The sequence below is a fragment of the Microbispora siamensis genome (genome assembly GCF_016863095.1).
In the GTDB taxonomy this organism is placed as follows: Bacteria; Actinomycetota; Actinomycetes; order Streptosporangiales; family Streptosporangiaceae; genus Microbispora; species Microbispora siamensis.
This window is the reverse complement of the sequence record NZ_BOOF01000034.1, coordinates 1-113,272: the sequence shown is the minus strand read 5'-3', so window position 1 is coordinate 113,272 and position 113,272 is coordinate 1. Positions and strand designations below refer to the sequence as shown.

The 113,272-nt window shown below is 70.0% G+C and carries 105 protein-coding genes, 1 tRNA gene and 1 pseudogene (1 of these 107 cut by a window edge); 63 read left to right on the top strand and 44 right to left on the bottom strand.

The window, feature by feature from the left end:
- A protein-coding gene (locus tag Msi02_RS28025; RefSeq protein ID WP_204051034.1) for a LamG-like jellyroll fold domain-containing protein crosses the window boundary here: on the top strand, window positions 1-8,384 show its 3' portion. Its footprint begins 2,299 nt before the window's first position; only the last 8,384 of its 10,683 coding nucleotides appear in the window; its start codon lies off the left edge, out of view; the stop codon is at window positions 8,382-8,384.
- Window positions 8,385-9,221: 837 nt separating this feature from the next.
- Here Msi02_RS28025 and Msi02_RS28020 read toward each other — a convergent pair.
- Entirely contained in the window at window positions 9,222-10,805 is a 1,584-nt protein-coding gene (locus tag Msi02_RS28020; RefSeq protein ID WP_204051062.1) for an acyl-CoA synthetase, read from the bottom strand.
- A 124-nt stretch (window positions 10,806-10,929) separates the two neighbouring features.
- On the opposite strand from Msi02_RS28020, the gene Msi02_RS28015 reads away from it, so the two are divergent.
- Window positions 10,930-11,724: an inositol monophosphatase family protein gene (locus Msi02_RS28015; protein ID WP_204051033.1), complete on the top strand. Its 795-nt coding sequence runs from the start codon at window positions 10,930-10,932 to the stop codon at window positions 11,722-11,724.
- A 6-nt stretch (window positions 11,725-11,730) separates the two neighbouring features.
- Here the strand turns inward: Msi02_RS28015 and Msi02_RS28010 are convergent, their stop codons facing one another.
- The 3 genes from Msi02_RS28010 to Msi02_RS28000 form a co-directional block, all read right to left on the bottom strand.
- Complete coding sequence (locus tag Msi02_RS28010; protein WP_204051032.1) at window positions 11,731-13,731, bottom strand: mannosyltransferase YkcB-related protein; 2,001 nt, start codon at window positions 13,729-13,731, stop codon at window positions 11,731-11,733.
- 115 nt (window positions 13,732-13,846) lie between these two features.
- Window positions 13,847-13,990, bottom strand: a complete 144-nt coding sequence (locus Msi02_RS28005) for a hypothetical protein (RefSeq protein WP_204051031.1) — start codon at window positions 13,988-13,990, stop codon at window positions 13,847-13,849.
- Window positions 13,991-14,092: 102 nt separating this feature from the next.
- Window positions 14,093-14,965, bottom strand: coding sequence for a LysR family transcriptional regulator (locus Msi02_RS28000; RefSeq protein ID WP_204051030.1), 873 nt, complete (start codon window positions 14,963-14,965; stop codon window positions 14,093-14,095).
- A gap of 115 nt (window positions 14,966-15,080) precedes the next feature.
- Between Msi02_RS28000 and Msi02_RS27995 the strand changes: the two genes are divergently transcribed.
- Window positions 15,081-15,944 (top strand): aldo/keto reductase, encoded by an 864-nt coding sequence (locus tag Msi02_RS27995; RefSeq protein ID WP_204051029.1) that lies wholly within the window; start codon window positions 15,081-15,083, stop codon window positions 15,942-15,944.
- Between the two features lie 8 nt (window positions 15,945-15,952).
- Here the strand turns inward: Msi02_RS27995 and Msi02_RS27990 are convergent, their stop codons facing one another.
- A complete protein-coding gene (locus Msi02_RS27990) occupies window positions 15,953-16,807 on the bottom strand; it encodes a hypothetical protein (protein WP_204051028.1) in 855 nt (284 codons plus the stop codon).
- Between the two features lie 113 nt (window positions 16,808-16,920).
- Complete coding sequence (locus Msi02_RS27985) at window positions 16,921-17,298, bottom strand: VOC family protein (protein ID WP_143737928.1); 378 nt, start codon at window positions 17,296-17,298, stop codon at window positions 16,921-16,923.
- Window positions 17,299-17,415: 117 nt separating this feature from the next.
- Here Msi02_RS27985 and Msi02_RS27980 point away from each other — a divergent pair, with 117 nt between their 5' ends.
- Window positions 17,416-18,240 carry an SAM-dependent methyltransferase gene (locus Msi02_RS27980; protein WP_204051027.1) on the top strand — a complete coding sequence of 275 codons (825 nt, stop codon included), beginning with the start codon at window positions 17,416-17,418 and terminating at the stop codon, window positions 18,238-18,240.
- A gap of 41 nt (window positions 18,241-18,281) precedes the next feature.
- Here Msi02_RS27980 and Msi02_RS27975 read toward each other — a convergent pair whose 3' ends face one another.
- The 5 genes from Msi02_RS27975 to Msi02_RS27955 all read right to left on the bottom strand — a co-directional run bounded on the left by Msi02_RS27975 (window position 18,282) and on the right by Msi02_RS27955 (window position 23,321).
- Window positions 18,282-18,890 carry a TetR/AcrR family transcriptional regulator gene (locus Msi02_RS27975; RefSeq protein ID WP_204051026.1) on the bottom strand — a complete coding sequence of 203 codons (609 nt, stop codon included), beginning with the start codon at window positions 18,888-18,890 and terminating at the stop codon, window positions 18,282-18,284.
- Window positions 18,891-18,906: 16 nt separating this feature from the next.
- Window positions 18,907-20,523: an MFS transporter gene (locus Msi02_RS27970; protein ID WP_204051025.1), complete on the bottom strand. Its 1,617-nt coding sequence runs from the start codon at window positions 20,521-20,523 to the stop codon at window positions 18,907-18,909.
- Window positions 20,524-20,560: 37 nt separating this feature from the next.
- Window positions 20,561-21,514, bottom strand: coding sequence for a DNA polymerase domain-containing protein (locus Msi02_RS27965; protein WP_204051024.1), 954 nt, complete (start codon window positions 21,512-21,514; stop codon window positions 20,561-20,563).
- A 153-nt stretch (window positions 21,515-21,667) separates the two neighbouring features.
- Window positions 21,668-22,063, bottom strand: coding sequence for a hypothetical protein (locus tag Msi02_RS44330; protein WP_204051023.1), 396 nt, complete (start codon window positions 22,061-22,063; stop codon window positions 21,668-21,670).
- Window positions 22,064-22,136: 73 nt separating this feature from the next.
- The gene (locus Msi02_RS27955) at window positions 22,137-23,321 is read right to left on the bottom strand and encodes an RNA-guided endonuclease InsQ/TnpB family protein (RefSeq protein WP_239108768.1); all 1,185 of its coding nucleotides are present in this window, start codon (window positions 23,319-23,321) and stop codon (window positions 22,137-22,139) included.
- A gap of 158 nt (window positions 23,322-23,479) precedes the next feature.
- Here Msi02_RS27955 and Msi02_RS27950 point away from each other — a divergent pair, with 158 nt between their 5' ends.
- The 6 genes from Msi02_RS27950 (at window position 23,480) to Msi02_RS27925 (ending at window position 28,319) form a co-directional block, all read left to right on the top strand.
- Window positions 23,480-23,851, top strand: a complete 372-nt coding sequence (locus Msi02_RS27950) for an MMPL family transporter (protein ID WP_204051021.1) — start codon at window positions 23,480-23,482, stop codon at window positions 23,849-23,851.
- Window positions 23,852-23,887: 36 nt separating this feature from the next.
- Window positions 23,888-24,700 carry a methyltransferase domain-containing protein gene (locus Msi02_RS27945; RefSeq protein ID WP_204051020.1) on the top strand — a complete coding sequence of 271 codons (813 nt, stop codon included), beginning with the start codon at window positions 23,888-23,890 and terminating at the stop codon, window positions 24,698-24,700.
- 163 nt (window positions 24,701-24,863) lie between these two features.
- A complete protein-coding gene (locus tag Msi02_RS27940; protein WP_204051019.1) occupies window positions 24,864-25,811 on the top strand; it encodes a ribose-phosphate diphosphokinase in 948 nt (315 codons plus the stop codon).
- 38 nt (window positions 25,812-25,849) lie between these two features.
- Complete coding sequence (locus Msi02_RS27935) at window positions 25,850-26,563, top strand: HhH-GDP family DNA glycosylase (RefSeq protein WP_204051018.1); 714 nt, start codon at window positions 25,850-25,852, stop codon at window positions 26,561-26,563.
- Window position 26,564: 1 nt separating this feature from the next.
- Window positions 26,565-27,701 (top strand): CapA family protein, encoded by a 1,137-nt coding sequence (locus tag Msi02_RS27930; RefSeq protein ID WP_204051017.1) that lies wholly within the window; start codon window positions 26,565-26,567, stop codon window positions 27,699-27,701.
- Window positions 27,702-27,713: 12 nt separating this feature from the next.
- Complete coding sequence (locus Msi02_RS27925; protein WP_204051016.1) at window positions 27,714-28,319, top strand: CBS domain-containing protein; 606 nt, start codon at window positions 27,714-27,716, stop codon at window positions 28,317-28,319.
- On the opposite strand, the gene Msi02_RS27920 is transcribed toward Msi02_RS27925, so the two are convergent.
- The gene (locus Msi02_RS27920) at window positions 28,316-28,768 is read right to left on the bottom strand and encodes a MarR family winged helix-turn-helix transcriptional regulator (RefSeq protein WP_079314719.1); all 453 of its coding nucleotides are present in this window, start codon (window positions 28,766-28,768) and stop codon (window positions 28,316-28,318) included. The two genes, Msi02_RS27925 and Msi02_RS27920, sit on opposite strands and share 4 nt — an antisense overlap.
- Before the next feature lie 94 nt (window positions 28,769-28,862).
- Between Msi02_RS27920 and Msi02_RS27915 the strand changes: the two genes are divergently transcribed.
- The 3 genes from Msi02_RS27915 to Msi02_RS27905 are packed head-to-tail and all read left to right on the top strand — an operon-like array spanning window position 28,863 to window position 30,972.
- Window positions 28,863-29,633, top strand: coding sequence for a pirin family protein (locus Msi02_RS27915; protein WP_142648639.1), 771 nt, complete (start codon window positions 28,863-28,865; stop codon window positions 29,631-29,633).
- Window positions 29,634-29,656: 23 nt separating this feature from the next.
- Window positions 29,657-29,995, top strand: a complete 339-nt coding sequence (locus Msi02_RS27910) for a GNAT family N-acetyltransferase (RefSeq protein ID WP_204051015.1) — start codon at window positions 29,657-29,659, stop codon at window positions 29,993-29,995.
- Window positions 29,992-30,972, top strand: a complete 981-nt coding sequence (locus tag Msi02_RS27905) for a pirin family protein (RefSeq protein WP_204051014.1) — start codon at window positions 29,992-29,994, stop codon at window positions 30,970-30,972. Before Msi02_RS27910 ends, Msi02_RS27905 begins: the two co-directional genes overlap by 4 nt.
- Here the strand turns inward: Msi02_RS27905 and Msi02_RS27900 are convergent.
- Entirely contained in the window at window positions 30,965-32,443 is a 1,479-nt protein-coding gene (locus Msi02_RS27900) for an MFS transporter (RefSeq protein ID WP_239108767.1), read from the bottom strand. The genes Msi02_RS27905 and Msi02_RS27900 overlap by 8 nt on opposite strands.
- A gap of 118 nt (window positions 32,444-32,561) precedes the next feature.
- Between Msi02_RS27900 and Msi02_RS27895 the strand changes: the two genes are divergently transcribed.
- Window positions 32,562-33,485: an SDR family oxidoreductase gene (locus Msi02_RS27895; protein WP_204051012.1), complete on the top strand. Its 924-nt coding sequence runs from the start codon at window positions 32,562-32,564 to the stop codon at window positions 33,483-33,485.
- Window position 33,486: 1 nt separating this feature from the next.
- A complete protein-coding gene (locus Msi02_RS27890) occupies window positions 33,487-34,332 on the top strand; it encodes a MaoC/PaaZ C-terminal domain-containing protein (protein WP_204051011.1) in 846 nt (281 codons plus the stop codon).
- A 39-nt stretch (window positions 34,333-34,371) separates the two neighbouring features.
- On the opposite strand, the gene Msi02_RS27885 is transcribed toward Msi02_RS27890, so the two are convergent.
- Complete coding sequence (locus tag Msi02_RS27885) at window positions 34,372-35,046, bottom strand: TetR/AcrR family transcriptional regulator (RefSeq protein WP_204051010.1); 675 nt, start codon at window positions 35,044-35,046, stop codon at window positions 34,372-34,374.
- 141 nt (window positions 35,047-35,187) lie between these two features.
- On the opposite strand from Msi02_RS27885, the gene Msi02_RS27880 reads away from it, so the two are divergent.
- Window positions 35,188-36,357: an acyl-CoA dehydrogenase family protein gene (locus Msi02_RS27880; protein ID WP_079314711.1), complete on the top strand. Its 1,170-nt coding sequence runs from the start codon at window positions 35,188-35,190 to the stop codon at window positions 36,355-36,357.
- The gene (locus Msi02_RS27875; RefSeq protein ID WP_239108766.1) at window positions 36,354-38,486 is read left to right on the top strand and encodes an acetate--CoA ligase family protein; all 2,133 of its coding nucleotides are present in this window, start codon (window positions 36,354-36,356) and stop codon (window positions 38,484-38,486) included. Before Msi02_RS27880 ends, Msi02_RS27875 begins: the two co-directional genes overlap by 4 nt.
- A gap of 73 nt (window positions 38,487-38,559) precedes the next feature.
- On the opposite strand, the gene Msi02_RS27870 is transcribed toward Msi02_RS27875, so the two are convergent.
- Both Msi02_RS27870 and Msi02_RS27865 read right to left on the bottom strand, forming a co-directional pair.
- Window positions 38,560-39,441 (bottom strand): hypothetical protein, encoded by an 882-nt coding sequence (locus Msi02_RS27870; RefSeq protein ID WP_204051009.1) that lies wholly within the window; start codon window positions 39,439-39,441, stop codon window positions 38,560-38,562.
- Window positions 39,438-39,992, bottom strand: coding sequence for a hypothetical protein (locus Msi02_RS27865; protein WP_204051008.1), 555 nt, complete (start codon window positions 39,990-39,992; stop codon window positions 39,438-39,440). The genes Msi02_RS27870 and Msi02_RS27865 overlap by 4 nt, the downstream gene beginning before the upstream one ends.
- Before the next feature lie 137 nt (window positions 39,993-40,129).
- Here Msi02_RS27865 and Msi02_RS27860 point away from each other — a divergent pair, with 137 nt between their 5' ends.
- The 3 genes and pseudogenes from Msi02_RS27860 to Msi02_RS27855 all read left to right on the top strand — a co-directional run bounded on the left by Msi02_RS27860 (window position 40,130) and on the right by Msi02_RS27855 (window position 42,942).
- Window positions 40,130-41,053, top strand: a complete 924-nt coding sequence (locus Msi02_RS27860) for a helix-turn-helix domain-containing protein (RefSeq protein WP_204051007.1) — start codon at window positions 40,130-40,132, stop codon at window positions 41,051-41,053.
- Window positions 41,054-41,171: 118 nt separating this feature from the next.
- Window positions 41,172-41,333 (top strand): annotated as a pseudogene (locus Msi02_RS44325) (transposase); the annotation flags it as partial.
- A gap of 157 nt (window positions 41,334-41,490) precedes the next feature.
- On the top strand, window positions 41,491-42,942 hold the full coding sequence (locus Msi02_RS27855) for an alpha/beta hydrolase family protein (protein WP_204051006.1): 1,452 nt from the start codon (window positions 41,491-41,493) through the stop codon (window positions 42,940-42,942).
- 217 nt (window positions 42,943-43,159) lie between these two features.
- Here Msi02_RS27855 and Msi02_RS27850 read toward each other — a convergent pair whose 3' ends face one another.
- The 3 genes from Msi02_RS27850 to Msi02_RS44045 form a co-directional block, all read right to left on the bottom strand.
- On the bottom strand, window positions 43,160-44,287 hold the full coding sequence (locus Msi02_RS27850; RefSeq protein WP_204051005.1) for a thiolase C-terminal domain-containing protein: 1,128 nt from the start codon (window positions 44,285-44,287) through the stop codon (window positions 43,160-43,162).
- A complete protein-coding gene (locus Msi02_RS27845; protein ID WP_079314701.1) occupies window positions 44,284-44,709 on the bottom strand; it encodes a Zn-ribbon domain-containing OB-fold protein in 426 nt (141 codons plus the stop codon). The genes Msi02_RS27850 and Msi02_RS27845 overlap by 4 nt, the downstream gene beginning before the upstream one ends.
- A 75-nt stretch (window positions 44,710-44,784) precedes the next feature.
- Window positions 44,785-45,297: a VOC family protein gene (locus tag Msi02_RS44045; RefSeq protein WP_204051004.1), complete on the bottom strand. Its 513-nt coding sequence runs from the start codon at window positions 45,295-45,297 to the stop codon at window positions 44,785-44,787.
- A gap of 177 nt (window positions 45,298-45,474) precedes the next feature.
- Here Msi02_RS44045 and Msi02_RS27835 point away from each other — a divergent pair, with 177 nt between their 5' ends.
- Window positions 45,475-46,797: an MFS transporter gene (locus Msi02_RS27835; RefSeq protein ID WP_204051003.1), complete on the top strand. Its 1,323-nt coding sequence runs from the start codon at window positions 45,475-45,477 to the stop codon at window positions 46,795-46,797.
- Window positions 46,798-46,800: 3 nt separating this feature from the next.
- Here the strand turns inward: Msi02_RS27835 and Msi02_RS27830 are convergent, their stop codons facing one another.
- Entirely contained in the window at window positions 46,801-47,436 is a 636-nt protein-coding gene (locus Msi02_RS27830) for a TetR/AcrR family transcriptional regulator (RefSeq protein ID WP_204051002.1), read from the bottom strand.
- A 73-nt stretch (window positions 47,437-47,509) separates the two neighbouring features.
- Between Msi02_RS27830 and Msi02_RS27825 the strand changes: the two genes are divergently transcribed.
- From Msi02_RS27825 to Msi02_RS27790, 8 genes are all read left to right on the top strand, one after another.
- A complete protein-coding gene (locus Msi02_RS27825; RefSeq protein WP_204051001.1) occupies window positions 47,510-48,496 on the top strand; it encodes an ATP-binding cassette domain-containing protein in 987 nt (328 codons plus the stop codon).
- Window positions 48,493-49,347, top strand: a complete 855-nt coding sequence (locus Msi02_RS27820) for an ABC transporter permease (protein WP_204051000.1) — start codon at window positions 48,493-48,495, stop codon at window positions 49,345-49,347. Before Msi02_RS27825 ends, Msi02_RS27820 begins: the two co-directional genes overlap by 4 nt.
- Before the next feature lie 123 nt (window positions 49,348-49,470).
- Window positions 49,471-50,583 carry a polyprenyl synthetase family protein gene (locus tag Msi02_RS27815; RefSeq protein WP_204050999.1) on the top strand — a complete coding sequence of 371 codons (1,113 nt, stop codon included), beginning with the start codon at window positions 49,471-49,473 and terminating at the stop codon, window positions 50,581-50,583.
- 233 nt (window positions 50,584-50,816) lie between these two features.
- Window positions 50,817-52,190, top strand: a complete 1,374-nt coding sequence (locus tag Msi02_RS27810) for a family 2B encapsulin nanocompartment shell protein (RefSeq protein WP_204051060.1) — start codon at window positions 50,817-50,819, stop codon at window positions 52,188-52,190.
- Window positions 52,190-54,493 (top strand): terpene synthase family protein, encoded by a 2,304-nt coding sequence (locus Msi02_RS27805; protein ID WP_239108764.1) that lies wholly within the window; start codon window positions 52,190-52,192, stop codon window positions 54,491-54,493. Before Msi02_RS27810 ends, Msi02_RS27805 begins: the two co-directional genes overlap by 1 nt.
- Window positions 54,490-55,821 (top strand): family 2B encapsulin nanocompartment shell protein, encoded by a 1,332-nt coding sequence (locus Msi02_RS27800; RefSeq protein ID WP_204050998.1) that lies wholly within the window; start codon window positions 54,490-54,492, stop codon window positions 55,819-55,821. Before Msi02_RS27805 ends, Msi02_RS27800 begins: the two co-directional genes overlap by 4 nt.
- A gap of 137 nt (window positions 55,822-55,958) precedes the next feature.
- Window positions 55,959-56,756 (top strand): IclR family transcriptional regulator, encoded by a 798-nt coding sequence (locus tag Msi02_RS27795; RefSeq protein ID WP_204050997.1) that lies wholly within the window; start codon window positions 55,959-55,961, stop codon window positions 56,754-56,756.
- Window positions 56,757-56,884: 128 nt separating this feature from the next.
- Complete coding sequence (locus tag Msi02_RS27790) at window positions 56,885-57,421, top strand: hypothetical protein (protein ID WP_204050996.1); 537 nt, start codon at window positions 56,885-56,887, stop codon at window positions 57,419-57,421.
- 73 nt (window positions 57,422-57,494) lie between these two features.
- On the opposite strand, the gene Msi02_RS27785 is transcribed toward Msi02_RS27790, so the two are convergent.
- A complete protein-coding gene (locus Msi02_RS27785) occupies window positions 57,495-57,692 on the bottom strand; it encodes a hypothetical protein (protein WP_193201734.1) in 198 nt (65 codons plus the stop codon).
- Between the two features lie 263 nt (window positions 57,693-57,955).
- Here Msi02_RS27785 and Msi02_RS27780 point away from each other — a divergent pair, with 263 nt between their 5' ends.
- A complete protein-coding gene (locus Msi02_RS27780; RefSeq protein ID WP_204050995.1) occupies window positions 57,956-58,588 on the top strand; it encodes a LysE family translocator in 633 nt (210 codons plus the stop codon).
- On the opposite strand, the gene Msi02_RS27775 is transcribed toward Msi02_RS27780, so the two are convergent.
- Together Msi02_RS27775 and Msi02_RS27770 are read right to left on the bottom strand one after the other, a co-directional pair.
- The gene (locus tag Msi02_RS27775) at window positions 58,548-59,960 is read right to left on the bottom strand and encodes a condensation domain-containing protein (protein WP_204050994.1); all 1,413 of its coding nucleotides are present in this window, start codon (window positions 59,958-59,960) and stop codon (window positions 58,548-58,550) included. The genes Msi02_RS27780 and Msi02_RS27775 overlap by 41 nt on opposite strands.
- Before the next feature lie 236 nt (window positions 59,961-60,196).
- Window positions 60,197-60,466, bottom strand: coding sequence for a DUF6191 domain-containing protein (locus Msi02_RS27770; protein WP_204050993.1), 270 nt, complete (start codon window positions 60,464-60,466; stop codon window positions 60,197-60,199).
- A gap of 126 nt (window positions 60,467-60,592) precedes the next feature.
- Here Msi02_RS27770 and Msi02_RS27765 point away from each other — a divergent pair, with 126 nt between their 5' ends.
- From Msi02_RS27765 to Msi02_RS27750, 4 genes are all read left to right on the top strand, one after another.
- Window positions 60,593-61,507, top strand: a complete 915-nt coding sequence (locus Msi02_RS27765) for a DNA-3-methyladenine glycosylase family protein (RefSeq protein WP_204050992.1) — start codon at window positions 60,593-60,595, stop codon at window positions 61,505-61,507.
- A 296-nt stretch (window positions 61,508-61,803) separates the two neighbouring features.
- Window positions 61,804-62,343, top strand: a complete 540-nt coding sequence (locus Msi02_RS27760; protein ID WP_204050991.1) for a hypothetical protein — start codon at window positions 61,804-61,806, stop codon at window positions 62,341-62,343.
- A gap of 157 nt (window positions 62,344-62,500) precedes the next feature.
- The gene (locus Msi02_RS27755) at window positions 62,501-62,992 is read left to right on the top strand and encodes a VOC family protein (protein ID WP_079314689.1); all 492 of its coding nucleotides are present in this window, start codon (window positions 62,501-62,503) and stop codon (window positions 62,990-62,992) included.
- 59 nt (window positions 62,993-63,051) lie between these two features.
- Window positions 63,052-63,888 (top strand): MerR family transcriptional regulator, encoded by an 837-nt coding sequence (locus Msi02_RS27750; RefSeq protein WP_239108763.1) that lies wholly within the window; start codon window positions 63,052-63,054, stop codon window positions 63,886-63,888.
- Window positions 63,889-64,143: 255 nt separating this feature from the next.
- On the opposite strand, the gene Msi02_RS27745 is transcribed toward Msi02_RS27750, so the two are convergent.
- The 3 genes from Msi02_RS27745 to Msi02_RS27735 all read right to left on the bottom strand — a co-directional run bounded on the left by Msi02_RS27745 (window position 64,144) and on the right by Msi02_RS27735 (window position 66,651).
- Window positions 64,144-64,458 carry a hypothetical protein gene (locus Msi02_RS27745; RefSeq protein ID WP_204050990.1) on the bottom strand — a complete coding sequence of 105 codons (315 nt, stop codon included), beginning with the start codon at window positions 64,456-64,458 and terminating at the stop codon, window positions 64,144-64,146.
- A 915-nt stretch (window positions 64,459-65,373) separates the two neighbouring features.
- Window positions 65,374-65,769, bottom strand: coding sequence for an SCO4402 family protein (locus tag Msi02_RS27740; RefSeq protein WP_204050989.1), 396 nt, complete (start codon window positions 65,767-65,769; stop codon window positions 65,374-65,376).
- Window positions 65,770-66,090: 321 nt separating this feature from the next.
- Window positions 66,091-66,651, bottom strand: coding sequence for a GNAT family N-acetyltransferase (locus Msi02_RS27735; protein WP_204050988.1), 561 nt, complete (start codon window positions 66,649-66,651; stop codon window positions 66,091-66,093).
- A 960-nt stretch (window positions 66,652-67,611) separates the two neighbouring features.
- Between Msi02_RS27735 and Msi02_RS27730 the strand changes: the two genes are divergently transcribed.
- The gene (locus Msi02_RS27730; RefSeq protein WP_204050987.1) at window positions 67,612-68,124 is read left to right on the top strand and encodes a hypothetical protein; all 513 of its coding nucleotides are present in this window, start codon (window positions 67,612-67,614) and stop codon (window positions 68,122-68,124) included.
- Between the two features lie 388 nt (window positions 68,125-68,512).
- Here the strand turns inward: Msi02_RS27730 and Msi02_RS27725 are convergent, their stop codons facing one another.
- A complete protein-coding gene (locus Msi02_RS27725; protein WP_204050986.1) occupies window positions 68,513-69,511 on the bottom strand; it encodes a hypothetical protein in 999 nt (332 codons plus the stop codon).
- Window positions 69,512-70,340: 829 nt separating this feature from the next.
- On the opposite strand from Msi02_RS27725, the gene Msi02_RS27720 reads away from it, so the two are divergent.
- The 3 genes from Msi02_RS27720 (at window position 70,341) to Msi02_RS27710 (ending at window position 74,689) form a co-directional block, all read left to right on the top strand.
- Window positions 70,341-73,439: an HD domain-containing protein gene (locus Msi02_RS27720; protein ID WP_204050985.1), complete on the top strand. Its 3,099-nt coding sequence runs from the start codon at window positions 70,341-70,343 to the stop codon at window positions 73,437-73,439.
- 23 nt (window positions 73,440-73,462) lie between these two features.
- Window positions 73,463-74,053, top strand: coding sequence for an SLATT domain-containing protein (locus Msi02_RS27715; protein ID WP_204050984.1), 591 nt, complete (start codon window positions 73,463-73,465; stop codon window positions 74,051-74,053).
- Between the two features lie 75 nt (window positions 74,054-74,128).
- Complete coding sequence (locus Msi02_RS27710) at window positions 74,129-74,689, top strand: NUDIX hydrolase (protein ID WP_204050983.1); 561 nt, start codon at window positions 74,129-74,131, stop codon at window positions 74,687-74,689.
- Here the strand turns inward: Msi02_RS27710 and Msi02_RS27705 are convergent.
- Complete coding sequence (locus tag Msi02_RS27705) at window positions 74,670-75,887, bottom strand: NsdA family TPR-like regulatory protein (RefSeq protein WP_204050982.1); 1,218 nt, start codon at window positions 75,885-75,887, stop codon at window positions 74,670-74,672. The two genes, Msi02_RS27710 and Msi02_RS27705, sit on opposite strands and share 20 nt — an antisense overlap.
- Window positions 75,888-76,008: 121 nt before the next feature.
- On the opposite strand from Msi02_RS27705, the gene Msi02_RS27700 reads away from it, so the two are divergent.
- The 10 genes from Msi02_RS27700 to Msi02_RS27655 all read left to right on the top strand — a co-directional run bounded on the left by Msi02_RS27700 (window position 76,009) and on the right by Msi02_RS27655 (window position 83,263).
- On the top strand, window positions 76,009-76,419 hold the full coding sequence (locus Msi02_RS27700) for a hypothetical protein (RefSeq protein ID WP_239108762.1): 411 nt from the start codon (window positions 76,009-76,011) through the stop codon (window positions 76,417-76,419).
- The gene (locus Msi02_RS27695) at window positions 76,416-76,718 is read left to right on the top strand and encodes a hypothetical protein (RefSeq protein ID WP_204050981.1); all 303 of its coding nucleotides are present in this window, start codon (window positions 76,416-76,418) and stop codon (window positions 76,716-76,718) included. Before Msi02_RS27700 ends, Msi02_RS27695 begins: the two co-directional genes overlap by 4 nt.
- Before the next feature lie 91 nt (window positions 76,719-76,809).
- Window positions 76,810-77,526, top strand: coding sequence for a GntR family transcriptional regulator (locus Msi02_RS27690; protein WP_204050980.1), 717 nt, complete (start codon window positions 76,810-76,812; stop codon window positions 77,524-77,526).
- A gap of 124 nt (window positions 77,527-77,650) precedes the next feature.
- Entirely contained in the window at window positions 77,651-78,082 is a 432-nt protein-coding gene (locus tag Msi02_RS27685) for a plasmid replication, integration and excision activator (RefSeq protein WP_204050979.1), read from the top strand.
- Entirely contained in the window at window positions 78,082-78,411 is a 330-nt protein-coding gene (locus Msi02_RS27680) for a 4a-hydroxytetrahydrobiopterin dehydratase family protein (RefSeq protein ID WP_204050978.1), read from the top strand. Before Msi02_RS27685 ends, Msi02_RS27680 begins: the two co-directional genes overlap by 1 nt.
- An 87-nt stretch (window positions 78,412-78,498) precedes the next feature.
- Window positions 78,499-79,938 (top strand): FtsK/SpoIIIE domain-containing protein, encoded by a 1,440-nt coding sequence (locus tag Msi02_RS27675; protein WP_204050977.1) that lies wholly within the window; start codon window positions 78,499-78,501, stop codon window positions 79,936-79,938.
- Window positions 79,925-80,086: a hypothetical protein gene (locus Msi02_RS27670; RefSeq protein WP_204050976.1), complete on the top strand. Its 162-nt coding sequence runs from the start codon at window positions 79,925-79,927 to the stop codon at window positions 80,084-80,086. The genes Msi02_RS27675 and Msi02_RS27670 overlap by 14 nt, the downstream gene beginning before the upstream one ends.
- Window positions 80,087-80,124: 38 nt before the next feature.
- Entirely contained in the window at window positions 80,125-81,699 is a 1,575-nt protein-coding gene (locus Msi02_RS27665; RefSeq protein WP_239108761.1) for a replication initiator, read from the top strand.
- Complete coding sequence (locus Msi02_RS27660) at window positions 81,696-81,884, top strand: helix-turn-helix transcriptional regulator (protein WP_204050974.1); 189 nt, start codon at window positions 81,696-81,698, stop codon at window positions 81,882-81,884. Before Msi02_RS27665 ends, Msi02_RS27660 begins: the two co-directional genes overlap by 4 nt.
- Window positions 81,881-83,263 (top strand): tyrosine-type recombinase/integrase, encoded by a 1,383-nt coding sequence (locus tag Msi02_RS27655; protein WP_204050973.1) that lies wholly within the window; start codon window positions 81,881-81,883, stop codon window positions 83,261-83,263. The genes Msi02_RS27660 and Msi02_RS27655 overlap by 4 nt, the downstream gene beginning before the upstream one ends.
- Before the next feature lie 254 nt (window positions 83,264-83,517).
- Here the strand turns inward: Msi02_RS27655 and Msi02_RS27650 are convergent.
- A tRNA-Arg gene (locus tag Msi02_RS27650) sits at window positions 83,518-83,591 on the bottom strand.
- A 242-nt stretch (window positions 83,592-83,833) separates the two neighbouring features.
- Between Msi02_RS27650 and Msi02_RS27645 the strand changes: the two genes are divergently transcribed.
- The 7 genes from Msi02_RS27645 (at window position 83,834) to Msi02_RS27615 (ending at window position 89,010) form a co-directional block, all read left to right on the top strand.
- On the top strand, window positions 83,834-84,652 hold the full coding sequence (locus Msi02_RS27645; RefSeq protein WP_204050972.1) for a phosphotransferase: 819 nt from the start codon (window positions 83,834-83,836) through the stop codon (window positions 84,650-84,652).
- A gap of 42 nt (window positions 84,653-84,694) precedes the next feature.
- Window positions 84,695-85,639 carry a cobalamin biosynthesis protein gene (locus Msi02_RS27640; protein ID WP_204051057.1) on the top strand — a complete coding sequence of 315 codons (945 nt, stop codon included), beginning with the start codon at window positions 84,695-84,697 and terminating at the stop codon, window positions 85,637-85,639.
- Entirely contained in the window at window positions 85,636-85,782 is a 147-nt protein-coding gene (locus Msi02_RS27635; RefSeq protein ID WP_204050971.1) for a hypothetical protein, read from the top strand. Before Msi02_RS27640 ends, Msi02_RS27635 begins: the two co-directional genes overlap by 4 nt.
- A 10-nt stretch (window positions 85,783-85,792) precedes the next feature.
- Window positions 85,793-86,176, top strand: coding sequence for a thiol-disulfide oxidoreductase DCC family protein (locus tag Msi02_RS27630; protein ID WP_204050970.1), 384 nt, complete (start codon window positions 85,793-85,795; stop codon window positions 86,174-86,176).
- 92 nt (window positions 86,177-86,268) lie between these two features.
- Window positions 86,269-87,177: an ABC transporter ATP-binding protein gene (locus tag Msi02_RS27625; RefSeq protein ID WP_204050969.1), complete on the top strand. Its 909-nt coding sequence runs from the start codon at window positions 86,269-86,271 to the stop codon at window positions 87,175-87,177.
- A complete protein-coding gene (locus tag Msi02_RS27620) occupies window positions 87,158-87,958 on the top strand; it encodes an ABC transporter permease subunit (RefSeq protein WP_204050968.1) in 801 nt (266 codons plus the stop codon). The genes Msi02_RS27625 and Msi02_RS27620 overlap by 20 nt, the downstream gene beginning before the upstream one ends.
- A complete protein-coding gene (locus Msi02_RS27615; protein ID WP_239108760.1) occupies window positions 87,958-89,010 on the top strand; it encodes a PucR family transcriptional regulator in 1,053 nt (350 codons plus the stop codon). Before Msi02_RS27620 ends, Msi02_RS27615 begins: the two co-directional genes overlap by 1 nt.
- A gap of 138 nt (window positions 89,011-89,148) precedes the next feature.
- Here Msi02_RS27615 and Msi02_RS27610 read toward each other — a convergent pair whose 3' ends face one another.
- From Msi02_RS27610 to Msi02_RS27575, 8 genes are all read right to left on the bottom strand, one after another.
- A complete protein-coding gene (locus tag Msi02_RS27610; RefSeq protein ID WP_204050967.1) occupies window positions 89,149-90,111 on the bottom strand; it encodes a quinone oxidoreductase family protein in 963 nt (320 codons plus the stop codon).
- Window positions 90,112-90,196: 85 nt separating this feature from the next.
- A complete protein-coding gene (locus tag Msi02_RS27605) occupies window positions 90,197-91,225 on the bottom strand; it encodes a zinc-binding alcohol dehydrogenase family protein (RefSeq protein WP_204050966.1) in 1,029 nt (342 codons plus the stop codon).
- Window positions 91,226-91,361: 136 nt separating this feature from the next.
- A complete protein-coding gene (locus Msi02_RS27600; RefSeq protein ID WP_239108759.1) occupies window positions 91,362-91,733 on the bottom strand; it encodes a winged helix-turn-helix transcriptional regulator in 372 nt (123 codons plus the stop codon).
- Between the two features lie 24 nt (window positions 91,734-91,757).
- A complete protein-coding gene (locus Msi02_RS27595; protein ID WP_204050965.1) occupies window positions 91,758-92,444 on the bottom strand; it encodes an HAD family hydrolase in 687 nt (228 codons plus the stop codon).
- Window positions 92,434-93,516, bottom strand: coding sequence for an ABC transporter ATP-binding protein (locus Msi02_RS27590; protein WP_204050964.1), 1,083 nt, complete (start codon window positions 93,514-93,516; stop codon window positions 92,434-92,436). Before Msi02_RS27590 ends, Msi02_RS27595 begins: the two co-directional genes overlap by 11 nt.
- Entirely contained in the window at window positions 93,513-94,388 is an 876-nt protein-coding gene (locus Msi02_RS27585) for an ABC transporter permease (protein ID WP_204050963.1), read from the bottom strand. The genes Msi02_RS27590 and Msi02_RS27585 overlap by 4 nt, the downstream gene beginning before the upstream one ends.
- Window positions 94,376-95,212: an ABC transporter permease gene (locus Msi02_RS27580; protein WP_239108758.1), complete on the bottom strand. Its 837-nt coding sequence runs from the start codon at window positions 95,210-95,212 to the stop codon at window positions 94,376-94,378. The genes Msi02_RS27585 and Msi02_RS27580 overlap by 13 nt, the downstream gene beginning before the upstream one ends.
- A gap of 4 nt (window positions 95,213-95,216) precedes the next feature.
- Window positions 95,217-96,368 (bottom strand): ABC transporter substrate-binding protein, encoded by a 1,152-nt coding sequence (locus Msi02_RS27575; RefSeq protein WP_239108757.1) that lies wholly within the window; start codon window positions 96,366-96,368, stop codon window positions 95,217-95,219.
- Window positions 96,369-96,480: 112 nt separating this feature from the next.
- Here Msi02_RS27575 and Msi02_RS27570 point away from each other — a divergent pair, with 112 nt between their 5' ends.
- Window positions 96,481-97,218, top strand: coding sequence for a GntR family transcriptional regulator (locus tag Msi02_RS27570; RefSeq protein ID WP_204050962.1), 738 nt, complete (start codon window positions 96,481-96,483; stop codon window positions 97,216-97,218).
- A gap of 9 nt (window positions 97,219-97,227) precedes the next feature.
- On the opposite strand, the gene Msi02_RS27565 is transcribed toward Msi02_RS27570, so the two are convergent.
- The 5 genes from Msi02_RS27565 to Msi02_RS27545 are packed head-to-tail and all read right to left on the bottom strand — an operon-like array spanning window position 97,228 to window position 101,604.
- Window positions 97,228-98,013: a putative hydro-lyase gene (locus Msi02_RS27565; protein ID WP_204050961.1), complete on the bottom strand. Its 786-nt coding sequence runs from the start codon at window positions 98,011-98,013 to the stop codon at window positions 97,228-97,230.
- Window positions 98,013-98,948 carry a 5-oxoprolinase subunit C family protein gene (locus Msi02_RS27560; RefSeq protein ID WP_204050960.1) on the bottom strand — a complete coding sequence of 312 codons (936 nt, stop codon included), beginning with the start codon at window positions 98,946-98,948 and terminating at the stop codon, window positions 98,013-98,015. Before Msi02_RS27560 ends, Msi02_RS27565 begins: the two co-directional genes overlap by 1 nt.
- Window positions 98,949-98,970: 22 nt before the next feature.
- Complete coding sequence (locus Msi02_RS27555) at window positions 98,971-99,585, bottom strand: 5-oxoprolinase subunit B family protein (RefSeq protein WP_204050959.1); 615 nt, start codon at window positions 99,583-99,585, stop codon at window positions 98,971-98,973.
- Complete coding sequence (locus tag Msi02_RS27550; protein ID WP_079314727.1) at window positions 99,582-100,346, bottom strand: LamB/YcsF family protein; 765 nt, start codon at window positions 100,344-100,346, stop codon at window positions 99,582-99,584. The genes Msi02_RS27555 and Msi02_RS27550 overlap by 4 nt, the downstream gene beginning before the upstream one ends.
- A gap of 16 nt (window positions 100,347-100,362) precedes the next feature.
- Window positions 100,363-101,604, bottom strand: coding sequence for an NRAMP family divalent metal transporter (locus Msi02_RS27545; protein WP_373308317.1), 1,242 nt, complete (start codon window positions 101,602-101,604; stop codon window positions 100,363-100,365).
- 188 nt (window positions 101,605-101,792) lie between these two features.
- On the opposite strand from Msi02_RS27545, the gene Msi02_RS27540 reads away from it, so the two are divergent.
- The gene (locus Msi02_RS27540) at window positions 101,793-102,491 is read left to right on the top strand and encodes a GntR family transcriptional regulator (protein ID WP_204050958.1); all 699 of its coding nucleotides are present in this window, start codon (window positions 101,793-101,795) and stop codon (window positions 102,489-102,491) included.
- A 72-nt stretch (window positions 102,492-102,563) separates the two neighbouring features.
- Here the strand turns inward: Msi02_RS27540 and Msi02_RS27535 are convergent, their stop codons facing one another.
- The gene (locus Msi02_RS27535) at window positions 102,564-103,685 is read right to left on the bottom strand and encodes a glycosyltransferase family 4 protein (RefSeq protein ID WP_204050957.1); all 1,122 of its coding nucleotides are present in this window, start codon (window positions 103,683-103,685) and stop codon (window positions 102,564-102,566) included.
- Window positions 103,686-103,877: 192 nt separating this feature from the next.
- Here Msi02_RS27535 and Msi02_RS27530 point away from each other — a divergent pair, with 192 nt between their 5' ends.
- The 6 genes from Msi02_RS27530 (at window position 103,878) to Msi02_RS27505 (ending at window position 112,985) form a co-directional block, all read left to right on the top strand.
- On the top strand, window positions 103,878-105,107 hold the full coding sequence (locus Msi02_RS27530; protein WP_204050956.1) for a hypothetical protein: 1,230 nt from the start codon (window positions 103,878-103,880) through the stop codon (window positions 105,105-105,107).
- A 161-nt stretch (window positions 105,108-105,268) separates the two neighbouring features.
- Window positions 105,269-105,535, top strand: a complete 267-nt coding sequence (locus Msi02_RS27525; RefSeq protein WP_079314666.1) for a DUF6504 family protein — start codon at window positions 105,269-105,271, stop codon at window positions 105,533-105,535.
- Window positions 105,536-105,614: 79 nt separating this feature from the next.
- The gene (locus Msi02_RS27520) at window positions 105,615-109,160 is read left to right on the top strand and encodes a DNA polymerase III subunit alpha (RefSeq protein WP_204050955.1); all 3,546 of its coding nucleotides are present in this window, start codon (window positions 105,615-105,617) and stop codon (window positions 109,158-109,160) included.
- 952 nt (window positions 109,161-110,112) lie between these two features.
- Window positions 110,113-110,256, top strand: a complete 144-nt coding sequence (locus tag Msi02_RS27515; protein ID WP_204050954.1) for a hypothetical protein — start codon at window positions 110,113-110,115, stop codon at window positions 110,254-110,256.
- A gap of 276 nt (window positions 110,257-110,532) precedes the next feature.
- Complete coding sequence (locus tag Msi02_RS27510; protein WP_204050953.1) at window positions 110,533-112,041, top strand: extracellular solute-binding protein; 1,509 nt, start codon at window positions 110,533-110,535, stop codon at window positions 112,039-112,041.
- Between the two features lie 473 nt (window positions 112,042-112,514).
- On the top strand, window positions 112,515-112,985 hold the full coding sequence (locus Msi02_RS27505) for a hypothetical protein (protein WP_204050952.1): 471 nt from the start codon (window positions 112,515-112,517) through the stop codon (window positions 112,983-112,985).
- A gap of 71 nt (window positions 112,986-113,056) precedes the next feature.
- Here the strand turns inward: Msi02_RS27505 and Msi02_RS27500 are convergent.
- The coding region (locus Msi02_RS27500) for a hypothetical protein (protein ID WP_204050951.1) at window positions 113,057-113,272 on the bottom strand (216 nt) is incomplete at its 5' end.

The window sequence follows — 113,272 nt, the reverse complement described above, 5'->3', positions numbered from 1 at the left end:
GATGGCGTGTTCGCGGTGTGACGACGACGGGGATCAACGGGCCGTGGTCGGAATGGCAGACGGCGAAAATCGACGTCAACAAGCCGGCCGGGACCGGCCTAGGCGTGGTCCCGGGAACCAAGACCGCAGACAACTTCTGGGTTTTGGCCTCGTCGACGCCCTGGCTGTACACGAAGGTGACCACTGAGGGAAACCTGGCCTCCTATCTGGGTGCGGAGGTCGAGCACGATCCGTCGGTGCCGGACCAGGGGAGCGGGCTGATCTGGTCGGGGACCGGCACCAAGTCGTATGCCTCCGGGTCGAACGCCTGGGTGCAGGTGCCCGCCGACAAGCTGTCCGACGGATGGCTGGTGCGGTGGCGGGTCCGGGGCGTGACCACGACCGGCGTCACCGGGCCGTGGTCGGAATGGCAGAGCGCCAGGGTGAGCGTCAACAGACCCGCCGTCGCGGCGGTGGGAATCACCCCCGGAACGGCGGGCGTATGGTCCTGGACCGCTCAGTCGCTCACTCCGTGGCTGTTCGCGAAGGTGACCGACGCCCAGGGACGTAGTTCCTACCTGGGCGTCGAGGTTGAGCACGACCCCGAGGCGACCGACCAGGGATCGGGGCAGATCTGGGCTGGGACCGGCACCACCGCATACCCGTCCGGCTCCAACGCCTGGACGGTCATCCCGGCCGGCAAGCTCACCGACGGCTGGCGGATCCGCTGGCGGGTCCGAGGCGTCACCACGAGCGGAGTGAACGGCCCGTGGTCGGAGTGGCAGAGGGCGACGGTCGCGGGCCTGCCCTTCCAGACCTTCTCTCCTGCGGACAACTCGCAAGTGAGCACGTTGCGTCCGATCTTGTCCGCGCACGCGCAGTCGCCGGTCGAGGCCAAGGTGACCTACTGGTTCCAAATCTGCTCGGGGACCAAGGACCACTGGACGTGGTGTGAGAGCTCGTTTGATTGGAGCAAGAACGGGACGTTCACCGTTCCGAAGGACAAGCTGCAGTGGGGCAAGACCTACTGGTGGTACGCCAAGGCCGCCACGAGCACCGTGACCGTGACCTCCCCGTGGATGAGCTTCACCACCACGCCTGAACAGGGCACCGTCAACTCCCTTCTCGTAACCGGCACCGAGGGCCGGGAGTTCAACTACGTGAACGGTGACTACACCCGGTCGGTCACCGATCTGTCCGTCGCCACTCCTGGTCCGCCCCTGGCCGTCACCCGCTCGTACAACAGCCTTGACCCGCGTTCGGACGGGGCGTTCGGTTCCGGCTGGTCCACACGGTGGGACATGCGGATCCAGGACGAGGGACAGGCGATCAGCTACCCGTCCATGGTCGGTCACTGGCGCTTGGGCGACCTTCTGGGCAGCGTGTTCGCGGCGGACGCGTCCGGCCGGAGGTTCAACGCGGCGCTGTCCGCCGGTACGTCCCCCGTTCAGGGGAAGATCGGCGGTGCCATCGCCAAGTCGGGTGGTGCGGTGGCCACCGCCTCCGGGCCGGTGCTGCGCACCGACGACAGCTACACCGTCGCGTCCTGGCTCAAGCTGGACGACAGGTCGGGTTCCTACCAGGTGGCCCGTCAGAACGGCGACAACGGAGCGCCGTACTACCTGGGTGTCGACCAGGCAACCGGACAGCTCAAGTTCGCCACCTACGCCTCCGACACCGCCGGTTCCACGAGTACCTCCGTGCTGTCGGGAGTGAACGCGCCCGTCGGGCAGTGGTTCCACGTCGCCGGTGTGTACGACAAGGCCGCGGGTTCGATCTCCCTCTATCTCAACGGCGACCTGATGAAGACGGTCACCGGCGTCCCGGCCGGCTGGAACGCGACCGGCACGACGGTGCTCGGCGGCGACGTCAAGGGCGCCATCGACGACCTCCGGATGTTCCAGAAGGCGCTGTCGTCGGCCGAGATCCAAGGGCTGGCCGCCATCAAGACGATCACACCCCCCGCCACGGTGCTGATCACCTACCCCGACGGCACCCAGCAGCGCTTCGCCTCCAAGGGCGACGGCACCTACGCCTCCCCGCCGGGTACTTTCGCCACCCTGGTCAGCCTGGACGACGGCGGCTGGCGGTTGATGGACCGGTCGGCCACCTCCTACTGGTTCGACACCTCCGGACGGCTGACGAAGGTCAGCGACAGGCGGGACCGCACTCAGGACCTGGTGTACGGCACGGACGGCAAGCTGCTGAAGGTCACCGCGACCGGCGGGCGATCGCTCACCTTCGGCTGGACCGGCGCGCACGTGACCAGTGTCGCCACCGATCCGGTGGACGGGACGCCGATCACCTGGACGTACGAGTACGACGGCGACAAGCTGGCCAAGGCATGCCCTCCGGCCTCCGGTGGCGCCTGCACCACCTACACCTACACCGACGCGTCCCACTACCGCAGCGTCGTCCTCGACTCCATGCCCACCGGCTACTGGCGCCTCGGCGGGACCGCGACGGCCTTGCGGAGCAAGGTGCCCAGCTCCGGCGGCCTGGACTTCGGCGCGAGCGACGGCATGCTCAGGGGGACCACAGCCAATGTGACCGTGGGTGTCGCGGGAGCGCTCGCCGGCACGCCGGACACGGCCATGACGTTCGCGGGCACCGCGGGCTCCGCCTACGTCTCGCTGCCTGAGGCGACCGTCAGCGGCCTCGGCGGAAGCCTGTCCGTCGAAGCCTGGTTCAAGACAACCGGCTCCGGCACCATCCTCGGATACCAGAGTTCCTACGAGGACGATCCGGACTCCTACGGTCTGGGCATCTACGTCGGGACGGACGGCAAGCTCCGCGGCCAGTTCTGGAACGGAACGATCGCCCCGATCACCACGCCCGGCAAGGTGAACGACGGAAACTGGCACCATGTGGTGCTGTCCGGCGCGGAGGACATCCAGACCCTCTTCCTGGACGGGCAGCCGGTCGGCGGCCTCGCCGGCAAGATCACACACACCGTCAGTTCCGAGATGTGGGACACCCGCATCGGCGCCGGGTACGGTGGCCCGAGCTGGCCGTTCACCACGGCGTCGTTCACCGCCTTCCCCTTCGCCGGCAGCATCGACGAGGTCGCGGTCTACAACAGACCCCTCGGGCTCGGCACCGTCCGCACCCACTACGCCGCGCGACTGGCCCAGCCGCTGCTGGCGAAGGAAACCCAGCCGTCGGGACGCGTCCACGCGGAGAACACCTACAACGCCGACGGCGGTCGGCTCACCACGCACACCGACGATGACGGCGGCACCTGGAAGCTGTCGGACCTGGTTCACGCCAAGGAATCGACCACCCAGATCTCGGCCACGGCCACCGTGACCGACCCGGACAACGGCAGGCTGACCTACGTCACGAATGCTCTGCGTGGATACCAGGTCGTCTCCGCCACTGATCAGCTCGGCAAGACCACCAGGTACGCCTACGACGTCGGCGGATTCCCCGCGAAGGTCACCGATCCGAACGGCAAGGCGACCGATTTCGTGTACAACGCCCGGGGTAACCCCGTGGCCAGAAAGACGTGCCGCAGCAGCGACGCGTGCTTCACGGAGTACTACTCCTATTACCTGAACGCGGATGACCCCTTTGACCCCCGCAACGACCAACCGATCGCCTACCGCGACGCCAGGTCGGCCGCAGCCACCGACGACACCTACGCCGTGACCACGACGTACAACACTCATGGGGAGCCGACGAGAAAAACTATCCCCGCCACATCGGACTTCCCGCAAGGTCGCTCCCAAATCACCGTTTACACCGACGGCACCGAACCGGCGGTCGGTGGTGGGGCCGCCCCGGCCGGCCTGGTGAAGTCCGCCAAGGACTTCAAGGGCAACGAGACGACGTATGTGTACACCGCCGTCGGCGACCTCGCCCAGGAGACAGGCCCGACTGGGCTGGTGAAGAAGTACGGCTACGACGCGATTGGGCGGGCGATCAGTCAGACGGAAGTGTCGGTGGCGTACCCCGATGGTGTAACGACGACCACCACCTATGACCCGCAGGGCCGACTCGAGACCGTCACAGGGCCGGGAGTCAAGAACGAGGTCACCGGGGTGACCCACACCTTGCGGCGGACCTCCACCTACGATGCCGACGGCAACCCGCTGACCACCACTGTGTCCGATCTGACCGGCGGTGATCTGCAGCGCGGGACCATCTACACCTACGACGACTACGGCCGTGCCGACTCGGTCACTGGCCCGGAGGGTGGAGTCGAGAGGTTCGGCTACGACCACAAGGGACAGAAGGTCAGCTACACCGACCTGCATGGTTCGGTCTACAGCTACTCCTACACTGCGCGCGGGGAGCTCGCCGTCACCATGCTCAAGGGATGGACCGGCAACCCGGTCAGCCCGCAGGCCCCCACCGATGTGGTCATGACGTCGTACGCATACGACCCTGCCGGAAGGCTGGCCTCCGCGACCGACGCGATGGGCCGCACCACCTCGTACACCTACTACGACGACGGACTCGCAGCCCAAACGATCGCCAGCGGGGCTAGGCTGAACGGCTCATCCACAGGTCGTGACGTGGTGCTGGAGGCCAAGCTGTACGACCCTGCCGGGTATGTCATCCGGCAGACTACGAACGGTGGGAATCTGCGCATTGACGCTGGATACGACGCAGCTGGCCGTCTGACTTTCCAAACGACCGATCCTGGTGTGCTGGGAAGGAAAACGTCTTACGGATACGACGCCAACGACAACATCGTCAGCGTCACCAAGACCGCGGCCGGAACCGACCGTATAGAGATCACCGAGTACATCTACAACTCGGATAACCAGCCGATCAGGCAGATTGTGCACAACGACGGCCAGGACCTGGTCACCGCGCTTACCGTCGACGACCGCAAGATGGTCACTGCGATTACGGACCCGCGCGGGAACGTCTCCGGCGCCGACGCTGCGGACCACACCACCAACATTCGTTACGACGCGGTGGGTCAGGCGGTCGAGCTGAAGCTGCCTCAGGTCCAGGTCGAGCGCGGTGGTGGCGCCGTCGCGCCTGCGCGTCCCCTCACACGGCTGGGATACAACACGTATGGTGACCAGACGCACACAGTGGACGCAGAGGGGCGAGCCATCACATCCGTGTTCGACCGGGTGGGACGGATGGTCTCTCAATTCATGCCCGCCTACACCCCGCCGGGAGGCCAGAAAATCACGCCGACCGTGACGGCCTCCTACGATGCTGCGGGGCTGCAGATCAGCTCGACCGACGCGCGTGGCCACACCATGACCGCGCTCTACGACGGCCTGGGCCGCAAGGTGCAGGTCACCGATCCGTCGATTGGCGGGAATACGGCCGGAATCAAAACCTTTGGATACGACCTGCTGGGAGAGGCGCTTTCCCAGACCGACGCGACCGGGGCGCGCTGGGAGGCGACCTACGACGATCTCGGACGTCAGATCACGACGACGACCTTCGAGCGCAAGCCAGCCACGGCCACTTACATCACCCGCATGGAGTACGACGACGCGGGCAACCTGACCAAGGTCACCCGTCCGGGCGGGGACGCCGTGGACCGCGCTTACAACGCGGTTGGCGAGATGACGTCCCACACGGACGCGCTCGGGAACCGCACGACCTTTGGCTACGACCTGTTCGGGCGGGTTGTCAAGACGACCAACCCGCTCGGCGTATCCAGCATGGTCACCTACGACCTCGCTGGTCGGCAGATCGAGACGGCGGATGTGGGCTCGGATGGCGCGGTGCTGCGCACTCAGAAGTTCGGCTACGACGCCGCCGGCAACCAGACCAGCCAGACCACGGCGACGGGGCACACCACCACCCGTGGCTATGACGCGGCCAACCGTCTGATCGAGCAGCACGAGCCGGTCTCCGCCACCGAGACGATCAACACATCATTCGGCTACGACGCGGCAGGCCAGCAGACCCGGTCGTCCGACGGGCGTGGCAACTCCACCTACACCACCTACAACAGCCTTGGACTGGTGGAGTCGGTGATCGAGCCGAGCACCGCCGCCCACCCCAACCTGTCCGACCGAACCTGGACGAACATCTACGACGCGGCGGGCAACCAGGTCACGAGTCTGCTTCCCGGCGGTGTCAAGGTCGAGCGGGCCTTCGACGAGCTCAACCGGCTCGTCAAGCAGAGTGGCAGCGGCGCGGAGGCGGCCACGGAGGACAAGAACTTCACCTACGACCTCGCTGGCCGTCTGACTGGCGCGGACGAATTGGCCTTCTCCCTGAACGACCGCGGCCTATTACTGAAGAGCAGCGGACCCGACGGCGACATCAGCGCGTACGCCTACGACGCCGACAGTCGGCTCGTCCAGCGGGTCGATGCCACCGGAACGGCTTCGTTCGCCTGGGACAACGCCGACCGCCTCACCGGCATGACCGACCCGGTGACGTCCACAGCGATCGAGTACGGGTACGACAAGGCGGCGCGGCTGACCAGCATGGCCTACGGCGCGAACGGCACCCGCCGGAGCTTGTCCTACGACGCGCTCAACCGTCTCATCAGGGATGAGCTCAAGAACAGTCAGGAATCGCCGATCGCGTCGATCGACTACGGCTACGACGCCGAGAACAATGTCATCACCAAGACCACTGCCGGCACTGCCGGCGCGGGCACCAATACCTACACCTACGACTGGAGCAACCGCCTCACCTCGTGGACTGCCCCCGACGGGAAGATCACCGAATACGGCTGGGACGCCGCAGGTAACCGCATCCGTGCGGGCGACAAGACCTACACCTACGACGAGCGGAACCGCCTCATCTCCGGTGACGGTTACACCTACACGTATACGGCACGCGGCACCCTAGCCGAGGCATCCAACGGCAAGGTGGAGATCGCTAAGTTTGACGCCTTCGACCGCCTGATCCAGGACGGCACCGTCACCTACGACTACGACGCCCTCGATCGCATGGCTACCCGCCGGGAAAGTGGGCAGACGATGAAATTCGCCTACGACGGCCAGACGAACAACCTGGTCGCTGTCACGGACGGCGCCAACGTCAAGAAGGCCGCATACGGCCGGGACGCGTTCGGACGTACGATCAGCCTCTCAGACAGCGGCGGCGGGCAGATGGCCTTCAGTGACCTGCACGGTGACCTGATCGCGACCTTCACCGCCGACGGCGTAGGACTTGTCGACTCCATCGCCTACAACCCCTTCGGAGAGGTCATCGCCCAGACCGGAGCCACTCACGGCCTCGGTTACCAGGGCGGCTACACCGATCCAAGTACGAAGAAAATCAACATGGCGGCCCGCTGGTACCAGCCCGCTACCGGAAGCTTCATCTCCCGCGACACTTGGTCTCTCACCGCCGATCCCTCGGTCCAGCTCAACCGCTATACCTACGCCAACGACAACCCTCTGACGAACACCGATCTCGATGGACACAAGGCCAAGGCAGCCACGGCGAGCGGGAGTCTCAAGCAGGTCAAGACGACGAAGACTAAGACGAAGACCGTGACCGTCTACGAGACCTGCAAGGCGCAGAAGAAGAAGAGTAAGGCGTGCACGGAGATTATCGCAGACCACAAGAATTGCGCGAAGGCCTATGCGAAGACCTGCGACGAGGTGGAAGCGGATTATCTGAACTGTCGCAAGTCCATGTCGAAATCTCTGTGCGGCGAGTCGAAGGCTATCTACGGTGACTGCCGCGATGGCTATAGTCGCGATATTTGCCACTCGGCCGGAATTGAGTACAGGGGGTGTCGAGTCGATCATTCACGGCAGATCTGCAGGGAAGCGAACGGCGCATACCTCAGCTGTAGGGTGAAGCCGAGGGATCTCCTCACGTGTTCCGCAGCCAACGAGGAGTACATCGACTGCCGGGAGGGCTACAACAAGAGCATGTGCCGGCAGGCATGGGGCTTCTATCTGACCTGTCGGGATCGCAAGTACGAGGAGAAGGCCTGTTCCAGTGAGGTGGATGCCTTTTTGAACTGCCGTACCGACGGGGGGCACGGCAGGGATGCATGTATTCTCGGCGGAAAGGTGCATCTGCAGTGCATGAAGAACGATAACGCGGAGTCCATCTGCCGTAGGCTGCGAGATAAGACCGTGGAGTGTGTCGAGGATGACGGTCTGAAAAAGTGCACTCCGACGGGCGGAAATCACATGGAGTGTGACAAAAACAAAGTCAAGGCGTGGTGCAATTTCTATCTTGATCAGGGTTCAGCGACAATTTTGAAGCACGTTCTGGGCGGTATCGCTGTCGGACTCGATGCGTGCGCCTTCATCGCCGGCTTGATGGCTGCTCCAACCGGAGGAACGGCGGCGGTCGTGTCGGCGGCGTGCACCGCGGGGGCGACAATCGCAACTTTGGCCGCCTTGTTAGTCGACTTCGCCAACAATGAAGACGGTAAGGGTGTGAAAATAGTCATCGGTGGCACAATCACTGGGAATCTCTATGCATATGTGTGGTCACGATAGGGAGGACTGAACAAAATTGGGTGAGGCTAGAAAGTTCCTGTTTCCAGGACTCCTGCTGCTCCTGGTGGATGCACTGGCGATGCTAGTGGACGTGGATCTCGGTCCCTGGCCGATTGAGTGGGGAATTTTCCTGGCGGCGTTAGTCCTCATCGGACTTGGTCTGATCGTCCTCAGCCGCAGTCAGAATCGTTCATGAGTTGTGCCTGGGCTTAACGTCTGGGAAGTGAGGGCGAAACCGAGCGGGCGGGTGACCGCTTGGGCCAGATGCGCCAGGAGACAGCGGATTTCAGCGGGGGTGAGGCGCACCAGGCGGCGGCTGTTTTTAGGGGGCCGCCGCCGCGGTGATGGCGAGGTAGGCGTGGGCGAGCATGGCGAGCGATGTCGCGTGCCGGGCAGCGTAGCGTCAGGAGTGCACGAACACGCCGCAGATTGACTACCGGATCACCCTTGCGCGGCCCACTCCCGCATCCGCGACGTAGCCGACGCGACGCTTCAGGCACATCGCGTCCTCGATGACGTGCCAGCTCCCGCGTCGGTCAAGGTGGCCGCATCCAACCTCAGGCTGCCTTACACCTCCACTTCGAGATAGGTCTTAGAGGCCGGGGCGATGAAGGAGGCCCCTTCGCCGTCCAGGGCGGCCAGGTTCGCATACGAAATCAGCTTGGAGTCGCCGATCACCAGCAGCCGCTTGCGGCCAGCGATCCGCTGCAGCGCCTTCGTCGTGCCGGTGATCTGCCCGACCTCCCCGACTTCTCAGATCCGGGCACCGGTCCTTGCGATGACCGAACCTCGGTGCCGGGAACCCTTCGTCGGCCTGCTGGTAACCGCCGATGAAGCTCAGCGGGTGCCGGGGATGCGGTCGGCGAGGGCGGCGTGGCGGTCTCGGAGTTCGCGCTTGAGGATCTTGCCGCTCGGGTTCTTCGGCAGGGCGTCCACGAACGCGACGGCCTTGGGCACCTTGAACGCGGCGAGCCGAGCGCGGACGTGGGCCCGCAGCTCCTCCTCGGTGACGGTCGCGCCCGGCTTGGTCACCACGATCGCGACGACCGCCTCGATCCAGCTCGGGTGGCGGACCCCGACGACGGCGACCTCCGCGACCGCCGGGTGCTCGTAGACGACCTCCTCGACCTCGCGGCTGGCGACGTTCTCCCCGCCGGTCTTGATCATGTCCTTGATCCGGTCGACGACCGTGAGGTAGCCCTCCTCGTCCATCACCCCGAGGTCGCCGGAGTGGAACCAGCCGCCCCGGAACGCCTCGGCGGTCTTCTCGGGGTCGTCCAGGTAGCCGAGGATCGCGTGCGGGCTGCGGTGCACGATCTCGCCGATCTCCCCGGGAGGGACGTCGTTGCCGTCGGCGTCCACGACCCGGGTCTCGACGTTCAGGGCGGCCTGGCCGGCCGAGCCCGCCTTGCGGATCTGGTCCTCCGGCTGGAGCATCACCGCGACCGGCGCCATCTCGGTCTGGCCGTAGAAGTTCCACAGGCGCACGTCCGGCAGGCGCTCGCCGATCTCCCGCAGCACCTCGACTGGCATGATCGCCGCGCCGTAGTAGCCCTTGCGCAGCGAGGACAGGTCGCGCCGGTCGAAGTCCGGGTGGCGCAGCAGCGAGATCCACACCGTGGGTGGCGCGAAGAACTTGGTCACCCTGTTGCGCTCGATCGCCTCCAGTACGGCGGCGGGGTCGGCTCCGGGGAGGATGTGGCTGGAGGCGCCGAGCTGGATGTCCGGCACCAGGAAGCAGTGCTGCTGGGCGCAGTGGAACAGCGGCATCGCGTGCAGTTCGACGTCGTCGCGGGTCATGCCGCCGTCGATGACGCAGCTCGCGTACTGGGCGATCAGCGCGGCGTGGGACAGCACGGCGCCCTTCGGGCGTGACTCCGTGCCCGAGGTGTAGAGGATCTGCGCGGGGTCGTCGGGCCCGATCGGCACGACCGGCTCGGCGACGTCCTCCCGAAGCAGCGAGTCGAACGGCTCCCAGCCCTCCTCCGGCGCCGGGCCGTACACCATGCGCAGCCGCAGCCCGTCGGCCTGCTTGGCCGCGTCGCGCGCCACCGGCAGCAGGGCGTCCTGCGCGATCAGCGCGACCGCGCCGGAGTGGGACAGGACGTAGGCGATCTCGTCGGCGCCGAGCATGAAGTTGACCGGCACGAGGACGGCGCCGGCGCGGGCCACGCCGAAGATCGTCCGTACGTAGTCCACGCTGTTGCGCGACAGCACCGCCACCCGGTCCCCGGGACGCACGCCCCGGGCGGCCAGCGCGCCCGCCACCCGCGTCACGTCCTCGTCGAGCTCCGCGTACGTACGGGATCGGGCCGCGTCCGCCACGGCCAGGCGGCCGGGGTGCCGCCGGGCGGAGCGCCGGAGCAGGTCCGCGAGCGACTGACGGCGGGCGAGGGCGACATCCGGCGAGGCGGGGGACATGAGCGGCTCCAACACCTGAACAGAGGAAACTTCTGGATCAGCCTAGTGAGAACCGATCGCCTTGGGGAGAGCCCCGCACCCGTGCAGCACGACGGCGCCGACCATCGTGATAGTCCTGTTCTTCGTGCCGATCACAGACGAGGAACTGGCCCTGACGGCGGCGCAGGCCGGAGCCGCCGTCGTGCGCGCCATGTGGGGGACATCGCTGACGCGCTTCGCGAAATCCGCGGACGACTTCGCCACGGCCGCGGACATCGAAGCGGAGAAGGCCATACTCGGCGTCATCCGCACGGCTCGTCCGGACGACGCCGTGACGGGCGAGGAGAGCGGACGCACGGGGCGGGACGGCGCGGAGCGCATGTGGCTGGTCGATCCCCTGTGCGGTACGCGGAACTACGCAGCGCGCACCATGCTCGTCGCGGTGAACGTCGCCCTGCGCGTGGGCTCGACCATCACGGCGGCGGCCTGTGCCGACCCGTTCGCGGGCGAGGTGTTCTGGACGGACGGGGTTCACGCCTACGTCCGCCGCGACGCCGGGGACGAGCCGCTCACGCCGTCGGCCGAATCGCGACTGGTGGACGTCAACCTCGATCCGCCGTTCCCGAACGCACCGGCCTTCCGGGCCGCCGGGCTCCTCGCCGACCCGGGCTTCGCCGGGCGTTTCCACCCACGGGTCGTCTCCACCACCCTGGCGGTGGCGTGGGTCGCCACCGGCCGGCGCGCCGCGTACGTCACCGACGGCCATCTGCGCGACAGCGTGCACTTCGCGAGCGGAATCGCGGTGTGCCAGGCCGCGGGATGCGTGGTGACCGGCATCCACGGCGAGCCGCTGCACACCGGCGCGGGCGGGCTCGTCGTGGCCGCCGACCGGGAGACGCACACCGCGTTGCTGGAGATCATCGCCCGCGCCGACCGGTGAGCACGGTCAGGCGGCTGCCGACGGAGTGGCCGCGGTGGTGAGGTCGAAGACCGTGACCCCGTCCACCGTCCGCGGCTCGAAGGTCTCCTGCACCCAGGCGGCGATCCGGGTGGCCTCGTCGCTGCCGCTCGTCCCGCCGCGCCCCATGCCCATGCCCGTGCCGATGAAGTAGTGGATCCGTCCCTCGGCGACGTACTGCTGGAACCGCTCCAGGGTGGGCGCGGGGTCGGTGCCGTTGAAGCCGCCGACGGCCATGACGGGTTTCTCGGTGGCCAGTTGATATCCGGCGGCGTTGTTGGAGCCGACGGTCGCCGCGACCCAGGTGTAGCGTCCCGCGTCGGCGGACAGCAGCGCGGTGAGCGCGGCGCCGGGCGTCGCCGCGTTCAGCAGCCCGCCACCCGCACCACCTGCTGGGCCACCGCCTGGGCCGCCCATGCCACGCCCGCCGCCGAACCCGCCGGGGAGTCCGCCCTGACCGGGCCGGCCGGGGAACGCGCCACGCGGACCGCCGTTGAAGCCGCCCCGTCCGAAGGCTCCGCGGGCGCCGAAGCCGCCGGGTCCGCCGAAGCCGCTCGGTCCCGCCGACGGGATCGCGCCCGTGTGCGGGGTGGCCGCCGTCTCCACCGCGTACGCCGCGGGGCCGGCCAGGCAGGCCACGAGCCCCGCGACGGCGGCCGTGGCGAACAGCCGCACGCGCGCCCGCCGCAGGGCGAGGATCGCCACGGCGGCCACCGCGCCGGCGGCCGGGACCGCCAGCGCCAGCCAGGGGAGCCAACCGGAGGCGCGCGACAGCAGCACAGAAGCCCACCAGGCGGTCACGACCACGGTCGCCGCGAGCGTGACGACGGCGGCGGGGCGGCGCCTGCGCTCCCACAGCAGGGCCGCGCCCATGCCCACGAGCGCGGCGACGGGCGGGGCCAGCGCGACCGTGTAGTACGCGTGGAAGATCCCCTGCATCAGGCTGAAGATCAGGCCGGTCACCAGCAGCCAGCCGCCCCACACCCCGAGCGCGGCGCGGGCCGGATCGGTACGCGGGGCCCGGCGCAGCAGCCACAGCCCGGCCACCAGCAGGATGAGCGCGGCGGGCAGCAGCCAGGAGATCTGCCCGCCGACCTCGGTGTCGAACAGGCGCAGCAGTCCGGCCTGCTGGTTGGTGTTGCCGAGTCCGCCGGCCTCGTCGCCGTTGAGCCGGCCCAGGCCGTTGTAGCCGAGCGCGAGCTCCAGCACGCTGTTGTCCTGCGACCCTCCGATGTACGGCCGGGAGTCCGCGGGGATCGCCGCGACGATCGCCGGCCACCATCCGGCCGACACGAGGACGGCCAGGCCCGCGAGGGCGAGCCGGCCGAGCCGCCGGCGCAGGCTCGCCGGAGCCGCGACCAGGTAGACGAGCGCGAAGCCCGGCAGCACGAGGAACGCCTGGAGCATCTTGGCGAGGAAGCCGCTGCCGACGCAGAGCCCGGCGAGGACCAGCCAGCGGGTGTCCGCCTTCTCCTGCGCCCGCACCAGGCAGTACGCCGCCAGCGTGAGCAGCAGCACCAGCAGCGCGTCGGGGTTGTTGAACCGGAACATCAGCACGGCCACCGGGGTCAGCGCCATGACCGCGCCCGCCAGCAGCGCCGCCCAGACGGGGAAGCGGCGGCGGACGGTGGCGTACAGCACGCCCACGGCAGCCGTGCCCATCAGTGCCTGGGGGACCAGGATGCTCCAGGAGTTCAGCCCGAAGATCCGCACGCTGAGGGCCATCGGCCACAGCGCGGCGGGCGTCTTGTCCACGGTGATGGCGCCCGCCGCGTCGGAGGCGCCGAAGAAGAAGGCCGACCAGCTCTCGCTGCCCGCCTGGACGGCCGCCGAGTAGAAGGAGTTGGCCCAGCCGGAGGCCCCCAGCCCCCAGACGTACAGCACCGCCGTGGCGGCGAGCAGCACGGCCGGAGCAGCGAGCCGGGCGGGCACCCGACGGGGTACGGCTCCCACGGCCGGCCGGGGCGGGCGGAGTGTGTCAACGGTCACCGGGATCGTCCTTCGCGTCGTGTCGTCGTCTCACGACGCTAGGAAGCGCGTCTCGGCCTCCGCTGAGATCTCCATGAGGATCCGATGAAGGAACCGCCCGGGATGCCGGTGGGGCTCAGATGCTCTCCGGCTCGCCCTCGTCCACCCGGTACGACGTCTCCCACGAGGCGCCGCAGTGGCAGCTGCTCAGCTCCAGCAGGTGTCCGTCCTCGGTGACGGCGTAACCGTCGTTGAGGCGGACGTGGACGTGCACGCTCATGAGAGCCGCCTTCGTGGTCGTCGGCTGTTGGGGTGGCCCAGGGCCGAGACCCGAAGCCTTATGAGGACTTATATACCAACTTGGGTGATTTTTGACTAGAAACTATCGAGTGGCGCGATGGATCTCGTCCAGCAGCGCCGCCGCCGCGGCCCCGCCCGGCGCTCCGCTCACCGCCACGGTCTCCCACATCGGAGCCGGATCCGCGAGCTCCGGGAAGCGCACGCGGCGGGTCTTCGCCGAGAACGACCGCGGGACCAGGGCGACGCCGAGGCCGTTCCCCACGAGATCGAGCAGGGAGTGGACGTCGGTGACCTCCAGGGCCACGTGCCGGTCGACACCGGCGGCGGCGAGCGCCTCGTCGGCCCGCGTACGGGTGCCCCAGTCGGGCGGGAAGTCCACGAACCGCTCGCCCCGCAGCGCCTCCAGCCCCACCCTCCCGAGCGCGGCCAGCGGGTGTTCCGGCGCGCAGGCCAGCACGAGCGGCTCGGTCGCGAGAGGGGTCACCACGACGTCGTCGGGCTCGCGGGCCGGGCGCGACACCAGGGCGAGGTCGAGGCGGCCCTCGCGCACCTGCTCGACCAGCTCGCCCGAGCCGCCGTGGCGCAGCCGGATGTCGAGGCCGGGGTGGGCCGCCACGAACCCGGCGAGCACCGCCGGCAGGTCCACCGCGTGCAGGCACTGCAGGGAGCCGATGGACAGCGATCCGCGCAGCAGGCCGCGTACGGCGGCCACGGCGTCACGGGCCGCGTCGCTCGCCGCGAGCGCCCGCCGGGCCTCCACCAGCAGCGCCCGGCCCTCGGGCGTGAGCCGCACCTGCCGGGTGTTGCGCCGGAACAGGTCGGCGCCAAGCTCCCGTTCGAGCGCGCGGATGGACGCCGACAGGCCGGACTGCGCGATGTGCAGGCGCTCGGCCGCCCGGGTGAAGTGGCTCTCCTCGGCGACCGCCACGAAGTACTTGAGCTGCCGCAGCTCCACCGCTCATCACCCACGCTGCTCAATGCGATCGGAATCTTCTGTTGGACGGCTTAATGCCGGATTCGCAGGATAGGACACAGAACTTAGATCTGTGTCCTTCGAAGGGGGATCTTTTATGCGGACTCGCCGCATCGGCGACGTGCAGGTCGGCGCGATCGGTCTCGGGGCCATGCCGATGTCCATCGAAGGGCGGCCCGACGAGCAGCGTTCCATCGCGACCATCCACGCGGCACTGGACGCCGGGGTGACGCTGATCGACACGGCCGACGCCTACCACCTGCACGCGGACGAGGTGGGCCACAACGAGACTCTGATCGCCAAGGCTCTGGCGAGCTACGACGGGGACACCTCGGACGTGCTGGTCGCCACCAAGGGCGGGCACCTGCGCCCCGGCGACGGCTCATGGACGATCAACGGCTCACCCGACCACCTGAAGCAGGCGTGCGACGCCTCACTCAAGCGGCTGGGGGTCGACGCGATCGGCCTCTACCAGTTCCACCGGCCCGACCCGCGGGTGCCGTACGAGGACTCGGTCGGGGCGATCCGCGACCTGCTGGACGCGGGCAAGATCCGCTATGCCGGGATCTCGAACGCGAACCCCGAGCAGATCCGCCAGGCCAACGACATCCTCGGCGGCCGTCTGGTCAGTGTGCAGAACCAGTTCTCCCCGGCCTTCCGCTCCAGTGAGCCCGAGCTGGAGCTGTGCGCGGAGCTGGGCATCGCGTTCCTGCCCTGGAGCCCGCTCGGCGGCAGCTCCAGCGCGGGCGAGCTGGGCTCGCGCTTCGCGCCGTTCGCGGAGGTGGCGCGGGCCCACAACGTGAGCCCGCAGCAGGTGTGCCTGGCCTGGATGCTGGCCAAGGCGCCGGTGGTCATTCCGATCCCCGGCTCGTCGCGGCCGGAGACGATCCTCGACTCGGTCAAGGCGGTGGACCTGGAGCTGTCACCCGAGGAGCTCGGCCGGCTCGACGCGGCGGGCTGAGGACCACCTCACTCGTCCGCCCACTGACGGTGCCGGGCCGCCGCGGCCAGCGCGGCGGCCCGCGCCGTCTCGGTCGGCGTGAACGGCAGGTCCGGCCGCCGCGCCACCAGCACGCCGCCGTCCGGCACCGGAACGGTCATCACGGTCGGGTCTCCCTCGGGAGCCGTCTCGCCGGAATCGTGCCGGCGGATGTCCGCCGTCCGCAGCAACTCGGTCATGGCCGCGACCAGCTCGCCCGGGTCGTCGCGTACGCGCCGGCCCAGCAGCAGCGCCTGGATGCCGGGGTCGATGAGGTCCCTGACCTGGGCGGGGACGATGACGGCGTCCGCCCCGCCGGCCCGGTCGACCGCGCGCCACAGGTCGAGCGGCGTGAGCGAGGCCGGGGCCTCGACGATGAACTCGTCCAGGGCCTCGCAGCCTCCGGGCGTCATCGCCGCGCTGCCCGCGGGCGCGATCTGCAGGGCGAGGACGTTGCAGCGCAGCCGGGCGAACGCCCCGGCGAGCGCGGCGAGGCGGCCGGGGCGCTCGGCGACCCTGGCCCGCACCCGCCACAGGCTCGTGGGCTGCTCGGCCCTGACCCGGGCGCGCAGCCGTACGCCGCCGGAGGCCGACAGCCGCCTGTGTGCGGCCGAGCCGAGGATCAGCGCCAGGCCGAGGCCGACGAGGACCACCGGGCCGGGGTCCCGGTGGCCGAGCAGGGTGGTGAGCACGTGGGCGAGGCCGACGGCGAGGAAGAGCGCGGCCAGCTCCGCGATCTCTCGCCGCCAGGACCGGACGCCATGGTCCCGATGATGGGGATGCCGGGGATGCGGGCCGGGAGACGCGTGACCGCCCCCGCCGGCGGCATTTCTCGGTTCGCTCATACTCCGGAAGTCTGACCAGGCGTTGTTACGCGGTCACCGTCCGTGGAATGTCGCCCGCATTAATCCGCTTTCACACGCCCGTCGTCCTCGCCGCCAGATCATCTGGGAAGCGGTCAGCCCGTCTTGACCCAGAGGCAGAACGGGTGCCCCGCCGGATCGAGGTAGACCCGCACGTCGTCCTGCGGCTGGTGGTCGGCGAGGGTCGCGCCCGCCTCGACGGCGTGGGCCCCGGCCGTGCCGAGATCGTCCACCTCGATGTCCAGATGGAGCATCATCTGCTGCTCCCCGGGCTCCGCGGGCCATACGGGCCGCTCGTACAGCTTCTCGGTCTGGAACGACAGGCCCGTCCCGCCGCCGGGCGGGCGCAACGTCACCCATCCGGGTTCGTCCTGGTCGATCGGCCAGCCCAGCAGCCGCTGGTAGAAGACCGCCAGTTCGCGTGCGTCGGGTGCGTTGAGCACCGCCGCCGTCAGGGTCATGCGTGGCGTCATGCGTCCTCCTGAGATCGTCGGCGTGCCGCTGCCCCATTGCCCGCGGATGAATCTCAAGGGAAGATCATCAAGGCCATAGAATCCGTGGGAGCGATCCCATCGGCGAGGAGCGGACGCATGGACGACTTCGGACAGGCACCGGCGGGCATCGATCCCACCGTCCCCAGCGTCGCCCGGATGTACGACTACTACCTGGGCGGCAAGGACAACTTCCCGGCCGACCGGGAGGCCGCCGAGAAGATGCTCGCGATCGGCCGGCAGATGGGCAACGACGGGCGGGAGATCGCCCGGGAGAACCGCGGCTTCCTCGGCCGCGCCGTACGGCACCTGGCCGAGTCGGGCGTCACCCAGTTCGTCGACATCGGCGCCGGGCTGCCGACGCAGGAGAACGTCCACCAGGTCGCGCAGCGGCACGCCCCGGGCTCGAGGGTCGTGTACGTGGACAACGACCCGGTCGTCCTCGTCCACGCGCGGGCGCTGCTGGCCGACAACCCGGACACGATGGTCATGAGCGGTGACCTGCGCGACCCCGGCGCCATCTTCGACGACCCCGCGGTGCGGGCCCACATCGACTTCACCCGGCCGTTCGCCGTCCTGCTGGTCTCGGTGCTGCACTTCGTGACCGAGGACGAGACCGCCGCCCGCATCGTGGCGGAGATACGGGAACGGCTGGTCCCGGGCGGCCACCTGGTGCTTTCGCACATCTACAAGGGCGACATCCAGGAGGACGTCGTCGAGGCGAGCAAGCAGGTCTACTCGGCGACCTCCTCCGGCGGGCTGGCGGGCCGGTCGCTGGCGCGGATCACGTCGTACTTCGACGGGCTGGAGATCCTGGAGCCCGGCCTGGTCCCCGTGCAGGCGTGGCGGCCCGACGTCCCCTGGGAGGTGCCGACGGACCCGGGCGACTCCGGCATCCTGGGAGCCGTCGCCCGCAAGCCCTGACCGGCCCCGCCGAGGTCAGCGTCCGGCAGCCTCAGCAGGGATCAGTGCAGGGCGCGGGTGAGCACGTCGAGGGTGATCTCGATGATCTGGTCCGCGTCCACGGGCTCCGCATCACGCGCCGCCGCGTCGGGCATGAGGCGGCGGGCCCCTGCCCGGAGCACGCCCCACGCCAGCTCGGCCCGCAGCGCCGGATGGTCGGCCCCGGCCTCGCGCAGTGCGTCGGCGAGCGGGGCGATCAGCTCGCCGTGCAGCTCGTCCACCCGGACCCGGCACTCGCCCGGCAGCCCGATCGCCTGCAGCGCCGGGATCAGCGCGTAGTCGGGGCTGCCGACGAAGTCGAGTGCGGCCCTGCCGTACGCGCGGATCCTGGCGGGCAGCGTACCGTCCGGCCCGGCGGCGGGGGCGATGGCGGTGCGCAGCCGGGCCGACCAGCGGGGAAAGGCGTCCTCCACGAGCTGGGCCAGGATGTCGGCGGTGGAGGCGAAGTAGCGGTAGACGCTGGAGCGGGCCAGGCCGATCCGGGCGCCGACGGCCGCCGGGGTGAGCGCGTGCACGCCCTCGGCGGCCAGGATCTCCCGCGCCGCCTCCAGCAGGGCGGCGTGCTGGTTGGCCCGGTGATCCGCGACGGTCGCCGCGGTGATCCTCGGCATCTCACCTCCAGGGTTCCTACATGTCCGGGTCGCGACCTCCAGTATCCGGCCCGCCCGCCGCGACCGGCTCCGGCGACTCGTCCCGCACGACCGGCGTGCGGGGGAGCAGGAGGGTGACGCCGACCCCGGCCAGCAGCGCAAGCGCCGTGATGAACGTGACCCTGCGGGTCGCCTCGGCGGCGGCCTCGACCGCCGCCGCGTGGATCACCGGGTCGCGGAGCGCGGGGATGGCGGCGCCGGCGCTCTCCTCGACCGCGCGCGCCGCACTCGTGCGGACCTGCTCGGGCCGGTCGGCGAGCCCGCGTTCGACGGCCGAGCCGAGCCCGGCCACCAGCACCCCGCCCAGGATGGCGACTCCCAGCGCCGCGCCGAGCTGGCGGACCGTGCTCTGGAGCGCGGACGCGCCGCCGGACAGACGCTCCGGCACGTCGGCCATGAGGACGCCGGTGAGCTGCGCGGTGGCGAAGCCGATGCCCGCGCCGTAGAGGAGCAGCCACGGCACGGGCCGCCAGGCGCCCATGTCCGGCGCGAGGGACAGGCCGATGCCGGCCGCGCCGACGGCCTCCATGCCCAGGCCGATCCGCACGATGGTCCGCGGGGACAACGTCCTCGACAGCGGGGGGACCAGCCCGCCCGCGACGAAGGTGCCGAGGGCCAGCGCGGCGATGACGAGGCCGGCCCGGAAGGCGGTGTAGCCGAGCGCGGACTGCAGGAAGAGCGGCAGCACGAGGATCATGCCGAACTCGCCGAGCGCCACGATCACCGCCGCCATCGCGCCGTAGCGGAAGCTCGGCAGCTCGAACAGCGTCAGGTCGACGAGCACGGGCCGGCCGGCGCGCACGCGCCGTCGTTCGCGTACGACGAGGGCGACCAGCGCGAGGATGCCGATGCCGAAGGCGAACGGCACGGGGGAGACGCTCTCGAACCGCAGGCCGAACAGGTCCGCGGTCCGCCGCGGCTCCGACCAGCCGTATTTCTGGCCCTCGATCAGCGCGAAGACGACGCCGGTCGTACCGAGCACGGCGAGGACGAGTCCGGCCAGGTCGCCGCCCGCCGCATGGCCGTCCCGCGACTCGGGCACCCGCAGCGAGCCGAGCAGGAGCAGCGCGCCGATGGGCAGGTTGACCCAGAACGCGGCCCGCCAGCCGTGCTCGGTGACGAGCCAGCCCCCCGCCAGCGGGCCGACGGCGGCCATGCCGCCGATGATGGAGCCCCACACCGCGAAGGCGATCACCCGCTGACGGCCGAGATAGACGCGGTTGATGATCGCGAGGGTCATCGGGACGGCCATCGCCGCCCCGACCCCCTGGACGGCTCGGACGCCGATGAGCATGGGCCCGTTCACCGACACCGCCGCGAGCACGCTCGCCAGCAGGAAGACCGCGACACCCAGGGCGAACAGGCGGCGCCTGCCGTACCGGTCGCCGGCCCGGCCGAACGGGATGAGCAGCGCCGCGAACATCAGCGAGTAGATCGAGTTGACCCACTCCACGTCGGTGGCGCCGAGGCCCAGGTCGGCGATGATCGCGGGCACCGCCACGTTCACGATCGTGGCGTCGATGACGACCATCGACACGCCCGTGGCGAGCACGACGAGGGGGATCCAGCTCTGGCGCGAGGTTGGCGACGGCATGTCGCGAACTATAGCAACACGCTGTCGCCAACCTGGCTCACGAGGTCGCGCGGCGGGCGCGGGCGCGGCGCTTGCCCTCGTGCATGGCCTGGACACGGGCGACCGGGATCGTGTGGCCTTCCTCGATCAGGTCGCGGGGCAGCCGCTGCGGCTCCGGCATGAGCGCGGCCCAGGGATCGGCGTCCCGCAGCAACCCCGCCGCCGTGTGCAGGGTGAAGTCGCCGGGGGTGATCCGGTCCAGGTCGTCCCAGGCCACGGGGAACGACACCGGGACGCCGGGCCGTACGCGCGGGCTGTAGGCCGCCACCACGGTCGCCCCGCCGGACCGGGTCGAGTCGAGGAACACCCTGTCTCCGCGGTCCTCCCGGATGAACGCCGTCGTGGCGAGGGCGGGGTCGAGGCGTTCTGCGCGTACGCCGAGCGCGCGGGTGGCCGCGGCGACGTCCTCCGTCGTGTGCGCCTCCAGCGGCACGAACACGTGCAGGCCCTTGGCGCCGCTGGTCTTCACCGCCCCCGACAGGCCGGAGTCGGCCAGCGCCCGGCCGACCAGGCGGGCGGCGGCGACGGCCTGCGGGAACGCCTCGGCCGACGGCGGGTCGATGTCGAGCACGAGATGGGTGGGACGGTCCCAGTGGCCGGCGTGGACGAGGGCGGGGTGATACTCCACCGCCCTCTGGTTGGCGAGCCACAGCAGCGTGCGCCGGTCGTCGCACAGCGCGTACGACACCCGCCGCTGCGACGACTCGGCCCAGAGGGTGACCGTCCGCACGAAGTCCGGCGCGTAGGAGGGCACGTTCTTCTGCATGAACGGCGCCTGGCCCTGCCGCACCCGCACCACGGACAGCGGCCGGTCGCGCAGCACCGGGATGACGCGGTCGCGGACCGCGTCCAGGTAGTCGACCAGGTCGCGCTTGGTCGCGCCCGCGCCGTCGAACAGGGGCTGGTCGAGGTTGGTCAGCGTGACTCCGTCGCGCACCTCATCGCTGGTCATCCGATCACCATGCCCCCGCTCGGGTCGGGGAATCAACCGTCCAGCGGGGCCAGATAGCCGCGCAGGACCTTCTTCAGTTCGCGCACCTCGGCCGCCCGCTCCTCCTCGGAGGCCGCCACCACACCGCCGCCGCCGCCGCGTCGAGGATCTCGCTCATCCGCCGCTTGCCGCGCGCCTGCCGCCGCCTCGCTGTCGGTGCTGTTCGCCTTCCCCTTCCCGTTCCTGCGCTCGTTCGCGTACGCGGGGGTCGCGGTCGTGGTCGCCGTGGTGGCCGGTGCGACCGTCGCGCTCCCGGCCGCGCTCGCCCTGCTGGGCCACGGAGTCGCCCGTGCCGGTTCCGCCCGGGTCGAGCGCAGCGGGTTCTGGCACGGTCTCGCCGTTCGCGGTGCTCTTCGTCATGACCGGCAGCGTCGTGGCGCCGTTGAAGGCGTCGGCGCTCAATCTGCTGAGCCTGTCGGTGATGTTCGGTGGGCTGGTGTTCGTCTTCCAGGACGGCCATCTGTCCGGGCTGCTCGGCTTCACGCCGACCGGGTCCATCGAGCCGAGCATCCCGATCCTGATGTTCTGCGTGGCCTACGGGCTGTCGGTGACTCCTCCGCTCCCTGCAGGGAGCGGCTTCTCGCTAAGCCGCTTCCGCAGCGTCGCGAAGGACAAGCCCTGCCCTGAGAATGTTGGTGGCCGCGTTCACGTCAGCGTGCGCCTCGTGGCCGCACGCCTGGCATCGAAACCGGGCCTGGGTGACACGGTTCTCCTTCGCACAGTGCCCGCACCGCGAGCAGGTGCGGGAGGTGTTGCGGGGATCAACTGCGATCAGCTCGCGACCGGCGCTTTCAGCCTTGTACGCGAGGACCCGCAGGAACACCCCCCAACCCGCGTCCAGGATGCTCCGGTTCAGCCCGGATTTGGCCGCGACGTTCCGCCCGGGTCGTTCGATCGCGCCGGCGGCGGAGCGGGTCATGTTCGCGATCCGCAGATCCTCATGCACGATCACGTCATACGCGCGGACCAGGGTCAGCGCCGCCTTGTGCGCGGTATCAACACGTTGACGGCGGACCTTCGCATGCAGCGCCGCCACCCTCGCCACCGCCTTACGCCGCCGCTTGGACCCCCGCTTCTTGCGGGCCAGAGCCCGCTGGGCCGCCGCCAGACGTCCCGCCGACGCCTCCAGGTGGCGCGGGTTGGCCAGCGGGTCCCCGTCGCTGGTGGTCACCAGCGATGCCACACCCATGTCCACGCCCACGGCTGCCCCCGTCGCAGGCAAGGTCTCGGTGGGGACGTCATCGCACGACAGCACCACGTACCAGCGGGAACCCTCCCGCTTGACGCTGATCGTCTTCACCCGGCCCCGCACCGGGCGGTGCCGGTGCACCCGAACGTGCCCGATGCCCTGAAGGCGGACGAACGTCGCCGTGGGGTGCTCGGGTTGAGAGTTCCACCGGCAGCCGTCGCCGTCCTTGGGCCATTCCACGGTGTCGAACCAGCCGCGCCCCTTGAACCTGGGGAACCCGGGCACGCGCCCCTCACGGACCCGGGCGAAGAACGCACGGAACGCCTTGTCCAACCGGCGCAAGGTGGCCTGCTGGGAGGAGAACGACCACCGGCCCTGACCGGCGGGGTCGTCGGCGCGGATGTGCTTCAACTCGCCCGACTGGTCACCGTAGCGAACGGTGACGCCAGCCTTGCGGTAGGCGGTCCGCCGGTGCTCCAAGGCGGCGTTGTAGAGCTGCCGGTGATCCTCAAGGCAGGCGGCGAGCGAGGCGGCCTGCTTGCCGGTGGGGCGCAGCAGGAATGTGAACGACCGGCGCACACCCACCCCTCACGTTCGTTCCTACATTCAGTAATCGGATCACCACGCTACTGGAAGGTGCCGACAAAACCCGAACGCGGAATCACCGGTCAGTGGAAGGAACTCATGTTGAGCCTGGAGACAAAAACCAGTCAGGGACGGCATTCCCCCGTCACCTGATGAAGGCGACGTCCCCTGCCGAGGTGCTGATGGACTACGAGGTCTTCCTGCTCGCGCGCATCAAGGAGGAGTGGGACCGGACGGGCGACGCCGTGGCATCCGTGCCCGCGGGCATCGCCCGCAGCGCGCCGCTGGTCACCGCGGCCGCCGCCATCCTGGCCGCCTCGTTCGCGGCGTACGCCACGGGACGGGTGGTGTTCCTGCAGCAGCTCGGCGTCGGCATGGCGCTCACGGTCGCCGTCGACGCCACGCTGATCCGCGGCGTGCTCGTGCCGGCGCTGATGCGGCTGGCGGGCCCGGCCAACTGGTGGGCTCCGGCACCGCTGCGCCGCCTGCGCCGGCGGCTGTCCGTCTCTGAATATGAGACGTAATTGCTCACATAGCGAGACATGTGGAATGGTGTCCGCATGGCACAAGAAACGGCCGTGTACACCCACGGCTTTCACGAGTCCGTCCTGCGCTCCCACCGCTGGCGTACGGCCGCCAACTCGGCGGCGTACCTGCTGGGCGCGCTGAAGCCGCACATGCGGATCCTGGACGTCGGCTGCGGTCCGGGCACGATCACCGCCGACCTGGCCGAACTGGTGCCGCAGGGCGAGGTGATCGGCCTCGACACCGGGCCCGGCATCCTGGAGCAGGCGCGCCGCGAGGCGGAGGGGCGTGGCCTGGGCAACGTGAGCTTCGCGACCGGTGACGTGCACGCGCTCGACTACCCCGACGCCTCCTTCTGCGTGGTGCACGCCCACCAGGTGCTCCAGCACGTCGGCGATCCGGTGGGCGCGCTGCGCGAGATGCGGCGCGTGACCAAGCCGGGCGGGATCGTCGCGGTGCGCGACTCCGACTACGCCGGCTTCGTGTGGTATCCGCAGATCCCGGCCCTGGACGACTGGCTGGACCTCTACCGGCGGGTGGCCCGCGCCAACGGCGGCGAGCCCGACGCCGGGCGCCGCCTGCGCGCCTGGGCGCGGGAGGCCGGGTTCGCCGACGTCACCTCGTCGTCGTCCACCTGGTGCTACGCCACCCCGGAGGAGCGGGAATGGTGGGGCGGGCTGTGGGCCGACCGCACGGTCCAGTCCTCCTACGCGGACCGCGCGGTCGAGGCCGGCCACGCCACGCCGGACGACCTGCGGCGGATCGCCGACGGCTGGCGGGAGTGGGCCGCGAGCGAGGACGCCTGGTTCAGCGTCCTGCACGGCGAGATCCTCTGCCGTGTGCCCTGAGCAGCGTCCCCGGGGGACGACCCCCGGACCCCCGCCATGGCCGGTCAGGTGATCCTCGCTTCGCTGCGGTCACCTGACCTGTGCCACCCCCGCGGCCGCGCCGCGCTTGCCTCGGGTGTCCACGGGGGACGGTGCCAGTGGGGCCAATCGAGGGGGAACGGCGATGACGCTGCGGATCGTGGCCGGGACGGCGAACCGCCCGCTCGCCGCCGCCGTCGCGGCCGCGCTGGACCAGGAGCCGTCCGTCCCGGTGGTCGAGCGGTTCCCGGACGGCGAGTCGCGGCCGGTCGTCACCGGTGTCCGGGGCGCGGACGTCTACCTGATCCAGCCCACCGGGCCGCCCGTCAACGAGCACGTCATGGAGGCGCTGCTGCTCGCCGACGCCTGCCGGCGGGGCGGTGCGGCCCGGCTCACGGCGGTCGTGCCATACGTGGGGTACGCCCGGCAGGAGCGGCGCCGCCGCGAGGGGGAGGCGATCGGGCTGCGGGTGGTGGTGGCCGCGCTCGCCTCGGCCGGGGTCGAGCGCCTGATCGCGGTCGATCCGCACACGGCCGCGCTGGAGGCGGTGTGCCCGATGCCCGTGGAGACGCTGACGGCCGCGCCCGCCCTCGCCCGCGCCGCCGGGCGCGCCGTGCCGGAGGAGGCGGTGGTGGTCGCGCCCGACCTCGGCGCGGTCACGCTCGCCCGGCACTACGCCCGCCTGCTGGAACGGCCCGTCGCGCTGGTTCGCAAGAAGCGGCTGACCGGGGCGGACGTGCGGGCCGAGCAGGTCTTCGGCGACGTGACCGGCCGCCCCGCGCTGGTCGTGGACGACATGATCAGCACGGGCGCGACCATCGAGGCGACCGCCGAGGCGCTGCTCGCGCAGGGGGCGGCGCCGCCGTTCGCCGTCGCCGCGACGCACGGCCTGTTCGCGGGGGACGCGCGGGAGCGGCTGCGCCGTACGGAGATCCGGGGCCTGATCCGGGGCCTGGTCGTCACCGACACCCTCCCCCAGGACGAGGCGGCCCTGCCGTCGCTGGAGGTGTGCCCGGTCGCCCCGCTGCTGGCCGGCGCGATCGGCCGCCTCCACCGGGACGAGGGCATGGACGACCTGCTGGCCGGCACCTGAGACAGGTGGCGGAGCCGCCCAGGGGGAAGGATGGAGGTGTGACGCCCAGGACGCGGAGCCGTACGGCGGCGGGCAGGGACCTGACCCGCCTGCCGGACCGCGCGTGCCGTCTCGTCGAGACTCTGGGTGGCCGGTTCTCCCGCGAGATGGGCATCGACGTCGACCGGGGGGACCGCGAGGTCGAGCGGTGGCTGCTCGCGGCGACGCTGTTCGGCGCCCGGATCTCCGCCGCGATCGCCGTACGGACCTATCGGGCGATGGCCGAGGCGGGGGTGCGGGGGCTCTCCGACGTCGAGGGCCGCACCTGGGAGGAACTGGTCGAGATCCTCGACCGCGGCGGCTATGCCCGTTACGACTATCGGACGGCGACGCGGCTGCTCCGCCTGGCCGAGGCGGTGGGCGGTGAGGTGGGCGGCCTGCGCCGGGGCGGCCTGGACGAGACCCGCGCCGCGCTCGACGCGCTGCCCGGCTGGGGCCCGGTGACGATCGCGCTGTTCCTGCGCGAGCTGCGCGGCGTCTGGCCCGGGGTGGACCCGCCGCCGGACGACCGGGCGGTGGAGGCCGGACGGCACGCGGGGCTGCTCGGCGCGGGACACCACCCCCTCGATCGGCTGCGGGAGATCGCCGGCGAGGCGGGGCTGGACGTACGCGACCTCGAAGCCGCCCTTGTCCGCCTGTGGCTGGCCCACCACAAGGACTTCCCCCACTGCCCGGGCGGCGCCCGCTGCGCGGTAGTGACGGGGGAGGGGTGAGATGCGGTCGGCGGCGGGGGATCCGGTGACGTTGTTCCTGTGCGGCGACGTCATGCTGGGCCGCGGGGTCGACCAGATCCTCCCGCACCCCGGCGATCCGGCTCTCGAGGAGTCGTGCGTCCGGGACGCCCGCGCGTACGTCGAGCTGGCTGAGGAGGCGAACGGCCCGATCCCGCGGCCGGTCGGCTACTCCTGGCCCTGGGGCGACGCCCTGGAGGTGCTGGACGAGGCCGCCCCCGACGTACGCGTGCTGAACCTGGAGACGAGCGTCACCCGCAGCCGCGACTTCGCGCCGGGCAAGCAAGTGCACTACCGGATGAACCCGGCCAACATCCCCGCCCTGGCCGTGGCCCGGCCCGATGTGTGCGTGCTGGCCAACAACCATGTGCTCGACTTCGGCGTACGCGGGCTCACGGAGACGCTGGACGCGCTGGCCGGGGCGGGACTCGACCAGGCGGGCGCGGGACGGGACGAGGCCGAGGCGCGGCGGCCCGCGGTCGTGGCCCTTCCGGGCGGCGGGCGGGTCCTGGTGTTCGCGGTCGCGATGCCGTCCAGCGGCGTCCCCGGCGCGTGGGCGGCGGCCCGCGACCGGCCCGGAGTGGCCTTCCTGCCGGAGCCGTCCCGCGACGCCGCGGCGGAGACGGTCGACCGGGTGCGGCGGGCCAAGCGGCCGGGGGACCTCGCGGTCGTCTCCATCCATTGGGGTTCCAACTGGGGTTACGAGGTCGAGGACGACCAGGTCGAGTTCGCGCACGCGCTGGTCGAGGGCGGCGTCGATCTCGTCCACGGCCACTCCTCCCACCATCCCCGCCCGATCGAGGTGTACCGGGATCGGCTGATCCTCTACGGCTGTGGGGACTTCGTCGACGACTACGAGGGAATCGCCGGCTACGAGGACTACCGCGACGACCTGCGGCTGCTGTACCTCGTCACCGTCGAGGCGACGGCCGAGGCGGCGTCGGGGCGGCTGCTGGAGCTGCGGATGGCGCCGATGCGGGCCGTACGCATGCGGCTGCGGCACGCCTGCGGCGAGGACCGCGAGTGGCTGCGGGCGACGCTCGACCGCGTCAGCCGGGAGTTCGGCGCACGGGTCGCGCCGGCGCCCGGCGGCACGCTCGCCCTCGCACCGGCCGCGTAGGAGGTGGTCACGATGCTGGTCCGCGAGATCATGACGACGCCGGTGGTGACGGTCCGGCGCACGGCGACGATCAAGCAGGCCGTCCGCCTGCTGTACGAGCAGGACATCACAGCCGCGCCGGTGGTCGACGCGGCCGGGCGGATGATCGGCATCGTCAGCGAGATGGACCTGCTGCGCGGCGAGTTCGGGGCCAACCCCCGGGCCTTCCTGCGGCCCGAGGCGCCGCCCACCGGCAGGCAGCCCGCGCTCGTCGAGGAGGTCATGACGCCCCGCGTCGCCACCGTCGGGGACGGCGCCGACACCATGGACCTGGTCGAACTGATGATCACGACGGGGGTGAAGAGCGTCCCGGTCCTGCACGACGACGAACTCGTGGGCATCGTCAGCCGCCGCGACCTGATGGGCCTGCTGGCCCAGGGGGACGAGCGGATCCGCGAAGACGTGCTCGCGGCGCTGCGCGACTGCGCCGACACGGCGGCGTTCGGCGCGGCCGTGCGGGACGGCGTCGTCGAACTGTACGGCCCCGGCGACGAGCGGTCGGCCCGCATCGCCGAGCTGGTCGCCAGGACCGTCCCCGGAGTGGCCGACGTCGTCTTTCCCGAAGGGCTGGTGAGCTAGTCGAGCCGGTCGAGCACGTCCGCGGCGAGCCGTTCGAGCGCGGCGACCTGTTCGCGGGTGAGCCCGTCGAAGAACAGGCGGCGTACGGTCTCCACGTGTCCGGGGGCCGCGGCGGTGATGGCCCGGCGGCCCTCCTCGGTGATCACGACGTACGCGCCGCGGCCGTCGTCCGCGCACTCCTCCCGCGTGACGAGCCCCCGGCGCTGCATCCGGGTCAGGTGGTGGGACAGCCGGCTCTGCTCCCACTGGAGGTCGCGCTGCAGCTCGTACGGCCGCAGCCGCCCTTCCTCCCGGTCGGTGAGGTGCACGAGGACCTCGTAGTCGGCCAGGGACAGACCCGAGTCCGCCTGAAGCTGCCGGTTGAGCCGGGCCGTGAGGCGGCCCTGCATGCGCAGGTACGCCCGCCAGGCGCGCTGCTCGTCCGAGTCGAGCCACCGAGGGCTGTTCATGGTCCCAGGCTAGCCGGAATGAATGACTCGTCATGTATGTTGAGGGCACCAGTAGATGACGCATCATCTACATGGCGACGAGGAAAGGGCACTCATGACCACGACCAGGCTGACCCCTCGTGTGGACGTCCGCCGGGCGGCCGAGCGTTTCGCCACCCGCATCTCCTGGCTGGATTCCAAGCACTCGTTCTCGTTCGGCGGCCACTACGACCCCGACAACACCCACCACGGGCTGCTGCTGGTCAACAACGACGACGTCGTCCACCCGGGCACCGGCTTCGAGACCCATCCGCACCGCGACATGGAGATCGTCACCTGGGTGCTCCAGGGTTCCCTGGTCCACCAGGACTCCGAGGGCCACTCCGGCGTCATCTACCCGGGCCTGGCCCAGCGGATGAGCGCCGGAACCGGCATCCTGCACTCGGAGAAGAACGACTCCTGGCGGCTCACCGGCGGCGACACGCACGACAAGCCCGTGCACTTCGTCCAGATGTGGGTGGTCCCCGACGAACCGGGCATCACCCCCGGCTACGAGCAGCTGGAGATCGAGAACGAGCTGCTGGCCGGTGGTCTGGTGCCGGTCGCCAGCGGCATGGACAAGCACGCGGGCGAGGCCGCCATCCGCATCAAGAACCGGTACGCCGCGCTGTACGCCGCCCGGCTTCAGCCGGGCCAGAGCGTGGAGCTGCCCGAGGCGCCGTTCCTGCACCTGTTCGTACCCCGGGGGACGGTCACCCTGGAGGGTGCGGGCACCCTGGAGACCGGCGACGCCGTACGCTTCACCGCCACCGGCGGGCAGAAGGTCACCGCGACGGAGCCCGCCGAGATCCTCGTGTGGGAGATGCACGCGACGATCGCCGCCTGACGACGATCCTGGAAGGAATCCCGATGGACACGACAGAACCGCAGGTCGCCGACAACCCGGAGGCGAGCCGCTTCGAGATCACCGTGGACGGCTCGCTCGCCGGCTTCGCCGACTACCGGCTCCACGGGCCGACGATCTCCTTCACCCACACCGAGATCGACCCGGCCTTCGAAGGCCGGGGCCTCGGCTCGACGCTGGTCCGCGCGGCGCTCGACGCCGCCAGGGACGCCGGGCTGTCGGTCCTGCCGTTCTGCCCGTTCGTGCAGCGGTACATCAAGCGGCACCCGGACGAGTACCTCGACCTGGTGCCGGCCGATCGGCGGGCCCGGTTCTCCCTGGACGGCGGGGAGGGGGCCGAGTGACCGGCGGAGAACCGGCGGTGTACGGCTGCACGAGTTTGTCCGGCTACACGGGCGCCGACGGAACGACCGCGGAGAGCGTGCTCCTGCCCGGCCACGACGTGCCGCTCGGCCGCTACACGACCGTGCGCCGGCTGCTCCCGCAGCGCCCCCGCCGGATGGTCGGCGCGTGGTGCTTCGTCGACCACTTCGGGCCCGACGACGTGAGCGGCCGGCCGGGCATGCAGGTGCCGCCGCACCCCCACACCGGCCTGCAGACGGTCACGTGGCTCGCCGAGGGCGAGATCCTGCACCGCGACAGCCTCGGCAACGTCCAGTCGATCGTGCCCGGGCAGCTCAATTTGATGACCGCCGCCCACGGCATCGCCCACTCGGAGCAGTCGCCGCCCGAGCACCCGCCGGGCATGCACGGGCTGCAGTTGTGGGTCGCGCTGCCGGAGGAGGCCCGGCACGGCGAGGCGCGGTTCGAGCACCACGCCGCGCTGCCCGTGCTGCGCGACGGGGCCGTCACGGTGACGGTCGTGGTGGGCGAGGCCGGACCGCTGCGCTCGCCCGCCCGCGTCCACACCCCGCTGCTCGGGGCCGAGGTGCTGTTCACCGGGGCGGGAGAACACCGGCTGCCGGTCGATCCCGCGTACGAGACGGCGGTGCTGGTCATGTCGGGCACGGCCGACGTGGCCGGGGTCGCGCTGGCGCCGGGCTCGCTGCTCTATCTCGGCCAGGGCCGTACGGAGGTGCCGATGGAGGCGGCCGGCCCGGCCCGGCTGTTCGTGCTGGGCGGCACGCCGTTCGACGAGCCCCTGGTGATGTGGTGGAACTTCGTCGGCCGCTCACACGAGGAGATCGCGCGGGCGCGCGACGACTGGATGCGAGGCGACCGCTTCGGCGTCGTCCCGGGCGGGGAGCGGCCGCTCCCCGCCCCCGAGATGCCCACCGTGCGGCTGAAGGCCCGCGACCGGCACGGCCACGTCCTCAGCTGAGGGGCGAGCCCGCGCGTCTGCGGGTGAAGCAGGTGAACACGGCGAGCGCGGAGACGGCGGTCATGCAGGCCAGCGCCCAGCGGTAGCCGGTCACGAGCCGCTCGACCGCCGCGGGTGAGACGTGGGACAGCGTCCCGGCGAAGACGGCGTCGTGCAACCCGGCGGGCAACGGCACCGTGATGATCGACAGGACCAGCGCGGTGCCGACCACCACCCCGGTGTTCTGCAGCATCAGGCGCATGGCGTTGACGATCCCCAGCCGGTGCGACGGCACCCCGTCCAGGATCGCGGTGGTGTTGGAAGGCAGGAACATGCCCGAGCCGACGCCGATCAGCACGAGGGCGGCCGTGAGCGCCGCGAGCGAGACGTCGGGGGAGATCAGCCACAGCAGGACGGCCAGGCCCGCCGTCGTCAGCGAGGTCGCGGCGACCGCCACCGTGCGCGGGCCGAGGCGGCGCAGCAGGAAGCCCGACGCGACCGACGCCGCCATCGCCGCGATCGAGAGCGGCAGCACCTTCACCGCCGCGCGAACCGGGTCCTCCCCGCGTACGGCCTGGAAGAACAGCGACACGAGGAGCACCACCCCGACCCGGGCGGTCGAGTTGAGGAACGACGCCAGCGTCCCGAGGGCGAACGTGACATCGCGGAACATCCGGATGTCCACCACCGGATGACGGGCCCGCAGCTCACGCATGACGAACAGCGGGAGCGTCACCGCGAACACGACGAGACCGGACACCACCATCGGATGTCCCCAGCCGAGCCTGGTCACCTCCGACAGCGCGAGCAGCAGGCCGCCGAGACACGCGAGCACGAGCGCGTTGCCGGGCAGGTCGAACCTGCAGCCCCGGCCCTGCGGCGGTCCAGCGTTCTTGACCGGCGCGGGGAGGGCCACCGCGCCCCAGACCAGGCACGCGATGCCGAGGGGCACGTTGTACCAGAACACCCAGCGCCAGCCCAGGTGCTCGGTGAACAGGCCGCCGAGCGCGGGACCGGCGAGCTGGGCGATGGAGAACGACGCGGTGTAGACGCCCATCCCCTCGCCGAGCCGCGACTTGGGGAAGGCGGCGGTCACCAGGGCGGCGCTGTTGGTCAGCAGCATGGCCCCGCCGGCCGCCTGCACCACCCGCAGCGCCACGATGACCCACGCGTCCGGGGCGAGCCCGGCCAGCAGGCTGGCGACCGTGTAGGTGGCCAGGCCGCCGAGGTACATCGCCCGCCGCCCGAACAGGTCGGCGAGCCGGCCGAACACGACCATGAGCACGGTCGTCGTGAGCTGGAAGGCGAGCAGGATCCAGCTCGCGGCGTCCGCGCTCGCGTGCGTCTGCCGTACCACCTGGGGGAGTGCCACGTTGAGCGCGCTGCCGCCGAGCGCGGTCAGGACGCTGGCCATGCTCACGACCGACAGCGTCCGCCAGGCGCGGCGCAGCCGCTCCCGCTCGCCGGGGTCCGCCGCAATGGTCTGCGGCACGGCCGTCATCGTACGGCGAGCTGGATCATGACCGGCTCCTCCCTACCGAATTCTAGATTCCATTACTAGAATCACGTTCACACGGGGCCGGGTCAAGGTCTGATCAAGGGAGCTGCGCATGGGCGGAATCGTGGAAGGCCGTGTCGTGATCGTCACCGGTGCCGCGCGGGGCATCGGGCGGGGACACGCGCTGGAGTTCGCGCGCCAGGGCGCCAAGGTCGTCGTCAACGACCTGGGCGCCGAGGTCGACGGCACCGGGTCGTCCACCGGCGCCGCGGGCGAGGTGGTCGAGGAGATCAGGGCCATGGGCGGCGAGGCCGTGGTCGACGGCGAGGACGTCTCCGACTTCGACGGCGCGCGGCGCATGGTCGAGCGGGCCGTGGAGACCTTCGGCGACCTGCACGTCCTGGTCAACAACGCGGGCATCCTGCGCGACCGGATGCTCGTCAACATGACCGCCGACGAGTGGGACGCGGTCATCCGGGTGCACCTGCGCGGCACCTTCGCCCCGCTGCGGCACGCCGCCGCCTACTGGAGGTCCAGGTCCAAGGCCGGGGAACCGGTGGACGCCCGGGTCATCAACACCACGTCGTCGTCCGGCATCTACGGCAACGCGGGCCAGGGCAACTACGGCGCGGCCAAGGCCGGGATCGCCTCGCTGACGATCATCGCCGCCAAGGAGCTGGCGCGTTACGGCGTCACGGTCAACGCGGTCGCCCCCGCCGCGCTCACCCGCATGACCGAGAACCTCATCCCGGGCGGGAGGCGGCCCGCCGAGGGCGGCTTCGATCCGGCGGCGCCGGACAACATCGCGCCGCTGGTGGTCTGGCTGGCGAGCGCCCAGTCACGGGGGATCACGGGCCGGGTCTTCAACGTGCGCGGCGGGCACATCAGCGTCGCGGAGGGCTGGCACGCCGGGCCGGGCGTGGACAAGGACGCCCGGTGGGATCCGGCCGAGCTGGGCGAGGTGATCCCCGCCCTGGTGGACAAGGCCGCGCCGAACGCCCTCACCAGCGGGCGCATCCCGAACGGGGAGGAGTGACATGCCGCTCGACCACACTCTGATCGGGGTGGAGAGCGCGCCGCACGAGCGGTCGTGGACCTCCGCCGACACCCTGCTGTACGCGCTGGGCGTCGGTGCGGGCACCGAGGAGCTCGCCTTCACCACCGAGAACTCGGCGGGGATCCGGCAGCGGGTGCTGCCGACCTTCGCGGTCCTGGCCGCCCAGGCACCCACCGGACGGCGGCTCGGCGACTTCGACCCGGCCATGCTCGTGCACGCCGAGCAGGCATTCGAACTGCACCGCGAGCTGCCGCCCGCCGGGCGTGTACGGACGACCTCGACGGTGACCGGCATCTACGACAAGGGCTCGGGGGCGCTGGTGACGACCGAGGCCAGGGCGGCCGACGCCGAAAGCGGCGAGTTGCTGATCACGAGCCGCAGCTCGGTGTTCATCCGGGGCGAGGGCGGCTTCGGCGGCGAGCGCGGCCCCCGCGACGAGTGGGTCGAGCCCGGCAGGCCGCCGGACCACACGGTGACCTACGAGACCCGCCCGGACCAGGCGCTGCTGTACCGCCTGTCGGGCGACCGCAACCCGCTGCACTCCGACCCCGCCTTCGCCGCCCGCGCCGGCTTCCCCCGGCCGATCCTGCACGGGCTGTGCACGTACGGGATCACCGGGCGGGCGCTGCTGCACGCCGTGGCGGGGTCCGACCCGGCCCACTTCGCGGCCATGTCGGGACGGTTCAGCAAACCGGTCTACCCGGGCGAGGCGCTGACCGTGTCCATCTGGACGTCCGACGACGGCGCGACGGCCCTGTTCCGTACGGCGAAGGAGGACGGCACCGTCGTGATCGACCGGGGCAGGGCCGCCTTCCGCCCCGCCTGACCTTGACCTGGAGGTGCGGCGCGCGGGGCGTCGCCGAGGTCAGCTGAGCGCCGCCCCGGCGTCGTCCGCCACGCCTGCGGCGCCGGTGGTGTCGTCATGGGTGGCCAGGGGGTCGCCGAAGCGGCGGATGAGCGCGATCGCCGCATCCACGACCTCCTTGGCCTCCTCCTCGGTCTCGCTCGTCGCGACCTCGCGGCCGGCCTCGCCGATCACGCTGGTGAGGACCGAGACCGTGAGGCGGTCGGTCGGCGTGTTCGCCGCGCCGAGCAGGACGGCGTTCTGCCGCACCCACTCCCGCCCGCGGGTGCGCCGCATCAGTTCGAACCCCGGCGGGCCGTCGCCGTCCATGAACAGCCGGGCCAGGTCGCGCCGCTGCCAGGACCCTTCGAGGAACGCCCTGGCCCCGGCGATGAACAGCTCGACGGGGTCCTTCACGCCCGCCTGCTTCGCCGCGGCGACGCTGGACGCGGCGGCCTCCTCGTGGGCGGCCTGGTGCTCCTCCCACAGCGCGAGGAACAGCTCGGTCTTGCCGCCGAAGTGGTGGTAGAGGCTGCCCACGCTGGAGCCCGCGCGCTCGACGACGTCCGCGACGTTGGCGTCGGCGAAGCCGTGCTCGGAGAAGACCTCGCGGGCGGCCTGAAGCATGCTCTTGCGCGTCTGGGCGGTGCGGCTCCACTCCCACGAGCCGCTCCTGCCGCCGGGCTTGCGTGCCATCTGGGCTCCTCGATTCCCTGGATGACGCCATAGTAACGGGTCAAATTCTAGAAACTGATTCCAGACCTCTTGACACCCCTCCGGCGGGGAACCAGGCTGGAGCCGATTCCTAGAGAGCAATTCTAGAAAAGAGTCGCGTCGATGGACTTCTCCCTGAGCCCCGAGGAACTGCAGATCCGTGACACCATCCGCGCGTTCGTGGAGCGGGAGGTCATGCCGCTCGAACCCGAGGTGCTGCGCAGCGAGCGCGCCGGCGGCCCCGGGCTCGATCCCGAGGTCCTACGCGACCTGCGGCTCAAGGCGAAGAAGATGGGCTTCTGGGGCATCAACACCCCCGAGGAGTACGGCGGGGCCGCCCTGGGCCCGGTCATGTCCGCGATCATCGCCATGGAGATGGGCCGGACGTTCGTCCCGTTCAGCTTCGGCGGGTCGGCCGACAACATCCTCTACGCCGGCACCGAGGAGCAGAAGCGGCGCTACCTCATCCCCACCATCGAGGGCGAACGCCGCTCCTGCTTCGCCATCACCGAGCCGGGCGCCGGCTCGGACGCCCGCAGCATCCGTACGCGTGCCGTCAAGGACGGCGGGGACTGGGTCATCAACGGCGAGAAGACCTTCATCACCGGCGGCAACGAGGCCGACTTCGTGATGGTGTTCGCCGTGACCGACCCCGACAAGGGCGCGAACGGCGGCGTCACGTGCTTCCTGGCCGACCGCGACATGGGCTGGAAGTCCGAGCCGATCCCGACGATGGGGCAGTGGGGCCCGGCCTCGCTGGTGTTCGAGGACGTCAGGGTGCCGGAGGAGAACATCCTCGGCGAGCTCGGCAGGGGCTTCGAGCTGGCGATGCAGTGGATCGGACAGGGCCGCTACATGATCCCCGCACGGGCGGTCGGCTCGGCCGAGCGCATGCTCCAGATGGCGATCGACTACGCCAAGATCCGCGTGTCGATGGGCAAGCCGATCGCCGAATACCAGGCGATCCAGTGGATGATCGCCGACTCGCAGGTGGAGATCGAGGCGGCCAAGTGGCTCACGTTGCACGCCGCCTGGCGTGTGCAGCAGGGCATGGACGCCCGGCACGCCTCCTCGATCGCCAAGCTGAACGGCGCGGTCATGGCCAACCAGGTCGTCGACCGCGTGCTGCAGATCCACGGGGGCATGGGCTACACCAAGGAACTGCCCATCGAGCGGTGGTATCGCGAGCTGCGCCTGTTGCGGATCTTCGAGGGCACCGACGAGATCCAGCGCAGGACGATCGCCCGCAACCTGCTCAAGGGCCACGCTCGCCTCGGCACGATCGGGGAATGAGCATGGCGGTAGGAGAGCTGTTCAACCCCCGGTCGATCGCCCTGGTCGGGGCGACGGACAAGTCCGGCTGGTCGATCAGCACGCTGACCAACCTCCGTACGCACGGCTTCCGCGGGCCCGTGCACCTGGTCAACCCGCGCGGCGGCGTGGTGCACGGCGAGCAGGCCCACCGCAGCCTGTCCGACATCCCCGGCCAGGTCGACCTCGCGTACGTGATGGTGCCGACCACGGCCGTGCTGCCCGTGCTGCGCGAGGGGGCCAAGCTCGGCATCCGTCACTACGTGATCCTCACCGCGGGCTTCGGCGAGACCGGCCCGGAGGGCGCCGCCCTGGAGGCGGAGATCGTCGACTTCGCCCGTGAGAACGACCTCACCGTCCTCGGCCCGAACGGCAACGGCTTCATCAACGCCGCCGCGGACGTCACGCCGTACGGCCTGCCGATCCCGTCCCCGCTGCTGCGCGGGTCGGTCGGCGTGGTGCTGCAGAGCGGCGCGCTGGCCAGCTCGGTGCTCGGCTTCGCCCAGGCCCGCAACGTCGGGATCAGCCTGCTCACCTCGATGGGCAACGAGTCGCTCGTCACCGTCACCGACGTGATCGACTACCTGGTGGACGACCCGGCGACCAAGGCCATCGCGCTGTTCCTGGAGTCGGTGCGCGATCCGGCCGCGTTCTCCCGGGCGGCGCGCCGGGCGCTGCTCGCGGGCAAGCCGATCGTCGCGCTGAAGATCGGGCGCAGCCGGCTCGCCTCCCGCACCGCCCAGGCCCACACCGGCGCGCTCGTCGGCGACGACAACGTGATCGACGCGGCGTTCCGGCAGCTCGGGGTGGTGCGGGTGCGGTCGCTCGAGGACCTCATCATCACCGCGGGCCTGCTGGCCGAGGTGGGCCCGCTGCCGGGCCCGCGGATCGGCGTCGTCACGCCCTCGGGCGGCGCGTCGGAGATCATCGCCGACCGGGCCGAGGACGAGGGACTGGAGCTGCCGGCGTTCGCCCCGGAGACGGTCGCCCGGCTGCGGGAGATCGTGCCCGCCTTCGGGACCGTGCAGAACCCCCTCGACGTCACCGGCTATGTGCTCATCGACCGTACGCTGCTCGGCCGCGCGCTGGAGGCCGTCACCGCCGACCCTGGCGTGGACGCGGTCATGCTGCTGTCGGACCTCCCGCGCGTCGCGCCGCCCGACCCCGCGCCCGTGTACGCCATGTTCTCCGCGAGCGCCAAGCGCATCGCCGAGGCCCCGATGCCGGTCGTCGTCGTGAGCAACGTGCTGACCGACGTCACCGAGTTCGGCCGCGACGTCCAGCGGGAGGCCGGGTTCCCGTACGTCGCGGGCGGCATCGAGCACGGCATGCACGCCGTCGGGGCCGCGGTCCGGTGGTCCCGGGCGTACCGCGCCGCCGTCGAGGCGGCGGACGGAGCCGTCCCGGCGAAGGCCGTGGCGAGCGCCCCGGCGGCCGAGGCGGGGACCGGTGTGTGGGCCGAGCACCGGGCCGCTGCCCTGCTGTCGTCCGCCGGGCTCCCGGTCGTGCCCGGCGAGCTGGTGTACGACGAGGAGTCGGCCGTGGCGGCGGCGGTCGGGTTCGGCTACCCGGTCGTCCTCAAGGTCGCCGCCGACGGACTCGGCCACAAGAGCGACGTCGGAGGGGTCCGGCTGGGCCTGTCCGACGCGCGGGACGTCGAGCGGGCCTACCGCGAGGTCGTGGCCGCCGCCGCGGCGGTCCCCGGCGCGGGCCGCGTGGGCGCGCTCGTCCAGCCACAGCGCGGCGGCGGCGTGGAACTGCTGGTCGGCGTCGTACGGGACCCGGCATGGGGGCTCACCCTGGCCGTCGGCCTAGGCGGGATCTGGGTGGAGGCGCTGCGCGACACGGCGCTGCGCGTCCTGCCGGTGGACGCGGCCGAGGTGCGGCGGGCGCTGGACGAGCTGCGCGGCACCGCGCTGCTTCGGGGCGCCCGCGGCACCGAACCCGCCGACCTCGACGCCGTCGCCGAGGTCGTGGCCCGCGTCGCCGCCTTCGCCGAGAGCCTCGGCGACGACCTGGAGTCGCTGGAGATCAATCCGCTGCTCGTCCGCGGCTCGCACGTGGAGGCGCTCGACGCGCTCATCACCTGGCGCGACCGAGACGGCCGCTGAGCCCTGCCGCTGACTTCGGCCGCCTGTGCGCCCCCGTGAAGCGCGCCGGTCCCCGGCGCGCTTCACCGGCGCGTCACCAGCCCTCGTCGAAGAAGGCGGCGCTGCTCTCCTGCCACGCCAGCGTGTACAGCAGCACGGCGGCGGCGGCCGTCACCAGCAGCGTGACCGTCACGGCCGGGCCGACGTCCGGCGGGGTGGAGGCGAGGAACCCCTCCTCCGGGATCGAGGCCCGCCAGAGCCCGATCAGCGTGATCAGCCCACCGGCCAGGGCGGACGCGAACACGACGACGCTGTAGGCGCGCGCCCACAGCCGGCCGCGCAGCAGTCCCCTGACCAGTGCCACGGCCATGCACGCGATGGCGAGCGGCGGCAGCGGGGAACCGTTCGCGTTGACCACGAGATCCACCGTGGCGACGACCCCCACCAGTGCGGCCACGCCGACACAACCGGCCACGAGGCGGACGCCGCCGGGCGCGGCCAGGCCGTCCGGGCGGGCGGCACGTACTTCGGCCCGGGTCCGGCCGTGCCCCTTCAGGTAGTCGTCGGCCTGCTGCCCGTACGGCAGCCTGGCCATGACGACGGCCGCCACGGCGTTCGCGACGATGGACAGCGGCACCGTCGCGGGCACCGACGGGCGGCCGAGGATGCCGAGCGTCAGCACGGCCAGGAAGCCCGCCAGCAGCCAGCCCGAGACGGCCAGCACCAGCCGGGCGGGGCGCAGCCCCCAGTGCAGGGCCACCGCCGCGGCCAGCATCGGCACGGCCAGTGTCAGCACGATGGGCTGCACACCGTCCCAGTCGTCGGCGTCCAGCAGGCCGCTTTCGATCATCCGCTCCAGCGTGGCCGTCTGCACGAGCAGGCCGCCGGCCAGCAGGTAGCCGAGGAAGGCGGCGGCGTGGACGGTTCCGGGGACCACCAGACGGCCCCCGGCTGTCGTGGGAACCTGGGTGCTCATGCCGGGCAGACCTGCGTCAGTCCCCCGGCGCGGCCCTTCAGGCCCCACGCGATCTTCGTCGGGTAGCGCTGGCCGGTGTCGTCGCCGAACCAGATGCGCTCCACACCGCTGTGCTCGCCGAGCCTGCCGGCACGCTCGGAGCCCTCGTCGATCGTCACCCGCTCGTCCCGTGGGTGGCCGTCGGGGTCGGCGTACTCGAAGTGGAAGGTGATCTTTCCGGCGTACTGGCCGAACCGTCTGGGGGGTGCCTCGAACCAGAACGCGCAGGGCTTGTTGAGGACCTTCGGCCGGTAGCCGACCTCGACACAGCGATGGGTGCCGTTGGCGTACGTCCAGGCAACCAGGGCGGCCTCGTCGCCCACGGTCTTGTACTGGTTGGCCGCGCTGCCGGGACAGCCCTGGGAGGGGTTGTTGGAGTCCACCACCTCCACGGTGACCGGCAGAGAGTAGACGTGTGTGACGACGGGGCCGTCCGCCGGGGCGGCCGCCGCGGGGGCGGCGCCGACGGCGAGCAGCAGGACGGGAAGGGCGAGCGCGAGTGAGCGTGGCATGTCTCTCATGTCTCCCTAACAGGTGATGTCGAAGGGGTGTGCCAGCGATTGTGGAGATCCACACCGTTGTCGCCTACGGTTGGCATGTCGCGAGACAACGCAGAGACAACCCCTGAGACAAGCCAGGAGAGCTCGCTGTGGGTCGCCCGGAAAATCCCCTGGACCCGGACGCCGGACCGGTTCAGGCCTTCGCCTACGAGTTGCGCCGATTACGCGAGAAGGCGGGCAACCCGTCGTACCGCAAGCTCGCCGAACAGGCGCACTACTCGGCCGCAGCCCTGGCCCGTGCCGCCGGAGGGCAGGCCCTGCCCACCCTGGAGCTGACGCTGGCCTACGTGGCCGCGTGCGGCGGCGACGTCGAGGAGTGGAGGCAGCGCTGGCTGGACGTCGCCGGCCGGCAGGACGCCCCCGGGCCGGAGGCCGCGGAACCGCGCACCGCCGCCGCAGAAGCCGACATCGAAGACAGTGCCGAAGACGGTGCCGGAGACGTGCCGGCCGGTCGCGGCCGGGTGCGCGGGAGCCGGAAACACGGGAGCCGGGTGCGCCGGATGTGGATCGCCGCGAGCGTCGTCCTCCCCCTGGCCGTCGCAGGCGTGCTCGCCCTGGTCCTGTGGCCGCGTGCGGCGCCCGCGATGGCCTGGTCCCCGGCCAGGAAAGTGTTGCCCTACACCTTCAAGCAGGGGCAGAGCAAGGTCGACGGGGCGGACCCGGCACGGGCCGGCTGCGTCGAGGCGGTGACGCTGACCTCGCAGGAGATCTGGTCAGGACCGCAGCGGCTGGGCAACCTCGAGGTGCGCTACAACGCCGAGTGCGGGAAGGCCTGGGCGCGGCTCGACCCGAACGCCGCCCTCATCAACTACCCCTCCGACGACATCCGCGTCCGTCTGGAGACCTTCCGGCCGGCCGACGGCAGCGCGAGCCGGATCGACGAGAAGTTCGTCCGCGACCGGCACTGGGCCGGCATGCTCAGCACCCGTGTGGGATGCGTTGTGGCGCGTGGCCAGATCGTCATCGACGGTCAGGCTTCCGACACCGTCCAGACGGCCTGCGCACACCCCTGAGCGCACACCTGCCCGGCGGGAGCCGGGCGTCGCGGCGGCGGCAAGCAACGGCTCGATCCGGGCCCGCCGGGCTCTGATCATCATGGCCTCGGCCGGCGGTACGTCGGTGCCGGCGGCCGCGCTGAAGTCCATCCGATCCGCCTGCCCGGACGGCGCCCCGATCTACGTGATCCTGGACAACCTGTCGGCCAACAAGACCCCCCCGCGATCCGCACCTGGGCGCACAAGAACAAGGTCGAGTTGTGCCTCACCCCGAACCTATGCCTCCTGGGCCAACCCATCAACGCGCAGTTCGGGCCATCAGCCGCGTCACCGACCTCAGATCGATGTGATCAGACTCCGGGATCACCGTCGGCACGATGATGCGACTGCGGTCGCACGAAAGCAGGGACTCCAGGGGGACGCGCGAACGGCCTGCATGATCAACGATTGGTCGCATGATCGAGACCATCGCGGGGATCGGCATGTCACCCCTGGAGATCCTGCTTCTGCTGGGCGTCGTCGGCCTGCTGTCGTCGCGGTGGTGCCCGCCCCCGGCCCGGCGGCCGGTCGCGCTCGCCGCGGCGGCGGTCGTCGCCCTGTCCGGGATCGTGCTGACCGTGCGCGGGTTGCGCTGGCAGATGGCGCCCGCGCTCGCCGGCGTCCTGGTCGCGCTCGCGTTCGCCGTGCCGGTACTCGCCGGACGCCCGGCACGGCGGGTGAGACGGTGGCTCACCCTGCCGGGAGCCGTGGTCTGCCTCGGCCTGGTCGGTGCGAGCGCGGCCGCCGCCTGGGCGGTGCCCGTGCCCGTGTTCCCCGGGCCGTCCGGTCCGTACGCGGTGGGCACGGCCGTGATGCAGTGGACCGACGCCTCTCGCCCGGAGCCCGCCACCGATGAGCCCGGCGACCACCGCACGGTCGTGGTCCAGTTGTGGTACCCCGCGCCCAAGGGCACGGCCGGTCCCCGTGCCCGGTATCTCGGCCGCACCGAGCGGGAGGCGCGTACGGTCGCCGACGGCCTGACCGGCTACATCGGCGTGCCCGCCTTCCTGCTCGATGACGCGGTCCGTGCCCGCACCGGCGCCGTGTACGACGCGCCTGCGGCGGCCGGGCGGTTCCCGATCGTGCTGTTCTCTCCCGGGCTGGGAGGCGTGCGCACCCAGAACACCGCGTGGGCGGAGGAACTGGCCGGCCACGGCTACGTCGTCGCGGCCCTCGACCACCCGTACGACTCCGCCGCCGTCGTGCTCGACGATGGACGGACGATCCGCACGCGGGTCGTGGCCACCGGCGACGACGAGGAGGACAGACGGCTCGCGACCGGCTGGACGGCGGTCAGGGCCGCCGATCTCAGCTTCGTCCTCACCCAGCTCGGCCGCCTCGACAGGGGCGAGATCCGCAGCCCGCTGACCGGACGGCTCGACACCGCGCGGGCGGCGGCGACCGGGCACTCCATAGGCGGAGGCGCCGCTCTGCGGGCCGCCCGCCAGGACTCCCGGTTCGCAGCGGTGATCGATCTGGACGGCTACCCGTACGACCCCGCGCCCCGGCCCTACCATCAGCCGGTGCTTGCGCTCACCCATCCCGTCGACCCGGCCGACAACCCGTCGTACATCCCTCGTCTCACCCGGATCCTCGCGCTGAGCACGTCGGAGAGCTACCGGATCACGGTCCCCGGCACGGCGCACCTCACCTTCGCCGACGCGCCGCTCTACCTGCCGCCGGTGCCGTCCGTTGTCGGCTCCCTGGGCCGCACCGGGGGCCTGTCCGTCACCACGGCGGCCACCAGGGCCTTCCTCGACGCCACCCTGCGTGACGAACCCGGCGACCTGGCCACGCTCCTGCGCCCGTACGGCGACCTCACCGTCCACCGGCCCGCGCGGAAGGATGACGCGGGGGACCGTGACTGACGCGCTGTCCGCCGACGTCACCAGGGTCGAGAGGGCGTACGTGATCGACGAGGGATCTGCACTCGCCGAGCTTGTCGGTTGTTCACCGTGAGGCACTCATGCCCCTTGCTCATCGCAGCACGGGCATGCGGCTCCAGCAGGTTGGCCAGCCGCAGTCCGTGCCCGGCGCCACGGGCGGGACCCTCCGGCGGGGGCGCCGGAGGGTCGCCGTGCCGCGTCAGGGGCGGTGGTTGGACAGGACGAGGGTGGCGGCGGAGGCGAACATGCCGCCGTTGCCGAGGACGACGCCGACCTCGACGCCGGGCACCTGGGCCGCCGCCTCGCCGCGCAACTGCCGTACGGACTCCTGGATGGCGAACATCCCGTACATGCCGGTGTGGGTGTAGGAGAGGCCACCGCCGTTGGTGTTGAGCGGCAGGCGGCCGCCGGGGGAGGTGTGGCCCTCGGCGATGAACGGCCCGGCCTCGCCGCGCTTGACGAACCCGAGGTCCTCCAGCCCGTAGATCGGCACGTGTGCGAAGGCGTCGTAGATCATGAGGTGGTCCACGTCGTCGTGGGAGATGCCCGCCTCGGCGAATGCGGCCTCGCCGGAGCGGCGGAAGGCGGCGGAGGTGGTGAAGTCCTCCATCTGGGAGATGATCGGCGACTCGGCGGACTCGCCGGAGCCGAGCAGGTACACCGGCGACCTGCGGGCGCGCTCCTCGGTCGTCACGATCAGCGCGCCGCCGCCGTCGGTGACCAGGCAGCACTCCAGCAGGTGGAAGGGGTAGGCGACCATCCGGGAGGCGAGCACGTCCTCGACGGTGATCAGGTCCTGGTACATGGCCCGGGGGTTGAGGTGCGCCCACCGGCGCTGCGCGACGGCGACCTCCGCGAGCTGCTCGTGCGTGAGCCCGGTCTCCTTCATGTAGCGCAGCGCCGTCAGCGTGAACATGGTGGGCGGGCCGAGCACGCCGTACGGCAGCTCGAACTGGCCGATCAGCGAGTCGGGACCGAGGGCCGGCCGGGGCGCGCCGATCCGCGACCGCCCGGACTCGCCGTGCGTGATGAGCACGGTCGTGCACAGCCCGGCCCGGATGGCCGCGGCGGCGTGCCGTACGTGGAAGAGGAAGGACGAGCCGCCCACCCCGGTGCCGTCGAGCCAGGCGGGAGTGATCCCGAGCTCGTGGGCGATCTGGATCGGGCCGGGCATGCCGACGGTGGCGACGCCGTCGATGTCGGCCTTGGTCATCCCGGCGTCGGCGAGGGCGTTGCGCGCGGCCTGGAGGTGGAGCTGCGCGGTGGACATGTGGGGCAGCTTGCCGAGCTCGTCGGTCTCGGCCGCGCCGGCGATCACGATGTTCATACGGCGGCCCCGGCCGAGGCGGGGGTGAACAGGGGGACGTGCACGTCGCCGCGCTGTTCGAACACCACGCGCAGCTCCATGTCCAGGGGCAGGTTCTCCGGCGTGATCTCGACGCCGACGATGTTCGTCATCATCCGCACGCCCTCCTCCAGCTCCACGACCGCGATGGCGTACGGCCCGTCCTGCTCGAAGCCGGGAGCCGGGCGATGGTTGATCACGTACGAGTAGAGGGTGGCCCTGCCACTGGCCGTCACCCACGTGACATCGTCCGAGCCGCAGTGCGGGCAGGCGGGCCGTGGATAGAAGTAGTGCCGTGAGCAGGCGAGGCAGCGCTGGATCCGCAGCCGTCCCTCCGCCGTGCCGTCCCAGAACGGCTGGGTCTCCGGCGTCGGCTTCGGGACGGGCTTGTGCGATGCGGTCATCGTTCTCCTACGAGGCGGAGGAAGTCTTAGAGCCGAATTCTAGAACTCCGATCTAAAGTTGGCGAGGGTCCGTTGTCAGGGGCTCGGGACGCCGTTGCCACGCCGGCCGCGGCCGGCCAGCAGGCCATCGAGGGACGGCACCGGCTCGGGGTTGCGCGGCCCCGGCTGGGCGAGTTGCACCAGGACCCCGTGGGCCTCCTTGGGGTGGAGGAAGACCTCGCGCCACCGGGGTTCGGCGAGGTTGAGGCCGAACAACCGGTAGCCGCGCCCACGCAGAGCGGCCACGGCCGCATCGATGTCGGTGACGTGGAAGTTGAGGTGGTGCACCCCGCCTCTGCCGCGAGTGAGGTCGAAGAAGCTGTCGAAGAACGAGGATCCGGCCAGCGGCTCCATCAGCTCGATCTTGCTCCCGTTGGCGTACCTGAGCTGGAGCGTCCGGTAGCCGTTCACCACGTTGTCGCCCCCGCCGAGATAGACGCCTCCCAGCAGGTCACGGTAGATCGGCAGCAGGTCCCTGATGCGTGGCGCGGCGACGGCCGTGTGGTCGAAGGCCGCGTCCAGCCCGGCCAGCTCCTCGGCGATGTCCACCCGTCCTCCTTCGATCGAAATCCTAGAATCTCATTCTAGTCGTCCGATTCCCAGGAAACACCATGCTCACAACCCTTGACTCCAGCCGTGAGAGGGCGGAGCATTCGTGGAAATGAATTCTAGAGCTGGCTTCTAGAACTCATTGCTGGGACGGGGGCTGACGAGAAAGGCGTGTCAATGGGCCTGTCCTACGTACGCGAGCTCGACGAGTACCCCACCGGGGCCCGTCGCATGAAGATCCTCACGATGGCCGTGCTGGCCGTCCTCATCGGCTCCTATGAGGCGCAGATCGCCCCCGTGGTCCCGCTGCTCCTCAAGGACCTCGACATGTCCCTCGCGACGTACGGCGCGGTGTCCGGGGCGGCGGCGGTCGCGGGGGCCGTCGCGTCGGCGGTCGGCGGTCGGCTCACCGACCGGCTCGGCAGGGTGCGCCTGCTGGTCCCGCTGATGCTGCTGACCGCCGTGTGCTGCTTCGCCATGACGCTCGTCCACAGCTCAAGGGACCTGCTGATCGCCAGGATCGTGCTGGCCTTCGTCGACGGGGTGGCGATGGCGAGCACGGCGCCGCTGGTCCGCGACTTCTCGCCGCGTCTCGGCCGGGCCCAGGCGTTCGGCTTCTGGACCTGGGGACCGGTGGGGGCCAACTTCCTCGCCGCCGCCGTCGCGGGCTGGACGCTGCCGATCTTCGACGACTCCTGGCGGTCGCAGTTCGTCATCATGGGCTGCTTCTCGCTGGTCATCTCGATCGTCATCGCCCTCAACATCGCCGACCTGTCGCCCGAGCTGCGCGCGCAGATCCAGCACACCGAGCGCCAGTCCGCGGAAGTGGTTGACCTGACCAGGCCGGCCAGGGTCTCCTCGCTGTTCGTCCGGCGCAACATCTGGGCCCACGTGATCGGCATCTCGCTGTGGCTGGTGCTCTACATCACGCTCACGCTCTTCGGTCAGACCATGCTGGTCGGCGCGCTGGGCATCACGGCCGCCGAGGCGTCCACGATCATGGCGTGCTTCTGGAGCCTCAACCTGATCACCCTGATCGTGGCCGGCCGCCTCTCCGACCGCACCCAGCTCCGCAAGCCGTTCACGCTCGGCGGCACCGTGGCGGCCGTGCTCGTCACCGCCTACCTGGCCTCGCTCCTCGGCGGCCAGGACGTCTCCAGCGGCATGCTCATGATCGTCGGCGCGCTGCTCGGCGGCTCGCTCGGCGTGGCGTACGGGCCGTGGATGGCCAACTACTCCGAGGACGCCGAGGACGTCGACCCCCGGCTGCAGGGCACGGCCTGGGGACTGTTCGGCTTCCTCACCAAGGCGATCGCCGTGGTCGGCCTGCTGGTCATCCCGCACGTGGTCGAGGCCACGAGCTGGCAGACCTGGCTGGTGGTCTCCTTGGTGTGCCTGGCGCTGTTCGCGCCCGCCGTCTTCCTGTTCCACGGCCCCTGGCGGCGTGAGCGCGCCGAGACCGTGGACGGCCCGGAGGCCAGGGTCGCGGTGGCCGAGTAGAAGTCACCCCGGCGGGTAGCCGCCGAGGCCCTTGCCGAGCAGGTCGAAGACCCGTTCGACGTCCGCGCGGTGGGCGCGCTCGATCTCCTCGTCGGGCCCGCCCTCCCGGACCCGCTGACGCAGCCGCCGGTAGAGCGCCCGCTGCGCGCCGACCAGCGTCGAGGCGACGATGCGGGGCAGCGGGTCGCCGGGCTCCGCGCCCGCCTCGGCCGCCAGCGCGTCGGCGAGGACCCGGGTGATGCGCTCGTTGACCTCGTGCATCTTCCGCTCCAGGGACGGGTTGCCGCTGACGAGGTCGAAGAAGCTGCGCGGGTGGACGAGGTCGCGCCGCATCCCCGCGACGAACCGGGTCTGCGCCAGGCACAGCGCCCGGAAGGAGTCGAGGATGGACACCCCGGCCGGGCGGTCGGTGACCGCCGCCAGCGACATGGCCTCCCGGTTCTCGGCCCGGTAGAAGACCAGGTCCTCCTTGGTCGGAAAGTGGTTGAACACCGTCTTCTTCGACACCTGGGCGGCCGCCGCGATCTCGTCCACGGTGACCTCGTCGAATCCCCGGGCCCGGAAGAGCGCGTTCGCGGTGTCGGCGATGAGCTGCCGGGTCCGGTTCTTCTTCAGCTCCCGCAGTCCGCCCGCACTCATGGGCACAGCGTATCGGCCTCCTTAGTTACACCTGGTGTACTGTTACACCAAGTGTAACGAATGGGGAGGCGGGATGACGCATCCGGCGGTGGAAACCACCGGCCTGGCCAAGCATTACGGCGACGTCGAGGCCGTACGCGGCATCGACCTGACCGTGCACAGAGGAGAGATCTTCGGCTTCCTCGGCCCGAACGGCGCCGGGAAGTCCACGACGATCAGCATGCTCTGCACCCTGACCACGCCCACGGCCGGTGAGGCGCGCGTGGCCGGTTACGACGTGGTGCGCGAACGCGACAGCGTGCGGCGCTCGATCGGGCTGGTGTTCCAGGACCCGACGCTGGACGGCTATCTGACGGCCGAGCGCAACCTGCGTTTCCACGCCGAGCTGTACGGCGTGCCCCGCGCGGACGTCGGTCCGCGGCTGCGGGGAGTGCTCGAGATGGTGGGGCTGTGGGACAGGCGCGGCGCCAAGGTCGCGACGTTCTCGGGCGGCATGAGACGAAGACTGGAGATCGCCCGTGGCCTGCTGCACTCGCCGCGGGTGCTGTTCCTCGACGAGCCCACGGTGGGCCTGGACCCGCAGACCAGAAGCTCCATCTGGTCCTACATCCGGGAGCTCAAGGAGGCCGAGGACATCACGGTCTTCCTGACCACCCACTACATGGACGAGGCCGAGCACTGCGACCGCATCGCCATCATGGACGGCGGCCGGATCATCGCGCTCGACACCCCCGCCGCGCTGAAGGCCGGCGTCGGCAAGGACCGTGTCCAGATCGAGACCGACGACGGCGCGGCGGCCGTCGCCGCCCTGGACGAGCGGTTCGGCATCCGGGCCGTCGCGTCCGGGGACGTGGTGGTCTTCCACGTGGACGAGGGGGAGCGGTTCGTCCCGGAGCTGTTCTCCCGGTCGGGGCTGCCGATCCGGTCCGTCAGCGTGGCCAGGCCCAGCCTCGACGACGTGTTCATGTCGTACACCGGCCGGTCGATCCGCGACGCGGAGTCGACCGGCGGCGCGCGCGGCCCGGCCGCGCTCGCCGCGGCGCGAGGAGGCCGGCGATGACGTTGCCCGTCACGGCGGTCCGGGTGCCCGGGCGCAGCGCGATGAGCGAGCTGCGCGCCGTCAAGGTGGTCTGGCAGCGCGAGATCATCCGGTTCTTCACCGGCCCGCTGCGCATCCTCACCTCTCTCGTGCAGCCGTTCCTGTTCCTGTTCGTCCTCGGCACCGGTCTGTCGCAGCTCACCTCGGGCGGCACCGGGGGGCTCGGCCTGCGGACCTTCCTCTACCCGGGCATTCTCGCCATGGCCGTCCTGTTCAGCGCCATGTCCTCGGCCGCCTCGATCGTCTGGGACCGGGAGTTCGGGTTCCTGCGGGAGATGCTGGTGGCGCCGGTGTCCCGCGGGGCCATCGTCCTCGGCAAGTGCCTGGGCGGGGCCACCGTCGCGGCCTTCCAGGGCCTCGTCGTCATCTGCATCGCGGGTCCCGTGGGCGTGCCGTACGCGCCGGGCCTGATGCTCGGCGTGTTCGGCATCCAGGTGCTGCTGGCCTTCACCATCACGGCCTTCGGGGTCGCGATGTCCGTGCGCGTCAGGCAGATGCAGTCGTTCATGGCGCTCAACCAGCTGCTGATCATGCCGCTGTACTTCATGTCGGGCGCGATGTTCCCCGCCTCGAACCTGCCCGCGTGGCTGACCGCGCTCAACCGGATCGATCCGCTTTCGTACGCCGTGGATCCCATCAGGCGGCTGGTCTTCGCGCATCTGAACCTGACGCCGGCCGTACGCGCCCGGCTCGCGCCGGGGCTGACGTGGGGCGGGTGGCATGTCCCGATCCCCGTCGAGGTGGCCGTACTCGCGGTCCTCGGGCTCGCCCTGCTCGCGACCGCGATCGCACAGTTCGGCAGAGCCGACTGAGCTGGGTGGTCCGAGTCCGGCTCGGCGAGAAGTTCCGACTATCGGAACGAGCGGTTCTACTTTGCGTGTTCATTAAGTAACTTTCCGCAAGGGATACCGGCTCGCCGAGCGAGGAGGCCGTGCATGACCGCGGACACCGTGGACACGTCCGTCAAGGGGATCACCGGCGTCGGTGACACCGGCGGCGTCGCCGCCGTCACGAGCGCCGTCCGGGGACGGGTCGACGAGCTGCTGGCCGGTTTCCTCGACGCCCGGCGTCCCCCTGTCGGTGATCCGGACGTCGCCGAGGGCTACCGGCTGCTGCGCGAGTTCGTGGTCGGGGGCGGCAAGCGCATCCGGCCGCTGCTGTGCTACTGGGGCTGGCGTGGCGCGGGCGGCGAGGAGCCGCACGAGGACCGGGCCGTCCTCACCGGCGCGGCGCTCGAGCTCTACCACGCCGGCCTGCTGATCCACGACGACGTCATGGACGGCAGCGAGCTGCGCCGCGGGCGCCCGACCATCCACAGGGGGCTCGCCGGAACCCCGCGGTGGACGGGCGCGGAGACCTTCGGCCAATCCGCCGCCATCCTGCTCGGAGTGCTCGCGCAGGCGTGGGCGGACGAACTGCTCGCGGACGCCGCCACCGGCGACGTGCGAGGACGCGCGGCACGCGAGCTGTTCAACCGGATGCGCACGGAGGTCGTCACCGGGCAGTACCTCGACATCCTGGCGCACGCCCGCGCGGACGCGGACGTCGAGCAGGCCCTGACCGTGATCCGCTACAAGACGGCCCGATACACCGTGGAGCGCCCGCTGCAGATCGGCGGGGCGCTCGCCGGGGCCCCGCCCGCCCTCCTGGAGGCGTACTCCCGGTTCGGCCTGCCGCTCGGAGAGGCGTTCCAGCTGCGCGACGACGTCCTCGGCGTCTTCGGCGACCCCGCCGTCACCGGCAAACCGGTCCTCGACGACCTGCGTGAGGGAAAGCGGACCGTGCTCATGGCGTACGCGTACGCGCGGGCGCGGGGACCCGAACGGGACCGGCTGCGGACCTGGCACGGCGCCCCCGACCTGGACGAACGGCGGGCGGCCGAGCTCCGGCAGATCATCGTGGACACCGGCGCTCTCGGCGAGGTCGAGGACCTCATCGCCCTGCGGGCCGGGCAGGCGCTCGACGCGCTGCGCGACTGCGCGATCGCCCCGGATGCGGCGCGGGCGCTCACGGTGCTCACCGAGCGGCTCACCCGCCGCGTCAGGTGAGGCGCGCGATCGGTACGCCCGCCTCTCTCACGACTCCCGCCGCCGGGACACTCCGGCCGCCTTCGCGTGCGGCCGTACGGGCATCCGGCGCATGCGGTGCGGCCCTGTCCGGGCCGGTACGACCCTGATCTTTCCTTCCCCCTCCGCCGCTCGGCGACGAGCGTGACCAGTCACCGAACAACCGGCCGCCGTGCCGATCACAGATGGGGTGATGTGCCGTGACCGAAAACACCATGCCGACCGACAACCGGTTGAGCCTCAGCACCAGGGCCGCGCGCAACCTGGCCACGACGACCAAGACCCCGCCGCAGATGCAGGAGATCACCTCCCGTCATCTGCTGCGCGTGCTGCCCTGGGTCGAGGCGGTGGGCGGCGTCTACCGGGTCAACCGGCGGCTGACCTACCAGATGGCCGACGGGCGGGTGACGTTCGTCTCGACCGGGGCGGACGTGCGGGTCATCTCCGCAGAGTTGTGCGAGCTTCCCGCCCTGCGCGGGTTCGGCGACGCCGACGTGCTCGCCGCCATGGCCGACCTGTTCACCCAGCGGGAGTACGAGGCCGGCCAGGTCATCGCCCGGGCCGGCACCCCGATGGACGAGGTCCTGCTCCTGGCCCACGGCAAGGTCGACAGGCTCGGCGAGGGGGCGTACGGCAACGAGACGCGGCTCGGGGTGCTGGCCGACGGCGAGTACGTCGGCGAGCAGATGCTGGTGAACGCGGACGCGCGGTGGGAGTGGACGGTCAAGGCCGTGACGTCGTGCACCGTGCTCGCCCTCGGCAGGGAGGAGTTCGAACGGCTGCTCACCCTGTCGGACGGCCTGCGCGAGCACGTGCAGGCCTACCGGGAGGACCCGGACCGGCCGGTGAACCGGTATGGCGAGGCGGAGATCGCGCTGGCGGCGGGGCATGAGGGTGAGGCGACGCTGCCGGGGACGTTCGTGGACTACGAGCTGGGGCCGCGTGAGTACGAGCTGAGTGTGGCGCAGACGATTTTGCGGGTGCACTCGCGGGTGGCGGATCTGTACAACGAGCCGATGAACCAGACCGAGCAGCAGTTGCGGCTGACGATCGAGGCGTTGCGGGAGCGCCAGGAGCACGAGCTGGTCAACAACCGCGACTTCGGTCTGCTGCACAACGCCGACCTCAAGCAGCGCCTCCACACCCGCTCGGGCCCGCCCACCCCCGACGACCTCGACGAGCTGCTCGCCACGGTCTGGAAGAACCCGAGCGTGATGTTCGCCCACCCCAAGGCGATCGCGGCCTTCGCCCGGCAGTGCAACGCCCGGGGCATCTACCCGCAGACCGTGGAGTTCAACGGCCAGAAGGCGCCGGCCTGGCGCGGGGTGCCGATGCTGCCGTGCAACAAGATCCCGGTGAACGACAAGGGCATCAGCTCGATCATGGTCATGCGCCTGGGGGAGAAGGACCAGGGCGTCGTCGGCCTGCGCCGTACGGGGCTGGTGGACGAGTACGAGCCCGGCCTGTCGGTGCGCTTCATGAGCATCGACGACAAGGCGATCATCTCCTACCTCGTGACCACCTACTACTCGGCGGCCGTCCTGGTCCCCGACGCCCTCGGCATCCTGGAGAGCGTCGAGGTCCTCTGATGTCCTCCTACCGGCTGCCGGACTTCTACCTCCCCTATCCGCCCCGGCTGAACCCCCACGTGGAGACCGCCCGGGCGCACACGCGGGGGTGGGCGGCGGACATGGGCATGCTCGACGATCCGGACATCTGGACCGAGGAGTCGCTCGACGCGATGGACTACGGCCTGATGTGCGCCTACACCCATCCCGACTGCTCCGCCACCGAACTCGACCTGGTCACGGACTGGTACGTGTGGGTCTTCTACTTCGACGACCACTTCCTGGAGACGTTCAAGCGCAGCAGGGACCTGGACGGCGCCCAGGACTACCTGGACCGGCTCGACGCGTTCATGACGGACGACCCGCCCGAGCCGTCCAACCCTGTTGAGCGGGGCCTGGCCGACCTGTGGCCCCGGACCGTGCCCGCCATGTCCGAGGCGTGGCGGCGCCGGTTCGTCCGGGTCACCCGGGACCTCCTGCAGGAGTCGATGTGGGAGCTGTTCCACATCGAGCGCGAGGCCGTCTCCAACCCCATCGAGTACATCGAGGAACGCAGGAAGGTCGGCGGCGCCCCCTGGTCGGCCGCGCTGGTGGAGCACGCGGCCGGCGCGGAGCTGCCGGCCCGGCTGGCGGATTCCCGGCCGATCCGGGTGCTGACCGAGTCGTTCGCCGACGCCGTGCACCTGCGCAACGACCTGTTCTCCTACGAGCGGGAGGTGCTGCAGGAGGGTGAGCTGTCCAACTGTGTCCTGGTCTGCGAGCGTTTCTTCGGCTGCGACACCGAGCGGGCCGTGGAGATCACCAATGACCTGCTCACCTCCCGGCTGCACCAGTTCGAGCACACCGCGCTGACCGAGCTTCCGGCGCTGTTCGCCGACGAGGGGGTCCTGCCGCCCGAGCAGGTGCTGGTCCTGAGCTACGTCAAGGGACTGCAGGACTGGCAGGCGGGCGGACACGCCTGGCACACCGCCTCCAGCCGCTACACCAAGACGGCGGGAGAGACCGGCTTCCTCGGCATGAACGTGGCCCGCGCCCACCTCACGGGCGCGGGCGGCCTGCGCAACCACACCCACCGGCCCTTCTCGGAGGCGGCGGTGCGGCTGCCGCAGCCGTACATGCCGTTCGAGGTGCGCGACAACCCGCACCTGGACGCGGCGCGAGCGGCGGACGTCGAATGGTGCGCCGCTATGGGCTTCTTCGACGGGGTTCCCGGCATCCCGGCGACCGCCGTCTGGAACGAACCGCAACTCGTCGGCTTCGACCTCGCCCTGTGCGCGTCCGGCATCAACCCGGACGCCTCCGCCGACGAGCTGATCCTGGCCACCAACTGGCTGGCCTGGGGGACGTACGGCGACGACTACTATCCCCGGGTCTACGGGGCGGCGCGCGACCTGGTCGGCGCGAAGCTCGGCAACCGGCGGCTCAAGGAGTTCATGCCACTGGACCTCGTCCCGCGCCTGACCCCGGTGACGGGGTTGGAACGCGGGCTGGCCGACCTGTGGCCGCGCACCGCCGGGCCGCTGCCGGAGGACTCCCGCCGGGCCTTCCGCGCCGCCGTCGAGGAGATGATCGACAGTTGGGTTTGGGAACTGGCCAACCAGGCCCAGCACCGCGTGCCCGACCCGGTCGACTACATCGAGATGCGGCGCAGGACGTTCGGCTCGCAGATGACGATGAGCCTGGCCAGGCTGACGCCGGGCCGGGTCATCCCCACCGAGATCCACCGCACCCGCGAGTTCCTCGGCATGACCGACGCCGCGCAGGACTACGCGTGCCTGATGAACGACCTGTTCTCCTATCAGAAGGAGATCCAGTTCGAGGGTGAGCTGCACAACGCCGTCGTGGTGCTGGGCACCTTCTTCGACTGCGCGCCCGACGAGGCGGTGACCGTGGTGGACGCGCTCATGACCAGCCGGATGAGGCAGTTCGAGCACATCACCACCGTCGACCTGCCCGCCCTGCTCGACCGCATCGAGGCGGGGGAGACCGTACGGGAGTCGGTCGAGGGATACGTGTCCGACCTGCGCAACTGGATGGCGGCGATCCTGCGCTGGCACCAGCGGTCCCGGCGCTACTTCGAGGAGGAGCTGCGCAGGGGTCCGGCGGCCCGGTGGTCGCAGGGCCCGACGGGCCTCGGGACGGCCACCGCACGCATCCTCTCCCTGGCGCCGCCGGCGCACGGGTCGCCGGCACACACGGCCCCGCCGGCGCACGGGTCGCCGGCGCTCACGGCGTCGCCCGTGCCGGCGCCCGCTCTCGCGCGGTCTGATCTCGCGTCCGATCCCGCTGTGCCGGCTCACTCGCTGCCGGTGGGGGCGCCATGACCGCGTCGCGCCTGACCCTGAGCACGGCCGCCGCGCGGAACCTGGCGACCACCACCAAGACGCCGCCGCAGATGCGGGAGATCACTCCCCGGCACCTGCTGCGGGTGCTCCCGTGGATGGAGGTCCAGGGCGGCGTCTACCGGGTCAACCGCCGGCTCACCTGCACGGTGGGGGACGGGCGGGTGAGCTTCGTCTCCACCGGGGCGCGGGTCCGGGTCATCCCGGCCGAGCTGTGCGAACTGCCGTCCCTGCACGGCTACGGCGACCTGGACACCCTCGGGGCGCTCGCGGACCGGTTCGTCCAGCACGACCTGCGCCCGGGCGACCAGGTGCCGCCGGGACAGGTGGTGCTCGTCGCCCACGGCAAGGTCGCACGCGTCGGCCCCGGCGCGTACGGCGGCGAGGCCCTGCTCCAGGTCCTGGCCGACGGCGACCACCTGGGGGACCTCACCGGTCCGGGAGCCCCGCCCGCCAAGGCCCTCACCTCCTGCATCGTCCTCGTCCTCGACCGGTCGGCGCTGGACAACCTGACCGTGCTCGCCGGCGGCCTGCGCGAGCATCTCGGCCGTCCTCCCGCGGTGCGGCCGGTGAACCGGTATGGCGAGGCGGAGATCGCGCTGGCGGCGGGGCATGAGGGTGAGGCGACGCTGCCGGGGACGTTCGTGGACTACGAGCTGGGGCCGCGTGAGTACGAGCTGAGTGTGGCGCAGACGATTTTGCGGGTGCACTCGCGGGTGGCGGATCTGTACAACGAGCCGATGAACCAGACCGAGCAGCAGTTGCGGCTGACGATCGAGGCGTTGCGGGAGCGCCAGGAGCACGAGCTGGTCAACAACCGCGACTTCGGTCTGCTGCACAACGCCGACCTCAAGCAGCGCCTCCACACCCGTTCCGGCCCGCCCACCCCCGACGACCTCGACGAGCTGCTCGCCCGTCGTCGCAGCTCGCACTACTTCCTCGCCCATCCCCGGGCCATCGCCGCCTTCGGACGGCAGTGCACCCGGCGCGGGGTCTATCCGGACGTCACGGAGGTGAACGGGGCGACGGTCATGGCGTGGCGGGGGGTGCCGATCCTGCCCTGCGACAAGATCCCGATCACCGAGGGCGGGCTCAGCTCGATCGTGGTGATGCGCACCGGGGCCGAGAAACAGGGCGTCGTCGGCCTGCGCCGTACGGGGCTGGCCGACGAGTACGAGCCCGGCCTGTCGGTGCGCTTCATGGGCGTCGACGACAAGGCGATCATCTCCTACCTGGTGACCACCTACTACTCGGCGGCCGTCCTGGTGCCCGACGCCCTCGGCGTGCTGGAGAGCGTCGAGGTGAACTGACGACACGTCCGACCGGCCGGGGCGCTCGGGGGAGTGTCCCGGCCGAGGCGGGCTTCCGCCGTTCGCCCCTCATGCATGGGGTGGCGCGGCTAAGGTGGCCGCTGGCCGGTCAGGATGTGGTCCACGAGCATCGCGGGGTGGGATTGTTCGTACCGTTGGATCGCGCCCGCCGGGCGGAGGCGGCCTCCGCCCTGGGGAGCCTGGAACGCGGGATAGAGATCCTCCTGTGCCTGGCCGCCGGCATGAGGCCGATGAACCTCACCCAGGTGCACCAGTCGACCGGGTTCTCCAAGACCACCACCCATCGACTGCTCGGCACGCTGCAGCGGCGGGGCCTGGTCACGCGTACGGGTGGTGACTACACGGTCGGCGGACGCCTGGCCGACATCGTGGCGCCGCGCGGCTGGGCGGTCCAGGGCCGTCGCCTCCCCGGCTCCCGCAGGGCGGTCCTGCCGCACCTGCTCCAGCTGTACGAGGCCACCCGGCAGACGGTCAACCTGGCCGTGCCGGACGGCTTCGAGGTCGCGTACGTCGAGCGGTTGTACGGGCACAACCGGGTCAAGTCGCCGTCGGACGGCGTCGACCGGGCGCCGCTGCACTGCACGGCCACGGGCAAGGTGCTGCTCGCCTACGACCCCGGCCTGCGCGCCGCGTTCCTCGCCGCCCCGGCCCTGCGGCGGATGACCCGCCGTACGGTGACCGCGCCGGCCGTGCTGGAACGCGAGCTCGCGGCCATCCGCGGGGAGGGCGTGGGGTACGCGTGGGAGGAGTTCGCCGAGGGGGTGTGCTGCGCCGCCGCGCCGGTCTTCGGCCCGGACGGCGGGGTGTGCATGGCCGTCGCGGTCGCCGCGCCGGTGGGGGCGGCGGCGCTGCCGCGGATGGGCGCGGCCGTGCGCAGGACCGCCCACCAGATCACCGGCGCCCTCCTCCTGTGATCCCCGCTTCGCGGGTTGGGGCCGCCGGGTTCGGGGAAGGCTCGACCGAGTCGAGGGCGGCGGGCCTGGGCCGCTCCGGCCGCCGGCGCGCACATACCGGCGTAGCCGTCGTGGTCTCAGGGAGAGTCATGCGCCGAGGACCGTACGCGTCCCGTTTGATCGGCCGGGCCGGCCTCGTCGCCGTACCGGTGACCGTGCTGCTCACGGCCTGCGGGACCCCGGAGCCGCAGGTGCGACCGCGGCCCGTGGCCACGGGCGGCCCGGTGTCCACCACGGTCCCCGCGTCCCCGGTCCCCGCATCGCCTTCGCCCAGCTCGTCGGTCGTCTCGGCCGCGGGCCATCCCGAGGCGTGCCGGGACGGCGCCTGCGAGGTGGCGGTCCGCCCGGGGGACCGGTTGCGGCTCGACCGGAAGACCGGCCTCGACGCGATCACGATCGCCTCACTCGACCGGGGCGAGTTGCGGCTGCGGTTCGAAGCGGGCGCGGGCGCCTTCCAGGTCGAGGGCATGAACACCGACGTCAGTCAGGACTGCGTCAACGGCCGCTGCCGGACGGAGGGCGGGCTGACGCTGGCCGTGGGACGCCCCGGCAAGATCGGCGACATCCGCTTCCGGCTCGCGAGCGTGGCGCCCGACCACGCGGTGTTGGTCCTGTCGCCGGCGTGACCTTCTGCGGGACCCCCTGTCCAGGACTGTCTCGACTGGTTCGCGGCCGCCTGGCGCTACGTCTGATCCCCGATCACCAGTGGAACCAGTGAATGCGACGGCAACTGCTGCACACGAAGCAGGTGGCGTCGCGGTTGGCCCAGTCGAGATTCATGAACGTCATGCCCGTGGTCTGGAGTTTCCACCGGCGGTGCTCGAACAATTCGTTCTCGCACGTGTCGCATTTCAGATTGCGGCCGTTGGGGAGCGTGACCGGCTGTGGTTCGTCCATCTTTCGATGCTAGGTCGCGAATCGGTTTCTCGGTCCGCCACGAAAACCTATCCCGACCGGAAACGCGCCGGACGGCTCATGGAGCGTTATACCTGTGGCGCACTTCGCGCGCGGGCGGGGTCGCGTCGATGACGACGATCATTTCGTTCTGATGAAAGCGGGCCGCGGCGTCGTTCATCCGGACGGTGATCACCACCGGAGGGTGCACGGGGACGCGGGAAAGGTCAAGCCGGGTGTCCGGGTATGGGCTACGGTGGCCGTTCGTGGACGTCTATGGTGCGATCGCCTCGTTCGCCGTCATCGTGGCGCTGCTCACGCTCACCCCCGGCCTGGACACGGCTCTGATCCTGCGCACGTCGCTGCTCGCCGGCCGGAGGTCGGCCTGGGCCGTGGTGCTCGGCATCCAGGTCGGCACCCTGCTGTGGGGCCTGCTCACGGCCGCCGGCCTGTCCGCTCTCCTCACCGCCTCCCACGTGGCGTACGAGGTGCTGCGGTGGGCGGGCGTCGCGTACCTGATCTGGATGGGCGGCAGGATGCTCTGGCACAGCCGCACGAGCCAGGCGGACGAGGCGGCGCCGCCGGACCCGCCGGACGCCGGATGGGGACGGGCGTTCCGGCGGGGCCTGCTGACCAACCTGCTCAACCCGAAGGTGGGCGCCTTCTACGTCGCGGTGCTGCCGCAGTTCATGCCCCAGGGCGTGCCGCACGCGGTGATGGGCGTACTCCTGGCGGGCGTTCACGTCTGCGAGGCGCTGGTGTGGAGCGCCGTGCTCATCGGGTTCACCGGGATGGTGCGCGGCTGGCTGCGCAGGCCGTCGGTCAAGCGCGCCCTGGACCGGCTCACCGGCCTCATCGTCATCGGCTTCGGTCTGCGCCTGGCGGTCCAGCAGTCCTGAGCCGCCCGTCGTACGGGCCGACCCCGCACACCTCGGGGACGGCGGCCATCGGGACCTCCTCGGTGAGGGCGTGGACCAGCAGGGCCTCGACGCCGCGCAGCATCGCCTCGGCGATGTCCGGGGGCAGGTAGGCGGTGTCCACGATGAGGCTGAGCCGCCCGGTGTCGGGGGCCGAGACGACCGTGAAGAACGCCTTGAAACGGACACCCGGCCAGGCGTTCGTGACGTACGTCCGGGTCTTCTCGGTGAGGCGGGCCACGTCCTCGTCGGGGCCGGCGGGAGGCAGGCCCGGCCAGGTGCCGACGGTCCGCCTGTCGTTGAAGAACGCGTCGAGGTCCGGCTCCCGGCCGCGGCGGCGGCCGATCTCCTCGCGCATGGCCTGCATCTCGAACGGGTCGTAGTGCGCGTTGCGGTACGCCCTGAGCGCCCCGCGGTGCGCGGCCCGGCAGGCGGCGGCGAAGTCCGTGGCGGGCAGATCGAGCACGAACAGGCCGTCCTGTTCGACGGTGCCGACCATCGTGCGGGTGCGCGCGTCGCGGCGGTTGCTGTGCACGAGCTGCATGACCGCGCGCGGACGGCCGCTCACGGTGGCCAGCACGGTGGCGCAGGCGGCGAGCAGCACGCTGGTCGTGCTCATCTTCCAGCGCTCCGCCAGCCGTTGCGCCGCGGTGGCGAGCGCCGCCGACTCCATACCGACCTCGATGAACCGCGGGTCCTCCGCCTCGCGCGGCGGATGGTCGAACACGTCCAGCGGTCCCTCCGCCAGCACGGAGTGCCAGTATCGGACCGACTTGGCCGAGCGGGCGGGGTACGGCTCCTCGCGCTCCGCGGCCGCCTGGTCCAACGGCTGCCACTCGGCGGGAGGCAGTTCCTCGCCGCGCAGCAGGGCCTTCCACTCCTCCGACAGCGTGTTCAGCGCCTGGAAGTCCACCGCCAGATGGGAGAAGGCCAACGCCAGCGCCACCGGGCGGCCGTTCTTGACGACGACGGCGCAGCGCAGCGGCAGGTCCCGGTCGTGGGCGAAGGCCGTACGGCCCAGCTCGCCCGCGAGCCGCTCGGCGACCCGCAGCGCTCGGTCCTGTCCCGCCTCCACCAGGTCCACGGTCAGCTCGCCGCCCCGTCCGACCCGCTGCACCGGCCCTTCCGAAGTGAGGGCGAAGGTCGTACGCAGGCTCTCGTGGCGTTCGAGTAGCACGCGCAGTGCGTCCAGGACGCTACCGAGGTCACGTCTGCCGTACACCGGGAGCACCCACGGGCAGCTCAGGAACGTCTGGCTGTCGCCCATCAGGTGGACCGCCCGCCAAATCAGTCGCTGTCCCCAGGTCAGCGGCGCCTCGCCGTCCCGCGTGCCGCTGAACGCCACCGTCACCACGAGCCCGTCGTCCCTCCGGACGCCGGCTCCTCGCCGAGGCCGATCTCCACGCCGTCACCGAAAAGTTTCGACACGATGCTCACTCCATGATCGGCATAGAAATGCCACTCGGTCCGGTTTTGGTGCCCCCGGAAGTCCCCGTGCAAGGGAAGAATAGGCAACAGGTACGGAAAGGCAACAGTGAAAATCGAAAGGTTCCCTCCGAAACTTTCGAAGAGGAGGATCGAGGCTCGGGGTTACCTCTTGTCGGGCACGACGATCGTGATCTTGTTGTGGACGGTGTCGATGCGGTTGGCTGGTGGCGCGCCGTCGGTGTCGTCGTCGCGGAGCATCATCTCGCTCTGCCGCTGCTCCAGTTGCACCCGCTTGGTGGAGAGGAAGGCCGCCGTGAACTCGTCGAATCCGGTGGCCGAGATGGACCGGCCGGACTTGCGAACCTTGGCCGCCCACCGCCACAGGCGTTCGAGCAGGGCCAGAAGGATCAGCGCGCACGCCACCATCTCCATGATCCTGACCGTACCTCTCGTCTTTCCCGGGCGTCCTCGTTCCCGAGGATCCGGTATGGCCGGCGGAGGCCGCGGCGTGCCGCCCGGCAAGATCGTTTGTCTGTCCGGCCTCGTACGATGTCGCCCATGACCAGCCACGGTTTCACGCTCACGGCAGAAGGCCCGTTCGACCTCGGCGCCACGTTGTGCTTCGTCGAGGACTGGCCGGCCACCAGCGGGCTGCCCTCCGACGGGCGGGCGCTGCGCTTCGCCTACTGCGCGGAGTCCGACTGGCTGCCGATCGGTGTGACCGTGACCGCCGCGCCGGACGGTGTCGCCGTCGTCACCACGCGGGCAGCCGGGCCGCGGATCCGGGGCGAGGTGGCGCGCATCCTGTCCCTCGATGTGGACGGCTCCGGCTTCGCCGAGGCCGGTGAGGCCGACCCGGTGCTCGGCGACCTGCAGCGGAAGAGTCCCGGCCTGCGCCCGCTGTGCTTCTGGAGCCCCTGGGAGGCGGCCTGCTGGGCGGTGATCGTGCAGCGTTCGTCGATGCTCATCGCCGCCCGGCTCAAACAGCGCATCGCGGAGCGATTCGGAGCGAAGGTCGTCGTGGACGGGGAGACGTACGCCGCCTTTCCTCCGCCCATGACGCTGCTGCAGGCCGGCGGCCTCGGCTTGCCCGCGCAGAAGGAGGAGTGGCTGCGCGGGCTGGCCCGCGCGGCGCTCGACGGCGTGCTCACCGCGGAGCATCTGCGCGCGATCGACCCCCAGGAGGCGCTGGCGGAACTTCGCGCCCTGCCCGGCGTGGGGCCGTTCTCCGCCGGCCTGATCCTGATCCGCGGCGCGGGGGCGCCGGACGCGTTCCCGGGCGACGAACCACGCCTGTTCGCGATCCTGCGCGAGGCCTACGGCCTGCCGGATGACGCTCCGCCTGCCGCGTACCGGAAGGTGGCCGAGGCGTGGCGGCCCTACCGCTCCTGGGCCTCCTTCCTGTTCCGCGCGTCCGGCTACGGCGTCATGGACGACGACCGGCCCCCGAGCCGATCAGCGCGAGGCCGCTGAGAAAACGATGAACGGGCCGGGGAACCGTCTCATCGTATTCTCATGCGGGCTGAACATTGGATGAGACTTCATCGTCCGGACCGCTTCTGCCGAATTGGACCGATCACCATCCACGCGCCCGCGCTGAGCTGGCGTCATAAGAATCGCGTAAGCGGGCCGCCGTGGGTGTGCGGATATTTAAGGATCGTCTCGGCGGCGAAAAAGGCCGATACGTTCTTCGGTGAAGGCGAAATCCGGTGCGGACACCCTCTCTGTCCATTGAATTCCGCGCCGGTGGTTTTCCCGAGGAGGAAGAAATGCGTGCAAAAGTGACCGCCGGACTGCTGACCGCCACCGTCGGCGCCTGCGTGCTCGTCCCGACGGCGTCGGCCTTCGCGGCGACCGGTGAGCCGGCCGCTCCGCGACCCGTGGCCACCACGACCCCCAAGCAGGACCCGAAGCAGAACCTCAAGCAGGAAGCGAGGCAGGACCCCAAGCAGGACTCCACGCGGAATGACGGCAAGAAGGACTCCCGCCCCGCCGCGGCCACCTCGCTGACCATCACCGCCTCGGCGGGCGAGGAGACGGCGAAGCGGGCCCGCTATGACCGGCGTGCCAAGCAGTTGACGCTCTCGGGCTCGCTGACCTCCGGCCGGTCGGGCCTGTCCGCCCAGACCATCGCCGTCTACTTCCGCAAGACCGGCTCCACGCGCTACACGTACGTCACCTCCACGCGTACGGGATCGCGGGGGCAGTACAGCGTGAAGGTGGACAACGGCGGGACGGGCACCTGGAAGGCCGCCTTCGCGGGCACGTCGGCCAAGCAGCAGAGCTCGGCCACGGTGAACGTGGCCTGACGACCACAACACGACCGGGGGCGCGTTTCCGAGAAGCGGGAACGCGCCCCCGGTCTCCGACCGCGGCGATCGCGTCCCGGATCGCGGGCGCGGCCCGTCTCCACCGGCATGGTGTTCGCCTTGACCCTGACGTAGCAGGAGGCTCGACGATCAGGGCATGAGCGAGTACATCAGTCCCGTTCCCATGCCCGCGCTCGACGCGACCGCGCCCGAGATCTATCGGGACTACTACGGCATGCCGATGTTCGTCACCATCCCCACCCGCGACCTCGCGGCGTCGAAGGACTTCTGGACCCGCGGGCTCGGGTTCGTCGACCTGTTCTCCGTACCGGATCGACTGACCCACCTGCGGCGCTGGGCCTTCCAGGACGTCCTGCTCGTGCCCGCGGAACAGGTGGGCGAGGTTCCGGCGATGAGCGTGAGCTTCGCCTGCGTCCTCAGCCAGATCGACCAGATCGCCGCCCGCTGCGAGGAACTCGTGCCGGGATGCACCAGCGGCCCGAGGGAGATGCCCTGGAACTCCATCGAGCTGACGGTCGTCACGCCCGAGAACGCCCGGGTCGTGATGACCGCCGCTCAGCCGCTCGATCCGCGCAGCGCCCGGGCGGACGACCTGCGGGCGATAGGCATCGAGGTCCCAACCGAGTGAGCAGTCCGTACGCCCGTCTCCGGCCTCGGGCCTTCGGCGAGGTCGGCGATACTGGGCCGGTGACGAGCGACGCCCACAGATGGGAAACGGCCATCACCGGCCCGGACGGTTCCGACGGCCTCACCGTCGGCCGGGCGGCCGCACTCGTCGGGGTCAGCGTGAAGACGCTGCATCATTGGGACGCGATCGGCCTCGTACGCCCGAGCGGGCGCACCTGGGCTGGATACCGGGTGTACTCCGGTGACGACGTCGCGCGGATCCACCGCGTCCTCGTCTACAGGGAGATCGGGTTTCCGCTCGCCGAGATCGGCCGGATCCTCGACGACCCGGGCGCCGGCGCGCGCGATCATCTGCGCCGGCAGCGGGCGCTGCTCGTGGAGCGCATCTCCCGGCTGCGGAAGATGGTCGGCGCGGTCGACCGCATGCTGGGGGCGTCGAGCATGGGCATGCGGTTGACCCCGGAGGAGCAGGTCGAGATCTTCGGCGACGACTGGCAGCCCGCCTGGGTCGACGAGGCCGAGGACCGGTGGGGAGACAGCGCGCAGTGGGCGCAGTACGCCGAGCGGGCCGGCGAGATGACCCCGGAGGACTGGAAGACGGTCGCGGCCGAGACCGGCGCCCTGAACGCCGACTTCGCCGCCGCGAAGCGTGCGGGCGTCACGCCCGGGTCCGTCGACGCGAACGCCCTCGCGGAGCGGCACCGCGCGTTGATGTCGCGGTACTTCGACTGCACGCACTCGATGCACGCCTGCATCGGGCGGATGTTCGCCGCCGATCCCAGGTTCGCGGCCCACTACGACGCGGTCGTGCCGGGCCTGGCCGTCTGGCTGCGCGACACGATCTGCGCGAACGCCGAGGCGCACGGCGTCGACCCGGAGTCCGCGACCTGGCGGTAGCGGGCGAGGTCCGGCAGTGTCGTCAGCGCAGGCCGAAATGGGGAAGGCAGGGCTCCAGGCCGTGGATGCCGACGGGAATCGGGCTGGTGAACGCGCCGTGGGCCAGGCGCAGGCGCCGGCCGATGGTTCGCCGGCCGCGCAGGGTGGCGCAGTTGCAGCCGGGGCGTGCTCAGGCGCAGCTTGAACAGAGGACAGTGATCGGGCATGGCCACAAAGTGGCCGAGACGCTGTGGCGGGTGGCAAGAACGTCAGTCGTCAGGCCAGCGCCAGGCACAGCGCGAACGGGACGGGGATGAGCACAGCCGCGCCAGCCCAAGCGGCCAACCGTCGTCCGCTCTCAATCGGGAAGATCACATCGATCACCACCACCAATGCCAGCATGAGGACGCCGGTCGCAGCCAGGAGAAGCATGACGATGCTGGCGTGATCGAGAGTGGTGTAGTTGCAGTTGGTGAGATCCGGCTTGGCCAGGTCCTCCGTGCTTTTGCAGTCCATCGGCATGTACTCGGTCAGCAGCCACCACGCCAGATAGAGCGGCACAACCGCGGGCACACCGAGCCCCAGGTTCACCAGAACGGGACCCCAGAGGCCACCCCTCGTTCCTCCCTCAAGCCGGGCACGTGCATCAGTCCTGTTACGGGCCATCGCCACGCTCTTTCTCGTGCTCCTGCCGGCTTCCGAGGAGAAACGGGAACCACCTCGTATGACATGCGGAGGTTACTCGGGGGAGCCCCGGGTGTGGAACGAGCGGCGGTTCTGCCTCGACAGCTTGGGGATCCGCACGGTGAACGGCATTCCCGCATCCATCAGGTCGAGCCTCGCGAACCCGATGAACTCCCCGTGCCACAAACTTGCACGGCTCAGAAGCCGAAGCCGTTCCGGTCCAGGTTGATGCTAGGCCTGCGGTGGCCTCGAAATGAGAATGGCCCACTTCGCGCCTGCGGGCACCTCTACCCTGATGCTACGAACGGCTACGTCGTCAGGGATCATGCCGATCCGAATGTTGCCAGGCCCGACAGAGCATTGGTGAGGCAGTCGAGACTGATCTACGTGAACAATCATCGTCCCACTTGCTCCGACGCAGTCGAGGGTGAGGCGAAACGACGCCCTCATCTTGAGTTTTGTGCTCCAGGCGGAGTTCTGGCCCTGCTCATCGACGTGATGAAGTAACACTTTACCTTTGATGCCTCGCGCAAGATCAGCGAGAGGGCGCATGGTTGCAGGTGGATCGATCAGGCCGTAAGGCTTTGATCTGGAATCCTGGCCGTGTTGGCCACGAACCGAAACTGTGCAACCCGTTAGAAGCGAGACGACGGAAATGGCCAAAACAAACTTCCGCACATAGCCCCCTCTGGGGATCAAGACGGGACAAGACTATGGCAGTGGTACTTCCCGCACCAGTCGCTTTGGTCTGACGCTCCTATGTGCAAGAGGTCTGGCGGGGAGATACCTCATCGTTGCCTTGCGGTGTGTTCGGGGAGGCCGTTACGAGTTCTCCTTGTCCGGCGACAGAATCTGGAGGGCGGCATTGGCCGCGTGCAGGACGCTCATCCATGCGGGATGGTCGAGGTAGGCGTGGTCTGGGGCGGTTGGTCCAAGGTCATCGAGAACGCGAAGGAGGGCGTCGACCACGAGTTGCACGCGGTCGGCTTCTTGCTCATCCCGGAAGAGTTGTGGGACCAGTGCTCGTGCGCCGGCTTGGTCGATGAAAGTGTCGTCGATCAGCCAGTGAACGGCGGCGGTGAGGTCTGGCCACCCGTGTCCTGATCGCCAGTGTCGCTCTTGATAGTCGCGGTCGCCGAGGGCTTGTAACGCGTTTAGAACGTCTTGACGTTGCCCTGGCCACTGCATCCGCCGTGCCGCGGAGGCGTGTTCGTCCACGATGCCACGCTACTGAGAACCGGTACTTGGCAGGGGAATCCTGGCGATATGCGACAAGACACCCCCCTGGGGTCTACTCCGTGCTGGCCGGTGTTTCCTGGTCCCGGTGTCTGTTGTGGTCGTCGACGAGGACATGGTAGATCACGTCTGAAAGGTGCCGTTGCAGGACGCTAAGGCCGCCCTTTCCCGGTATCCCTGGTGGTCTCCTGGCGTCGTTTGACCAGGGCAGGGGTGCCTTCGTGGCAACGAGCCTGGGTGACGGCGATGCGATGCGATGTGGTGTTGAGTTACCTGTTTTCGCCGCGGTCGGGGCGGTGACGGTCATCGTTGCCGCTCCAGGCGGGGATCGGGGCGATGCTGCTTCCGCGTTGTCTCGGGACTCATGTAGTAGTGCAGCAAAGCGTTCTCGCCTGCTGCGTTCAGCCACTCGGCTCGGGCGCTTGCCACGCGTTGCCATCCGGCACGTTCGTACAGGGCGATGGCCGCGTGGCCGTCGTCGGATACGTCGAGCACGAGAGGTATTCCTAGATCGGCGGCCTTCTTGCCGACCACGTCGAGGAGGCGAGTGGCATGCCCGTAGCCTCGCCCCTGAGGAGTGACGAAGAGCCGGGTGATCGATCCGACCGGACCGGCCGACGTACCGATGGCCTGGGCGAGGGGCGGTTCAAGCGTTGCCGCGTCCAGCTGTGAGAGCCCCACGTGTCCGACGACGTCAGAGCCTTCAACCACCACCCATGCTTGAACAAGGTTGGAAGGTGTCAGCCATCGCCCGGGATCGGCGGGCCAGTCCACTGGATAGCGATCGCAAGCATGCACAGTGGCGAGAGCATCGATGCAGGCACGCAGATCCTTGATGGTTCTTGAACGGATCAAAGGGCTCATCACCCAGCGATTTTCTCAGGGCGCAGGCTTGATCAGGTCAGCCAGGATCAGAACCTGTATTCGTGGACCGTTGGGGACCCGGCTTCCGTGTGGAGCGGGTGACGGGGATCGAACCCGCGCTGTCAGCTTGGGAATTGCATGGATCACGGCCGTTAGGGTCACTGACCTGGGCTTGGGGTCGGTCACGAGTGACGGTGGTTGCCCCCTCATCGCCCTGCTTAATGGCCCGCCAATGGCCCGGCGAGCTGGCTGTCGGCCGTCTGCTACTCCTCGACGGTCCATCCTCGGTCGAGGCTGCGGAGCAGTTCTCGGACCAGCCCTCGTGTCTGTGTGTCGTGCTCTGCGATGGTGCGCATGGTGTCGGCTGCTTGCTCTACCCGCTGTATTATCGCGGGGATGATCTCGACTCGGTGTCCATCCTGATCTGTGTACGCCTCGAAACCCGGTTCGGGTTGGAAGCATCCCCACCAATCCAAAAGGACGCATAGGGCGGTGTTCCTTGGCGCGCCGGGGCAGGTGGCAATGATGTGCAGCAATACGTCTGTGCCTGCGACAGCGGCCGGGTAGAGGGTGCCGGCGTGATCATTACCGACGACTGAGCGAATACCGTGGCCCTGATCCTCGTCAGCCCATGTCGTCCGCATCAAGGCCCTGAAGGCCTCCGTCACACATTGGGGCGAGTACCACTTCGGGCCGGGAATTGCAGCCCAGTCCACGGATTGGAGATCCACGAAGGTCAGCGTACGAGGAGGAGCCGACCCGTGGCCTTACAACGCGGCGCGTACAGCCCGCCCTCCTGATCACCCCGTATGCCGTCAACCGGCCTTGGTCTGCTCGGCTTGTCCCGGGTCTTCCATCACGTACTGGAGTACGCGGGCATCGACGGACAACGCGAGATCGCCAACCAGTGCATAGAGGCGCTCTGGCCTCATGAGTGATCAATCGCGGAATACTGGTCTGGTGGAATTCTCCCCTGAGCTCAGGAATCGGTTGGCTGAGCTGCGAGGTGACCTTCTCTGGGGGCGGCTCTCCGGGACCGCGCCGGAGGCCGGTTGGCTGGCTTGCGAGCTCATCGAGGCCGGTCTCAACTGTCCTGCCGTCTGGGAACTCGCGGGCCACGCATTGTCCATCGGTTCCATGACCGAAGTCGAGCCGCTCGTCCGTGAGGTGCTGGTCGAGAGCGGCTTTCCGCCCATTGATCTCCAGCGCACGCCATGGGAGGTCGCCCGGGATGTCGCGCGGGGCATCGCTGAGAGCACGGTTCCGATCGCCAAGGGTGCGGACTTCCTGATCTTCGAACTCGGCGACAAATGCGATCGTCCCAAGGAGATCTATCTGCTGCAGGGGATGGTGGATGACTGGGAGGACATACGGGACACCCCACCAAGTGACGACGAGATCCGAGAGCAAGCGAGAAAGATCGCCGACGCCGCAACAGACCGGCTGGCGGCGGTGGTGGATCAGGAGTCGTAAGAAGTGGGAACGGCGTCAGTGAAGGGTCTCGGAGCTTCGGGCCCTTCGGCGTTCTCAGGAGCGTGTCTCATCCCGCAGAGGCCCCGAAAGCGCCGTGCGACCTGGGGAAACGCGACCAACATCATCCCGCGTATATCCCGTGACTGGCGATAAACCGTGGCTCTCGGCGACGTACGCGATCGCGGCACGATCAAGCAGAAGCCCAGGTCAGAGGCCAACCAGGCTAGGTGGGGAGCGCGCCCTGAGGGATTCGAACCCCCGACCGTCGGATTAGAAGTGGATCGCCGTTTCTTGACCCGATGGTGCGCTGACCTGGGGCCGATCTGTCGGCCGTGCTCGTCCCAAGAAAGAGCATTCCGGACATGTTCCGGATCTTCGGGATGGGAGGTCAGGAGCCCAGGTTGGCCAAGAGGGCAGGCATAGGTCGATGCGCGGAGGGGTTGGGCCGGCTCGTCACAGTGAAGGGAAACTTGTTGTCGATCCACAGCAGACCCGCCAACTCTGCGGGCATGTCCCACCGAGGCGGAGGGATGGCAGCCTCGCCGATGTAAGTGTCCCCGGGTTTGAACTGGAAGGTGATGACCTGCTCGCCGGTAAGTAGGTCGTCGAGTTCTCGAAGCCCCAGGCCGGTGAAGGGGTGGGCGCCAACCGCCACCACAAGCGGGAGCTCGTGCTCCTCAACCAGCTTTCGATACTTGCTGATCTTGCCTCTAACGGGCGTGACAATCTGTGCCGCGCTGATCTGGCCAGCGATTGAACTGGGTGGCTCGAAGCAGGCATACAGGCCGAATGGAGAGGGGAGGGTTCCTCCGTAGCCGTCGCCCTGAATAAGGAAGGTATAGCCGAAGCTAGTGGGTATGCGGGACGGGCAAAAAGGGCTGCATAGTGCCTTCCGCACCTCTCCCGCGATCTTCTTAGCTACCTTTGACTCCGGGGCTGCGATCGGCCTGTCGGTAGGTTCTAGCATGAGAACTACACCGATCGGGATCGTCTTGATGTGCTGGGTCAGTTGGTGCCACGCCCGCATGTTCTTGTAGGTCACCTGCGCTGGCGATGCGGTGTGGACCTCGACGATACACAGCGGCTCACCTGTGGCTGAAAACACCGTCCAATCAGGAGTCTGGTGGTACCAGGAGTGATCGTAGGTAACTGTCAGCCCTGTTTGACGGAGCGCGGCACCGACTGCCATCTCGAAGTGGACAGACCAATAGTGATCGTCTTGCCACACCCTTCGGGCGAGTTGGTCAGCCTGCTGGACGGGCAATTTCGATAGCTGCTCGTCCAGCCATTCCCGACGAGACGCGAACTCCTCATTGACGGCGTTCTCGTAGGTGAGAGCGCGACCCTGTGGCGTCTTGTTGCCATGGCGCCTCCGGTACTCGTCCACGAACTCAGGTCCGAACCGACGCGAAGGTATAGACGTAGCTTCCACGTTGCCCAGTGTGACGGGCTGGCCACACGACCGAAAGCGGGTTTTGCTGTCGTATAGAGAAGCGTCCGCGCTGACTGATCGTCCCGTCGCCTTCGTCCCACCCGCAGGGGAAGCGGGCCAGGGCCACGGGGTCAAGGTGGAGCGCCCTACTGGACGAACGACCTTGACCCCGTGGCCATGGCCCGCTCGGCTTGTCCTGGGCGATGGCGACGGGACGATCAGCCTCCGCAACCACTTACGGTCTCGCCCCGTGGCGCGGGCGATCATCCCGGAGCCAGAGGCCCCCGCCGGAGGCATAGAGGACAGCAACCCCGTGGATTCGTTCGGTAGTACCACGGCGGCCTGCCGGTGGGGCCAGTGGGCGGCGCGGGGCTGCATCGGCGAGCGCGGTGGGTACGGCGTGGCATGCGTGCAGTGGGCGGCCCGAGCCGCTGCCGGCCGGGACCGGCCCCCAGGCCGCACGCCCGGACGGCGGGCGGGCGACGGGCCGCAGTGCGGCGGCGCGCCGCGCCGCCGCCTTGATCCATAAAAGCGAAATTCGGCAACCAGGTATGTTGCATTTCGATCGAGCCCATTGCTCTGGTTCACATGGAGACTGGCAAGGCCTCGAAGCTATGCAGCCAAACGGGTTTAAGTGGCATCAGCATATCAACTATGACATAAGGGATTAAGGCGACTTATCGGACATGTTTGGTTCGGTGGGCCGTGAGACCTGTAACATCGTTGCCGATACACCGATGTATACGAAAAACGATATTCGCCCTAGAGGGAGGATTTTCGGGAAATGTTGGATGCAACGATCTCGTACGCTGAGAAGTCGGCCGAACAAGCTTCGAAACTGCCGGCTTTTGGCGGGTTTAGCCTCCTCCAGGCGAAGCGTGAGATTACGGAACTCTTGTCAAGAATTGGATCTCATAACATATTTGACGAATACACTAAGCACGACATTGGTCACGTGGATGCCATGCTTAGCCATCTTGAGTGGATCGTTCCTGATGCCACTAAGAAGATCATGACGTCAGCGGATTGGCTTCTTACGGTTCTGGCGGCTTACTTCCATGATCTCGGAATGTTAGTGACTCGTGAAGAGTATGCGAGCAGGGAACAGTCCGCCTTTCCGGCATTCCGCGATGAGATCTTGCGCGCTGATGACGATTTGGGGCGAGACTATGTTGCACGTCTTCGTGACCTGAACGAGGATGAGCGAGAGCGGTTTCTATATCAAGAATTCGTGCGCACGTATCATGCATCACGGGTCAGGGCATGGATAGAGGGGCGTCCAGCTCCGTCTATGGGTATAACCTCTGAAATCGCTGCTGAAGTGCAGCGTATCCTTGGTGCATTAGATGACGTGTTTCTTGACGACTTGGCAGTGGTATGCGAAAGCCACCACCTCGACGATCTTCATGATCTGACGCGTTATCCTGTATCCCGACCGTACGGCGGTCATCCTCAAGAAACGGCGAATGTGCAATATGCAGCGGTTCTCCTTAGGACAATCGATCTGCTGCATATAACTAAAGATCGCACGCCGTCAATTACCTACAGGATTATCAATCCCAGAGATCCAATTAGTCAAACGGAGTGGGCCAAACAGTCTGCCGTTCGCGCGGTTAGGGCCCGATATGGTGTAGACGCCGAAGGCAACCTATCTGCAGATATGCCGCGCGATACTATTGAGGTTCACGCGCGGTTCTCAAATGCCGATGGCTTTTTTGGGCTAACTTCGTATCTAACTTATGCTCAAGAGCAACTCCAAAAAAGCCATGAATGGATTGCAGCGTCTTCGCGTAGTCGAGGAACTTTTCACGAGTTCCCTTGGCGCAAAATCGATACTAGTAATATCGAGACTAGAGGCTTCCTCTCGCAGCCGTTTGAATTTACGCTCGACCAAGCTAAAATTCTCGACCTGCTAACCGGTCATACACTCTATAACGACTCCAGTGTTGTGCTTCGTGAACTGCTGCAAAACTCTATAGATGCGGTGCGACTTGCGCATGGAAACCAGGCCCTTACTGATGGCCGCATCCAGGTTAGGTGGAACGAGAACGAGCGAAGTCTTGAGGTGTGGGATAACGGCACGGGTATGACTCAAGAAATTATAGAGAAGAATTTCCTGCGTGCTGGCTCTAGTCGTTATCAGGACCCTCAGTTCCAAAAGGAGAACCCCAACTTTCACCCCATCAGTAGATTTGGGATTGGCGTTCTCTCTGCGTTTATGCTGGCCGATCAAGTGGAGGTGGTCACCTGTCACAAGGAGCAACAAGAGGCCCGTTACCTTTCCCTTCGCTCTGTGCATGGAAAGTATCTGATCCGACTTTTGAACAAGAGCGAGGATGCTATTGCGAGAGAGATCGGCTCGCATGGCACAATGGTGCGGCTTAAGATACGTCCCAGCGCAATAATGCCGGATGTGGTGGGTCTCGCCCGGCGCTGGATTGTCCTTCCTGGCTGCAGGATTTCCGTTCACGTGGAGGCAGGTGAGGAAATATCGGTAGGGTATGATTCGGTGGCTGATGCTCTCCGCGCGTCCCTGCGCGAGGCGGGGATCACAGTAGAAGATCCAGACACTCATTCCGAGACGAAACGGCCAGTCCGTATTGTTGAGTACGGAAAAGGGAATTTGTCCATTGCCTACGCTGTCGTCTGGGATCCTTACTTCAAAGAATGGTCGTTTTTGACGCCGCCATCGAGTGACTCGCGTCTTCGGCGAGCCGGCAAAGGCCGTTCTTACTATTGGTGCGGCATGTGCGTCGAGGGGATAAGGGTAAACTTCGAGGCTCCAGGTTATCGGGAGGACTCGCCTATATGGGCGATAGGTAATGCTTCCGGACCGGGGGCACCTAGGACCAACGTGGCTCGCTCTGCATTGGAAGTTACGTCGGAGTTCAGGGAGACGCTAAAGGGAGTGTACGACGCCTACTGTGATCACGTGGTAAGCGAAGTCCGTGACCTCCACGAGAATCGTAGCTACTCGCTAACCTGGGCTACTGGAGAAGCGTCCATTCTCTTGCACCCTCTGACGAATAGTCGAGGGGGCGTAGAATTACCTCAGCTTCTGCAGGAATCGCTCAAAAAGGTGCCGATATATGTTGTCGAAGAGAACGGAAAGAGGACGCAGGTCTCCGCGAGCGAGCTTGGCGAGCAAGAGTTTCTTTGGACAATCGAGAGCGGATTCGCTGAGCACATCGAATACCTTCTTCGAGAAGTTCCGGGTTCAACCTCGTTCTCTGACTTCCGAAAGGTTCTAGGAGGGGAACATCTCGCACTACCTGATGGGCCTATCCTTTGTACTCGCTTAGGCAGATCGATCACCGATGAATTGTTGCGCGAATCGTGGCAGGTGGCCGAGATCCATGGAGATATCGCGCGGCGGCGTTGTGATGCGAAGTGGATTTCTAAGGAAGCGGGAGCTCTGTGGAGTAGCGATGAGATCTGGAGCAGTGGTATTGATCTCGGTCGGCTCTCGGAGCGGACCGACAGAAACCTTAGAAGCTCCTTTTCGGCACCTATTCGCGTGCCGCTTAGGCCGGTAGAATCAAGTGGCTTTACGTCAGGCGAAAGCGCGGTTGTCGTAGGGGGGAGTAGATACCTTCTTAGTAGTAACCCGTGGCGAGAGGCGGTGCCGGCGCTTGCTAACCAAGGAGGTTGCAGCCTGGACGAGAAGGATCCGTCCCTTGTTGCCCTCTCTGTCTTGCTAACACTCCTCGCGGATCACCGCGGACGCCTGGAGCCCTTGGTGGATACCATTCGCCAATCTGAGATCGCCGATTTGCTTGATCTAGATAGTTGTATGGAGATCTGGCGTGACTCGAAGTGGGATGTATTTGACGCCAGACGGTGGCGTCGTTGGAATGCATCGGAAACCTCGTACTTTGATTAACCGCTTTCGAAGGCTGGGGAACTGTGTCTGGGGCTAGATTCATTGAGAAGGGAGATATCTTCTCCAACGCTTTTCCGGAAATGCCATGGGAGGAAGGCGCCACGCGTTGTGCGCACATTCTCTACAGGTGGGCAGAGGATGTAGGAATTACTACCCTTAACTGGTATATGCATGAAAAGCGAAAGAAGGCCAAGTGGTCTAAGCGCTTGCGTGTATACGCTGCAGCATTTCTCACCATAGGTGGCTTATTCCCGGTTGTTGCAGTGGCTGCAAGTCAAGCGGAGCTGGCTATTTGGGGATATCTATTTCTTGGAATGGGTGCGGCCGGAATCGCCTTGGATCGGGTTTGCGGGTTCTCCTCGTCCTGGATGCGGTATGTATCATCCGGAATGGCGGTACAGCGCATCCTGACAGACTTTCAAATATCGTGGGCTGAAAGATTTGCCGCAACGGAGCCCAGGCAAGAGGTGGAGGTTTCCTTTGTGGAACTCTTGGGTGAGGTTCGCAAGTTTGCCCGAGAATTAAATGAACTGGTCGAGCGAGAAACGGCTCTATGGGTGGGGGAGTTCAGTACAAACCTCGCTTCCTTGGAATCGGAGGCATCGAAATTGTGAGGCCAACCGCTCGCCGCACTCTCCACCACTGAGATCCAGGTGTACGTGAGCGATGTTGGGCGGTAGCTTCGCTGTGTGGCTACCAACGAAGAGCGGTCGCGGTGGGTCGTGCATGGTGAGCGGCTGATCTATGACAACCGGTGGATCCGGCTGGGCTTGGTGGACGTCGAGATCCCGGACGGAGAGCGGTTCGAGCATCACGCGGTGCATCTGGACCGGGCGGCCATCGCTGTGGTGGTCGACGAGCAACATCGGGTGCTGATGATGTGGCGGCATCGCTTCCTGTTCGACCGTTGGGGCTGGGAGCTGCCGGGCGGCCTGGTCGACTCGGGGGAGGATCCGATGACGACGGCGGCCCGTGAGGTGGAGGAAGAGACCGGTTATCGGGTCAAGGAGATCGAGCACCTGGTGACCTATCAGCCGATGGCCGGCATGGTCGACTCGGAGCACAACCTGTTCCTTGCCCGCGGCGCCGAGCTGGTGAAGGAGCCCAGCGGGGAGATCGAGGCGGACCTGATCGAGTGGGTCCCAATGAAGGAGATCCCGGACATGATCGCCCGGGGGGACATCTGGACCTCGGGAACGCTGGTGGGTCTGTATGCGGCTCGGGATCGGCTCAACGGAAAGCGCGGTTAAGTCGCCGGCTGAGCTCGTCGATGCGCTTGCGCTGTCGGCGTGAGCCGGTCATGGCCGCGAGGTGCTTCGCGCGCTGGATGTGTGGTTGGGCGGCCTCCGGGTCGCCCAGGGCCAGCAGGGCGTGTCCCAGGTCGCAGCGAAGCGCGGCCTCGGCACGGTTGTAAGTGCCGTCCATCCCCGCCAGCGCTGAGCGTAGGTCCTCGATGGTGCCGGGGTCGCCAAACCGGACGAGGCAGTTGCCGCGCCACCGGGCCAGATGGTGGATGTCGAGCGACAGGTAGGGCATGTCCGGGTCGCTGTGCCCGCTTGGCAGGAGAGCGGAGGCCTGGTCGAGTGCGGCCCGGCAGGTCGCCTCGTCGCCCAGGATCGCGGCAGCTTCGGCCTCGGCCGCTGAAAGCCACGAACGCAGCCGAGCGGGGATGCGATCGCGATAGACAGCCTGCACGTACTGCAGCACCTCGGTCGCTCGGGCGGGCTGTCCCAGGTCCATAAGCACGTATGCCTGTTCGGCGGAGACGTGAGCAATGACGGCCGGGTCATCGGCTTCGCGGGCGGCGGCCTTTGCGTTCTCGTAGTGGTTCCAGGCGTCGTTGAGAGCGCCGGTGTTGATGGCCTGCCATCCGGCCAATGACTCCGTTTGCGCAAGGACGTGAGCGAGCTGTGCGCGTATGCCGGGCCGTACGGCATGACGCTGTGCGCGTTCTATCTGGGTGATTTGGGCGCGCATTTTGTCGGCGATGGCGGCGCTGCCGAGTCGGCGGTCCAGTAGGCGCAGATTGTTGGTGTCGGTGTTGAGGATCATCACCATCGTCGGGTCGATGGCGGCGGCGGCCTCGATGCGGGCGGTGAGTTCCTCGGTTTGCTCCTGGTGCTCGTCGCCGTGGTCGCCAGTGGGCGAGGCGATGTCGAGCGGGGCGAGGCCGAGCAGCATACGCGCGTGATCGGGCAGGCCGAGGCCGGCGGCAATACGCTCGTAGACCTCAAGATCGGTGACCTGTCGCTGTCTTCGCATGAGCTGACTGATCCGGCCCTGGGCGATGCCAGTGGCGGCGCTGAGACGGACCTGGCTGGCGCCCGCGTACTTGACAGCGAGAGTGAACAAGCCCGCTACGTCGCGTTTTCTGAGGATTTCCCTGCTTTCGTCGCGGTCCCATACCCGTGCGGGTAGCTGGATCGGCTCGAAAGCGTTCCCGTGCATTCCGGCCTCCGGTTGTTCGCCCAGGCTGGTGGTGCATGGCTCGTGCTGAGAACTCTATATCGCACGGTGATATATCCCCCGGGAATAGGACTGGATTCGTCTGCGATCCATTCTTTCCGGCATGACCACACCAGTTAAGTGCACCGCGTGCGACGGTCGCGGCTGGAAGATCGTCACGCGACGCGGGCAGGTCGCCGCCGTGGCGCTCGGCCTGGAGACCTCGTCGCGGGAGGACTGCCTGCACTGCGACGGCGGACAGGTGCTCGTGGAGATGTTCGAGTGGGAGGTCTTCGTCACCGCTGACGGGACCGACGTGCTCGGGCCGTGCGGGACCAGCGCGGGACAGGCCACCTCGATGGACGAGCTGCGCACGGCGCTGCGCCGGATGGATCCGGCTCGGCGGCCGTGGGGGAGGATCACGCACCGGGTCTACGACTTCGGGACCGTACCGGATGACTGGTCCCGCCGGATTATCTTCCGGGCGACGCTTGATGCGGCCGGGCAAGTCCGTTTCGAACGGACCGACCGGTGAGCAACCCCACCCCGGCATGGGGCGGGCCGTGCCCATCCCCACATCTCCCGCCACTGCAGAACGGGGCCAAGCCGCTCGCCTGGCACAAGCCCGGGCAGTTCACCTCGTCGCGGGTGCTCGCCTGGACCTGCCACGAGCACCGCAACACCTGGTACGAGCTGTGCGCAGCTGGCGGCCTGGCCTACATCCGCCGGTTCAAGGGGGATGAGTTGAAGCCGGAGGTAGCGCACACCCATGCCTGGCGGGTGGCCGAGGCGCGGGCGGTGTGGCTGGCGCTGCTGTCCGGGCGGGCTCAATAGCCTTCCCGCTGGTGGCTGAGGTCCTGACAGACATTCGCTTAGCCGCTACTGTGCTTATGCAGACAAGTGGAAAAGTGATTGGGCGCTTAACATGAGCATGGACTTCGCCCCGCCGAAGTACGCCCAGGTGATGACGGCGATTCAGCAGCGTATCCGGGATGGGGAGTACGCGCCCGGCGACATGCTGCCCTCGGAGACGCAACTTGTCCGGGAGTTCGGCGTCGGCCGTACCACCGTTGTGCGGGCGCTTCAGACCCTTGCCATGCAAGGCTGGATCGAGCGCGAACACGGCCGCGGCTCGTTCGTGAAGGGCCGCCCCGAAAGCCCACCTGAGCGGGTACGGCCCGGCCTGTCGGCCGCCGAGCATCCCGAGAGCGCCGAGAACATCGTCAGTGTTGCCCGGGTGCCGGCTCCCCGGCACGTCGCCAAGCTGATGGGCGTCGATGAGCGAACCCCCGTGATCGCCCGTCACCGAATTGCCCGGCAGGGCGACCGGGTATCGGCGGCGGAAACCCTGTGGTTCCCCCTGGAGATCGCCCTCGGCACCGACCTGGACAAGCCCGATCCGCTACGGCATGGCGTCCGGCAGCACCTCCAGGCGGTCAAGCATCTGCGGATCGACCACGTCACCGAACGCCTGACCGCACGGAAGCCAACCAAGGAGGAAGCCGAACTCCTCGGCTCCTCGTCCCCGGTGCTCGGCGTGCTGGCGACCATCCATGACCCGGCGGGGACCGTGCTCCTGGTGCTGAGCGTGGCCCTGCCCGGTGACCTGCACGAACTTGAGGATGTCTACCAGGTGAGCTAAGTCTTACCCCGCTCGTCTCGCTCGGTTACTTGTGCGGACGAGTGGGCAAGGCTTACAGTAGAACTCAATCGGACAAGTGGACGAGCGCATGAGCTGCTCGTCCCGAGCAAAAGGAATCACGCACATGGCCATCCAAGGACCCATCCCGATCGCCTTCGAGCACGTCTTCCCGCACGGCTGCTACCTCGTGGGGGAGGTGGAGCAGGTCAAGGACTTCACCGCCTCGACCGGCGGGCGCACCGTGTTCGCCAAGGACAAGACCACCGGGGAACTGGTCTGGCAGGTCGCCGTCATGGACGCCGACCCGGCCGCCAAGCTCGCCCAGAAGACGGTCGCGGTGAAGATCATCGCGCCGGTGCAGCCGGTCCCGCCGACCCCCACCCCGGGCCTGCCCATTACGCCGGTCGAGTTCGAGGGGATGACGGTCACGCCGTACGTCCACCAGACCACCGGACGCCTGGCCTACTCCCTGCGAGCGAGGAGCATGCGCGCTCCCCGCGCCGGGGCCGCCTCGACCAAGCAGACCGGCGCGGCCGGTAAGGAGGTGGCGGCCTGATGCTCCGCGACCCCTACACCTACGTCACGCTCTCGCTCAGCCCCGGCAACCCGGCCAACGTCGGCATCTCGTTCTACTCGCCCGAGCTGCGGGCCGGGGCCTCGGTGCTGGACTCCGGGCGGCCCTACTTCGCCATTACCAGCCCGAGTGTGGACGTGACCGTCTCGACCACCGCGGCCGGGCCGGTCACCCCCCGGGACGTCGAGATCGCCCGGCAGATCGTCCAGGCCGCATCCCACTACCTCGCCGGCTGCGAGCGCCTGATCGAGCAGCAGCAGGCCGACTCCGACCAGCTCGCCCTTCCCGGCGTCGACGGTTCGGCGGCCTGACACGCAAGCGGGGCCGCTGGAAGCGGCAACTTCCGGCGGCCCCTCGGATCTCCCACGCACTCCAATGCTTGAGAGGACTCCAGCCTAATGCTGAGAAGACTGTCCGGAGACGAGGCACGAAACCTCATCTCCACCACCCCAGACACGGCCGTCGTCTTCCGCCCGGCCGTCATGCGAACCCCCGCGATCGTCACCATCGTGATCTGGCTGGCCCGCCTGCTACGCAGGCTCGTCCGGACGCTGTGGCGGCACCCGATCGCCTGCACCGCCGCAGCAGCTCCGGCCGTGGTCACCCTGACCTACGGCTGGCGCATGGCCGTGATCCTGGCCGGGTTCCTGCCCGCGATGGGCCTGTCATGGGTGCTGCTGGAACGGGACTCCTTCCTGCGCGTCGTCGGCTGGCCGCTGCTGGCCTGGTGGCGCCTGGTCTGGGTCTACCGGCGGCACTGGCAACCGGTGATGATCGTCTCCGGGCTCGGTCGGCACCTGCGCGGCCGTGACTACCTGCCCCGCCTGGTCAAAGTCCGGTGCACCTCGTGGGCCGACCTGGTCAACGTGAAGATGCTGAACGGGCAGGCGGTCAAGGACTGGACCGACCGCGCCGATCACCTCGCGCACGGCTTCGGTGCCCGAAGCTGCCGGGTGTCGATCGCCCGCGCCGGTCGCCTCGTGCTGACCCTGCCCCGGCATGACCCCCTCGCCGAGCCGTTGCCGGCTGTGCCCATCCCCGAGGTTGCCTCGGTGGGGCCGGTCGAGATCGGCCGGTGCGAGGACGGCACACCGTACCGGCTCAAGGTCCACGGCACACATGTCCTGATCGCAGGCGCGACCGGCGCGGGCAAAGGCTCCTACCTGTGGAGCGCCATTCGCGGTCTGCTCCCCGCGATGCGGGCGGGCCTGGTGCAGGTCTGGGCGCTCGACCCCAAGCGGATGGAGCTGTCCTTCGGCCGGGCGCTGTTCGGCACCCGCTACGCCGCCACCCCCGCCGAATGCGCCGACCTGCTGGAGGCCGCCGTCTCGGTGATGCAGGAGCGGGCCGACCGGTTCGGCGGCAACCAGCGCTCCCACACACCCAACGTGGCCGACCCCTTCGTCCTGGTCGTCGTCGACGAGGTCGCCTTCCTGACCGCCTACCAGTCCGACAAGGGCCTCCGCGAGCGGACCAAAGCGGCCCTCGCCACGCTCACCACCCAAGGCCGCGCCGTCGGGGTCGGCGTCATGGCCGCGCTCCAGGACCCCCGCAAGGAGGTCATGAACATCCGCAACCTGTTCCCCGACAAGATCGCTTTGCGACTCGACGAGAGCGAACAGGTGGACATGGTCCTCGGCGACGGCGCACGCGACCGGGGTGCCCTCGCTGACCGCATCTCACCGGTCCCCGAACTCGGCGCGGGCGTCGGCTACGTCCGGCTGGAAACCTCACCCGACCCGATCCGCGTGCGCGCGGCCTACGTCTCCGACGAGGACATCCGCGCCATGGTCGCTACCTTCTCGGCTGGCAGGGCGGGGGCGCATGCCCGTGGTTGAAATCTCCCACCTCCTCGACGAGCTCACCTGCGCGGCCTGCGGCACCCGCAACGCGCTGTGGCTCTACCCGGTCCGGGGCGTCATCGAGTGCCGCGAGTGCGGCGAGAAGGCAACCGTGATCTTCGAGCCCTCCGGCGGTGATCAGTGACAGTCACGAACGACAGGGCCACCCCTCGCGCTGTCCGCATGGCGATGCCACTGGCCCGGGACGTCGTCGAGGAGATCGCCAAGCAGTACGGGGTGTGCATCCGCCCGGTCCCGCTCCGGCGACAGGACATCCTCACCGGACAGACCGAAGTCATCGACGTCCCGTGCGGCGCCACGCTGGAGAGCAAGTGCCCGCCGTGCGCCAAGCGCAATCGGCAGCTTCGGCGGGCGCAGTGCCGGGAGGGCTGGCACCTCGACCACGAGCCCGTCAACCTGCCCAACAACGCCGACGAGTATCAGCGTCACCTCGTGGAGCTGCGGGCCGACGCCCAGGCGTGGCGGGACGAGGTGGAAAAGGCCGGCGGCGACACCACCGACCTGGACGCCGCGATCGAGGACCTGGACGAGGAGATCAACCGGGCCGGGATGCGCGGCAACGTCCTCGGCCGCACCTCCGGCAAGCGCACGCGGTCCACGAAGCGGCGGCAGGACGCCCCGGACCTGCCCAAGCGGCAGATGACCAAGACCACGCTCGGGCGGACCTTCACCGGCTCGGACGGCAAGGTCTACCGGCCGTCGATGTTCGTCACGCTCACCCTGCCGTCGTATGGCCGGGTGCTGGAGGGTGCTCCCCTTGACCCTGACCGGTACGACTACGGCCGGGCGGCCCGGGATGCGCTGCACTTCTCCAAGCTCGTCGACCGCTTCGTGCAGAACCTCCGCCGGGTCGCCGGGTATGACGTGCAGTACTTCGCCACCGTCGAGCCTCAGAAGCGGCTCGCTCCGCACCTGCATATGGCAATCCGCGGCACCCTGCCCCGTGCGGAGCTGCGGCAGATCATCGCGGCCACGTATCACCAGGTGTGGTGGCCTCCGGCCGATGACGTTCGTTTCGAGGGGGACCACCTGCCGGTCTGGGAGGACGGGGCCGGCTACCTCGACCCGACCACGGGGGAAGTGCTGCCGACCTGGGAACAGGCCCTCGACCGGCTCGACCAGGACGAAGACGCCGAACCCCTGCACGTGCTCCGCTTCGGCGACCAGCTCGACATTCAGAGCGTGCTTGCCGGTACACCCGACGCTGACCAGCTCATCCAGTACCTCTCGAAGTACCTGACAAAGAGCCTCGGTGACGCGCTCGGCACCGACGACCCACGCCGCAAGGCCCACGCCGAACGGCTGCTGGAAGCGCTGCGGTTCGAGCCATGCTCGCCGACCTGCCCGAACTGGCTGCGCTACGGGGTGCAGCCCAAGGGCGCCAAGCGGGGGATGGCTCCGGGCCGGTGCAGGGGCAAGGCGCACAAGCCCGATCACCTCGGCTACGCGGGGCGGCGCGTGCTCGTCTCGCGGAAGTGGTCGAACAAGACCCTGACCGAGCACAAGCAGGACCGCCGCACGTGGGTGCTCGAAGCGCTCGGCGTCGAAGACGAGCCGGTCGATCCCCACCGCTACGTCTGGAAGCCCGTCAAGCCGGGTGATCCCGAGTTGGCCCCCATCGGCGTCCGGCTTCTGCGCTCGGTCCACCAACGCCAGCGCTGGCGCAACCACCTCGACCGGCTCCAGGCCGCGGCAGACGGACAAGTTCTTTCGGCAACTGAAGGGAGGGCGGCATGAGAAAGGACGACAAGCTGATGACGGTCCCCGAGATCCTCGACGAACTCGGCGTGTCCGTCCGCACCTTCTACCGCTGGCGCGAGATCGGCAAGGCACCCCAGGGCTTCAAGCTCCCCAACGGCGAGATCCGCATCTACCGCAGCGAGTTCACCGCCTGGTTGGAAAGCCTCCGGGAGGCGGCGTGAACCCGACCTACAACGTGAAGTTCTGGGAGATCCGCGCGAACAAGACTTCCCAGGGGCCGGGGAAGCCGAAGCGGGTCGTCTCGCACACCGTGCGGTGGACAGTGGACACCCGCGAGAAGTCCTCGACGTTCCGCACGAAGGGCCTGGCCGAAAGCTACCTGTCGGACCTGCGGCAGGCCGCCAAGCGCGGGGAAGCTTTCGACCTTGAGACCGGGCTCCCCGAATCCATGGTCAAGGCGAAGAACGCTCGCACGTGGTTCGCCTTCGCCGTCGCCTACGTCGAGACCCGCTGGCCTCACTCGGCGGCCAAGAGCCGGGAGGGCATGACAGATGCGCTGTCCAACGTCACGCCCGTGCTCACCAGCGACCGGCCGGGCCGCCCCGATGACGAGACTCTGCGGCGCGCTCTCCGAGAGTTCGCGTTCGTGCCGGCCGACCGTCGTCCGGCTCCTACACCTGAGATCGCGGGCGCGCTGCGCTGGCTGGAAGCGGCTTCGTTGCCTCTCACTGCCTTGGAGGACGCCAAGCATGCACGGGCGGCCCTGGAGGCGCTCGCGCTCCTCCTCGACGGCTCCGCGGCGGCGGCCTCGACCTACCGGCGCAAGCGGGCCGTGTTCCATCACGCCCTGGACTACGCCGTAGAGCTGGAAGAGCTTTCGGCAAATCCACTCGACCGGGTGAAGCTACGCCGTCCCAAGTCGACGGATGAGATCGATCGGCGGGCGGTGGTGAATCCCGCCCAGGCGCGTGAGCTGCTGACGGCCGTGACCTACTGCGGCCGGACGCGGGGGCCGATGCTGGCCGCGATGTTCGCCTGCATGTACTTCGGCGGCCTGCGTCCGGCTGAGGCGGCCGGGCTGCGTGAGAAGGACTGCCATCTTCCCGAATCCGGCTGGGGCCTGCTCACCCTGGAGAAGACCAAGCCGCAGAGCAACAAGCGCTTCACCGACTCGGGCAAGACCCACGACGATCGCGGGCTCAAGCACCGCAGCGAGAAGGACACGCGGCAGGTACCGATCCCGCCCGAACTGGTCGCCATCCTCCGCGAGCACATCGAGCGGCACGGCGTCGGCGACGACGGACGGCTCTTCCGTACGAGGACGGGTGGTCTCATCTCCGGCTCGGCCTACTCGAAGGTCTGGAAAGAGGCACGGAGCTACGCCTTCACACCCGAGCAGGTCGCCTCGCCCCTGGCCGCTCGGCCGTACGACCTGCGCCACGCGGCCGTCTCGTTGTGGCTCAACGCAGGGGTCCACGCACCGGAAGCCGCCGAGCGGGCCGGCCACGGGGTGGACGTGATGCTCAGGGTCTACGCCAAGTGCATCGACGGACAACGCGACGTCGCCAACCAGCGGATCATGGAAGCTCTCACCGGATGAGGCGACACGAGCACGCATCGCCGAAGGGTCTCGGTCCATGCCGAGGCCCTTCGGCGTGTTCCGGGAGGCTCGGAATCATTCCGGAAGTTGGCGGAATCCGCCTGGCGACCTGCGGAAACGTGGCCAAGATCATTCCGGATATATTCCGGGAGTGGCCGCCTGGGGCTGCATCTGGTGGCGTCCGGCTGCATCCTCGGCGAGAGCCCGATCATGTGAAAGCCCAGCTCAGAGGGGAGATGGGCTGATGAGAGGAGCGCGCCCTGAGGGATTCGAACCCCCGACCGTCGGATTAGAAGTCCGATGCTCTATCCAGCTGAGCTAAGGGCGCTCGTGCCTAATTCTGCATGATCCGGGGACCGGGTACACACCCGGTTTCCCGGACATGGGCCGGACCACCCCTCCGGCGGGCCTTCGAGCCTGGTGGCGGTGCTCGTCAGGGATGGCCGGCCGGCCCAGCGCCGACGCTGCTCAGCGTGAACATCGGGGACGCCCTCGCGCACAGGGGCAGGCACGAAGGGAACTCGCCTGCCCGACTGCGGTCGGGTGATCTCGCGGCTACACTGCATCGCCATGTCCGTACGCGAGATCCCACTCGTCGGAGATGTCTCCGAGGGGGTCGTACGGGTGGGCGCGACCGTACGGCGGCCGATGCGGCCCTCGTCGCCGTCGGTCCACGCGCTGCTGCGGCACCTGGAGTCCGCCGGGTTCGACCGGGCGCCGAGGGTTCTCGGGATCGACGAGCGGGGCAGGGCGATCCTCACGTACGTCGAGGGCGTGGTGCCCGCACACCCCCTGCCTGCGTACGCGGTGAGCGAGGAGGCGCTGACCACGCTGGCCCGGCTGCTGCGGCGCTTCCACGACGCGGCGGCCTCGTTCAGCCCGCCTCCCGGCGCCGTATGGGAGAACGGCTCGGCGCCGGAGGGCCCCGCCGAGCTCGTGGGCCACTGCGACGTCACCCCGGCCAACGTCGTCTTCCGCGAGCGGCCCGGCGCGGGGCTCCTGCCGTACGCGCTGATCGACTTCGACCTGGCCAGGCCGACGACGCGGCTGTTCGACGTGGTCACCACGTTGCGGCACTGGGCCCCGCTCGCCGATCCGCTGGACCGCGATCCGCTGCAGCGGTCCCTGGACGCGGCGGCCCGCGTGCGGCTGTTCTGCGACGCGTACGGCCTGCCGGCGCGGGACCGGCTCATGCTGGTGGAGACGGCCAGAGTGCGGTTCGGCCGCTCCTACGCGCTCATGCGCGACCGGGCCAGGACGCTCGGCGGCGGCTGGGCGCGCATGTGGGACGGCGGCGCGGGCGGACGGATCAGACGCGCCGCCGCCTGGCTCGACGCCAACGAGGACGCGATCCAGCGCCACCTCCTCGGCGACGATCCCATCTCGTGACAAACGGGGCACGTACGGCAGAATGCCTGCGTGATCCGGATCATGGACGGTGCCACGGCGGCGGGGCTGCTCGCCGGGGCCGCGATCGACGCCGCGGTGGGGGATCCCCGGCGGGGCCATCCCGTCGCGGTGTTCGGCAGCCGGGCCGCCGCCCTAGAAAAGCGCATATATCGGGATTCGCGGTTAGCGGGGCTGGCCTACACCACCGTCTGCGTCGGCGCGGCGACGGGCGTGGGGCTGCTCGCCGAGCGGATGACCCGGTCGAGCCCGGTCGCGCGGGCCGCGGTCACCGCAGCCGCCACCTGGGCGGTGCTCGGCGGCACGACGCTGGGCAGGGAGGGCGCGCTGATGGCCAGGGCCCTCGATGACGGCGACCTGGCCGCCGCCCGCGCACGCCTTCCGCACCTGTGCGGGCGCGACCCGTCCGGGCTGGACGCCGCGGAGCTCGCGCGGGGCACGGTCGAGTCCATCGCGGAGAACACCTCGGACGCCGTCGTCGCCCCGCTCGTGTGGGGCGCGCTCTTCGGCGTGCCCGGCCTGCTCGGCTACCGCGCGGTGAACACACTGGACGCGATGGTGGGCCACCGGTCACCGCGCTATGAGAGGTTCGGCTGGGCCTCGGCCCGGCTGGACGACGTGGCCAACTACGTGCCGGCCCGGCTGACGGCCCTGCTCACGGCGGGCCTCGCCGGCCTGGTGGGCGGTTCCCCGCGCCGCGCGGCGGCCGTCCTCGTGCGGGACGGGCACCGCCATCCCAGCCCCAACTCCGGACGCTGCGAGGCGGCCTTCGCCGGCGCCCTCGGCGTACGCCTCGGCGGGGCCAACGACTACGGTGGCCGGGTCGAGCACCGCCCGGAGCTGGGCGACGGCCCCCGTCCGGCCGTCTCCGACATCCCCAGGTCCGTATGGCTGGCGCGCGCGGTGTCGTACGCGTCGGTCGGCCTGGCCGTCGCCGCACGCCTGGTCCGCGGAAGGGGTCGACGATGAGTGCACTCGTCCTGCTGCTGGTCTTCGCGGTCGTCTTCAGCGTCGTGGTCGCGGTGGTCGTGGTCGCCGTGCTGGTGGTGCGCGCGTCACGGCAGCCCGCGCCGCCACCACGAGACCGGAATGATCCGCCCCAGGATTGGTAGGTTCGACGGCATGGGCGGAGAAAGCGGAGAGCACCCGGTCCTGCTGGTCTTCGACGGCGACTGCGCCTTCTGCCAGGCGTGCGTGAACGCCGGGCACCGGTTCCTGCCGTACATGCCCGCCGTGCGGGCATGGCAGGGCCTCGACCTCGGCGCGGCGGGCCTGACCCGCGAGGAGGTCGCGGCCTCCGTGCAGCTCCTGGGCCCGGACGGGCTGCGCGCCCACGGCGCGCGAGCCGTCGCGCTGCTCCTCGCCCTGCAGCCGCGCGCGGCCTGGCGCGCGGCCGGCCGGGTGATGCTGACCCCGCCGGTGAGCTGGGTCGCCGAGGCGGGCTACCGGCTGGTCTCCCGCTACCGCCACCTCCTGCCCGGCTCCACCACGTGCGGCACGTCGTGACCTCCGCTTTGCCGAAGGTGGGAACAAACACGACCGGCAAGTGTCCGGAAGCGGGCATACCCCGCGCCTGACGGGAGCGCCACCATTGCGGCATGACAGCAGTGGTGGAGACCGAAGGACTGACGAAGTTCTACGGTACGAGACGAGGCCTCGAGGACCTCACCCTCGAAATCCGGCAGGGCGAGGTCTTCGGCTATCTGGGCCCCAACGGCGCCGGCAAGACGACGACGATCCGGCTGCTCCTCGACGTGATCCGGCCGACGTCCGGCCGGGCGACCGTCCTCGGCGCCGACACCCGCGATCCGCGCGTACGCGCCCGGATCGGCTACCTCCCGGGCGAGCTGGCCCTGGAGGGCAGGGAGCGGGCCCGCGACTACCTCCAGTTCCTCGCCGACGTACGCGGCGGGGTGAGCCGCGGCAGGATCGACGAACTGGCCGAGCGGCTCGACGCGGACCTGTCCATCAGGATGGGCGAGCTGTCCAAGGGCAACAAGCAGAAGGTCGGGCTCATCCAGGCGTTCATGCACGAGCCCGAGCTGCTCATCCTGGACGAGCCGACGAGCGGGCTCGACCCGCTGGTGCAGCAGGAGTTCCTGGCCATGGTCCGGGAGGCGCGCACGGCAGGCCACACGATCCTGATGTCGTCGCACGTGCTCGCCGAGGTGGAGCACGTGGCCGACCGGGTGGGCATCGTGCGCGCGGGCCGCCTCGTCGCGGTCGAGGACATCGCCGCGCTGCGCGAGCGGGCCGTACGGCACGTGGAGCTCCACTTCGACGCGCCGGTGCCGAAGGAGTCGTTCGAGGGGCTCCCGGGCGTACGCGACGTGGTCGTCCGGGGGGCGAGCCTGCGCTGCACGATCGACGGCAGGCCCGACGCGCTGATCAAGGCGGCGGCCCGTTACACCGTGGTCCACATGGTCAGCGCGGAGCCGGACCTCGAGGAGATCTTCCTGACCTACTACAGCGAGGAGGAGGGCCGCCATGCCCACGCTGGTGCGTAAGAGCCTGGGGGAGTACCGCCGAGCCCTCATCGGCTGGACGGTCGGGCTGTGCGCGTTCCTCGGGATGTACATCTCGATCTACGCGAGCATGATGAACGACCCCGAGACGTTCAGCAAGCAGGCCATCGCCAAGTATCCGGGCGCGTTGAGGGACCTGATGGGCGGCATGGCCGACATCGCGACCGGGCGCGGTTATCTCCAGGCGGTCGCCTACCAGCTCCTCGGCCCGTTGCTGTTCACCATGTGCGCCGCGATCCTCGGCAACCGGGCCATCGCCGGCCCGGAGGAGGCCAAGACGCTGGAGCTCACGCTGACGCTGCCGATCGACCGCAGGCGGCTGCTTCTGGAGCGCTGGGCCGCGCTGGCGCTCGGCCTGCTCGCGGTGGCGCTGGTGACGCTGGCCGTCGCCACCGGGGCCTCGTCCGCCGCCGACATGGACGTGCCGTTCGGCAGCATCCTCGCCGCGCACACCGGTTTGTTCCTGCTCGTGCTGTTCTTCGGGACGCTGACGCTGTGCGTGGGCGCGGCGTTCGGGCGCAAGCAGGTCGCGCTCGCGGTGGTCGGCGTGTGGGGCGTCGCCGGATACATCGTGGAGACCATGGGCAAGAGCATCGACGCGATCTCCTGGCTGCGCTGGATCTCGCCCGTCCACTACTACCTCGACGGCAGGCCGCTCTATCAGGGCTGGCCGTACGGTGACTACCTTGTCCTGCTGGGTGCGACGGCCGTCCTCCTCATGACGGCGCTGCTCGCCTTCGAACGGCGTGACGTAGGAGTCTGATGGACAGCGTTCTCGCTCGCGTGAGCGAGGCGACCGGGGTGCCCGCCGACTTACTCGGCGGGTTCCTGTCGGTTCTGGCCGCGTCGGCCGCCACCGGCAGGCTGCCCGGCCGCGCCGACATGGACGGCCTGCGCGAGTGCGGCGCCCTCGCCGCCGAGCGCGGCATCCCGCTGCGGGTGCTCGCCGACGCCTGCCTGCACGCCGCCGAGATCACCGCCGGCGGGGCCTTCGGCGCCGTACGCCGCGGCATGGCGGCCTACATCGAGGGATACGAGGAGGCCCAGCGCGCCGCACTCCGGCAGGAGGAGGAGGCCCGGCGCATGTTCGTCGACGACCTGCTGCAGGGCAGGGCGGACGCCGAGCGGGCCGAGCACTTCGGCCTGCGGCTCGCGGGGGCGTACGTCGTGACCGTGGCCAGGCCGGACACCCCGGTGGCGGCGGGCGACCCGCTGGTCGGGAGGATCGAGCAGGCGCTGGTGGCGAGGTTCGGGTCGCACAACATCCTGGTCGCCGTCCGCGACGGCCTGCTGGTGTGCGTGTCCCCCGGCGCGCTGGCCGCCGCGAGCGGCGAGTTCACCCATCACGTACGCTCCGCGCTCACGGACTGGCGGGTGGGGGTGGGCCGCCCCCACCAGGGCCCCGGCGGGATCGTCACCTCCTACCGGGAAGCGGTCAACGCGATCGACCTCGGCGAGCGGCTGGGCCTGCGGGCCCAGGTGCTGAAAGCGGCCGACCTGCTGGTCTTCCCGGTGCTGCTGCGGGACAGGGAGGCGATCGTGGACCTCGTCTCCACCGTGCTCGGGCCGCTGACCTCCGCCCGCGGCGGGCCCGAGCCGCTGCTGGAGACGCTGGAGGCCGTCTTCGCCTCCCAGGGCAACCACACGGCGGCGGCGCGCAGGCTCGGCGTCAGCACGCGGGCCATCACCTACCGGCTGGAGCGGATCAGGAGGCTGACCGGCTTCTCGCCGAGCGACCCCACGCAGCGGTTCACGCTGGAGACGGCCGTGCTCGGGGCCCGCCTCCTGGAATGGCCGGCCCACCCGCTGACGTGATCGGATCCGCCCCGTCGCGGGCGAGGTGCGCACCGGCGGCGCCGCGGTGGCCGCGCAGCGGCTGATCGCCATGGCGGCCTGAGGACGTTCCCCGCGGTTCCAGGGCTCAGCGGTTCAGCGGTTCAGGGGATCAGCGATTCAGGGGATCAGCAGCAGCTTGCCGGTCGTCCGCCTGCCCTCCAGGTCGTCGTGGGCGCGCCGGGCCTCGGCGAGCGGGTAGCGCTGGGAGATGTGCACCTTCAACGCGCCGGAGGCGACCCAGCCGAGCAGGTCGTTCGCCCGCGACAGCAACTCCTCGCGGGTGGCCGTGTAGTGCGCGAGCGTGGGCCGGGTCAGGAACAGCGAGCCGCCCGCGTTGAGCCGCTGCGGGTCGAACGGCGGGACGGGGCCGCTGGCCGCGCCGTACAGCGCCATCATGCCGCGCGGCCGCAGTGACGCGAGCGACCCGTCGAACGTCGCGGCGCCGACCCCGTCGTAGACGACGTGCACCCCGGCGCCGTCGGTGATCTCCTTGACGGCCTCGGGGAAGCCCTCGTAGCCGATGACCTCGTCGGCGCCCGCCTGCCGGGCGAGCTTCTCCTTCTCGGCGCTGGAGACCGTGCCGATCACCCGGGCGCCGCGGAGCTTGGCCATCTGGACGAGCAGCAGGCCCATGCCACCGGCCGCCGCGTGCACGAGCACGTCGTCGCCCGACCGGATCGCGTACGTGGAGTGGGTCAGGTAGTGCGCGGTCAGCCCCTGGAGCAGCACCGCCGCAGCGAGGTCGGGTGACAGCCCGTCGGGCAGCCGGACCACCTTGTCCGCCGGGACCACGGCCTTGGTCGCGTACGCGCCGACCGCGCTGGCGGAGGCGACCCGGTCGCCGGGCACCACGTCGGTCACGCCGGGGCCGACGGCCGTGACGGTCCCGGCCGCCTCCGCGCCCGGGATCAGCGGGAGCGGCAGCGGGTAGCGGCCCTCGCGGTGGTAGACGTCGATGAAGTTGACGCCCGTCGCCGCCACGTCGACCAGCACCTCACCGGGGCCGGGCTCGGGATCGGGCCGCTCGGCGTACTCCAGCACCGAGGAATCACCGTAAGCGGGGACGACGATGGCATGCATGCGCGACTCCTGTTGTCTTCGGGCTCGGTTCCTGTGGTCCCCAACCGGCCGGGCCTTGTCCGTTGTTCCCGCCGAAAGGGGTTGTTCAGAAGCCGGTGAGAGTGATCTTGCCGATCGCGGTGCCCGATTCGAGGATCCGGTGGGCCTCGCGGAGGTTGGCGGCGTTGACCGGGCCGAGGTCGCGGTTGGCGGTGGTGGTGACGACCCCCGCGTCCACGAGCCGTGCGACCCGGTCGAGGATGCGGTGCTGGTTCACCTGCTGCGGGGTCCGGAACAGCGAGTGGGTGAACATGAGCTCCCAGTGGAACGAGATGCTCTTCGGCTTGAGCACGCCGATGTCGAGGGAGTCGTGGTCGTCGATGGCGACGATCTGACCGAAGGGGGTGAGCGCCTCGGCGTAGGCCGCGAGGTTGCGGTCGGTGCCGGCCGTGCTGAAGACGTGGTCCACGCCGCCGGGCGCGACCTCGGCCAGTTGCTTCGCCAGCGGCCCCCGGTGGTCCACGACGTGGTGGGCGCCCATCCGGCGGGCGAACTCCACCGTCTCGGGCCGGGAGGCCGTGCCGATCACGGTCAGCCCGGTCAGGGCGCGGGCGAGCTGCACGACGATCGAGCCGACGCCGCCCGCGGCCGCGGTCACCAGCAGCGTTCCGGTCTGGCCGAGCGCGTCTCCGCGCAGGCCGAGACGCTCGAACAGGCCCTCCCAGGCCGTGAGGGCGGTCAGCGGCAGCGCGGCGGCCTCGGTGAAGGACAGCGTGGCGGGCTTGTGGCCGACGATGCGCTCGTCCACGACGTGGAACCGGGAGTTCGCGCCGGGCCGGTCGATCGCGCCGGCGTAGTAGACCTCGTCGCCGACCTCGAACAGCTCCACCTCGTCGCCCACGGCGACCACGGTGCCTGCGGCGTCCCAGCCGAGCACCTTGGGCTCGCCGCCCGGATCGCTGTTCTGCCGCACCTTGTAGTCCACCGGGTTCACGGCGACGGCCTCCACCCGGACCAGCAGATCGTGCGGGCCGGGTTGCGGCACGGGCAGTTCCACGTCCAGCAGGCTTTCCGGGTCGTCGACGGGAAGGCTGCGCCGGAAGGCGACGGCGGGCATGGTCCGGTTCTCAGTCATGGTTGTCCCCTGCGCGATCGTCATGGATTTCGTGCCGAGCCGTACTGCTCGGCGGCATGACCTGCACGGTATCCACCGACGCCTGGTTACCCGCAAGGGACACGAGTTCCCTTTGGGAACCATCCAGGTGAGGGGGCTAATCCGGGTCGGGGAAGCGGTCGATGTTCCGCTCCACCCACGTCCGCAGGTGGGCGAGCGGGACGTTGGCGTCCCGGCCCAGCGGGGTGAGGCTGTACTCCACGCGCAGCGGCACTTCCGGATACACGTCGCGGTGGACGAGGCCGTGGTCCTCCAGGCGGCGCAGGGTCTGGGTGAGCACCTTGGGGCTGACGCCCTGGAGGCGGGCGCGCAGCGCGCCGAAACGCTGCGGCCCGTCCTCCAGGGCGCCCAGGGCCAGCGCGCTCCACTTGTTGGCCAGCAGGTCGAGCATGTTGCGGCACGGGCAGGCGGCGGAGTAGACGTCCTTGGGGTCGTCGCAACCGGTCTTCACGGTGTTCATGACGCGCATGCTGCGACGATACCCAAAGGGAACTTAGGTCCGTGGAGTAACCGTCCCGGGATGGGAGACCAGCCGGCGAAGTAGCGGCACGTCGACGCTCTCCAGCGTCGGCACCGCCGTCACCCCGCTGACGGCGCCCGAGGAGCCGACCATGATGACGGCGCACCCGGCGGACCGGGCCGAGGCGACGCCGGTCGGGCTGTCCTCGACCGCCACGCACGCCGCCGGATCGACGCCGAGCCGCGCGGCGGCGGCCAGGTACGGATCGGGCGCCGGCTTGTTCCTGACGCTGTCCCCGGCGGCCACCGACAGCCGGAAGCGGTGCTCGCCGACGGTCTCCAGCACCAGGTCCACGACCGGACGTGGGGACGCGCTGACCAGCCCGGCCGGGATCCCGGCCGTGCACAGGGCCTCCAGCAACGCGACCGCGCCGGGGAGCGTGGTCACCCCGTTCTCGAGCCGGTCGGTGAACGCGTCCGTCAGCAGGGCCTCGACGGCCCGCGCCCCGGGAGCTTCGGCAGTGCCCAGGGCGGCTGTGATGTGCAGGGCGGCGTCCTCGACCGACAGGCCGAACAGCGCCTCCCGGTCGGCCTCCCCGAGAGGGGAGCCCAGGCCGGCCGCGACCTCCACGCAGGCGTCCCACCACAGGTCCTCGGTGTCCACCAGCGTGCCGTCCATGTCGAACAGGACCGCCGCCGGGCCGCACTCTCTAGACGACATCGGGTTCGGGGACCGCCGCCGCGGCTCCGGTCTCCGAACGGGCCGACACGAGCACGGGCCGCTCGACCAGCCCGACCCGTACGGCGGTGCCGGGCGCGAAGCGCGCCGAGTCGTGCCCGGGGACGTCGGCCAGCACCTCGGTGCCGTCGCCCAGGCGGACCCGCAGGCGGGCGGTGGAGCCGCGGAACGACGACACCATGACGATCCCGTCGCCCTCGGCGTCGGGTGTGACCAGCACGGCTTCGGGCCGCACCAGCACGTCCGCCTGTGCCGTGTCCGGCGCCTGGCCCTCCACGGGCAGCGTCTGCCCGAGGACGGTGACCCGGTCGCCCGACACCAGGCCGGGCAGGTGGTTCATCGCCCCGACGAACTCGGCGACGAACGGGGTCGCCGGCCGGTCGTACAAGGTGGCGGGGTCGGCGACCTGCTCCAGGCGGCCGTCGCGCAGCACGGCGACCCGGTCGGCCATCGACAGCGCCTCCTCCTGGTCGTGCGTCACGAAGATCGTCGTGATGCCGAGGGAGAGCTGCAGGCGGCGGATCTCCTCGCGCAGCGTGACCCGCACCTTGGCGTCGAGCGCCGACAGCGGCTCGTCCAGCAGCAGCACCCTGGGCTCCAGGGCGAGCGCGCGGGCCAGCGCCACGCGCTGCTGCTGGCCGCCGGACAACTGGTGGGGGTAGCGGTCGCCGACCGAGGGCAGGCCGACCAGTTCCAGCAGTTCCTGCGCGCGGGCGTGCCGCTTGGCGGCGGGCACCTTGCGCACCCGCATGCCGAAGCCCACATTGTCCCTCGCGTTGAGGTTGGGGAAGAGGCTGTAGGACTGGAAGACCATGCCGGCGTCGCGCCGGTTGGCCGGCACGCGGGTGATGTCGGCGCCGTCCACCAGCACCTCGCCCTCGTCGGGCTGCTCGAAACCGGCCAGGCAGCGCAGCGCGGTGGTCTTGCCGCACCCCGACGGGCCGAGCAGCGCGATCAGCTCGCCGGGCTCCACCGTGAGGTCGAGCCCGTCCAGCGCGACCGTGCTGCCGAACCGCCGCCGCAGGCCGCGGAACTCGACCCGGGCGCCGTTCATGATCCACTCCTTTGCCTCGCACCGGCGGACGACAGGGCGAGCAGCAGCAGCCAGGTGATCAGCAGGCTGAACACCGAGACGGCCACCGACACCTGCGCCTGTGAGCCGGAGATCCGGTAGATCCAGTTGGGGAAGGTCTGGAAGCTGAGCAGCCGGGCGATCGTGAACTCCCCGAGCACCAGTGCCAGCGTGAGGAACGACGCGCTGGCCATCGCCGACCGCATGTTGGGGATGATCACCCGCAGCAGCACGTGGGGCCACGACGCCCCGAGGTTCCTGGCCGCCTCCGACAGCGTGCGCACGTCGATCGCGCCGAGGCCCGCGTCGAGCGAGCGGTAGGCGAACGGCAGCGCCAGCACGACGTAGGCGAGCACGAGCACCACCGGGAAGTCCGGGTTCTGCACGGCGATGATCGTCTGGTAGAGGGGCGTGCTCGCCAGGTAGTCGGGCCCCCACCGCAGCACGGTGCTGATTCCGGCCACGAACGTGATCGGGGGCACCACCAGCGGCAGCGTGCAGACCACCTCGAGCACCGGCCGCAGCCCCGGCGCGCCGAGCCGTACGGCCACCGCTGCGGGCAGCGTCAGCAGCAGGACCAGCACGATCGTGGCGACGCCGAGCCCGAGCGACAGCAGGAGGCTGCCGCCGAAGCCCTCGGCGGAGAAGATCTGGCCGTACGCGTCGAGCGAGAAGCCCTGGTCGGGCGCCTTCACGGTGAAGACGAACGACGCGATCAGCGGGACGAGGAAGTAGACGGCGGCGAGCACGAGGACCACGCCGCGCCACACCCGGGGACGCCGCGGCCGGCCGCCCCGCCCGGGCGCCGTGGCAGGGGCGAGCTGTGTGGAAACCTGGGGAGTCAGCGAAGCCATCGGGCGCTCCTTCGCTGCAGCGGGAGGTAGACGGCCATGACCAGGCCCGCGACCACGATCATGTCGAGGCTGAGGGCCAGCGCGACGTTCTCGTGGCCGATCAGGACGTTGCCGGTGAGCGCGTCGGCGATCTTCAGGGTGACCAACGGGACGGTGGACCCGACCATGGCCTGCGCCGTGGCGTAGGCCGAGAACGCGCCGCCGAACAGCAGCACGACCCCGCCGAGCAGCGCAGGGGTCAGCACCGGGATCCCGACGTACCGCCAGAACTGCCAGGTGCTCGCGCCGTTGTTCTGCGCGGCCTCACGCCACTGCGGGCGCAGCCCGTCGAGCGCGGGCACGACCGTGAGCACCTGAAGGGGGATGGAGAAGTACAGGTAGACCAGGGTGAGACCCCAGAAGTTGTACAGGCTCCACCCGTGGGCGCCGAGGCCGAGGGTGGTGGTGACGACGCCCGAATTGCCGAGCGTGGCGATCCAGGCGAAGGCCAGCGGCACGCCGCCGAAGTTGGCCAGCACGCCGGAGGCGGTCAGCACCGCCTCGCGCAGTGCCCGGAACCTGGAGGTCACCACGGCCTGGGCGAGGAAGGTGCCGAGCACCCCGCCCAGCACCGCCACGAGCGCCGAGAGCTTGACGCTCCCGGCCAGGGCGGTCAGGTACGCGCCCTGGAGCGACTCGGTGAGGTTGGCGGTGCTGAGCGTGCCCTCCTTGGTGAACGTGCCACCGAGGAGGACCAGCATCGGCACGCCGAAGACGATGACGACGAAGACCAGCAGCGGCAGGGCCGCCCACCGGCTCTTCGACCGCGTACGGCTGTCGCGCACGATCTCAGCCCGAGACCGCCGCGCCCCACCCGCTCGCCAGGACCTCCTTGGCCTTGTTGACCTGGTCGGGAGTGGGGAACGTGGGGGTGCCCTCGACCTTGGGGAGCTGGGCGACCATGGCGGCGTCCGCGCTGCCGTCCTGCTGCATGGAGGGCAGCAGCACCGGGCGGGCGTAGCCCTTCAGCCACAGGTTCTGGCCCTCGGTGCTGTAGAGGAACTCCTGCCACAGGCGGGCGGCGGCGGGGTGCGGCGCCCACTTGTTGATCGCCTGGGCGTAGAAGTTGGCGTACTGCCCGTCCGCGGGGATGGCGATCTTCCAGTCCACGCCCTTGGAGGAGAACTCCTTGGCGTAGCTGGCCTGCAGGTAGTCCCAGTCGAGGGTGATCGGGGTCTCGCCCTTCTCGACCGTTGCGGGAGTGGCCTCGACCGGGTTGAAGTTGCCGTTCTGCTTGAGCTTCTTGAAGAAGTCGATGCCGGGCTGGATGTCGTCGAACGAGCCCTGGTTGGCGAGCGAGGCGGCGTACACGCCGGCGAAGGCGGCGCCGGCCTTGGTGGGGTCGCCGTTGAGCGCGACCATGCCCTTGTACTCGGGCTTGAGCAGGTCGGCGAACGTCTGGGGGCAGGTCTTGACCCGCTTGGCGTCGCAGCCGATGGAGATGTAGCCGCCGTAGTCGTAGTACCAGGCGCCGCCGGGCTCCTTCTGCCCGTCGGGGATCTTGTCCCAGCTCTGCACCTTGTAGGGCGCGAACAGGCCCTCCTGGGCGCCGCTGAGCGCGAAGGCGCTGCCGAGGTCGAGCACGTCGGGAGCGCGGCCCTGGCCCTTGAGGGTCTTGACCGCGTTGATCTCGTCCTGGCTGGAGCCGTCGGGGTTGTCGTTGGTGATCTTGATGCCGTACTTGGCCTCGAACGCCTTGATGACCTCGCCGTAGTTGGCCCAGTCCGGCGGCAGCGCGATGGTGTTGAGCTGCCCTTCCTTCTTGGCGGCCTCCACCAGCTTGTCCAGCCCGCCGAAGTCCTGGGCGGAGGTCGCGGAGGCTGCCTTGGAATCACCCGATCCCGAGCCGCCGCCGGCGTTCGTGGGGGCGGCGCCGCATGCCGCGATCACTGAGGTGGTTATCGTGAGCGCGGCCACGAGGCCGGCGGTACGTGTGGACAACGGTCCCTCCCACTGTGGTGCGTGGATCGAACTTAGGCGAACTTGTACAAACAAGCCAGAGCTAGTAAGTCGCATATCGATGTCAGTCGCGTGAACGGAAGGGCTCAGCACGATGGCGCGCTACGAACAGATCGCGAGTGACTTGCGGGATGCCATCGTCAGGGGGGACTACCGGATAGGCGCTCAGCTTCCCTCCGAGGCTGAGCTGGCCTTACGGTATTCGGCGGCGCGCGGGACCGTCCGCCAGGCCGTCGCCCTGCTCGCCGCCGAGGGGCTGGTCGGGTCCCGGCAGGGCGCGCGGCGCATCGTGCTCGGCAGCGAGCGCAGCCAGAGCTTCGCCGAGTTGCACAGCTTCGCGCAGTGGGCCCGGTCGATGGGCTACCGCGCGAGCGGCACCGTGCTGTCCTCCCAGCGCCGCCCGTGCTCGCCCTCCGAGGCCGTACGGCTGTCGCTGGAGCCGGGGGATGAGGTGCTCGACGTGCTGCGGCTGCGGCGGCTCGACGGCGAACCGGTGCTGGTCGAGCGCACCGTCTACGCCGGCTGGATCGCCCCCGCCGTCGAGCGGCTCGACCCCCACTGCGAGTCGGTGACCCAGGAACTCTACGAGTCGGTCGGCCTCGTCTTCGCGTACGGCGAGCACCTGATCGACGCGGTGGCGGCAGGCAGCGAGGACGCCCGGCTGCTCGGCGTGCGGCGGGGCAGTCCCCTGCTGCGCCAGCGCCGCGTCACCACCACCCAGGAGGGCCGTCCCGTCGAGTGCTCCGACGACCGCTACCGCGCCGGCAGCGTGACCTTCAGCATCCGCAACTCCACCGCCGCCAACCCCCTCGTCCGCCGCGCCGGCGACTGACCGGGACCGTCAGGGGACCAGGTAGGCGCTGTCGCGGGCGTCGGTGATCGCCATGTGGCCGGGCGCGTGGCCGATGGCGAACGGCGGCCGCGACCGCATCACCGCGGCCTGCGGCGTCACCCCGCAGGCCCAGAAGACCGGCAGCTCGCCGTCGCGCACCTCGACCGGGTCGCCGAAGTCGGGCGTGGCGAGGTCGGCGATGCCCAGCGCGGCGGGGTCGCCGACGTGCACCGGCGCGCCGTGCACGGCCGGATAGCGCGAGGTGACCCGTACTGCGGCCGGCACCAGCTCGGCGGGGATCGGGCGCATCGACACCACGAGGGGCCCGGAAAGCTCGCCCGCCGGGACGCACGGCCGGTCGGTCAGATACATGGGCACGTTCGTGCCCGCCTCGATGTGGCGGATCGGGACGCCGGCCTCCAGCAACGCGGCCTCGAACGTGAAGCTGCAGCCGATGAGGAAGCCCACCAGGTCGTCGCGCCAGTAGGACGTCACATCGGTGACCTCGGCGACCTGCTCGCCGTCCCGGTAGACGCGGTAGGCGGGCAGGTCGGTGCGCAGGTCGCCGTCGAAGATCGACGCGAACGGCTCGCCCGGCTCGGTGACGGCGAGCACCGGGCAGGGGCGCGGGTTGCGCTGCGCGAACACCAGGAAGTCGTACGCCCTGTCCCTCGGCAGCGCGATCAGGTTGGCCTGCGCCCATCCCGCGGCCCAGCCGGAGGTGGGCGTGACCAGCCCTCCCCGGAACAGCTCCCGCGCCTCGCGAGGGGTCAGACGTGCGGGGTCGAGTCCCATCAGAGCCTCCTGTGGTCGACGAGTCGTCGGTCTCCGGCCACCCGGAAACGGATCCGCTGCCCGGGGCGGGCCTGTGCCGCCCGGTCGACGTGGTGATCGCGCACCACCGCGATGACGGGATATCCGCCGGTCACCGGGTGATCCGCGAGGAAGAGCGTCGGCTGTCCCGACGGCGGCACCTGCAGCGCGCCGGGGACCATGCCCTCGCTCGGCAGTTCCCCGTCGCGTGCGCGTTCGAGGCGCGGCCCGCGCAGCCGCATGCCGACCCGGTCGCTGTGCGGGGTGACCTCGTACGGCTCGGCGCACAGGGCCGCCAGCGCCCCGGGCGTGAACCAGTCGTGGCGTGGTCCCGGTATCACGTCCAGCATGAGGACGCCGGACTCCGGCTCCGGCACCGGGGCGAGATCGGCCGCGGGAAACTCCGCCGGCGCCGGCCCGACCGGGAGCACCGATCCGGGCGCCGGACGCTCCGGGCCGAGCCCGGAGAGCAGGTCGGTGGCCCGCGACCCCAGCACCTCGGGGACGTCGATCCCGCCGCGGACCGCCAGATAGGTCCGCAGCCCGCGGGGCGGCACGCCGAGCCGCAGTGTCGCCCCGTCGGGCAGGCGCTCGACCGACGCGTGCCCGATGCCGCGCGTGCGCCCCTCGGCGTCGGTGACGGTGGCCGGACAGGGCGCGCCGGTGAGCGTCACGAGCAGGTCGCCGGAGGCGCGCACCTTCAGCCCGCCCAGGGTGACCTCCAGGCAGGCGGCGTTCTCGGGATTGGCCAGCAGGCGGTTGGCCAGCCGCAGCGCGCCCCGGTCGGCGGCGCCGGAACGCCCGACGCCGAGATGGCTGTGCCGGCGCCGTCCGAGGTCCTGCACCGTGGTGAGGGGACCGGGGGCCAGCACCACCAGCGCCCGCCGAAACTCGCGCACAGTCGCCCCGCTCACCATGCCTCGCTCACGGCCGCCTTGCTCACGACGCCTCCGCGAAGCGCACCCGGACCCCCGGGCGCAGCAGGGCGGGCGGGTCGGCCGCGATGTCCCACACCACGGTCTCGGTACGCCCGATGAGCTGCCAGCCGCCCGGCGACTCGCGGGGGTAGACCCCGCTGAACTCCCCGGCGAGCCCCACGGCGCCGGTGGGCACGCGCACGCGCGACTCCGGCCGTCGCGGTACGGCGAGCCGGGGGTCGCCGCCGATCAGATATCCGAAGCCGGGGGCGAACCCGCAGAAGGCGACCGTCCACGGTGTCCGGGTGTGCGCCGCCACGACCTCGCGTTCGGTGAGCCCGGTCAGCCGGGCCACGTCGGCGAGGTCGTCGCCGTCGTACACCACTGGGATCACCATCTCCTCGGTCGTCGTGCGGCGGCCACCGGCCGGCCGTACGGCCAGGACGGCGGACTCCACCTCGGCGTGGCGCGCCGGCGGCTCGAACCGGACGAGCAGCGTCCGCGCCGCGGGGACGATGTCGACGATTCCCCGCGGGGGGTCGGCCGCGAGGGCGTCGTAGAGGGCGACCACCTCATCGAGGCGGTCGAGTTCGACCAGGACCGCGTGCTCGCCGCAGCGGTGCAGCCGTGCGTTCACGGCTTCTCGACGAACGGCGCCAGGCCGATGCCGTTCGCCTTGAGCGCGTCACGGACCTCGAGCGCCATGGCGACGGCGCCGGGGCTGTCGCCGTGCACGCAGATCGAGTCCGCCGTGATGGTGAGCGGCGTCCCGTCGACGGCCTCGATCGGCTCACCCCTGGCCATGCGTACGCTGCGCTCGGCGACCCGGGCGGGGTCGTGCAGGACGGCGCCCGGCACGCCGCGCGGCACCAGCCTGCCCTCGCGGGTGTAGGCGCGGTCGGCGAAGCATTCGGCGATCGTGGTGAGACCGGCCTGGCATGCCTGGCGCAGCCACGCCGAGCCGGGGAGGCCGAGCACGGGCAGGCCGGGGTCGTAGGCCCGCACGGCCGCGACCACCGCGGCGGCCTGCGCCTCGTGGTGCACGATCGCGTTGTAGAGCGCGCCGTGCGGCTTGACGTACCTGACCCTGGTGCCCGCCACCCTCGCGAAGGCGTCCAGGGCGCCGATCTGGTAGATGACGTCGTCGGCGAGTTCGACGGGCGGCACGTCGACGAAGCGCCGCCCGAAGCCCGCCAGGTCGCGATAGCCGACCTGGGCGCCGATCACGACGCCACGCGCGGCCGCGGTCTCGCAGGTGCGCCGCATGATCACCGGATCTCCCGCGTGGAATCCGCAGGCGACGTTGGCGCTCGTGACGATCGACAGCAGCGCGTCGTCGTCGCCGAGCCTCCACTGGCCGAAGCCCTCGCCCAGGTCGGAGTTGAGGTCGATGCACATGGTCTGGTGAGGCACGTCAGCTCCAGAGTGCGCTGATCCCGCTGAGGGAGTTCCAGCCGAGGTAGATGGTCAGGGCCCAGGCGAGCACGCCGACGCCGAGCAGCCAGACAGGGTAGCGGTACCCGCCCATGAGATCACGGCGGCGTGCGGCGACCCAGAGGATCACCGCCAGGCCGACGGGCAGGATGAGGCCGTTGAGCGCTCCGGCGAGGATCAGGAGGTTGGCCGGGGCCTTGCCGAGGAGGAGGAAGACCGCGGTCGAGACCACGATGAAGGCCACCGTGATCCACGATCGGTAGCGGTCCATGCGGGGCGAGAAGCTGGCGAGGAACGACACCGACGTGTACGAGGCGCCGATGACCGAGGTGATGGCCGCGGCCCACAGGACGACTCCGAACAGCCGCAGGCCCAGCTCGCCCGCCGCGCTCCGGAAGATGTCGGCGGCCGGGTTCGCGGAGTCCGCGGCGAGCCGGAATCCTCCGGCCACCACGCCGAGCGCGGCGAGGAAGAGGATCACCCGCATGACTCCGGTGACGAGGATGCCGGTGACCGAACTTCGGGTGATCTGCCCGGCGTTCCGCGGCCCGGTCACGCCCGCGTCGATGAGCCGGTGCGCCCCCGCGTAGGTGATGTAGCCCCCGACCGTGCCGCCGATCAGCGTCGTGACGGCGAGGAAGTCGACCGTGTCCGGCAGGACCGTCTGCCGCAGGGCCTCGCCGACCGGCGGGTGGGAGACGATCGCCACGTACAGCGTCAGCGCCACCATCACGACGCCGAGGACGACGACGATCCGGTCCACGGCCACCCCGGCCCGCCTGCTGAGGAAGATGGCGACGGCGATCAGGGCGGACACCGTGCCGCCGATCTTGACGTCGACCCCCGCGAGGGCGTCCAGGCCGAGCGCCGCGCCGCCGACGTTGCCGATGTTGAACACCAGGCCGCCGAAGGCCACGAGGACGGCCAGGAGATATCCCGAACCGGGCAGCACCCGGTTGCCCAGCGTCTGGGCGCGCATCCCGGAGACGCCGATCACCCGCCAGACGTTCAGCTGGACGGCGATGTCGACGAGGATCGAGGCGACGATCACGAACGCGAACGCGGCCCCGAGCCGCGCCGTGAACGTCGTCGTCTGTGTGATGAAGCCGGGGCCGATGGCGCTCGTGGCCATGAGGAACATCGCGCCGAGCAGCGCCGAGCGCCGCCCTCCGCTCGTGATGCCCGCGGATGAAGCCGTCTGGGTGCCGGGGGGTCGGTTCATGCGAGACTCCTTTGCTCACCTCCCCTGGAAGCTAGAGGATTGTTCAACGATTCATCAACCCTCTTGTAGGTTACTTCCACGCTACAACCGCGTGTGATCGCGCGAAATCCGATGGTGATCGCGGAATTCGGCCGACGTGCCGCGGCCTAAGCTGGGAGTGATCGGGCGGTCGAGAAGGGGTCACGGCGATGACGGCTATGGCGGACTGGGCGGCACGGTTGAGCGCGGCTCGGCCGGTGCTCGATCGGGCCAGTGCCGCTGAGCTGGTCGCCGACGTCCTGCGGGAGAACGTCATCGACGGATCCCTGCCCCCGGGCACCCGCCTGTCGGAGGAGACGATCGGGAACCTGCTCGGCGTCTCCCGCAACACGCTCCGAGAGGCGTTCAGGCTGCTGTCGCACGAGAACCTGCTGGTGCACGAGCTGCACCGCGGTGTCTTCGTCCGCAAGCTCGCCGCGGCCGACGTGGCGGACATCTACGCGATGCGGCGCATCCTGGAGACGGCGGGCGTGCGGGCGGCCGGCACGGCCACGCCCGAGGCCGTGGGGGAGGTGCGGCGCCACGTCGAGGAGGGCCAGGCGGCCGCGGAGAGCGGCGACTGGGCGGCCGTCGGCACCGCCAACATGCGGTTCCACCGCGCGATCGCCGCGCTGCTCGCCAGTCCCCGCGTGGACGAGACCATGGCACGCCTGCTCGCCGAGCTGCGGCTGGCCTTCCATGTGATGGGCGAGCTGAGGACCTTCCACGAGCCCTACCTGGAAGACAACGCGCGCATCGCCACGCTGCTGATCGAGGGCGACCACGAGCGGGCCGAGCGGGAGCTGCTCGCGTACTTCGACACCGCGCAGGCCCAGCTGCTGGCCGCCTACGCGGAACGCGCGGTCTGAGTCGCCGAGCGCTCCCGGCCCGTCCGCCGCGCGTACGGCAGGGCGCGGGTCGGGCCGGGAGCGGGTCGCCGGTCAGCCGGCGAGGGCGGAGGCGGGGGCCGGGGCGGGGGTGCAGTCCCGCAGGGCCGCCCCCGCGATCACCTGCCGGTAGAGGCGCTCGTATCCCTCGGCCATGACCGAGACGTCGAAATGCCGCTCGACATGGGCGCGGCAGGCGCGGGGATCCAGGCCGCCGGCCCGCTCGACCGCGTCCGGCAGCTCGTCCGGCGAGGTGCGCACGAAACCGGTGACGCCGTCCACCACGACCTCGGGGGCCGCCCCGCGGCGCAGGGTGACCACCGGCGTGCCGCACGCCATGGCCTCGATCATCACCAGCCCGAACGGCTCCTCCCACTGGATGGGGAACAGCAGGCAGCGCGCCCGCGACAGCAGGTCGCGCTTGCGGGCGGCGTCGGCCTCGCCCACGTACTCGGCGTCCGCGCCCAGGCGAGGACGGACGAACCGGGAGAAGTACTCGTGCTCGGACGGCTCGGTCAGCTTGCCCGCGAGGAGGATCCGCCGCCCGGCGGCGCGGGCGGCGTCGATGGCCAGGTGGGCGCCCTTGTCCGGGCTGAACCTGCCCAGCCACAGGAGCCAGTCCTCCTTGTCCTCCCGGTAGGGGAAGGACGAGACGTCCACGGCGTTGTGCACCACCCCGGCCCAGTTCAGGTCGGCCGCCGACCTCCGCTGGGAGCCGGAGATCGCCGCCAGCGAGACGGCGCCGCCCAGCCGGCGGTAGAACTCGCCGAGGTCGCCGTCGATCCTGCCGTGCACGGTCACCAGCGTCGGGGTCGTACGGGAGGCCGCGGTGAGCGGGCCCGCCAGGGAGTGGTCGTGGACGATGTCGACGTCGAGTGAGGCCAGCGTGGCCGCGGCCGCCGCCGCGTGCACCACCTCGGGCAGCGGCTCTCCGATGCGCGACGAGGGGGCCTCCGGATAGGTGGCGACGTAGTCCGCCGGGGTGTCGGCGCGTCCCGCGCCGATCAGCGTCACCGTGTGACCACGGCGCACGAGGGCGGTGGTCAGGTCGGACACCATGGCCTCGATGCCGCCGTACGCCCGGGGCGGCAGTTCGTACCAGGGCGGGGCGACCATGGCGATCCGCAGGCCGCCGGAGCGGAAACGGGCGGGGTGAAGGTCGCTCACTGAACGCATGACGAGTACACCTCCGATGCGCGTCCACGGTCTTCGGCGTAGAGATCACCGCCGCCGCGTACGCGTCGTAGTGCTCGGTCCCAGCGCCCGCGCCGGCGACGTCAATACTGTTAGCACTCTCCTGTCCCGAGTGCCAAACAGGCCCCTCCTGTTCCGGCAGAACCGGATGCCGGACCGCCGCGTCTTATGGTTATGCGGACGCGGATTCTGCGGGTGGCGGCGGCGCTGGCCGCGATGGTCCTGCCGGCGGCGTGCGCGTTGACCACGCCCCGGGATCTCGAGACGTGGAACGAGACCGACGCCGCGGCCGCCTCGGCCGCCGCGCGGGAGCGGCCTTCGCCCTCCTGCCTGACCGGCTCGCCCATGCCGGAGCCGAGCCCTGATCGGGGCGGCGGGTGGCGCGTCGCCTACTACGACTACCGTGACCGCCTCGCGGGCCTCGCCGTGACCCGCGAGGGAACCGTGTGGGCGGCCGGCACCCGCGTGCGGGAGCCGTGCGGGCCGGAGACGAGGTCACCGCTGCTGCTGCGCGGGGACGGCGAGCGGTGGCGCGAGGTCCCGATCCCGCCGATGGAGCCGCGCGCCGTGGCCGCCTCCTCCGACCGCGACGTGTGGCTGTTCGGGGAGGAGGCCGCCGCGCGCTGGAACGGGCGGAGGTGGACCACGGCGCCCGGCCCGGGCGCGGACCTGAAGCAGGTGCACGCGGCGGCACCCGGCGACGTGTGGGCGGTCGTGAACGCCAACTTCCTGGACGGAGCCGGGGGAGCCGAGGAGCCCTGGAGCTCCCGGGCGGATCTGCGGCACTGGGACGGCACGGCCTGGCGCACGGCACGGCCGCCGTTGGTCGCCAAGGACGTGGACGGCCTGCCCGGTGGCGCGGTCTGGGCGGCCGGTTCCAGCCGCGGCCGGGCCGCCCTCGCCCGGTGGAACGGCTGGTCCTGGAGCGCGGTCCCGCTCCCCGCGGTCCCCGCGCTGCACCGCGACCAGCTCTCCGAGCTCGTGGACCTCGCGGTGGACGAGTCGGGCAGGGTGGCGGCCGTCGGCTGGGTCGCGTGGGTCTGCGGCACCCAGGAGGAGGACGTGACCTACTGCGGCCGCACGCTGTTCCTGCTGCGTGAGAACGGACGGTGGAGTTACAGCCTGCCGGCCGAGCCGGAGCTCGATCCCCACGTGGGGCTGGAGGCCGACGGCCGGGGCGGGTTCTGGCTGTTCTACTCCAAGAACGAGTGGAACACGGCGGTCGGCCACCTGTCGGGCGGCCGGTGGACGTACGGGACGTTTCCGGCGGGCCCGCTCGGGCACACCCGGGTGGCGGCCGTTGCCAGGGAGCCGGGGGCGGCGCGCGTCTGGGCGGCGGTGGCGGACACCACCGAACAAGAGGGGCCGCCCTACCGGGGCGGCGGGATCTGGCTCGGCGAGTGATCCGCCGGCGGGCGCGCTTCCAGGGCTTTCGTTCCCGGGAACGGGCCGCGCCGACTTGCGTTCGATCTCCTGGGAACGTATGTTCGAAGTAGCGGCGATTCTGCCCGAATCATCCGCCCGTCTTCCCCCGGGTGGCCACGAAGCCACAGGGAGAAGGAGTCTTGAGCAGACTTTACGGCGATCCGATCGAGGTGTGGGTCCGGGACGGGCACCCTGCGCAGTTCGTCTGGCGTGACCGGCTCTACACCGTCCGCGAGATCCAGGACCACTGGGTGGTCGCGAGGGAATGGTGGAAGACCTCGGACGCCGATCCCGGCGAGCGGCGCTTCTGGCGGCTGGGCGCCGCGGCCGGCAAGGAGGTCGGGACCTATGAACTGCGCTTCGACACCGCCAGCGGCGGCTGGCTCCTGCTGAGGGCCTGGGACTGATGGGAACGCTCCAGCCACCCACGACGATCGGGGGACGGGCCGCTGGAGGACGGACCGGGGGACGGACGGGGGTGCGCCCGTGACGCACGCCTTCGCCCACCTGCACGTGGCGTCCGCCTTCTCACTGCGGTACGGCACCGCGTTCCCGGCCGCCCTCGTCCGGCGGGCCGCCGAGCACGGCATGGACACGCTGGCGCTGACCGACCGCGACGGCCTCTACGGCGCGATCAAGCACGTCATCGCCTGCCACGAGCGGGGCGTCCGCCCGGTCGTCGGCGTGGACCTCGCCCTCGACAAGGGTTCTTCGTCGGACGACCTGTTCGGAGGCGGCCTGCCGTCCACCCGCCCGCCGCGGGGCCGCCATAGCGGACACGGGCACGGCCGGGGGACGGCGGGCGAGCCGGCGCGGGTCGTCGTGCTCGCGCGCACCGGCGGCTGGGCGTCGCTGTGCCGCCTGGTCACGGCCGCCCACCAGGCGGGGGAGCGCGGCGAGCCGTACGTCACGCCGGGGATGGTGGCCGAGCACGCGACCGGCCCGGACGGCGGGCCGCGGCTGACCGTGCTGCTCGGGCCCCGCTCGGGCGTCGGCCGCGCGGTGGCCGAGCGGCGCGACGACCAGGCCAGGGCCCTGCTGGCCGCCTGGCGCGCGGTGGTCCCCGACCTGGTCGTCGAGGTGTCCGACCTGTACGGCTACCGCGACGCGAACACCGCCGCCCGCATGATCGGGCTGGCCGACTCGATGGGCGTGCCTGTCGTGCTGACCAACGCGGTCCGCTACCTGGACGCCGCCGACCACCAGGTCGGCAACGTGCTCGACGCGGCGCGCAAGCTGGTGCCCCTCGACGGGCGGCACCTCGACGACCCCACGGCCCACGCGTACCTGAAGGACGGCGCCGAGATGGCGCGGGTGGCCGCGCGGATCTGCGGCGGCGACACCGGCCGGGCGGCGCGGCTGCTGGCCGAGACGCGCCGCGTGGCCGACAGGTGCGTGCTCGACCCCGTCGAGATCGTGCCCCTGCTCGAACCCGAGCGGCCCCGGCTCCACCTGCCGGAGGTCGGCGAGGACCCGCTGCCCCTGCTGCGGCGCCGCTGCGAGGAGGGACTGGAGCGGCGGGGCCTGGAGCGCTCGGCCGAGGCCCGCGACCGGCTCGCCGCCGAACTCCATGTGATCGAGAAGAAGCGGCTGTCGGGCTACTTCACGTCCGTCGCCGGCATCACGGACATGATCCGGGCGATGGGCGTGCGGTGCGCGATCCGCGGCTCGGGGGCGGGCAGCCTGGTCAACTACCTGATCGGCATCGGCGAGGTGAACCCGCTCGAACACGGCCTGCTGATGGAGCGCTTCCTGTCGGAGGGCCGCAAGGGCCTGCCCGACATCGACATCGACGTGGAGTCGGCCCGCCGCCTCGACTGCTACCGCGCGATCCTCGACCGGTACGGCGAGGACCGGGTGGCCTGCGTGTCGATGATGGAGACCTACCGCGCCCGCAGCGCGATCAGGGACGTCGGCGCCGCCATGGGCCTGCCGCCGCACGAGATCGACGTCATCGCCAAGGCGTTCCCGCAGGTGCGGGCCAGGCAGATCAGGGCCGCGCTGTCCGACCTGCCCGAACTGCGCGACAGCGGGCTGAACGACCGGTCGCTGGAGACCGTGTTCCGCCTGGCGGAGCGGCTCGACGGGCTGCCCCGGCACATCGCGCTGCACCCCTGCGGCGTCCTGATCGGCAACTCCACGCTGCGCGACCGCACGCCGGTCGAGCGCAGCCTGCTGGACTTCCCGATGTCGCAGTTCGACAAGGACGACGTCGAGGAGGCGGGCCTGCTCAAGCTCGACGTGCTCGGCGTGCGCATGCAGTCGGCGCTCGCCTACGCGCTCCAGGAGGTCGAGCGGGTCGAGGGACGGCGGATCGACCTGGACGCCGTCCCGCGCGACGACCGGGACACCTACGACATGATCCGCCTCAGCCGCACGATCGGCTGCTTCCAGATCGAGTCGCCGGGGCAGCGCGAGCTGGTCGCCAAGATGGAGCCGCGCACGATGCACGACCTGATCGTGGACATCTCGCTGTTCCGCCCGGGACCGGTCAACTCCGACATGGTCACGCCCTACCTGGAGACCAGGCACGGCTTCCGCGAGGCGCGTTACCCGCACGAGTCGCTGCGCGACGCGCTCAGGGAGACCAACGGGGTGGTCGTCTTCCACGAGCAGGTCATGAAGGTCATCGACATCATGACCGGGTCGGGGCTGTCGGAGGCCGACCGGGCCCGCCGCGCCCTCGGGACGCCGGAGGGCCGCGAGGCCGTACGCGCCTGGTTCGTGCCGCTCGCCAGGGAGAACGGCTACGCTCCCGACGTCGTCGAGCGGGCGTGGAAGGTGCTCGACGCGTTCGGCGGGTTCGGGTTCTGCAAGGCGCACGCGGCGGCGTTCGCGCTGCCCACCTACCAGTCGGCCTGGCTGAAGCGGCACCACACGGCCGCGTTCCTCGCGGGCGTGCTCACCCACGACCCCGGCATGTACCCGAGCCGGGTCATCCTCGACGAGGCCCGCCAGTGCGGGGTGGACGTCCTGCCCCTCGACGTCAACCACTCGGGGAAGACCTGGCTGGTCGAGCGTACGGGTCCGGCGGAGGACGGCCCCGGGGAGTTCGGCCGCGGGTACGGCCTGCGGGTGCCGTTCTCGGCCGTCCGGGGGGTGAGCGAGGCCGAGGTGGACCGCATGGTCGCGGGCCGGCCCTACACCTCGCTGGCCGACTTCTGGGAGCGGGCCCGGCCCTCACGGCCAGTGGCCGAGCGGATCGTGGAGGTCGGCGGGTTCGACGCGCTGCACGGCCTGCGGCCGGGGGAGCCGCGCTGGCGGCCGGGGCGGCTCACCCGGCGGGACCTGATCGCCCAGGTCGGCGCGCTCGACCGCGGCTCTCCGGTGGGTGCGGCGGGACAGCTCCCGATGGGGTTCACCGATCGGGTCACGCCCGGCGAACTGCCGGAGATGACCGAGGCCGAGGCCGTCGAGGCCGAGCTGGAGATCCTCGGCATGGACGTGAGCCGCCACGTCATGGACTTCTACCGCGACCTGCTCGACGCGCTGGGCGTGACCCGGGCCAGGGACCTGGTCCGGCAGCGCAACGGCGCGGAGATCCTGGTCGCGGGGGTGAAGGTCGCCACCCAGACGCCCGCCGTGCGGTCGGGGCAGCGGGTCATCTTCACCACCCTGGACGACTCCACCGGCCCGATCGACCTGACGTTCTTCGAGTCGGTGCAGGCGCACACGGCCGCGACCGTGTTCGGCTCGTGGCTGCTGGCCGCCAGGGGAGTAGTGCGGCGCACCGGGGGCAGGGCGGTCTCGCTGCGCGCCGTCCACTGCTGGAACCTCGCCGATCTCGACCACGTGTGGCGCACCCAGGGCATCGACGCCGTACGCGCGGTGATCAGCGAGGTGCCCGCGCCCGGCGCCGGGGTGGGCGGACGAGCCATCGAGTACGGCAACGGCTTCCGGGTGTCGCCCTACTCCGACAACGGGGCGCCGCCGGCCGTACGCGAGGGGCGGTTCCCCGGCCATCCGGCCGCGCCCCAGCGGCGGCTCTGGCACGCCAGCTCCGGCAGCTCGGGACCGCCGCCAGGCCGGTGACCCTCCCCGCCGTCGTCCGTGCGGGGGCCGGCCGCCGGTGCCGCCGGCATGCCGGACGGGCGTTCGGCGTGGCCGAGGCGGATGCGCGGCCGGGCGGCGGGCCCTGCCGCCCGCTTCCTCCCGGCGCCCGTGTGCCGGGCGGTGACCTCGTGGACGGCCGAGGCGCACAGGAGCGCCGCGACGGCGACCGCGGCGGCCTGCGGTGTGCCGAGGCCGGTCAGCCCGTCCCGCGCCGGGCCGGCGAACACCAGCCCGAGCGCGGCCAGCCAGCTCACCCACCAGCAGGCGAGGACGACCAGCCAGCGGGTCCGGTCCCTGCCGCCGTACGGCTCGCTCCCCGCGAGGCCGCCGCTTCGCACGATGCCGCCGCTACGCACAGAGCCGCCGCTTCGCCGCGTGCGACTCGCCGGGCCCTCGCGCCAGGCCAGATCGGCGAGGAACGGCGGGACCACGAGGTTGACTCCGGGCACGAGGCACGCCGCCGCGAGCGCGACCGGCGGCGTGGCCGGGCGCACCCGCCGCAGCCAGGACAGGTAGGCGGCGACGCACGCCACGGTGGCGCCGGTCATCACCAGGACCAGCACGGCGAACGCCGTCGCCGCGCCGCTGACGGTCCGGGCGGCGGGAGAGGCGGGATCGCCGCCGAAGGCCGCGATCTGCGTGGCCAGCCGCCTGCCCCGGGTCTCCTCGAACACGGCGAGCGCGGCCACCGAGACGACCTGGGCGGCGAGGGCCGCGTACACGCCGGCGGCCGCCCGGCTCACCGCTGACGACGTGGACCGCATGTGTTCTCCCCCCGGGGCGGGCGTGTGACCTGCCTCACTCCTATCCCGTCCGCGATCCCGCTAATCCGGCCCCTGCGTGCCCTTGGGGAAAGGGCACATCACGACCCGCGGGGGCATGTCGCCGGTGTTCTCGCCCGGGGCCCTGGACCGCTCGGGACCGCCGTCCGGTGCCGCCGCACGACCGGATCCACATCCCGTACGCGGCGATCCGCCGGGTGCTCGGTCGCCTCGGCGGGTCGGTGTACCACGCCGACGCGGTGGGCGACCTGTCCGGGATGGAGTCGCGGGTCCTGCTGCCGGGCAAGATGTGATCTCACCGCCTCCCGGCCCGGCTCCCGGAGAAGCGATGACCATATTCATCCGACTGAAAATTGGCTTTCTCCATTTCCGGAATGCGACCATCGCCGAGTTAGGCGCTCTCCTGTGTGTGCCGGATGTATCATTCTCTGCACATAAGAAATGATTGTGATCGAGAAGGCGGTCCGGACACAGGTCTGCCCTCCTGTGGCAGAAACGGAAAACCGAGTCCGCCGCCGGTGTCCGGGCTGTCCGGGAGCCCGGAACGGTCACCGGAGAAGGGGACGGTGATGAACAGCCGGAACACTCCGCTGAGAATGCCCTATCGCATCCTCGTGATCATTGCGGCGATCGTTCCCGTCGTCCTCTCCACTGCGGTCGGGTCGGTGCTGGTGAACGAGGCGCAGGCTTTTCCCGGCGATGTCGGGGAGTGGGCGAAACTCCTCCTCGGGGCTGCTCTGCTCGTGTTCGCGGCTTTTGCCCTGACCGTCCTCGGATGGATGACAAGGCTGCTCCTGAGGCGGCCCGAGACCGAGGACGAGCTCCGCTTTCTCGAATTGCTGAACCGGCTGGGAAAGACCCTGAAGAGGCCGAGCGGGGTGGTCGCCATCCTGGCCGCGCTCGCGCTCATCGCTCCGATCGCGCGGCTGCTCCCGAATGACGGGCTGGAGCCGGGCCCGCTGTACATCATGAGCGCCAAGGACGAAAGCGGCGCGGCCAACGTCCGGAACATCCTCGTGAAGCAGTGGAACCAGGCCCACCCGGACAACCCGGTGAAGTTCCTCCCCGGCACGGACACGGAGCCCGACAAGCAGCACGAGCGCATGGTCAAGGACGCGGAAGAGCACCATCAGGCGGACCTGTACGTCCTCGACGTCGTCTACATGCAGGAGTTCATCAGCAACGGCTACATACGGCCGCTCGACGAGTCCCGGCGGTCCCCGGAGGCGAAGGCCGACGACTTCCTCAAGAACGTCCTGGACACGTGCAGGGACCTGAGCGGAGACGGTAAGGCCTTATGGGCGCTGCCCTGGAACACCGATGCGGGGTTGCTCTACCGGCGTTCGGAGGGGCCCCGCCCGGAGAGCTGGACCGATTACTTCCCCCGTTCCGCCAACGCGGCCCATCTGTTCCGCTCGGAGAGCCTGACGATCACCGCGCTGGAGGCGATCTGGGCACACGGCGGCGACGTGGTGAACGCGGACGGACAGCTCGTGCTGACGCCTGACGACAGCGCTGTCGACTTCGACCGGAACGCCAGCGACGCGTTGAAGGATCTGGCGGACGTTTATAAAGGGAAGAAACCGGAGGATGAGGGCGACGCCGAAGAGGAGGCCCTCCAGGAGTTCACCAGCGGCAAGACCGGTGTCATGCGTAACTGGCCCGTGGCGTACGACAAGCTGGCCACGCCCCCGAACGGCCTCCCCTCTCTCGAGGTCGCGCGGCTTCCGCACGCGAGCGTGCTCGGCGGGCAGAATCTGGCCATAGCGAAGTCGACGAGCAAGCCGAAGGCGGCCCAGGCGCTGATCGAGTTCCTCACGAGCCCGTCCAGCGAATTGATTCTGTTTGAAGTGGGGGGATTTGCCCCGACCCGGACCTATGCGTACACGAACGCCACGCGCCCCTACCGTGAAGAACTCAAGAACGCTGTGGAGAATGCGCGCCCCCGCCCGATCACACCGCACTACACCGAATTCAGCAGGAAGTTCCGTGAGGGCGTCTTGTACGCCATCGGTAATAAGGGGCTGTATCCTCCCGATTTCCCGCAGACGCTGGCGCGTGTCGCCACGGGCGGCTGACACGGCAGGGCCGATGCATTCTCAATCGGTGAGACCGAGTAGCTGAAGGGCATGGTCGGGATGGGCTCGGTAGTGGTCGATGGCTGCTGCGATGTTGTCCCAGCCGATCAGGTGGGCCAAGCCAGGCCCAGGGTGGTGGCCGCGAGGCGGGTCGCCGCCATTCCGTCGACCGGAATTCCTGGAAGAGTTCGACCAGAACGGGGAGCTGATCGAGTTCCCCATCATCCTCGTCTGCTGCAGGGCCGTGACGACGGACACCACGAGCGCGAGCAGGGAAACCGCCAAAGCGGCGATATCGACAGGTCCATCGATCTCCTCGATGATGTTCGGGACCCTTCATTCGATGCCAACGCCCGGGTTCTCCGAATGGTTCGCCCATTTCCGGAAAACGCTCGACGGGATGCTTCGGCGCGCATCGAAACACCGCGGCCCTAGCCTGCGCGGCACATCCCCTCGCACACTGGAGGCCGCGCATGACCGACGCCCCGCTGACCGACGACCGCGAGCCCGCGCGGGTCGTGACCGAGATGATCGACCACGTGCTCCGCCTGGCGGCGACCTGGACCGCCTGGGACGGCCGTCCGGTGCCGTCGGGCGACCGGATCTACACCCCCCACAAGGCGATCCGCCGGGTGGCCGACCACCTCGTGGACCACCTGGCGGAGATCGAGGACCGGCTGGCCGGCCGCGTGCCGCTGCCCGACCACTGGCACGCGTCGATGATCACCACTGCGGCCGACCTCGCCCCGTTCACCGAGCAGGACCTCGACGAGGCCCGCAGCAGGCTCACCCGGCTCGCCCGGATCTGGACGGCCCGCCTGGAGGCGCTGACCCCGGACCAGCTCGACCACTCGCCCGGCGAGGGCTGGACGATCCGCCAGGTCGCCTTCCACCTCGGTGGGTCGGTGTACTACGCCGACGCGGTGGGCGACCTGTCCGGCTAGTGCCGCCGCTGCTCCCCTTCAGCGCTCTCGGGTGCGGGACCGGACAGCGGCTGTCCGGTCCCGCGGTGTCTTCAGCCGAAGTTGATCCAGGCCCGGGTGGAGCCGTTCTGGGGGTCGACATCGAGGTAGTCGGCCCGGCCGTCGGCGTTGAGGTCGGCGAACTGGATCCGGGTGCCGTCGACGCCGACACCGCTGGCGACCTGTCCGCCGGGGAACCAGTACCAGTCGCCGCCGCTGGGCTTGGGGCCGCCGTTCTGCCAGACCTGAACGGAGCTGTCGGCGTTGAC

Excerpts from the sequence above, each read along its gene's own strand:
- Msi02_RS28020 (WP_204051062.1), bottom strand. The coding sequence starts at position 10,805 with ATGTCCCCCGCCTCGCCGGATGTCGCCCTCGCCCGCCGTCAGTCGCTC.
- Msi02_RS28005 (WP_204051031.1), bottom strand. The coding sequence starts at position 13,990 with ATGAGCGTGCACGTCCACGTCCGCCTCAACGACGGTTACGCCGTCACC.
- Msi02_RS27995 (WP_204051029.1), top strand. The coding sequence starts at position 15,081 with ATGCGGACTCGCCGCATCGGCGACGTGCAGGTCGGCGCGATCGGTCTC.
- Msi02_RS27990 (WP_204051028.1), bottom strand. The coding sequence starts at position 16,807 with ATGAGCGAACCGAGAAATGCCGCCGGCGGGGGCGGTCACGCGTCTCCC.
- Msi02_RS27985 (WP_143737928.1), bottom strand. The coding sequence starts at position 17,298 with ATGACGCCACGCATGACCCTGACGGCGGCGGTGCTCAACGCACCCGAC.
- Msi02_RS27980 (WP_204051027.1), top strand. The coding sequence starts at position 17,416 with ATGGACGACTTCGGACAGGCACCGGCGGGCATCGATCCCACCGTCCCC.
- Msi02_RS27975 (WP_204051026.1), bottom strand. The coding sequence starts at position 18,890 with ATGCCGAGGATCACCGCGGCGACCGTCGCGGATCACCGGGCCAACCAG.
- Msi02_RS27970 (WP_204051025.1), bottom strand. The coding sequence starts at position 20,523 with ATGCCGTCGCCAACCTCGCGCCAGAGCTGGATCCCCCTCGTCGTGCTC.
- Msi02_RS27965 (WP_204051024.1), bottom strand. The coding sequence starts at position 21,514 with ATGACCAGCGATGAGGTGCGCGACGGAGTCACGCTGACCAACCTCGAC.
- Msi02_RS44330 (WP_204051023.1), bottom strand. The coding sequence starts at position 22,063 with ATGCTCGGCTCGATGGACCCGGTCGGCGTGAAGCCGAGCAGCCCGGAC.
- Msi02_RS27950 (WP_204051021.1), top strand. The coding sequence starts at position 23,480 with ATGAAGGCGACGTCCCCTGCCGAGGTGCTGATGGACTACGAGGTCTTC.
- Msi02_RS27945 (WP_204051020.1), top strand. The coding sequence starts at position 23,888 with ATGGCACAAGAAACGGCCGTGTACACCCACGGCTTTCACGAGTCCGTC.
- Msi02_RS27940 (WP_204051019.1), top strand. The coding sequence starts at position 24,864 with ATGACGCTGCGGATCGTGGCCGGGACGGCGAACCGCCCGCTCGCCGCC.
- Msi02_RS27930 (WP_204051017.1), top strand. The coding sequence starts at position 26,565 with ATGCGGTCGGCGGCGGGGGATCCGGTGACGTTGTTCCTGTGCGGCGAC.
- Msi02_RS27925 (WP_204051016.1), top strand. The coding sequence starts at position 27,714 with ATGCTGGTCCGCGAGATCATGACGACGCCGGTGGTGACGGTCCGGCGC.
- Msi02_RS27920 (WP_079314719.1), bottom strand. The coding sequence starts at position 28,768 with ATGAACAGCCCTCGGTGGCTCGACTCGGACGAGCAGCGCGCCTGGCGG.
- Msi02_RS27915 (WP_142648639.1), top strand. The coding sequence starts at position 28,863 with ATGACCACGACCAGGCTGACCCCTCGTGTGGACGTCCGCCGGGCGGCC.
- Msi02_RS27910 (WP_204051015.1), top strand. The coding sequence starts at position 29,657 with ATGGACACGACAGAACCGCAGGTCGCCGACAACCCGGAGGCGAGCCGC.
- Msi02_RS27895 (WP_204051012.1), top strand. The coding sequence starts at position 32,562 with ATGGGCGGAATCGTGGAAGGCCGTGTCGTGATCGTCACCGGTGCCGCG.
- Msi02_RS27890 (WP_204051011.1), top strand. The coding sequence starts at position 33,487 with ATGCCGCTCGACCACACTCTGATCGGGGTGGAGAGCGCGCCGCACGAG.
- Msi02_RS27885 (WP_204051010.1), bottom strand. The coding sequence starts at position 35,046 with ATGGCACGCAAGCCCGGCGGCAGGAGCGGCTCGTGGGAGTGGAGCCGC.
- Msi02_RS27880 (WP_079314711.1), top strand. The coding sequence starts at position 35,188 with ATGGACTTCTCCCTGAGCCCCGAGGAACTGCAGATCCGTGACACCATC.
- Msi02_RS27875 (WP_239108766.1), top strand. The coding sequence starts at position 36,354 with ATGAGCATGGCGGTAGGAGAGCTGTTCAACCCCCGGTCGATCGCCCTG.
- Msi02_RS27870 (WP_204051009.1), bottom strand. The coding sequence starts at position 39,441 with ATGAGCACCCAGGTTCCCACGACAGCCGGGGGCCGTCTGGTGGTCCCC.
- Msi02_RS27865 (WP_204051008.1), bottom strand. The coding sequence starts at position 39,992 with ATGCCACGCTCACTCGCGCTCGCCCTTCCCGTCCTGCTGCTCGCCGTC.
- Msi02_RS27855 (WP_204051006.1), top strand. The coding sequence starts at position 41,491 with ATGATCGAGACCATCGCGGGGATCGGCATGTCACCCCTGGAGATCCTG.
- Msi02_RS27850 (WP_204051005.1), bottom strand. The coding sequence starts at position 44,287 with ATGAACATCGTGATCGCCGGCGCGGCCGAGACCGACGAGCTCGGCAAG.
- Msi02_RS27845 (WP_079314701.1), bottom strand. The coding sequence starts at position 44,709 with ATGACCGCATCGCACAAGCCCGTCCCGAAGCCGACGCCGGAGACCCAG.
- Msi02_RS27835 (WP_204051003.1), top strand. The coding sequence starts at position 45,475 with ATGGGCCTGTCCTACGTACGCGAGCTCGACGAGTACCCCACCGGGGCC.
- Msi02_RS27830 (WP_204051002.1), bottom strand. The coding sequence starts at position 47,436 with ATGAGTGCGGGCGGACTGCGGGAGCTGAAGAAGAACCGGACCCGGCAG.
- Msi02_RS27825 (WP_204051001.1), top strand. The coding sequence starts at position 47,510 with ATGACGCATCCGGCGGTGGAAACCACCGGCCTGGCCAAGCATTACGGC.
- Msi02_RS27820 (WP_204051000.1), top strand. The coding sequence starts at position 48,493 with ATGACGTTGCCCGTCACGGCGGTCCGGGTGCCCGGGCGCAGCGCGATG.
- Msi02_RS27815 (WP_204050999.1), top strand. The coding sequence starts at position 49,471 with ATGACCGCGGACACCGTGGACACGTCCGTCAAGGGGATCACCGGCGTC.
- Msi02_RS27810 (WP_204051060.1), top strand. The coding sequence starts at position 50,817 with ATGCCGACCGACAACCGGTTGAGCCTCAGCACCAGGGCCGCGCGCAAC.
- Msi02_RS27805 (WP_239108764.1), top strand. The coding sequence starts at position 52,190 with ATGTCCTCCTACCGGCTGCCGGACTTCTACCTCCCCTATCCGCCCCGG.
- Msi02_RS27800 (WP_204050998.1), top strand. The coding sequence starts at position 54,490 with ATGACCGCGTCGCGCCTGACCCTGAGCACGGCCGCCGCGCGGAACCTG.
- Msi02_RS27790 (WP_204050996.1), top strand. The coding sequence starts at position 56,885 with ATGCGCCGAGGACCGTACGCGTCCCGTTTGATCGGCCGGGCCGGCCTC.
- Msi02_RS27785 (WP_193201734.1), bottom strand. The coding sequence starts at position 57,692 with ATGGACGAACCACAGCCGGTCACGCTCCCCAACGGCCGCAATCTGAAA.
- Msi02_RS27770 (WP_204050993.1), bottom strand. The coding sequence starts at position 60,466 with ATGGAGATGGTGGCGTGCGCGCTGATCCTTCTGGCCCTGCTCGAACGC.
- Msi02_RS27765 (WP_204050992.1), top strand. The coding sequence starts at position 60,593 with ATGACCAGCCACGGTTTCACGCTCACGGCAGAAGGCCCGTTCGACCTC.
- Msi02_RS27760 (WP_204050991.1), top strand. The coding sequence starts at position 61,804 with ATGCGTGCAAAAGTGACCGCCGGACTGCTGACCGCCACCGTCGGCGCC.
- Msi02_RS27755 (WP_079314689.1), top strand. The coding sequence starts at position 62,501 with ATGAGCGAGTACATCAGTCCCGTTCCCATGCCCGCGCTCGACGCGACC.
- Msi02_RS27735 (WP_204050988.1), bottom strand. The coding sequence starts at position 66,651 with ATGAGCCCTTTGATCCGTTCAAGAACCATCAAGGATCTGCGTGCCTGC.
- Msi02_RS27720 (WP_204050985.1), top strand. The coding sequence starts at position 70,341 with ATGTTGGATGCAACGATCTCGTACGCTGAGAAGTCGGCCGAACAAGCT.
- Msi02_RS27705 (WP_204050982.1), bottom strand. The coding sequence starts at position 75,887 with ATGCACGGGAACGCTTTCGAGCCGATCCAGCTACCCGCACGGGTATGG.
- Msi02_RS27700 (WP_239108762.1), top strand. The coding sequence starts at position 76,009 with ATGACCACACCAGTTAAGTGCACCGCGTGCGACGGTCGCGGCTGGAAG.
- Msi02_RS27690 (WP_204050980.1), top strand. The coding sequence starts at position 76,810 with ATGAGCATGGACTTCGCCCCGCCGAAGTACGCCCAGGTGATGACGGCG.
- Msi02_RS27685 (WP_204050979.1), top strand. The coding sequence starts at position 77,651 with ATGGCCATCCAAGGACCCATCCCGATCGCCTTCGAGCACGTCTTCCCG.
- Msi02_RS27680 (WP_204050978.1), top strand. The coding sequence starts at position 78,082 with ATGCTCCGCGACCCCTACACCTACGTCACGCTCTCGCTCAGCCCCGGC.
- Msi02_RS27675 (WP_204050977.1), top strand. The coding sequence starts at position 78,499 with ATGCTGAGAAGACTGTCCGGAGACGAGGCACGAAACCTCATCTCCACC.
- Msi02_RS27670 (WP_204050976.1), top strand. The coding sequence starts at position 79,925 with ATGCCCGTGGTTGAAATCTCCCACCTCCTCGACGAGCTCACCTGCGCG.
- Msi02_RS27665 (WP_239108761.1), top strand. The coding sequence starts at position 80,125 with ATGGCGATGCCACTGGCCCGGGACGTCGTCGAGGAGATCGCCAAGCAG.
- Msi02_RS27660 (WP_204050974.1), top strand. The coding sequence starts at position 81,696 with ATGAGAAAGGACGACAAGCTGATGACGGTCCCCGAGATCCTCGACGAA.
- Msi02_RS27645 (WP_204050972.1), top strand. The coding sequence starts at position 83,834 with ATGTCCGTACGCGAGATCCCACTCGTCGGAGATGTCTCCGAGGGGGTC.
- Msi02_RS27640 (WP_204051057.1), top strand. The coding sequence starts at position 84,695 with ATGGACGGTGCCACGGCGGCGGGGCTGCTCGCCGGGGCCGCGATCGAC.
- Msi02_RS27635 (WP_204050971.1), top strand. The coding sequence starts at position 85,636 with ATGAGTGCACTCGTCCTGCTGCTGGTCTTCGCGGTCGTCTTCAGCGTC.
- Msi02_RS27630 (WP_204050970.1), top strand. The coding sequence starts at position 85,793 with ATGGGCGGAGAAAGCGGAGAGCACCCGGTCCTGCTGGTCTTCGACGGC.
- Msi02_RS27625 (WP_204050969.1), top strand. The coding sequence starts at position 86,269 with ATGACAGCAGTGGTGGAGACCGAAGGACTGACGAAGTTCTACGGTACG.
- Msi02_RS27620 (WP_204050968.1), top strand. The coding sequence starts at position 87,158 with ATGCCCACGCTGGTGCGTAAGAGCCTGGGGGAGTACCGCCGAGCCCTC.
- Msi02_RS27615 (WP_239108760.1), top strand. The coding sequence starts at position 87,958 with ATGGACAGCGTTCTCGCTCGCGTGAGCGAGGCGACCGGGGTGCCCGCC.
- Msi02_RS27610 (WP_204050967.1), bottom strand. The coding sequence starts at position 90,111 with ATGCATGCCATCGTCGTCCCCGCTTACGGTGATTCCTCGGTGCTGGAG.
- Msi02_RS27605 (WP_204050966.1), bottom strand. The coding sequence starts at position 91,225 with ATGACTGAGAACCGGACCATGCCCGCCGTCGCCTTCCGGCGCAGCCTT.
- Msi02_RS27600 (WP_239108759.1), bottom strand. The coding sequence starts at position 91,733 with ATGCGCGTCATGAACACCGTGAAGACCGGTTGCGACGACCCCAAGGAC.
- Msi02_RS27595 (WP_204050965.1), bottom strand. The coding sequence starts at position 92,444 with ATGTCGTCTAGAGAGTGCGGCCCGGCGGCGGTCCTGTTCGACATGGAC.
- Msi02_RS27590 (WP_204050964.1), bottom strand. The coding sequence starts at position 93,516 with ATGAACGGCGCCCGGGTCGAGTTCCGCGGCCTGCGGCGGCGGTTCGGC.
- Msi02_RS27585 (WP_204050963.1), bottom strand. The coding sequence starts at position 94,388 with ATGGCTTCGCTGACTCCCCAGGTTTCCACACAGCTCGCCCCTGCCACG.
- Msi02_RS27570 (WP_204050962.1), top strand. The coding sequence starts at position 96,481 with ATGGCGCGCTACGAACAGATCGCGAGTGACTTGCGGGATGCCATCGTC.
- Msi02_RS27565 (WP_204050961.1), bottom strand. The coding sequence starts at position 98,013 with ATGGGACTCGACCCCGCACGTCTGACCCCTCGCGAGGCGCGGGAGCTG.
- Msi02_RS27560 (WP_204050960.1), bottom strand. The coding sequence starts at position 98,948 with ATGGTGAGCGGGGCGACTGTGCGCGAGTTTCGGCGGGCGCTGGTGGTG.
- Msi02_RS27550 (WP_079314727.1), bottom strand. The coding sequence starts at position 100,346 with ATGTGCATCGACCTCAACTCCGACCTGGGCGAGGGCTTCGGCCAGTGG.
- Msi02_RS27545 (WP_373308317.1), bottom strand. The coding sequence starts at position 101,604 with ATGAACCGACCCCCCGGCACCCAGACGGCTTCATCCGCGGGCATCACG.
- Msi02_RS27540 (WP_204050958.1), top strand. The coding sequence starts at position 101,793 with ATGACGGCTATGGCGGACTGGGCGGCACGGTTGAGCGCGGCTCGGCCG.
- Msi02_RS27535 (WP_204050957.1), bottom strand. The coding sequence starts at position 103,685 with ATGCGTTCAGTGAGCGACCTTCACCCCGCCCGTTTCCGCTCCGGCGGC.
- Msi02_RS27530 (WP_204050956.1), top strand. The coding sequence starts at position 103,878 with ATGCGGACGCGGATTCTGCGGGTGGCGGCGGCGCTGGCCGCGATGGTC.
- Msi02_RS27510 (WP_204050953.1), top strand. The coding sequence starts at position 110,533 with ATGAACAGCCGGAACACTCCGCTGAGAATGCCCTATCGCATCCTCGTG.
- Msi02_RS27505 (WP_204050952.1), top strand. The coding sequence starts at position 112,515 with ATGACCGACGCCCCGCTGACCGACGACCGCGAGCCCGCGCGGGTCGTG.